Annotated in this window: 115 protein-coding genes, 1 pseudogene and 1 riboswitch (2 of these 117 running past the window's edge); of the genes and pseudogenes, 63 read left to right on the forward strand and 53 right to left on the reverse strand. The window is 64.3% G+C overall.

The window, feature by feature from the left end; all coding sequences use genetic code 11:
• The 3 genes from ABID58_RS15415 to ABID58_RS15425 form a co-directional block, all read right to left on the reverse strand.
• Positions 1-138: the 5' end (the start) of a hypothetical protein gene (locus tag ABID58_RS15415; protein ID WP_354033396.1), read on the reverse strand. Its footprint begins 237 nt before the window's first position; only the first 138 of its 375 coding nucleotides appear in the window; its start codon is at positions 136-138; its stop codon lies off the left edge, out of view.
• Positions 139-336: 198 nt separating this feature from the next.
• The gene (locus tag ABID58_RS15420; protein WP_354033256.1) at positions 337-504 is read right to left on the reverse strand and encodes a hypothetical protein; all 168 of its coding nucleotides are present in this window, start codon (positions 502-504) and stop codon (positions 337-339) included.
• 14 nt (positions 505-518) lie between these two features.
• Positions 519-755, reverse strand: a complete 237-nt coding sequence (locus tag ABID58_RS15425; protein WP_354033257.1) for a hypothetical protein — start codon at positions 753-755, stop codon at positions 519-521.
• A 243-nt stretch (positions 756-998) separates the two neighbouring features.
• On the opposite strand from ABID58_RS15425, the gene recA reads away from it, so the two are divergent.
• The 3 genes from recA (at position 999) to ABID58_RS15440 (ending at position 4,212) form a co-directional block, all read left to right on the forward strand.
• On the forward strand, positions 999-2,087 hold the full coding sequence (recA, locus tag ABID58_RS15430; RefSeq protein ID WP_026233157.1) for a recombinase RecA: 1,089 nt from the start codon (positions 999-1,001) through the stop codon (positions 2,085-2,087).
• A gap of 146 nt (positions 2,088-2,233) precedes the next feature.
• Entirely contained in the window at positions 2,234-2,374 is a 141-nt protein-coding gene (locus ABID58_RS15435) for a hypothetical protein (RefSeq protein ID WP_354033258.1), read from the forward strand.
• Between the two features lie 209 nt (positions 2,375-2,583).
• Positions 2,584-4,212, forward strand: coding sequence for an IS1182 family transposase (locus ABID58_RS15440; RefSeq protein WP_354033386.1), 1,629 nt, complete (start codon positions 2,584-2,586; stop codon positions 4,210-4,212).
• Positions 4,213-4,272: 60 nt separating this feature from the next.
• Here ABID58_RS15440 and gcvP read toward each other — a convergent pair whose 3' ends face one another.
• The 3 genes from gcvP to gcvT all read right to left on the reverse strand — a co-directional run bounded on the left by gcvP (position 4,273) and on the right by gcvT (position 8,847).
• The gene (gene gcvP, locus ABID58_RS15445) at positions 4,273-7,152 is read right to left on the reverse strand and encodes an aminomethyl-transferring glycine dehydrogenase (protein WP_354033387.1); all 2,880 of its coding nucleotides are present in this window, start codon (positions 7,150-7,152) and stop codon (positions 4,273-4,275) included.
• Between the two features lie 164 nt (positions 7,153-7,316).
• The gene (gcvH, locus tag ABID58_RS15450; RefSeq protein WP_354033259.1) at positions 7,317-7,685 is read right to left on the reverse strand and encodes a glycine cleavage system protein GcvH; all 369 of its coding nucleotides are present in this window, start codon (positions 7,683-7,685) and stop codon (positions 7,317-7,319) included.
• Positions 7,686-7,698: 13 nt separating this feature from the next.
• Positions 7,699-8,847 (reverse strand): glycine cleavage system aminomethyltransferase GcvT, encoded by a 1,149-nt coding sequence (gene gcvT / locus ABID58_RS15455; protein ID WP_354033260.1) that lies wholly within the window; start codon positions 8,845-8,847, stop codon positions 7,699-7,701.
• A 146-nt stretch (positions 8,848-8,993) separates the two neighbouring features.
• A riboswitch (glycine riboswitch) is annotated at positions 8,994-9,084 on the reverse strand.
• A 244-nt stretch (positions 9,085-9,328) separates the two neighbouring features.
• Between gcvT and alaS the strand changes: the two genes are divergently transcribed.
• Positions 9,329-12,010 carry an alanine--tRNA ligase gene (gene alaS, locus ABID58_RS15460; protein ID WP_354033261.1) on the forward strand — a complete coding sequence of 894 codons (2,682 nt, stop codon included), beginning with the start codon at positions 9,329-9,331 and terminating at the stop codon, positions 12,008-12,010.
• Positions 12,011-12,044: 34 nt separating this feature from the next.
• Here alaS and ABID58_RS15465 read toward each other — a convergent pair whose 3' ends face one another.
• Both ABID58_RS15465 and ABID58_RS15470 read right to left on the reverse strand, forming a co-directional pair.
• Positions 12,045-12,545, reverse strand: coding sequence for a DUF3455 domain-containing protein (locus ABID58_RS15465; RefSeq protein WP_148751446.1), 501 nt, complete (start codon positions 12,543-12,545; stop codon positions 12,045-12,047).
• A 156-nt stretch (positions 12,546-12,701) separates the two neighbouring features.
• Positions 12,702-13,916 carry an NADP-dependent isocitrate dehydrogenase gene (locus ABID58_RS15470; protein WP_148751447.1) on the reverse strand — a complete coding sequence of 405 codons (1,215 nt, stop codon included), beginning with the start codon at positions 13,914-13,916 and terminating at the stop codon, positions 12,702-12,704.
• A gap of 342 nt (positions 13,917-14,258) precedes the next feature.
• Between ABID58_RS15470 and ABID58_RS15475 the strand changes: the two genes are divergently transcribed.
• The 3 genes from ABID58_RS15475 (at position 14,259) to ABID58_RS15485 (ending at position 16,522) form a co-directional block, all read left to right on the forward strand.
• Positions 14,259-15,467: a TrmJ/YjtD family RNA methyltransferase gene (locus ABID58_RS15475; RefSeq protein ID WP_148751448.1), complete on the forward strand. Its 1,209-nt coding sequence runs from the start codon at positions 14,259-14,261 to the stop codon at positions 15,465-15,467.
• A 455-nt stretch (positions 15,468-15,922) separates the two neighbouring features.
• The gene (locus ABID58_RS15480; RefSeq protein ID WP_246229882.1) at positions 15,923-16,231 is read left to right on the forward strand and encodes a 1-deoxy-D-xylulose-5-phosphate synthase; all 309 of its coding nucleotides are present in this window, start codon (positions 15,923-15,925) and stop codon (positions 16,229-16,231) included.
• Positions 16,232-16,522, forward strand: coding sequence for a DUF7684 family protein (locus ABID58_RS15485; protein ID WP_148751450.1), 291 nt, complete (start codon positions 16,232-16,234; stop codon positions 16,520-16,522).
• Between the two features lie 105 nt (positions 16,523-16,627).
• On the opposite strand, the gene ABID58_RS15490 is transcribed toward ABID58_RS15485, so the two are convergent.
• Positions 16,628-17,290 carry a TetR/AcrR family transcriptional regulator gene (locus tag ABID58_RS15490; protein ID WP_354033262.1) on the reverse strand — a complete coding sequence of 221 codons (663 nt, stop codon included), beginning with the start codon at positions 17,288-17,290 and terminating at the stop codon, positions 16,628-16,630.
• A gap of 246 nt (positions 17,291-17,536) precedes the next feature.
• On the opposite strand from ABID58_RS15490, the gene ABID58_RS15495 reads away from it, so the two are divergent.
• From ABID58_RS15495 to ABID58_RS15505, 3 genes are read left to right on the forward strand one after another with little or no spacing between them, the layout of a single operon-like run.
• A complete protein-coding gene (locus ABID58_RS15495) occupies positions 17,537-18,079 on the forward strand; it encodes an OsmC family protein (RefSeq protein WP_148751452.1) in 543 nt (180 codons plus the stop codon).
• Between the two features lie 36 nt (positions 18,080-18,115).
• Positions 18,116-19,249 carry an acyl-CoA dehydrogenase family protein gene (locus tag ABID58_RS15500; protein WP_187434863.1) on the forward strand — a complete coding sequence of 378 codons (1,134 nt, stop codon included), beginning with the start codon at positions 18,116-18,118 and terminating at the stop codon, positions 19,247-19,249.
• A 50-nt stretch (positions 19,250-19,299) separates the two neighbouring features.
• Positions 19,300-20,178, forward strand: a complete 879-nt coding sequence (locus ABID58_RS15505; protein WP_148751454.1) for a sulfurtransferase — start codon at positions 19,300-19,302, stop codon at positions 20,176-20,178.
• A 270-nt stretch (positions 20,179-20,448) separates the two neighbouring features.
• Here ABID58_RS15505 and ABID58_RS15510 read toward each other — a convergent pair whose 3' ends face one another.
• Positions 20,449-22,383 (reverse strand): sigma 54-interacting transcriptional regulator, encoded by a 1,935-nt coding sequence (locus ABID58_RS15510; protein WP_354033263.1) that lies wholly within the window; start codon positions 22,381-22,383, stop codon positions 20,449-20,451.
• A gap of 159 nt (positions 22,384-22,542) precedes the next feature.
• Between ABID58_RS15510 and ABID58_RS15515 the strand changes: the two genes are divergently transcribed.
• The 4 genes from ABID58_RS15515 to cynS all read left to right on the forward strand — a co-directional run bounded on the left by ABID58_RS15515 (position 22,543) and on the right by cynS (position 26,332).
• Positions 22,543-23,925, forward strand: a complete 1,383-nt coding sequence (locus ABID58_RS15515) for a CmpA/NrtA family ABC transporter substrate-binding protein (protein WP_354033264.1) — start codon at positions 22,543-22,545, stop codon at positions 23,923-23,925.
• 142 nt (positions 23,926-24,067) lie between these two features.
• Complete coding sequence (ntrB, locus tag ABID58_RS15520; RefSeq protein WP_148751457.1) at positions 24,068-24,910, forward strand: nitrate ABC transporter permease; 843 nt, start codon at positions 24,068-24,070, stop codon at positions 24,908-24,910.
• Between the two features lie 4 nt (positions 24,911-24,914).
• On the forward strand, positions 24,915-25,835 hold the full coding sequence (locus tag ABID58_RS15525) for an ABC transporter ATP-binding protein (protein WP_354033265.1): 921 nt from the start codon (positions 24,915-24,917) through the stop codon (positions 25,833-25,835).
• A 14-nt stretch (positions 25,836-25,849) separates the two neighbouring features.
• Entirely contained in the window at positions 25,850-26,332 is a 483-nt protein-coding gene (gene cynS, locus ABID58_RS15530) for a cyanase (protein WP_148751459.1), read from the forward strand.
• Between the two features lie 66 nt (positions 26,333-26,398).
• Here the strand turns inward: cynS and purB are convergent, their stop codons facing one another.
• Both purB and ABID58_RS15540 read right to left on the reverse strand, forming a co-directional pair.
• Complete coding sequence (purB, locus tag ABID58_RS15535; protein ID WP_502916410.1) at positions 26,399-27,850, reverse strand: adenylosuccinate lyase; 1,452 nt, start codon at positions 27,848-27,850, stop codon at positions 26,399-26,401.
• Between the two features lie 85 nt (positions 27,851-27,935).
• The gene (locus ABID58_RS15540) at positions 27,936-28,259 is read right to left on the reverse strand and encodes a DUF1476 domain-containing protein (protein WP_354033266.1); all 324 of its coding nucleotides are present in this window, start codon (positions 28,257-28,259) and stop codon (positions 27,936-27,938) included.
• 320 nt (positions 28,260-28,579) lie between these two features.
• On the opposite strand from ABID58_RS15540, the gene purC reads away from it, so the two are divergent.
• Together purC and purS are read left to right on the forward strand one after the other, a co-directional pair.
• Positions 28,580-29,347, forward strand: coding sequence for a phosphoribosylaminoimidazolesuccinocarboxamide synthase (purC, locus tag ABID58_RS15545; RefSeq protein WP_172782948.1), 768 nt, complete (start codon positions 28,580-28,582; stop codon positions 29,345-29,347).
• A gap of 13 nt (positions 29,348-29,360) precedes the next feature.
• Complete coding sequence (gene purS, locus ABID58_RS15550) at positions 29,361-29,600, forward strand: phosphoribosylformylglycinamidine synthase subunit PurS (RefSeq protein ID WP_148773046.1); 240 nt, start codon at positions 29,361-29,363, stop codon at positions 29,598-29,600.
• Positions 29,601-29,614: 14 nt separating this feature from the next.
• Here the strand turns inward: purS and corA are convergent, their stop codons facing one another.
• Positions 29,615-30,631 (reverse strand): magnesium/cobalt transporter CorA, encoded by a 1,017-nt coding sequence (gene corA, locus ABID58_RS15555; protein WP_148751462.1) that lies wholly within the window; start codon positions 30,629-30,631, stop codon positions 29,615-29,617.
• Between the two features lie 167 nt (positions 30,632-30,798).
• On the opposite strand from corA, the gene purQ reads away from it, so the two are divergent.
• Both purQ and ABID58_RS15565 read left to right on the forward strand, forming a co-directional pair.
• Positions 30,799-31,500, forward strand: coding sequence for a phosphoribosylformylglycinamidine synthase subunit PurQ (gene purQ, locus ABID58_RS15560; protein ID WP_354033267.1), 702 nt, complete (start codon positions 30,799-30,801; stop codon positions 31,498-31,500).
• Positions 31,497-32,471: a tripartite tricarboxylate transporter substrate binding protein BugD gene (locus ABID58_RS15565; RefSeq protein ID WP_148751464.1), complete on the forward strand. Its 975-nt coding sequence runs from the start codon at positions 31,497-31,499 to the stop codon at positions 32,469-32,471. Before purQ ends, ABID58_RS15565 begins: the two co-directional genes overlap by 4 nt.
• A gap of 42 nt (positions 32,472-32,513) precedes the next feature.
• Here ABID58_RS15565 and ABID58_RS15570 read toward each other — a convergent pair whose 3' ends face one another.
• Entirely contained in the window at positions 32,514-32,993 is a 480-nt protein-coding gene (locus ABID58_RS15570) for a PaaI family thioesterase (RefSeq protein WP_354033268.1), read from the reverse strand.
• A gap of 184 nt (positions 32,994-33,177) precedes the next feature.
• On the opposite strand from ABID58_RS15570, the gene purL reads away from it, so the two are divergent.
• Positions 33,178-35,388 carry a phosphoribosylformylglycinamidine synthase subunit PurL gene (purL, locus tag ABID58_RS15575; RefSeq protein ID WP_354033269.1) on the forward strand — a complete coding sequence of 737 codons (2,211 nt, stop codon included), beginning with the start codon at positions 33,178-33,180 and terminating at the stop codon, positions 35,386-35,388.
• 16 nt (positions 35,389-35,404) lie between these two features.
• Here purL and ABID58_RS15580 read toward each other — a convergent pair whose 3' ends face one another.
• Positions 35,405-36,595 carry an acyltransferase family protein gene (locus ABID58_RS15580; protein ID WP_354033270.1) on the reverse strand — a complete coding sequence of 397 codons (1,191 nt, stop codon included), beginning with the start codon at positions 36,593-36,595 and terminating at the stop codon, positions 35,405-35,407.
• 184 nt (positions 36,596-36,779) lie between these two features.
• On the opposite strand from ABID58_RS15580, the gene ABID58_RS15585 reads away from it, so the two are divergent.
• Positions 36,780-36,953: a DUF1328 domain-containing protein gene (locus tag ABID58_RS15585; protein ID WP_027548646.1), complete on the forward strand. Its 174-nt coding sequence runs from the start codon at positions 36,780-36,782 to the stop codon at positions 36,951-36,953.
• A gap of 127 nt (positions 36,954-37,080) precedes the next feature.
• Here ABID58_RS15585 and ABID58_RS15590 read toward each other — a convergent pair whose 3' ends face one another.
• On the reverse strand, positions 37,081-37,440 hold the full coding sequence (locus ABID58_RS15590; RefSeq protein ID WP_148751468.1) for a DUF427 domain-containing protein: 360 nt from the start codon (positions 37,438-37,440) through the stop codon (positions 37,081-37,083).
• A gap of 210 nt (positions 37,441-37,650) precedes the next feature.
• Between ABID58_RS15590 and ABID58_RS15595 the strand changes: the two genes are divergently transcribed.
• Positions 37,651-37,887 carry a BolA/IbaG family iron-sulfur metabolism protein gene (locus ABID58_RS15595; protein ID WP_148751469.1) on the forward strand — a complete coding sequence of 79 codons (237 nt, stop codon included), beginning with the start codon at positions 37,651-37,653 and terminating at the stop codon, positions 37,885-37,887.
• Between the two features lie 39 nt (positions 37,888-37,926).
• Positions 37,927-39,120: a low temperature requirement protein A gene (locus ABID58_RS15600; RefSeq protein ID WP_354033389.1), complete on the forward strand. Its 1,194-nt coding sequence runs from the start codon at positions 37,927-37,929 to the stop codon at positions 39,118-39,120.
• A 28-nt stretch (positions 39,121-39,148) separates the two neighbouring features.
• On the opposite strand, the gene egtD is transcribed toward ABID58_RS15600, so the two are convergent.
• The gene (gene egtD, locus ABID58_RS15605; protein WP_354033271.1) at positions 39,149-40,120 is read right to left on the reverse strand and encodes an L-histidine N(alpha)-methyltransferase; all 972 of its coding nucleotides are present in this window, start codon (positions 40,118-40,120) and stop codon (positions 39,149-39,151) included.
• Positions 40,121-40,180: 60 nt separating this feature from the next.
• The gene (gene egtB / locus ABID58_RS15610; protein ID WP_354033272.1) at positions 40,181-41,479 is read right to left on the reverse strand and encodes an ergothioneine biosynthesis protein EgtB; all 1,299 of its coding nucleotides are present in this window, start codon (positions 41,477-41,479) and stop codon (positions 40,181-40,183) included.
• A gap of 239 nt (positions 41,480-41,718) precedes the next feature.
• On the opposite strand from egtB, the gene grxD reads away from it, so the two are divergent.
• From grxD to ABID58_RS15630, 4 genes are read left to right on the forward strand one after another with little or no spacing between them, the layout of a single operon-like run.
• Positions 41,719-42,045 carry a Grx4 family monothiol glutaredoxin gene (gene grxD, locus ABID58_RS15615; protein WP_148751473.1) on the forward strand — a complete coding sequence of 109 codons (327 nt, stop codon included), beginning with the start codon at positions 41,719-41,721 and terminating at the stop codon, positions 42,043-42,045.
• Positions 42,046-42,048: 3 nt separating this feature from the next.
• A complete protein-coding gene (locus ABID58_RS15620) occupies positions 42,049-42,600 on the forward strand; it encodes an O-acetyl-ADP-ribose deacetylase (protein WP_354033273.1) in 552 nt (183 codons plus the stop codon).
• A 46-nt stretch (positions 42,601-42,646) separates the two neighbouring features.
• Positions 42,647-43,933: a serine hydrolase domain-containing protein gene (locus ABID58_RS15625; protein WP_187434866.1), complete on the forward strand. Its 1,287-nt coding sequence runs from the start codon at positions 42,647-42,649 to the stop codon at positions 43,931-43,933.
• A gap of 1 nt (position 43,934) precedes the next feature.
• Positions 43,935-45,197 carry a serine hydrolase domain-containing protein gene (locus tag ABID58_RS15630; protein ID WP_354033274.1) on the forward strand — a complete coding sequence of 421 codons (1,263 nt, stop codon included), beginning with the start codon at positions 43,935-43,937 and terminating at the stop codon, positions 45,195-45,197.
• A gap of 4 nt (positions 45,198-45,201) precedes the next feature.
• On the opposite strand, the gene ABID58_RS15635 is transcribed toward ABID58_RS15630, so the two are convergent.
• The 7 genes and pseudogenes from ABID58_RS15635 to murI form a co-directional block, all read right to left on the reverse strand.
• On the reverse strand, positions 45,202-46,269 hold the full coding sequence (locus ABID58_RS15635) for a threonine aldolase family protein (protein ID WP_354033390.1): 1,068 nt from the start codon (positions 46,267-46,269) through the stop codon (positions 45,202-45,204).
• A gap of 33 nt (positions 46,270-46,302) precedes the next feature.
• Positions 46,303-46,518: a hypothetical protein gene (locus ABID58_RS15640; RefSeq protein ID WP_148751476.1), complete on the reverse strand. Its 216-nt coding sequence runs from the start codon at positions 46,516-46,518 to the stop codon at positions 46,303-46,305.
• Positions 46,519-46,587: 69 nt separating this feature from the next.
• A complete protein-coding gene (rpsD, locus tag ABID58_RS15645) occupies positions 46,588-47,205 on the reverse strand; it encodes a 30S ribosomal protein S4 (RefSeq protein WP_148751477.1) in 618 nt (205 codons plus the stop codon).
• 198 nt (positions 47,206-47,403) lie between these two features.
• Entirely contained in the window at positions 47,404-48,171 is a 768-nt protein-coding gene (locus ABID58_RS15650; protein WP_354033275.1) for an acyltransferase, read from the reverse strand.
• 117 nt (positions 48,172-48,288) lie between these two features.
• Positions 48,289-48,363: pseudogene (locus tag ABID58_RS15655) on the reverse strand (cupin domain-containing protein); the annotation flags it as partial.
• Positions 48,364-48,422: 59 nt separating this feature from the next.
• On the reverse strand, positions 48,423-49,196 hold the full coding sequence (locus ABID58_RS15660) for an HpcH/HpaI aldolase family protein (protein ID WP_354033276.1): 774 nt from the start codon (positions 49,194-49,196) through the stop codon (positions 48,423-48,425).
• 59 nt (positions 49,197-49,255) lie between these two features.
• Positions 49,256-50,053, reverse strand: a complete 798-nt coding sequence (gene murI / locus ABID58_RS15665; RefSeq protein ID WP_354033277.1) for a glutamate racemase — start codon at positions 50,051-50,053, stop codon at positions 49,256-49,258.
• Between the two features lie 171 nt (positions 50,054-50,224).
• Here murI and ABID58_RS15670 point away from each other — a divergent pair, with 171 nt between their 5' ends.
• Positions 50,225-50,776 carry a cytochrome b gene (locus tag ABID58_RS15670; protein ID WP_354033278.1) on the forward strand — a complete coding sequence of 184 codons (552 nt, stop codon included), beginning with the start codon at positions 50,225-50,227 and terminating at the stop codon, positions 50,774-50,776.
• A 168-nt stretch (positions 50,777-50,944) separates the two neighbouring features.
• Complete coding sequence (locus ABID58_RS15675) at positions 50,945-51,586, forward strand: glutathione S-transferase family protein (protein ID WP_354033279.1); 642 nt, start codon at positions 50,945-50,947, stop codon at positions 51,584-51,586.
• Positions 51,587-51,593: 7 nt separating this feature from the next.
• On the opposite strand, the gene ABID58_RS15680 is transcribed toward ABID58_RS15675, so the two are convergent.
• Both ABID58_RS15680 and ABID58_RS15685 read right to left on the reverse strand, forming a co-directional pair.
• Entirely contained in the window at positions 51,594-52,400 is an 807-nt protein-coding gene (locus ABID58_RS15680; RefSeq protein WP_187434868.1) for a Crp/Fnr family transcriptional regulator, read from the reverse strand.
• Positions 52,401-52,670: 270 nt separating this feature from the next.
• Positions 52,671-53,765, reverse strand: coding sequence for a SecDF P1 head subdomain-containing protein (locus ABID58_RS15685; protein ID WP_354033280.1), 1,095 nt, complete (start codon positions 53,763-53,765; stop codon positions 52,671-52,673).
• Between the two features lie 247 nt (positions 53,766-54,012).
• Here ABID58_RS15685 and ABID58_RS15690 point away from each other — a divergent pair, with 247 nt between their 5' ends.
• Positions 54,013-55,920, forward strand: coding sequence for an acyl-CoA synthetase (locus tag ABID58_RS15690; protein WP_354033281.1), 1,908 nt, complete (start codon positions 54,013-54,015; stop codon positions 55,918-55,920).
• Positions 55,921-55,974: 54 nt separating this feature from the next.
• Here ABID58_RS15690 and ABID58_RS15695 read toward each other — a convergent pair whose 3' ends face one another.
• Positions 55,975-57,318, reverse strand: coding sequence for an ABC transporter substrate-binding protein (locus tag ABID58_RS15695; RefSeq protein WP_354033282.1), 1,344 nt, complete (start codon positions 57,316-57,318; stop codon positions 55,975-55,977).
• 228 nt (positions 57,319-57,546) lie between these two features.
• Between ABID58_RS15695 and ABID58_RS15700 the strand changes: the two genes are divergently transcribed.
• Positions 57,547-59,400 (forward strand): ATP-binding protein, encoded by a 1,854-nt coding sequence (locus ABID58_RS15700; protein ID WP_502916412.1) that lies wholly within the window; start codon positions 57,547-57,549, stop codon positions 59,398-59,400.
• Positions 59,401-59,550: 150 nt separating this feature from the next.
• A complete protein-coding gene (locus ABID58_RS15705; RefSeq protein WP_354033284.1) occupies positions 59,551-60,876 on the forward strand; it encodes an LVIVD repeat-containing protein in 1,326 nt (441 codons plus the stop codon).
• A 51-nt stretch (positions 60,877-60,927) separates the two neighbouring features.
• Here ABID58_RS15705 and ABID58_RS15710 read toward each other — a convergent pair whose 3' ends face one another.
• Positions 60,928-62,100, reverse strand: a complete 1,173-nt coding sequence (locus ABID58_RS15710; protein WP_354033285.1) for a M20 aminoacylase family protein — start codon at positions 62,098-62,100, stop codon at positions 60,928-60,930.
• A 610-nt stretch (positions 62,101-62,710) separates the two neighbouring features.
• Here ABID58_RS15710 and ABID58_RS15715 point away from each other — a divergent pair.
• A complete protein-coding gene (locus ABID58_RS15715) occupies positions 62,711-63,298 on the forward strand; it encodes a TetR/AcrR family transcriptional regulator (RefSeq protein ID WP_354033286.1) in 588 nt (195 codons plus the stop codon).
• Between the two features lie 11 nt (positions 63,299-63,309).
• On the opposite strand, the gene ABID58_RS15720 is transcribed toward ABID58_RS15715, so the two are convergent.
• The 3 genes from ABID58_RS15720 to ABID58_RS15730 all read right to left on the reverse strand — a co-directional run bounded on the left by ABID58_RS15720 (position 63,310) and on the right by ABID58_RS15730 (position 65,744).
• Complete coding sequence (locus ABID58_RS15720; RefSeq protein WP_148751490.1) at positions 63,310-63,618, reverse strand: hypothetical protein; 309 nt, start codon at positions 63,616-63,618, stop codon at positions 63,310-63,312.
• 100 nt (positions 63,619-63,718) lie between these two features.
• Entirely contained in the window at positions 63,719-64,369 is a 651-nt protein-coding gene (locus ABID58_RS15725) for a response regulator (protein ID WP_148751491.1), read from the reverse strand.
• 7 nt (positions 64,370-64,376) lie between these two features.
• The gene (locus ABID58_RS15730) at positions 64,377-65,744 is read right to left on the reverse strand and encodes a sensor histidine kinase (protein ID WP_354033287.1); all 1,368 of its coding nucleotides are present in this window, start codon (positions 65,742-65,744) and stop codon (positions 64,377-64,379) included.
• Between the two features lie 213 nt (positions 65,745-65,957).
• Here ABID58_RS15730 and ABID58_RS15735 point away from each other — a divergent pair, with 213 nt between their 5' ends.
• The 5 genes from ABID58_RS15735 to ABID58_RS15755 all read left to right on the forward strand — a co-directional run bounded on the left by ABID58_RS15735 (position 65,958) and on the right by ABID58_RS15755 (position 70,293).
• Positions 65,958-66,728 carry a MotA/TolQ/ExbB proton channel family protein gene (locus ABID58_RS15735; RefSeq protein ID WP_148751493.1) on the forward strand — a complete coding sequence of 257 codons (771 nt, stop codon included), beginning with the start codon at positions 65,958-65,960 and terminating at the stop codon, positions 66,726-66,728.
• Positions 66,725-67,396, forward strand: coding sequence for a DUF2135 domain-containing protein (locus ABID58_RS15740; RefSeq protein WP_027534510.1), 672 nt, complete (start codon positions 66,725-66,727; stop codon positions 67,394-67,396). Before ABID58_RS15735 ends, ABID58_RS15740 begins: the two co-directional genes overlap by 4 nt.
• Positions 67,389-67,994 carry a hypothetical protein gene (locus ABID58_RS15745; protein WP_148751494.1) on the forward strand — a complete coding sequence of 202 codons (606 nt, stop codon included), beginning with the start codon at positions 67,389-67,391 and terminating at the stop codon, positions 67,992-67,994. The genes ABID58_RS15740 and ABID58_RS15745 overlap by 8 nt, the downstream gene beginning before the upstream one ends.
• Positions 67,995-68,106: 112 nt before the next feature.
• A complete protein-coding gene (locus ABID58_RS15750) occupies positions 68,107-68,847 on the forward strand; it encodes a metallophosphoesterase family protein (RefSeq protein WP_354033288.1) in 741 nt (246 codons plus the stop codon).
• Positions 68,848-68,853: 6 nt separating this feature from the next.
• Positions 68,854-70,293 carry a serine/threonine protein kinase gene (locus tag ABID58_RS15755; protein ID WP_354033289.1) on the forward strand — a complete coding sequence of 480 codons (1,440 nt, stop codon included), beginning with the start codon at positions 68,854-68,856 and terminating at the stop codon, positions 70,291-70,293.
• A 5-nt stretch (positions 70,294-70,298) separates the two neighbouring features.
• Here ABID58_RS15755 and ABID58_RS15760 read toward each other — a convergent pair whose 3' ends face one another.
• The 4 genes from ABID58_RS15760 to rpe all read right to left on the reverse strand — a co-directional run bounded on the left by ABID58_RS15760 (position 70,299) and on the right by rpe (position 71,690).
• Positions 70,299-70,490, reverse strand: a complete 192-nt coding sequence (locus ABID58_RS15760; protein WP_354033290.1) for a hypothetical protein — start codon at positions 70,488-70,490, stop codon at positions 70,299-70,301.
• Positions 70,491-70,512: 22 nt separating this feature from the next.
• Positions 70,513-70,692: a hypothetical protein gene (locus tag ABID58_RS15765; protein WP_354033291.1), complete on the reverse strand. Its 180-nt coding sequence runs from the start codon at positions 70,690-70,692 to the stop codon at positions 70,513-70,515.
• Positions 70,693-70,696: 4 nt separating this feature from the next.
• Complete coding sequence (locus ABID58_RS15770; protein WP_187434870.1) at positions 70,697-70,837, reverse strand: hypothetical protein; 141 nt, start codon at positions 70,835-70,837, stop codon at positions 70,697-70,699.
• 151 nt (positions 70,838-70,988) lie between these two features.
• On the reverse strand, positions 70,989-71,690 hold the full coding sequence (rpe, locus tag ABID58_RS15775; RefSeq protein ID WP_148751499.1) for a ribulose-phosphate 3-epimerase: 702 nt from the start codon (positions 71,688-71,690) through the stop codon (positions 70,989-70,991).
• Positions 71,691-71,942: 252 nt separating this feature from the next.
• On the opposite strand from rpe, the gene ABID58_RS15780 reads away from it, so the two are divergent.
• On the forward strand, positions 71,943-72,764 hold the full coding sequence (locus tag ABID58_RS15780; protein ID WP_354033292.1) for an EF-hand domain-containing protein: 822 nt from the start codon (positions 71,943-71,945) through the stop codon (positions 72,762-72,764).
• A gap of 15 nt (positions 72,765-72,779) precedes the next feature.
• On the opposite strand, the gene ABID58_RS15785 is transcribed toward ABID58_RS15780, so the two are convergent.
• On the reverse strand, positions 72,780-73,775 hold the full coding sequence (locus ABID58_RS15785; protein WP_148751501.1) for a P1 family peptidase: 996 nt from the start codon (positions 73,773-73,775) through the stop codon (positions 72,780-72,782).
• Positions 73,776-73,827: 52 nt separating this feature from the next.
• Positions 73,828-76,635 carry a PAS domain S-box protein gene (locus ABID58_RS15790; RefSeq protein WP_354033293.1) on the reverse strand — a complete coding sequence of 936 codons (2,808 nt, stop codon included), beginning with the start codon at positions 76,633-76,635 and terminating at the stop codon, positions 73,828-73,830.
• Between the two features lie 278 nt (positions 76,636-76,913).
• Between ABID58_RS15790 and ABID58_RS15795 the strand changes: the two genes are divergently transcribed.
• Positions 76,914-77,300: a response regulator gene (locus ABID58_RS15795; protein WP_148751503.1), complete on the forward strand. Its 387-nt coding sequence runs from the start codon at positions 76,914-76,916 to the stop codon at positions 77,298-77,300.
• Between the two features lie 74 nt (positions 77,301-77,374).
• Here the strand turns inward: ABID58_RS15795 and ABID58_RS15800 are convergent, their stop codons facing one another.
• From ABID58_RS15800 to ABID58_RS15825, 6 genes are all read right to left on the reverse strand, one after another.
• Complete coding sequence (locus ABID58_RS15800; protein WP_354033294.1) at positions 77,375-78,493, reverse strand: branched-chain amino acid ABC transporter substrate-binding protein; 1,119 nt, start codon at positions 78,491-78,493, stop codon at positions 77,375-77,377.
• Positions 78,494-78,641: 148 nt separating this feature from the next.
• A complete protein-coding gene (locus tag ABID58_RS15805) occupies positions 78,642-79,385 on the reverse strand; it encodes an ABC transporter ATP-binding protein (protein WP_354033295.1) in 744 nt (247 codons plus the stop codon).
• Positions 79,382-80,215, reverse strand: a complete 834-nt coding sequence (locus ABID58_RS15810) for an ABC transporter ATP-binding protein (RefSeq protein ID WP_148751506.1) — start codon at positions 80,213-80,215, stop codon at positions 79,382-79,384. The genes ABID58_RS15805 and ABID58_RS15810 overlap by 4 nt, the downstream gene beginning before the upstream one ends.
• The gene (livM, locus tag ABID58_RS15815) at positions 80,212-81,537 is read right to left on the reverse strand and encodes a high-affinity branched-chain amino acid ABC transporter permease LivM (protein ID WP_354033296.1); all 1,326 of its coding nucleotides are present in this window, start codon (positions 81,535-81,537) and stop codon (positions 80,212-80,214) included. Before livM ends, ABID58_RS15810 begins: the two co-directional genes overlap by 4 nt.
• Positions 81,538-81,550: 13 nt before the next feature.
• The gene (locus ABID58_RS15820) at positions 81,551-82,468 is read right to left on the reverse strand and encodes an ABC transporter permease subunit (RefSeq protein WP_354033297.1); all 918 of its coding nucleotides are present in this window, start codon (positions 82,466-82,468) and stop codon (positions 81,551-81,553) included.
• 255 nt (positions 82,469-82,723) lie between these two features.
• A complete protein-coding gene (locus ABID58_RS15825; RefSeq protein WP_354033298.1) occupies positions 82,724-82,933 on the reverse strand; it encodes a hypothetical protein in 210 nt (69 codons plus the stop codon).
• A 223-nt stretch (positions 82,934-83,156) separates the two neighbouring features.
• On the opposite strand from ABID58_RS15825, the gene ABID58_RS15830 reads away from it, so the two are divergent.
• Complete coding sequence (locus tag ABID58_RS15830) at positions 83,157-83,687, forward strand: hypothetical protein (RefSeq protein ID WP_354033299.1); 531 nt, start codon at positions 83,157-83,159, stop codon at positions 83,685-83,687.
• Here the strand turns inward: ABID58_RS15830 and ABID58_RS15835 are convergent.
• The 3 genes from ABID58_RS15835 to ABID58_RS15845 all read right to left on the reverse strand — a co-directional run bounded on the left by ABID58_RS15835 (position 83,649) and on the right by ABID58_RS15845 (position 86,322).
• Complete coding sequence (locus ABID58_RS15835; RefSeq protein ID WP_148751510.1) at positions 83,649-84,041, reverse strand: carboxymuconolactone decarboxylase family protein; 393 nt, start codon at positions 84,039-84,041, stop codon at positions 83,649-83,651. The two genes, ABID58_RS15830 and ABID58_RS15835, sit on opposite strands and share 39 nt — an antisense overlap.
• Before the next feature lie 106 nt (positions 84,042-84,147).
• Positions 84,148-84,930 carry a 3-oxoadipate enol-lactonase gene (gene pcaD, locus ABID58_RS15840; protein ID WP_354033300.1) on the reverse strand — a complete coding sequence of 261 codons (783 nt, stop codon included), beginning with the start codon at positions 84,928-84,930 and terminating at the stop codon, positions 84,148-84,150.
• Between the two features lie 36 nt (positions 84,931-84,966).
• Complete coding sequence (locus tag ABID58_RS15845; RefSeq protein ID WP_354033301.1) at positions 84,967-86,322, reverse strand: 3-carboxy-cis,cis-muconate cycloisomerase; 1,356 nt, start codon at positions 86,320-86,322, stop codon at positions 84,967-84,969.
• 171 nt (positions 86,323-86,493) lie between these two features.
• On the opposite strand from ABID58_RS15845, the gene ABID58_RS15850 reads away from it, so the two are divergent.
• From ABID58_RS15850 to ABID58_RS15890, 9 genes are all read left to right on the forward strand, one after another.
• A complete protein-coding gene (locus ABID58_RS15850; protein ID WP_354033302.1) occupies positions 86,494-86,940 on the forward strand; it encodes an SRPBCC family protein in 447 nt (148 codons plus the stop codon).
• 139 nt (positions 86,941-87,079) lie between these two features.
• The gene (locus tag ABID58_RS15855) at positions 87,080-87,565 is read left to right on the forward strand and encodes a (2Fe-2S)-binding protein (RefSeq protein WP_354033303.1); all 486 of its coding nucleotides are present in this window, start codon (positions 87,080-87,082) and stop codon (positions 87,563-87,565) included.
• A 30-nt stretch (positions 87,566-87,595) separates the two neighbouring features.
• Complete coding sequence (locus ABID58_RS15860) at positions 87,596-88,402, forward strand: FAD binding domain-containing protein (RefSeq protein ID WP_354033304.1); 807 nt, start codon at positions 87,596-87,598, stop codon at positions 88,400-88,402.
• A gap of 63 nt (positions 88,403-88,465) precedes the next feature.
• Positions 88,466-89,371, forward strand: a complete 906-nt coding sequence (locus ABID58_RS15865; RefSeq protein WP_354033305.1) for an AAA family ATPase — start codon at positions 88,466-88,468, stop codon at positions 89,369-89,371.
• A gap of 124 nt (positions 89,372-89,495) precedes the next feature.
• Positions 89,496-90,698 carry a vWA domain-containing protein gene (locus ABID58_RS15870; protein WP_354033306.1) on the forward strand — a complete coding sequence of 401 codons (1,203 nt, stop codon included), beginning with the start codon at positions 89,496-89,498 and terminating at the stop codon, positions 90,696-90,698.
• A 10-nt stretch (positions 90,699-90,708) separates the two neighbouring features.
• On the forward strand, positions 90,709-91,032 hold the full coding sequence (locus tag ABID58_RS15875) for an XdhC family protein (RefSeq protein ID WP_008137521.1): 324 nt from the start codon (positions 90,709-90,711) through the stop codon (positions 91,030-91,032).
• Between the two features lie 2 nt (positions 91,033-91,034).
• Positions 91,035-91,736, forward strand: coding sequence for an XdhC family protein (locus tag ABID58_RS15880; RefSeq protein WP_354033307.1), 702 nt, complete (start codon positions 91,035-91,037; stop codon positions 91,734-91,736).
• Positions 91,733-93,337 (forward strand): NTP transferase domain-containing protein, encoded by a 1,605-nt coding sequence (locus tag ABID58_RS15885; RefSeq protein WP_354033308.1) that lies wholly within the window; start codon positions 91,733-91,735, stop codon positions 93,335-93,337. The genes ABID58_RS15880 and ABID58_RS15885 overlap by 4 nt, the downstream gene beginning before the upstream one ends.
• A gap of 199 nt (positions 93,338-93,536) precedes the next feature.
• Positions 93,537-93,926, forward strand: a complete 390-nt coding sequence (locus tag ABID58_RS15890) for a DUF4189 domain-containing protein (protein WP_354033309.1) — start codon at positions 93,537-93,539, stop codon at positions 93,924-93,926.
• A gap of 27 nt (positions 93,927-93,953) precedes the next feature.
• Here the strand turns inward: ABID58_RS15890 and ABID58_RS15895 are convergent, their stop codons facing one another.
• Positions 93,954-95,801 carry a CYTH and CHAD domain-containing protein gene (locus tag ABID58_RS15895; protein ID WP_354033310.1) on the reverse strand — a complete coding sequence of 616 codons (1,848 nt, stop codon included), beginning with the start codon at positions 95,799-95,801 and terminating at the stop codon, positions 93,954-93,956.
• Between the two features lie 201 nt (positions 95,802-96,002).
• Here ABID58_RS15895 and ABID58_RS15900 point away from each other — a divergent pair, with 201 nt between their 5' ends.
• On the forward strand, positions 96,003-96,413 hold the full coding sequence (locus ABID58_RS15900) for a DUF2000 family protein (protein ID WP_187434873.1): 411 nt from the start codon (positions 96,003-96,005) through the stop codon (positions 96,411-96,413).
• A gap of 60 nt (positions 96,414-96,473) precedes the next feature.
• Here ABID58_RS15900 and ABID58_RS15905 read toward each other — a convergent pair whose 3' ends face one another.
• The 3 genes from ABID58_RS15905 to ABID58_RS15915 are packed head-to-tail and all read right to left on the reverse strand — an operon-like array spanning position 96,474 to position 97,744.
• Positions 96,474-96,887, reverse strand: coding sequence for a GFA family protein (locus ABID58_RS15905; protein WP_354033311.1), 414 nt, complete (start codon positions 96,885-96,887; stop codon positions 96,474-96,476).
• A 24-nt stretch (positions 96,888-96,911) separates the two neighbouring features.
• On the reverse strand, positions 96,912-97,412 hold the full coding sequence (locus tag ABID58_RS15910) for an SRPBCC family protein (RefSeq protein ID WP_502916411.1): 501 nt from the start codon (positions 97,410-97,412) through the stop codon (positions 96,912-96,914).
• Entirely contained in the window at positions 97,409-97,744 is a 336-nt protein-coding gene (locus tag ABID58_RS15915) for an ArsR/SmtB family transcription factor (protein ID WP_148751523.1), read from the reverse strand. The genes ABID58_RS15910 and ABID58_RS15915 overlap by 4 nt, the downstream gene beginning before the upstream one ends.
• A gap of 106 nt (positions 97,745-97,850) precedes the next feature.
• On the opposite strand from ABID58_RS15915, the gene ABID58_RS15920 reads away from it, so the two are divergent.
• From ABID58_RS15920 to ABID58_RS15965, 10 genes are all read left to right on the forward strand, one after another.
• Positions 97,851-98,519, forward strand: a complete 669-nt coding sequence (locus tag ABID58_RS15920) for a TetR/AcrR family transcriptional regulator (RefSeq protein WP_148751524.1) — start codon at positions 97,851-97,853, stop codon at positions 98,517-98,519.
• Positions 98,516-99,304 (forward strand): HlyD family secretion protein, encoded by a 789-nt coding sequence (locus tag ABID58_RS15925; protein WP_148751525.1) that lies wholly within the window; start codon positions 98,516-98,518, stop codon positions 99,302-99,304. Before ABID58_RS15920 ends, ABID58_RS15925 begins: the two co-directional genes overlap by 4 nt.
• Positions 99,301-100,233 carry an ABC transporter ATP-binding protein gene (locus ABID58_RS15930; RefSeq protein WP_354033312.1) on the forward strand — a complete coding sequence of 311 codons (933 nt, stop codon included), beginning with the start codon at positions 99,301-99,303 and terminating at the stop codon, positions 100,231-100,233. Before ABID58_RS15925 ends, ABID58_RS15930 begins: the two co-directional genes overlap by 4 nt.
• Complete coding sequence (locus ABID58_RS15935) at positions 100,230-101,393, forward strand: ABC transporter permease (protein ID WP_354033313.1); 1,164 nt, start codon at positions 100,230-100,232, stop codon at positions 101,391-101,393. The genes ABID58_RS15930 and ABID58_RS15935 overlap by 4 nt, the downstream gene beginning before the upstream one ends.
• A gap of 30 nt (positions 101,394-101,423) precedes the next feature.
• Positions 101,424-102,731: an adenylate/guanylate cyclase domain-containing protein gene (locus ABID58_RS15940; RefSeq protein ID WP_354033314.1), complete on the forward strand. Its 1,308-nt coding sequence runs from the start codon at positions 101,424-101,426 to the stop codon at positions 102,729-102,731.
• 116 nt (positions 102,732-102,847) lie between these two features.
• Entirely contained in the window at positions 102,848-103,048 is a 201-nt protein-coding gene (locus ABID58_RS15945) for a hypothetical protein (protein WP_148751529.1), read from the forward strand.
• A gap of 130 nt (positions 103,049-103,178) precedes the next feature.
• Entirely contained in the window at positions 103,179-103,910 is a 732-nt protein-coding gene (locus tag ABID58_RS15950) for a GntR family transcriptional regulator (RefSeq protein WP_354033315.1), read from the forward strand.
• 47 nt (positions 103,911-103,957) lie between these two features.
• A complete protein-coding gene (locus ABID58_RS15955; RefSeq protein ID WP_354033316.1) occupies positions 103,958-105,202 on the forward strand; it encodes an MFS transporter in 1,245 nt (414 codons plus the stop codon).
• A gap of 21 nt (positions 105,203-105,223) precedes the next feature.
• Complete coding sequence (locus tag ABID58_RS15960) at positions 105,224-106,117, forward strand: amidohydrolase family protein (protein ID WP_354033317.1); 894 nt, start codon at positions 105,224-105,226, stop codon at positions 106,115-106,117.
• A 120-nt stretch (positions 106,118-106,237) separates the two neighbouring features.
• A complete protein-coding gene (locus ABID58_RS15965) occupies positions 106,238-107,152 on the forward strand; it encodes a PhzF family phenazine biosynthesis protein (protein WP_354033318.1) in 915 nt (304 codons plus the stop codon).
• 148 nt (positions 107,153-107,300) lie between these two features.
• Here ABID58_RS15965 and ABID58_RS15970 read toward each other — a convergent pair whose 3' ends face one another.
• Both ABID58_RS15970 and ABID58_RS15975 read right to left on the reverse strand, forming a co-directional pair.
• Positions 107,301-107,762 carry a DUF488 domain-containing protein gene (locus tag ABID58_RS15970; RefSeq protein WP_354033319.1) on the reverse strand — a complete coding sequence of 154 codons (462 nt, stop codon included), beginning with the start codon at positions 107,760-107,762 and terminating at the stop codon, positions 107,301-107,303.
• A 9-nt stretch (positions 107,763-107,771) separates the two neighbouring features.
• On the reverse strand, positions 107,772-108,608 hold the full coding sequence (locus ABID58_RS15975) for a DUF72 domain-containing protein (RefSeq protein WP_148751535.1): 837 nt from the start codon (positions 108,606-108,608) through the stop codon (positions 107,772-107,774).
• Positions 108,609-108,713: 105 nt separating this feature from the next.
• Between ABID58_RS15975 and ABID58_RS15980 the strand changes: the two genes are divergently transcribed.
• The 3 genes from ABID58_RS15980 to ABID58_RS15990 all read left to right on the forward strand — a co-directional run.
• Positions 108,714-109,094, forward strand: a complete 381-nt coding sequence (locus ABID58_RS15980; protein WP_354033320.1) for a hypothetical protein — start codon at positions 108,714-108,716, stop codon at positions 109,092-109,094.
• 154 nt (positions 109,095-109,248) lie between these two features.
• Positions 109,249-109,455 (forward strand): hypothetical protein, encoded by a 207-nt coding sequence (locus ABID58_RS15985; RefSeq protein WP_354033321.1) that lies wholly within the window; start codon positions 109,249-109,251, stop codon positions 109,453-109,455.
• A gap of 240 nt (positions 109,456-109,695) precedes the next feature.
• Positions 109,696-110,239, forward strand: partial view of a glycosyltransferase gene (locus ABID58_RS15990; protein ID WP_354033322.1) — the start only. Its footprint extends 584 nt past the window's final position; 544 of the gene's 1,128 nt are visible here — the first part of the coding sequence; its start codon is at positions 109,696-109,698; the stop codon falls past the right edge of the window.

The raw sequence follows: 110,239 nt of genomic DNA on the forward strand, positions 1-110,239 counted from the left end.
TTGCGGAATGATGACGGCGCGTGCGGCTCCGGAAAAATAAAACGCCGCCCGCTTAAATGAGACGCAGGCGGCGGCTTTCCAGCCCCGGGAGGGGAAATGTAAAATCCCGATACCGGTGTGTCTGTCGTGCCGTGCCAAGGTTCATCGTGGTTCATCGTGCCCGGACGGAACGCCCGCAGAGCCGGCGGCCGCGCGCGCCACCTCCGCCGCATCCCATGCCCCTGTCGTGAATGAGGCGGCCCTATTGCATCAGCACGTAAACGCAACCGATTGCCACAATGGCTAACCACACCAACGAAGCGCTGAAAATTAGGATTTCCCGGTTCATCGCCAGCGCTAGTGTTTGATAGGGGAGACAGTCTCAATCTTGAGGCCGTCCGCATCTCGAACAGTCACCATCCGGCCTGTTTTCAACGCAGTGACCTTCGCGACGCGCAAAACTTCGGCCTCATCATCCAAATCCGGAACCACAATCGATGGGCAGCCTTTGGCGGGTTCGCTCATTGCCACTGCCTGCCTCAGTTGTCTTGCTGCACATCTGTTTTGGGAATCTGTAGAGCGGGTGAGGTCAGCCACGCATTCATGTGCGAAGCCGTCTCGGCTTGGCGGGCCCTGCGCAAGAACAGTTCGCGAGCGGTGCTGCCTGGAGCCTCTTTTTCGGCCGCCTGTTTGAACCGTCTGGCTTCTTCTGCCAATCGTTCTTCAAAGGACGTCGTGTGCTTGATCCGCCTACGCTGCATGGCGCGGTCCTCCATTTTCCGGCCCCACGAATCTAAAATCGGCCATAGAGCTCCGTCTGTTCGGTGTCCGACAAAAGCCAAATCAAGCCACTGTGATTTTCAAGCTAGGCCACTGGGGATGGAAACAGGCCAGTACCAAATTCCGCAAAAGAACATATTGCGAACCTAGAACAAATGGGGTACATTACTTTTATCGACGACCCGCCGCGCCAATCGTTTGTCCCGCACCCGAATCCTCGCCATAAGGAGCACGACCCGATGTCCACCACTGCCCTGCGTATCGTCGAAGGATCCTCCATGGACAAGAGTAAAGCTCTCGCTGCCGCGCTCTCCCAGATCGAGCGCCAGTTCGGCAAGGGCTCGGTGATGAAGCTCGGCAAGAACGACCGCTCGATGGATGTCGAGGCGGTGTCCTCCGGCTCCCTCGGGCTCGACATTGCGCTCGGGATCGGCGGCCTGCCCAAGGGGCGCGTCGTCGAGATTTACGGGCCGGAATCCTCGGGCAAGACCACGCTGGCGCTGCACACGGTGGCGGAAGGGCAGAAGAAGGGCGGTATTTGCGCCTTCATCGACGCCGAGCACGCGCTCGACCCGGTCTATGCGCGCAAGCTGGGCGTCAATATCGACGAACTTCTGATCTCCCAGCCGGACACTGGCGAGCAGGCGCTGGAAATCTGCGACACGCTGGTGCGCTCGGGCGCGGTGGACGTGCTGGTGATCGATTCGGTTGCGGCGCTGGTGCCGAAGGCCGAGCTCGAGGGCGAGATGGGCGATGCGCTGCCGGGACTTCAGGCGCGGTTGATGAGCCAGGCGCTGCGCAAGCTCACGGCCTCGATCAACAAGTCCAACACCATGGTGATCTTCATCAACCAGATCCGTATGAAAATCGGTGTGATGTACGGCTCGCCGGAAACCACCACCGGGGGCAACGCGCTGAAATTCTACGCCTCTGTCCGCCTGGACATTCGCCGCATCGGTGCGATCAAGGAGCGCGACGAAGTGGTCGGCAACACCACCCGCGTCAAGGTGGTGAAGAACAAGCTGGCGCCGCCGTTCAAGCAGGTCGAATTCGACATCATGTACGGCGAAGGCGTCTCCAAGATGGGCGAGATCCTCGATCTCGGCGTCAAGGCCGGCATCGTCGAAAAGTCCGGCGCCTGGTTCTCCTATGACAGCCAGCGCCTCGGCCAGGGCCGCGAGAACTCGAAAGCGTTCCTGAAGGCCAACCCCGACATCACCGCCAAGATCGAGACCTCGATCCGCCAGAACTCCGGCCTGATCGCCGAGCAGATTCTGGCCGGCAGCCCCGAGCGCGACGCCGACGGCGAAGAGCCCGCGGACGAGTAAGCTTACCGCGAAGAACTTTTCGCGAGGAGCGGGCGCTGAGGACGTTGAGTTGCCGACGTCATCAGTGCCCGTTTCTTTTTGCGTTTCGTTGATCAGGTGGTGTGATGAGGCGTGTGATTTTGACGGGTTCATCCGGGAGCGATCTCATGCGCTCGGGCCTCGCCGAGGCCGTCATTCCGTTCATGTTCCGTCTTGTTGATGGGCCTTTGCCTCTCGACGAACTCGCAGTCTATGTCGCCGCCCGTTCGGAGACAGCAAAGCCGGGCAGTGGGGCGGCACTGAATTGACCAACGAGCGGCTCTGGCGATGGGACCGCGAAAGCCGATCGTTGGTCGCGCCGTAGAGGCGCATTCGGGAACGCGGTGCCGTAGGGTGGGCAAAGGCGCGCAAGCGCCGTGCCCACCATATTTCAACGCACACAAAGGTGGTGGGCACGCTTCCGAGACTGGGCAAGAATTGTTCTCGCCCGAATCGGGATCGATGTACGATTCTATTCATGACGAATCGCACTTATAAGACTGGTCCGCGGCGGGAGCAGTTGAGCCTTCTGCCGCCTCGCGTCGAGGATTATGTTGCGCAAGACAACCCGGTCCGGGCGATCGAGGCCTATGTCTGTGCGCTCGATCTTGAGAAGCTCGGGTTCCGGCATGCCGGTGGTGGCACCGGGGCGGGACAGCCAAGTTACCATCCGGCGGACCTGTTGAAGGCCTATCTTTACGGTTATCTCAACCGGGTCCGCTCCTCGCGTCGCCTCGAGCAGGAGGCGCAACGCAATCTGGAACTGATGTGGCTGCTCAAGGGACTGACGCCCGGCTACCGGACCATCGCCAACTTCCGCCGGGATAATTGGTCGGCGCTCAAGGCGACGAACCGGGAATTTGTGCTCTTGCTGCGCGAACTTGAGCTTCTGGGCGGCAAGCTTGTGGCGATCGACGGCGCCTTCTTCCATGGCGATGCGAGCAAGGCGAGCATCAAGACGAAGAAGCGGCTGGCGGAGCAGCTTGCTTGTATCGATCGCGACATCGAGGAATATGGCAAAGCGCTGGCGTCGAACGACGCCAGCGAAGAAGCGCATTCGTCAGGTGACGGAGATGGCGGGAGCGCGAATGGGAATGGCGGCAGGGTTGCGGACAAGCTGGCGGCGTTGATGGCGCGCCGGGCGAAAGCCCAGGCCGATCTTGATCGTCTGGAGGACGGCGGCGAGACCCAGTTGTCGACCACCGATGCGGACGCCCGGCTTTTGTCGAAAAGAGGCCATGTCCTCGCAGGCTACAACGTCCAGATTGCGGTCGATGACAAGCACAAGCTCATCGTTGCGAGCGAGGTCGTCAACGACGGCAACGATACGGGCCAGCTTTACGAGGTGGCCAAAGCGGCAAAAGAGGCATTGGGAGCCGAGACGCTGCAGGCGATTGCCGACACCGGCTATTACAATGGCACGACCCTGAAAGAATGCGAGGAAGGCGGCATTGTTGCCTATGTCCCGCCGCCCAAGCGAACAGGGGGTTTGGAGGAACAAGGCCGCTTCACGCATGAAGCGTTCAGCTATGACGCCGAAGCCGACGCTTATCGCTGTCCCGCGGGCGCGCTGTTGAGACCGATGAATGGCGTCAAAATCAGCCCGGCCGGTCGGCAAGACGTCCGCTATGTCAGCCTGAAATCTGTCTGCAAGGCTTGTCACTTGCGCGAGCAATGCCTTGGTCAAAAGTCGGACAAGCGCACCATCTATCGCTGGCAGCACGAAGAGGTGATTGATCGTCACAGGGAGCGGATGAAAGAGGCGAGCGAGTTGATGCGCCAGCGCTCCTGCTTGGTCGAGCATCCCTTCGGCACGCTCAAATGCCGCGCCGGCTATCGCCACTTCCTAGTCCGCGGCTTTGCCAAGGTTCGCGGCGAATGGAGTCTGATGGCGCTCTGCTACAATCTCGCCCGTGTGCTGAACATCCTCGGCTTTGACGGCTTTGTCGCGTTTTTTGCCAACCGGGTGGCCAGGAGCGCAATTTTGCGCGTCCTGTGCGCCGTCGTGCCCGCCATAGGCCCTGCCATCGTCTCTATCAGAGGCCTCTCAGCCAAATTAGGCCAAAAACCAGCGATCATCCGCTTCCGCTTCAGCATCGCAGCGTAACCGCGAGATTCTTGCCCAGTCTCTTCCGCTTTGCCCACCCTACGAAACCTCCGTCGAGCCTTACTCCGCGGCTTCCGCGTAATCGCTCACCGGCGGGCAGGAGCACACCAGATTGCGGTCGCCATAGACGTTGTCGACGCGTCCCACCGGGCTCCAGTACTTGTCGGTGCGCGAGGAGCCCGCGGGGAAGCAGCCCTCGGCGCGGGTGTAGGCGCGCTTCCAGTCGTCATCGGCGATGTCGTGCACGGTGTGCGGGGCATGGCGCAACGGCGAGGCCTCGATCTTGAAGCGGCCGGCCTCGACTTCGGCGATTTCCTTGCGGATCGCGATCATGGCATCGCAAAAGCGATCGAGCTCCGCCTTGGATTCCGACTCGGTCGGCTCGATCATCAGCGTACCCGGGACTGGAAAGCTCATGGTGGGCGCATGGAAGCCGTAGTCGATCAGGCGCTTTGCGATGTCATCGACGGTGACGCCGGACGTCGTCTTCAGCGGACGGGGATCGACGATGCACTCATGGGCGACGCGGCCCTTCTCGTTCTTGTAGAGCACCGGGAAATGCGCATCGAGGCGTGCTGCGATGTAATTGGCATTGAGGATCGCGATCTCGGTCGCGCGCTTCAATCCTTCACCGCCCATCATCAGGATGTAGATGTAGGAGATGGTGAGGATCGACGCCGAGCCGAACGGCGCGGCCGAGACCGGGCCGACCGGAGCATCCGCGCTCGTCGCGGGATGGCGATTTTCAGGATGACTTGGCAGGAACGGCGCGAGATGCGCCTTGACGCCGATCGGGCCCATGCCCGGGCCGCCGCCGCCATGCGGGATGCAGAAGGTCTTGTGCAGATTGAGATGGCTGACATCGGCGCCGTAATCGCCGGGCCTGCTAAGGCCGACCTGCGCGTTGAGGTTGGCGCCGTCGAGATAGACCTGGCCGCCATGGCCATGCACGATGTCGCAGATCTCGCGAATGTGCTGCTCGAACACGCCATGCGTCGAGGGATAGGTGATCATGACCGCGGCAAGGTCGTTCGAATGTTTCTCCGCCTTGGCGCGGAGATCATTGACGTCGACGTCGCCGTTAGCCTCGCAGGCCACCACCACCACGTCCATGCCGACCATCGCGGCCGAGGCCGGGTTGGTGCCGTGGGCGGAGGAGGGGATCAGGCAGATCTTGCGATGCGCCTCGCCGCGAGCGGCGTGATAGCCGCGGATCGCGAGCAGGCCGGCATATTCGCCCTGCGCGCCCGAGTTCGGCTGCAGCGATATCGCGTCATAGCCGGTGATGTCGCACAGCCACTTTTCCAGCCGCGCGAACAGCGCGTGATAGCCCTTGGCCTGCTCGCGCGGGGCGAACGGGTGCAAGGAGGCGAATTCCGGCCAGGTCAGCGGCATCATCTCGGTGGTCGCATTCAGCTTCATGGTGCAGGATCCGAGCGGAATCATCGCGCGGTCGAGCGCGAGGTCGCGATCGCTGAGCTTGCGCATGTAGCGCAGCATCTCGGTCTCCGAGCGATGCGCATGGAACACGGGATGGGTGAGGAAGGCGGTGTTGCGCTTCAGCGCCTCCGGCAGCGCCTCGCGCGTGGTCGCGTCGATCTCGGCGTAGGACAGCTGGCCGCCGAACGCGCGCCAGACCGCTTCGACGGTGGCGGGCGTGGTGGTCTCGTCGAGTGCGATGCGGAGCGCGCTTTCACCGACGCCGAGATTGATCTTCTCCGCGGTCGCGCGCGCGATGACCTCGGCGCGCTTGGCGCCGGCATCGACGCTGAGCGTGTCGAAGAAGGCTTCGCTGGTCAGAGCAAAGCCGAGCTTGCGCAAGCCGGTGGCGAGCACGGCGGCACGGCGATGCACATTGCGCGCGATCTGCGCGAGGCCCTCGGGGCCGTGATAGACCGCATACATCGCGGCGATCACGGCGAGCAGCACCTGCGCGGTGCAGATGTTGGAGGTCGCCTTCTCGCGGCGGATGTGCTGCTCGCGGGTCTGCAGCGCAAGACGATAGGCAGGCATCCCGCGCGAGTCGACGGAGAGGCCGACGATGCGGCCGGGCAGCGAGCGCTTCAGCGCATCGCGCACCGCCATATAGGCCGCGTGCGGGCCACCATAGCCCATCGGCACGCCAAAGCGCTGCGCCGAGCCGATCGCGATGTCGGCCCCTAACTCGCCGGGCGAGGCAAGCAGCGTCAGCGCCAGCAGATCGGCGGCAACGATTGCGAGCGCGCCCTTGGCCTTCAGCGCCGCGATCGCGGGCCGGAGGTCGCGCACCGCGCCGGACGATCCCGGATATTGCAGCAGCGCACCGAGCACGTCACACTTCGCGAGATCGGTGAGGGGATCGCCGACCACCAGCGACCAGCCGAGCGGCTCGGCGCGGGTGCGCATCACCGCGAGTGTCTGCGGATGCACATCCTTGTCGACGAAGAAGGCTTTCGCCTCGACCCGCGAATGCCGTTCCGCAAGCGCCATGGCTTCGGCCGCGGCGGTCGCCTCGTCGAGCAGCGAGGCGTTGGCGACGTCGAGCCCGGTGAGGTCGCAGATCATGGTCTGGAAGTTGAACAGCGCCTCCAGCCGGCCCTGGCTGATCTCGGGCTGGTAGGGCGTGTACGCCGTGTACCAGGCGGGATTTTCGAGGATGTTGCGCTGGATCACCGCAGGCAAAATCGTGCCGGAATAGCCTTGGCCGATCAGCGAGGTGAAGACCTGGTTCTGACGCGCGAGCTCGGCCATGTGCGCGATCGCCTCGGTCTCGCTCAAAGGCTTGCCGAGATCGAGCGGGGCGGCCTGCCGGATCGAGGCCGGCAGCGTCTCCGCCATCAGTGCGTCGACGCTCTTTGCGCTGACGGTCTCGAGCATTGCGCTGACATCGCGCGCCGACGGGCCGATGTGGCGGCGAACGAAACTGGCGGTGTCGCCATTGGATTTGCGGTGCGCGGTCATCATGGGTCCTCGCTTTAGATTATCTGTCGTCGGCGTCATGCCCCGCGAAGGCGGGGCATCCAGTACACGCAGGCGTCACGGCTTGAGCAGAGGAGCCGCGGCGTACTGGATCGTCCGCCTCCGCGGACGATGACACCGAATATGAGGTCAAAGTTCTCGTCATCTCACGCCGTATGTGCCTTGTAGGCGGCTTCATCCATGAGGCCGCCGAGCTCGCTCTTGTCGGCAATCTTGATCTTGAAGAACCAGGCTTTGCCTTGCGCATCCGAATTGACCAGCGCCGGCTCGCTCGCGAGATCGGGGTTGGTCTCCAGCACCTCGCCGGTCACAGGCGCGTAGACGTCGGAGGCGGCCTTCACCGATTCCACGACGGCTGCGGCTTCGGCCTTCTTGAGGACGCGGCCGAGCTTGGGCAGCTCGACGAACACGACGTCGCCGAGCTGCGACTGCGCGTAATCGGTGATGCCGACAGTGGCGACATCGCCCTCGATCGCGAGCCATTCGTGGTCGGTGGTGTACAGTGTCGTAGTCATTTTCTTAAAGTCCTCAGCGTTTGTAGGTGTTTTTCACGAAGGGCATGGCGGCGACGGTGAGCGGCAGACTTTGCGCGCGCACCTCGGCAAAGAGTTTTGTGCCGAGCGCGCTCAGGCTTGTGGGCACATAGCCCATCGCGACTGGCGCATTCAGGCTCGGGCCGAAACCGCCCGAGGTGACCTTTCCGATCGGCTCGCCGCCAGCGCTATCGGCAAACAGCAGCGCGCCTTCGCGCACCGGCGCGCGGCCCTCAGTGCGCAGGCCGACGCGGCGGCGGGATGCGCCGTGATCGAAATGAGCGAGGATCTTTTCGGCTCCGGGAAAACCGCCGGCGCGGGCGCCGCCGCTGCGGCGGCTTTTCTGCACCGACCATTCCAGCGCGGCCTCGACCGGCGTGGTCGCAGTGTCGATGTCGTGGCCGTAGAGGCAGAGGCCGGCTTCCAGCCGCAGGCTGTCGCGGGCCCCTAAGCCGATCGGCATCACGTCAGGATTTTCCAGCAGCGTCCTGGCCAGGCGCTCGGCATCCGCAGCGGGCACCGAAATTTCAAAACCGTCCTCGCCGGTGTAGCCGGAACGCGAGACAAAGCAGGCAAGCCCGGCGACCTGATGCGGGCCGGCGTCCATGAACTTCATGGCGGGCGCCTCTGCACACAATTTCGCCAGTGCAGCCTCGGCCTTCGGGCCCTGTAAGGCGATCAGCGCGCGATCGGCGAGCGAATCGATGACGCAGGCGTCGGAGAGATTGGCGCGCAGGTGCGCCTCGTCCTCGGCCTTGCAGGCGGCGTTGACGACCAGGAACAAATGATCGTCGAAATTGGCGACCATCAGGTCATCGAGAATGCCGCCATCCGCATTGGTGAACTGGGCGTAGCGCTGCCGCCCCTGTGCAACCGCGACGATATCCTGCGGCACCAGCCGCTCCAGCGCGCGGGCGGCGTCCTCGACCTTGCCCGACTTCGGCCGGAGCGCGATCTGGCCCATATGGGAGACGTCGAACAGGCCGGCCTGGTTGCGGGTCTGGAGGTGCTCTTTCAGGACGCCCGCGGGGTACTGCACGGGCATGTCATAGCCCGCGAACGGCACCATCTTGCCGCCGAGCGACACATGGAGGTCGTAGAGGGGGGTACGTCTCAGGGAGTCTCGGTCGTCGCGCACTGACATCACAGGGGCCCTCGGCGGTTCCCCGGGGACGATTCCCCTGAGGACACCAATCGAAGCCCCATCTGTCGCTGTGCCTGAGAGTATTATCCCGTCGGCGGACGCAGTCCGGGCCTTAAGCCCGTCGGCGCCTCTTTCCAGATGTCGTCAAAGCCACGCGGTCCTTTTGCCTGAGAGTTTCCGGGGCGGTTGCTCCTTCGGCGCCGGCTACCCAAAGCCGGTCTCTCCCGACGTGGCCGTACGATACAGATGGGTACAGACCACAGCCCGGCCAAGCCTGTCAACGCGCCCTTTGCGGCTTTCCAACGGGATTGCAACGGGATCGCAACGGGATTGCGCGACTGCGGCAACCCTCTGATCTCTCTGCACAGTTTCTGGACAGCGAAGCTGGCCTTGTCTAAAAGCGCTTTGGCCCGCAGATATCAGCCGAATCCCAGGTTTGGACGGCAAGGAAGCGGGTCCAAGCACACCCGATTGGATGAACATGAGCGGCGTCAACGAGATCAGGTCGACCTTTCTGAACTTCTTTGCCGAGAACGGCCACGAGATCGTGTCGTCCTCGCCATTGGTGCCGCGCAACGACCCGACGTTGATGTTCACCAATGCCGGCATGGTGCAGTTCAAGAACGTTTTTACAGGTGTCGAGAAGCGGCCGTATCAGCGCGCCACCACTTCGCAGAAATGCGTGCGCGCCGGCGGCAAGCACAACGACCTCGACAATGTCGGCTACACCGCGCGCCATCTCACCTTCTTCGAGATGCTCGGCAACTTCTCGTTCGGCGACTACTTCAAGGAGCGCGCGATCGAGCTGGCCTGGAAGCTCATCACGAAGGAGTTTGGGCTGAACAAGGACAAGCTGCTCGTCACCGTCTACCACACCGACGACGAGGCGCACGGGCTCTGGAAGAAGATCGCCGGCTTCTCCGACGACCGTATCATCCGCATCCCGACCTCGGACAATTTCTGGGCAATGGGCGACACCGGCCCGTGCGGCCCGTGCTCGGAGATCTTCATCGATCGCGGCGACCACATCTGGGGCGGCCCTCCGGGCTCTCCGGAGGAGGACGGCGATCGCTTCCTCGAATTCTGGAATCTCGTCTTCATGGAATACGAGCAGGTGACGAAGGAGGAGCGCGTGGATCTGCCGCGTCCCTCGATCGACACCGGCATGGGCCTGGAGCGCATGGCCAGCATCATGCAGGGCGTCGACAGCGTGTTCGAGACCGACCTGTTCCGTCACCTGATCGATGCGACGTCGTCCGCGCTGGGCCACGGGCCGAACGAGCAGACGGTGGCCTCGTTCCGCGTCATCGCCGACCATCTGCGCTCGTCCGCCTTCCTCGTCGCGGATGGCGTGCTGCCCTCCAACGAGGGCCGCGGCTATGTGCTGCGCCGGATCATGCGCCGGGCGATGCGCCATGCGCAGCTTTTGGGCGCGAAAGAGCCGCTGATGCATCGCCTGGTCTGGGCGCTGGTTCGCGAGATGGGCCAGGCCTATCCCGACCTGATGCGCGCGGAGAATCTGATCGAGGAAACGCTGCGGCTGGAAGAGACCCGCTTCCGCAAGACGCTGGTGCGCGGCCTCGCCATCCTCGACGAGAAGAGCGCGTCCTTGAAGCAGGGCGACATGTTCGACGGCGACGTCGCCTTCACGCTGTACGACACCTACGGCTTCCCGCTGGACCTGACGCAGGACGCGCTGAAGTCGCGCGGCATCGGCGTCGACCAGTCCGCCTTCACCGACGCGATGGAGCGCCAGAAGGCCAAGGCGCGCGAGTCCTGGAAGGGGTCCGGCGAGGCGGCTTCCGAAGCGATCTGGTTCCCGCTGCGCGAAAAACTCGGGGCCACCGAATTTCTGGGCTACGAGACCGAGAGCGCCGAAGGCGTGGTGTCCGCGCTGGTGAAGGACGGCCGAGAGGTCGCGAGCCTCAAGGCCGGCGACACCGGCGCGCTGCTGCTCAACCAGACGCCGTTCTATGCGGAGTCCGGCGGCCAGGTCGGCGACACCGGCGTGCTGACCGGCGAGGGCGGCATCAAGTTCCGCGTCACCGACACGCAGAAGAAGCTCGGCGATTTCTTCGTTCACGTCGGCATCTTGGAGAGCGGCGAGCTGAAGGTCGGCACTGCGCTGCAGCTCGAGGTCGATCACGGCCGTCGCTCGTCGATCCGCGCGCATCACTCGGCGACGCATCTCATTCACGAGGCGCTGCGCCAGGTGCTCGGTGATCACATCGCCCAGCGCGGCTCGATGGTCGCGCCGGATCGTTTGCGTTTCGACTTCGTGCATCCGAAGCCGATCACGCCGGAGGAACTCGCCCGCGTCGAGGACATCGCCAACGACGTGGTGCTGGAGAACGACGAGGTCACCACCCGCGTCATGGGCGTCGATGAAGCGCGCGAGGCCGGGGCGCGCGCGCTGTTCGGCGAGAAATATGGCGACGAGGTTCGCGTCGTCTCGATGGGCCGGACCGCGCGCGAGCGCGGCACCAATGCGCTCGGCTGGTCGGTCGAACTCTGCGGCGGCACGCATGTGCGGCGCACCGGCGATATCGGACTGATCACGCTGACCGGCGAGAGCGCGGTGGCCTCGGGCGTGCGCCGCATCGAGGCTTTAACCGGCAACTACGCGCGAAAACACGCCAACGAGACCATGGCGCTGGCGAAGGCTGCGGCCAACGAGCTGCGCACCTCGATCGACGACGTCCCGGCGCGGATCACCGCGCTGATGGAGGAGCGCAAGAAGCTCGAGCGCGAGCTCTCCGACGCCCGCAAGAAGCTTGCGATGGGCGGCGGCGCCTCCGCCGGCGGCAATGGCGCAGCCAGCGGCGTGCGCGAGGTCGGCAACGTCAAGCTGATGGCGCGAGCGGTCGAGGGCATCGAGATGAAGGATCTCAAGAGCCTTGCGGACGACGGCAAGAAGCAGATCGGCTCCGGCGTGGTCGCCATCGTCGGCGTCACCGAGGACGGCAAGGCGGGCGTCGTGGTCGGTGTCACCGCCGACCTGACCGCGCGCTTCAACGCCGTGAACCTGGTGCGCGTTGCATCCGAGGCGCTGGGCGGCAAGGGCGGCGGCGGCCGGCCCGACATGGCGCAGGCCGGCGGCCCCGACGGGGCCAATGCGGCCGCGGCGTTGTCGGCGATCGAAAAAGCGATGGCGGACGCTTAAGATGGCGGGCGCGTAAAGCGCCGCGCCTCGCTCCTCAGCCCTTCTTCAGGAAGACGTACTCGGCCGAATAGGGCGCGCTCCTGAACTCGCCGGCCTTGTCGCATGCGCCGTCGAGCTTGCCGCCGTGGGTGTTGATGCGCTGGACCGTGGTGACCGGCGTCAGCACGCCGCTGCCGCGGCGGGCGGTGACGTCCAGCTTCAGCCAGGGGATATCGGCAGCCGTGGCACCCGGCGCATTGCCGGTGGCCTTGCCTCCGACGGCGCTGCTGTCGGCAAGCTCCCAGTTCGGGCCGGCATAGTGACGGCCGATGGTCTTGCCGTCGGCGAAGAGCGTCGCGATCGGCTCGCGGAAAGCCCAAGCGAGCTTGCCGTCGGTGCCGGCCTTGCACTCATAGACCTGCGCGCCCTCGGCATGGACGCTGAGCACGACGCTCTCGCCGGGCGCGGCGATGGCGTCGGGGAGGGCATCGGCGGCGAACGCGGACGCGCTGGTCAGCGCGAGGATCGCAAGCACAACGCTCTTGAGTGTCGGCATGATGTTTCCGCAGGCAAAAGTCTCGTCATTGCGAGGAGCCCTTGCGACGAAATTGCGAAGCAATTTTGCGCTGGTGCGACGAAGCAATCCAGTCTGCCTCCATGGAAGGATTCTGGATTGCTTCGCTGCGCTCGCAATGACGGTGTGGTTGGCAGCTTACGCCGCCAGCGCCTTCCCGAGGTTCTCCGCGACCTTGTCGAGGAAGCCGGTGGTCGAGAGCCAGCGCTGGTCGGCACCGACCAGGAGCGCGAGGTCCTTGGTCATGTAGCCTTCCTCGACGGTGTCGACGCAGACCTTCTCCAAGGTGTTCGCGAACTTGGCGAGCTCGGCATTGTTGTCGAGCTTGGCGCGGTGCGACAGGCCGCGGGTCCAGGCGAAGATCGACGCGATCGAGTTGGTCGAGGTCTCCTTGCCCTTCTGGTGCTCGCGGTAGTGGCGGGTCACCGTGCCGTGGGCGGCTTCGGCTTCGACCGTCTTGCCATCGGGGGTGAGCAGCACCGAGGTCATCAGGCCGAGCGAGCCGTAGCCCTGCGCGACCGTGTCGGACTGCACGTCGCCGTCGTAGTTCTTGCAGGCCCAGACATAGCCGCCTGACCATTTCAGCGCCGAGGCGACCATGTCGTCGATCAGGCGGTGCTCGTAGGTCAGGCCCTTGGCCTCGAATTCCTTTTTGAACTCGCGGTCGTAGATGTCCTGGAAGATGTCCTTGAAGCGGCCGTCATAGACCTTGAGAATCGTGTTCTTGGTCGAGAGGTAGACCGGGTAGTTGCGCAGCAGGCCGTAGTTCAGCGAGGCGCGGGCGAAGTCGATGATGGAATCGTCGAGATTGTACATCTCCATGGCGACGCCGGCGCCGGGCGCCTTGAACACCTCCTTCTCGATCACGGTGCCGTCCTCGCCGACGAACTTCATCGACAGGGTGCCCTTGCCCGGGAACTTGATGTCGGTGGCGCGGTACTGGTCGCCATAGGCGTGGCGGCCGATGATGATCGGCTTGGTCCAGCCGGGAACCAGGCGCGGCACGTTCTTGCAGATGATCGGCTCGCGGAAGATCACGCCGCCGAGGATGTTGCGGATGGTGCCGTTCGGCGACTTCCACATCTGCTTGAGGTTGAACTCCTTCACCCGGGCCTCGTCCGGGGTGATGGTGGCGCACTTGACGCCGACGCCGACCTTCTTGATCGCCTCGGCAGCGTCGATGGTCACCTGATCGTTGGTGTGGTCGCGGTATTCCATGCCCAGGTCGAAATACTGCAGCTCGACATCCAGGAACGGGGTGATCAGCTTGTCCTTGATGTACTGCCAGATGATCCGGGTCATCTCGTCGCCATCGAGCTCGACGACGGGATTGGATACCTTGATTTTTGCCATGATCGGGGAAGCCCTCTTGGGAACGGCGCCGCTGGCGCCGACGTGAATATCCGCCGCCTCTTAGCACCGGACCGCGGCGGGCGAAAGCCAAGTGATTATGCAGTTTTAGCTCATCCAGTTTCCACGGATGGGGGGCGAGCCGCCCGCCGCCGGCCGCGGGCGAGCTGAAGTTTCGGGCGAGATTCAAAAGTCGAATCCAACCCGTTATTTCCCCTTGAGAATTCTGTCAGGACAGGCAAACGACAGGCGGACGAGGCCGTGCCGGTCGGCGGCCGGCCTTGAATCTATTCCTGAAGAACGTCTCTCCAAGGCCTTGGAGAGACAATGTGAAAGCGAAACGAGATGTCGGGCACTGACAAGACCAAGGCGGGCCTCGCCCTCGACGGTCCCATCGTGATCCTGGTCGAGCCGCAGCTTGGCGAAAACATCGGCATGGCCGCGCGCGCCATGGGCAATTTCGCGCTGAGCGCTTTACGTATCGTCAACCCCCGCGACGGCTGGCCCAACATCGCGGCCCAGCGGGCCGCCGCCGGCGCCGACTACATTCTGGAAAAGGTCGAATTGTTCGAGACCGTCGGCGAGGCCGTCGCCGATCTCGACCTGCTGTTCGCCACGAGCGCGCGTCCCCATGACCAGGCCAAGCCGGTGGTGGGGCCGGAAGCCGCAGCTAGCGAGATCTCGGGGCACGTCGCCACCGGGGGCAAGGCCGGCATCCTGTTCGGCCGGGAGCGCTGGGGCCTGACCAACGAGGAGGTCGGGCTCGCCAACCGCATCATCACCTTCCCGGTCAATCCGGGCTTCGCCTCGCTCAACCTCGCCCAGGCCGTGCTGCTGGTCGGCTACGAATGGTTCAAGCGGGCGACATCCGGCGAGCTGCCGCACGCCATGCCGGAGCGCTCCGAGCGCGCCTCGCAGCACCAGATGCAGGCCTTCTTCGACAACCTCATCCGCGAGCTCGACCGGGTCGAGTTTTTGCGACCCGCCGAGAAGCGCGACACCATGCTGGTCAATTTGCGCAACATCTTCACCCGCATGGAGCCGACCAAGCAGGACATGCACACCCTCCATGGGGTGGTGATGGCGATCGCCGAAGGTCGCAAGGGTCCAGCCAAGGGCGGCGTGCTCGACGGCGAGCAGGCCACGCGCCTGCGCGCGCTGCTGGCCGAGCACGGGCAAGGCGGCGGCGTTCCCGACAGCGGCTCGACGGTGCGCGGCCTCGCGCGCCTGCTCCGCCGCAACCCGACCGATGCCGAGCGCCTGCTCTGGCAGGCCCTGACCCGCGATCGCCGCTTCGCCGGAGGGTTCAAGCGCCAGACCCCGGTCGGCCGCCACATCCCGGACTTCGTCTCGTTCCCGCACCGGATCGCGATCGAGCTGGTCAACCCGGGCGAAGGCGAGACCATCGCGGCGGATCGCGCCTCGCGGCGGGCGTGGCTGGAGGCGCGCGATTATCGCGTGCTGGAGATCCGGGCCGCTGATGTGGAGCGGGATCTCGAGGCGGAGCTGGTGCGGCTCGAGAGCATGATCGCTGAAGGATCGAGCGCCTCGTAGGTGGTAGCCTAGGCTTTGTCCGCTCTACCCCCCTCGGGAGGCAGGGCTATCGCATATGAAGAAAAACGTGGCTGGAAACTCGCCTGCGGCCATCCTTCGAGACGCCCGCCTGCGGCGGGCCCTCAGGATGAGGTCGCGTTTTGCGGCGCGATATCTGACCCTCATGGTGAGGAGCCCGCCAAAGCGGGCGTCTCGAACCATGCAGGCCGAGCTCGTGCGGCAGCCTCCCGCTGTCATATGCGATAGCTTTGCCTCGGAAGGGGAGAGGGACGACTTGCATTGCAGGGCCTGCGAGAGATCAACAACTGACATGAATGCGGTTACGGTTGCTTAACTGACAAAGCTCTTCGAGTTGTATTCGCGCTCGACAATTATTATTGATTGTCCGTTGGGCAGCTGATTTGTCTCTCGTATGCCTCCGCACGCTAGGTCCAAGGATGCCGAAAACACGCATCATGTACATCGAGGATAAATCTAGTTCGCTGAATGGACTGGCACGGATCGGCCGCGTCACATTCTCGAAGACGGGCAAGTCTATCAGCTATGGAGGACGCACTTTCCAAAGCCTGAAAGGTAGCGGCTTCAAGGCAAACTACTTTGACGTTGAAACCGGAGAGAGGTTTTGGATTTCAGGTCCGCGAAAAGACGGCAAGGATCGCCTCGATCCTGAAAGCTCCGCGCCAATCGAAATCGACCCCGACGTTGCCGAAGAATACTGGCGCCAAATCAGGGGAGAGCGATTTCACCACGCCGCCGAGAATTAGATGAGCTATGCGTCAAGGGTCATTCTCCAACTGCCAATATCGAACGAAGACCTATTGGATGCCTTCGTCGAGCAGTGCCTTTGCGACAACGTCGCTCTTATCGCAGTCGCTGGAGAAGGCGCGGCGCGGATAGAGAACATCATCGATGAACTCGTGGTAGGCGACGGGTCGGATGACACGCGCTTTGTTACGACCACCTCTCACGCGAATGAGACGGTGGAAGAGGTTTTGGAGTTCGCCGGTTGCTGGCCTGACGAGCGAAACCAGCCCGTTCAAATAGTAAGTTTATAGCCTTGTAGGGTGGGCAAAGCGAAGCGTGCCCACCAATCCTCGACCGATCAACCGAGGCAGAAATGGTGGGCACGGCGCTTTGCGCCTTTGCCCACCCTACGAAGATCACACCGCCTCTAACTGATCCGCCGCGCGCTTCTTCTTCGGTTTCGACTGGCCGAGCAGGGGGCCGGCAGTCAGCGCTGCCGTGTCGGCGACGCCGGAATCGCGCGAGATCATCGCTGCGACAATGGCGCCATCGATCAAGAGCCCGAGCTGATGCGCCAGCACGGTTGGCTCGCTCGAGCCGAGCTCGCCGGCGAGCTTCTCGATATGGCCGAGCACGATCTTCTTGTGCTTCATCGCGATGTTGCGGAATTGCTTGGCGTCCTTGTCGTGCTCGCCGACGGCGTTGATGAAGGGGCAGCCGTAGAAGCGCTCTTCCGCGAACCAGCTCTTCAGCGCCGGGAAGATGCGCGTCAGTTTCGCCCGCGCGTCGCCGCCGCCTTCTTCCATGGCGCCGATGAACCATTCGCGCCACTGCTTGCCTTCGCTCTCCAGCACCGCGTTGACGAGATTGGTTTTCGAGCCGAACAGCTTGTAGAGCGTGGTCTTCGCCGTGCCGGCTTCCTCGATGATCGCATCGATGCCGGTGGCGTTGATTCCGTTCTTGCAGAACAGATGCGTCGCGGCGCTGAGCAGCCGCCCGCGCGCTGATTCGTCTTCGCCCGCGCCGGCGTGAGGCGAGGTCTTCTTCGAGGACGTCTTGTTGAGTAAGGACTTGGCCATGAGTCCAAACTTACCTGCAGCGACGCCGCGTCAGCAAGGCGCATCTGTTCCGCGCTGAAAAGATTCGCACGGGAAAGCTCATCTGCATCGCCTTTAAGCAAAGGGCGGCTGATCAATCCACGGGCAGCGTCGGCTAAGCGGCTCCAATGCTTCGCGTTTCGGTTTGGCCCAGCTGTGGCACGCTCCGTGCAAGGAAACAGACCGTTCGGTATCCTGCCGATTTCCACTTCTGCCAGGGAGAAGATGATGACTGCCGTCGTTCAGAAGACAGTGCTGACGGGGTGCCTCGCGCCCATCGACAAGAATGGCCTCGAGCAATTGATTGCGAGCGGCAAGGCCAATCCAAAGGTCGTCAAGACCTTGAAGTGCAAGACGGTCGCGGAAGGAAAATTCCGCCACGCCAACTATATCCGCAATCTGCCGCCCTATATCGTCGACGAGCCGCCGGGCCTTTTGGGTGACGACACCGCGCCCAATCCGTCGGAAGCCTCGCTCGCCGCGCTCGGCTCCTGCCTCGCTGTCGGCCTGCACGCCAATGCCGTGCATCGTGGCTGGATCGTCAACAAGCTCGAGCTCGAGCTCGAGGGCGACCTCAATATCACCGCAGTGTGGGGCACCGGCGATGTCTCCGACAAGCCAGTCGGCTTCACTGATGTCCGCGTCAAGGTCGACATGGAGTGCGAGGGCATCGCGCAGGAGGAGATCAACGCCCTGGTGGCCCATGTGAAGCAATGGTCCCCGGTCGCCAACACCTTCACCCGCCCGGTCAATCTCGAGGTCGGTCTTTAGCTGACGGCAACAGGACATCAGGTGCGGGAGACGATCATGGGTTCACTGGCACTATCGCGGGTCGAAGCTTCAGATCAGCCCGCACCGTCCATTGCGGGAGAGGTGGCGCGGATTGCGCGGGAGCAGCTCGCCCCGCTCGCCATGGGTATCGACGACGGTTCGGTCTATCCGGCCGACGTGATGCGCAAATTCGGCGAGGTCGGCGCGTGGGGCAGTCACATGCCCCCCGAGGGACCTGCGGACTTGCGCTGCGCGATCCAGGCGATGGCGGCGATCGGCGAGGTCTGCGGTGCCACGGCGTTCATGGCCTGGTGCCAGAACACGCTGGTCTGGTACGCCGGCAACTCGACCAATCTGAAGCTGGCAAAACGTTTTGGCGACGGCTTCTCCACCGGCCGCGTGCTCGGCGGCACCGGACTGTCCAATCCGATGAAGAGCTTTTTCGGCATCGAGAGATTGAAGCTGAAAGGGCGCAAGGTCGATGGCGGCTATATCGTGCGCGGCGCGCTGCCTTGGGTCTCCAATCTCGGCCCCGATCATTATTTCGGGACCATCTTCGAGCGCGAGGGCGAGCCGGGCATCGCAAGTGGCGAGCCGGGCCAGGTGATGTTTTTGGCGGACTGCTCCGATCCTGCGATCACGCTGACGCCGTGCAAGCCGTTTCTCGCGATGGACGGCACCGGCACCTATGGCGTGCAGTTCCGCGACGTCTTCGTGCCGGACGAGCTGATCCTCGCCGATCCCGCCGCGCCTTTCGTGAAGAAGATCCGCGCCGGCTTCATTTTGCTCCAGGCCGGCATGGCGCTCGGCCTCATCAGGGACTGCATCAAGATCATGGACGAGGTCGGTGGCCCGCTCGGCCACATCAACCGCTATCTGCCGCAACAGCCGGTGCAGTTCGGCGAGCTCGCCGCCGAGCTCGAGGCGGAGACCATGGCGCTGGCGCGCGATCCCTACAACGAGGAGGAGACCTACTGGCGCAAGGTGATCGCGCTGCGCTTGCGCGCGGGCGACGCCAGTGTCGCGGCTGCGCATGCCGCGATGCTGCATTGTGGCGCGCGCGGCTACCTCAAGAGCCACCGCGCGCAGCGGCGCCTGCGCGAGGCCTATTTCGTCGCGATCGTCACGCCTGCCACCAAGCAGCTGCGCAAGATGCTCGCCGATTCCTGAGTCTCACGAGTCCACCCCCACGTCCACTGAACCTCAACGGAGAGGCTACCATGACTGACGTTCTGATGAGTGCCGTCGAACTTGCCGATCTCTTGAAGCTAGAGCCGTGTGTCATCGTCGACACGCGCAATCCCGACGCCTATGCCGCCGGGCATCTTCCCAACGCCGTCAATGTACATGAGATCTTCACGTTTCTTGCGACCTCGACCCCTGAAGGCATGGCCGAGCTGAAGACGAAATTCGCCGACGCCTTCGGAGCTGCCGGTTTGTCCGGCAAAGAGACGGCGGTCATCTACGAGCAGTCGATGAACTCCGGCTTCGGCCAGTCCTGTCGCGGCTATTATCTTCTCACCATGCTCGGCTATCCCAAGGTGAAGGTGCTGCATGGCGGCTTCGACGCGTGGTCGGCCGCGGGCTTCCCAGTGACGAAGGATGTGCCGACGCCGGCGAAAGCCTCGTTCTCGATCGTACCGGAAGCCGGCGAGATCCTGATCGACGCGAAGACCATGCTTGGCGCCGTCGGGAAGCCCGGCATCGCCATCCTGGACGTGCGTGACGTCGACGAGTGGATCGGCGACAGCTCCTCGCCCTACGGCAAGGATTTCTGCCCGCGCAAGGGCCGCATTCCCGGCGCTGTCTGGCTGGAATGGTACCGCATGATGAAGCCGACCGCCGAGGGACCGCGCTTCAAGTCCAAGGACGAGATTCTGGCGGAATGCGCCACCGTCGGCATCGCGCAGACGACGCCGGTCTATCTCTATTGCTTCAAGGGCGCCCGCGCCTCGAACACGTTCCTGGCGCTCAAGAACGCCGGCGTGAAGGACGTACGGATGTATTTCGGCTCCTGGAACGAATGGTCGCGCGATCCGTCGCTGCCGATCGAGCAGGGCCTGCCGATTGCAGCGGAGGTCACGACCAAGGCGGCGTGAGCGTGTGCCTGCTGCGCGCTCGGTCCCCTTCTCCCCTTGTGTGAGAAGGTGGCGCGGAGCGCCGGATGAGGGGTCTCTTTCCGCGATTCCGATTGGCGTCGGACTCGCGGAGACAGACCCCTCACCCAAGTGAGCCTGGGTCTGCCAGCGTCGCTGCCCTCTCCCACAAGGGGCGAGGGCGCATCAACGTGCATCTCCACACTCAGTACCGTTTCTCCCATAAGGAGAGGTGAACCTCGACGCATCGTCCGGCTCCAGTCTCACCATTCTCTAGCCGTTCAAGCCCGCACGCGGACGAGGCGCAATTCCCAGCGCCTTGATCCGCGAGGCCAGCGTGGTCGGCTTGAGGTCGAGCAGCTCGGCCGCGCCGCCGAAGCCGAAGACTTTTCCGGCGCAGGCTTCGAGCGCGGCGAGGATATTGGTGCGCTCGTGGTCGCGCATCTCCGAGGAGGTCATGACCGCCGGCCGGGCATCGGTCTTCTGGCGCGCCGCACCGGGCGTGGGCGGTGCGCCGGAAGGATCGGGCAGGTCGATGCGCAGGCGTCCGTTCTGCGACAGGATCGCGGCGCGCTCGATCACGTTCTGCAATTCGCGGACGTTGCCGGGCCAGTCGTAGCGGGTCAGGCGCCTTGCATCGCCCTCCGACAAGCGCAAATTGGATTTCAGCGCCTTGCTCTCGCGCGTCAGGAAGTGCTGGGCGAGCAGGGGAATGTCCTCGCGCCGCTCGCGCAGCGGCACGGTCTCGATCGGGAATACGTTGAGGCGGAAATAGAGGTCCTCGCGGAAACGGCCGCGTTGCACCTCCTGCTTCAAGTCACGATTGGTCGCGGCGATCACGCGGACGTCGACCGCGCGCGTGCGTTCCTGGCCGACGCGCTCGAAATTGCCTTCCTGCAACACCCGCAGCAGCTTGCCTTGCAATTCGAGCGGGATCTCGCCGACCTCGTCGAGAAACAGCGTACCGCCATCGGCAAGCTCGAAGCGGCCGATGCGGTCGCGGGTTGCGCCGGTGAAGGCACCGCGGACGTGGCCGAAAAACTCGCTCTCGAACAATTCGCGCGGGATCGCGGCGCAGTTGACGCGGATCAGCGGCCGGTCGCTGCGGGTGGAATCCTCATGGATGGCGCGCGCGATCAGCTCCTTGCCGGTGCCGGATTCGCCGGTGATCATCACGGCAGCCGTGGTCGGCGCCACCAGCTTGACCTGGCGCAGCGTCTGCTGGACCACCTCGCTTCGACCGATGATGCCGCGGGGATTGGTCTCGATGCGGATTTCTTCCTGGAGATAGGCATTTTCCAGCTCGAGCCGCTCGCGCAGGCGATCGACCTCGGTGAGCGCGGCGTGCAGCTTCTCGTCGGCTTCGCGCCGCTGGCTGACGTCGCGAAATACCACGACAGCGCCGACCACCACGCCGCGGTCCCGGATCGGGGTCGAGGTGTATTCGACCCAGGCCGGCGAGCCGTCCTTGCGCCAGAACACCTCGCCGTCCACCTGGTGCACGGCGCCATCGCGGAACGCCGCGTAGATCGGGCAGTCATGGTTGTGATAGTGCCGGCCATCGTGGTGGGTATGGTGCACGATCGGGTGGATCTCCTTGCCGACCAGCTCGTCGGCGGTCCAGCCCAGCATCCGCTCGGCCGCCGGGTTGACGAAGGTGGTCTTGCCTTCGGCATTCACGCCATAGATGCCTTCGCCGGCGGCGCGCAGGATCAGCTGGTTCTCGCGCTCGATGTCCTGGAAGACGCGCTCGACCCGCTGCCAGCTCGCAATGCCGCTGCGCATGTGGTCTTCGGCGGCGGCGTCCACGTTGCGCCGCCGGCGCGCTTCGAGATCGTTGAGGGTGAACAGCAGCAGGATACGGTCATCATGGCTGACGAGGCAGCCGGAATATTCCAGCCGGAGCTCCTGACCGGTGGCGTGACGCGGGGTCAGTGCGGTGGTCCAGTACGCGCCCTTGTGCAGCACCGCCTGGGTGAACACGGTAAGCGCCGGAAGCTGGCCCGCATGTAGCGTGCTGGCCCGGGTTTGCCGCAGCAGAGCGCGGTCGTAGCCGAGCAGGGCGCAGGCGGCCGGATTGGCATCGATGATCTGGTCGCCATAGGGATCGACCAGCAGCGTTGCCTCGACGGACGATTCGAAGGCTGCGGCACGCAGATCGAGGTTTTGGGCCGCTTCGTCGCGGCCATGCGCTGGCGTCGTTGCCATTACGAAATCTCGTTATTTGATTACGAGTTTTCGTATATCACGAGTTTTCGTAGCGACCAACCGCGAGCGAAATCCCTGTGTCATCAAGGCGGTGGCCCGAACGATAGCGGTGGCACGCGCCTTGCGTAATTGATCCTGCAATGACGCGCAGGAGGTCCGATGTCCACTTTCGACAATCCGTTTGATCCCGATCGCAACCTCCGGGCCGGCTGTGCCTGTGGCCAGCACGGTTCGGCCGCCGAGCATGATCAGGCCTCGCTGGCGCTGCGCTGCGAGCCGACGGAGAGCGAGGAGAGACGTTACGAAGGCGTCGTCGCCTCCGCCGTGATGCGCGCGATGTTTCCGCAGGATGTGGCGCGGCGCGCCTTCCTGAAATCGGTCGGGGCCTCGACCGCACTTGCCGCGTTGTCGCAATTCTTCCCGCTGAAGACGGCGACCGAGGTCTTTGCGCAGGCCGGCACGCCCGAGAAGAAGGACCTCAAGGTCGGCTTCATCCCGATCACCTGTGCTACGCCGATCATCATGGCTGCTCCCCTTGGCTTCTATACCAAGCACGGCCTCAACGTCGATGTGGTCAAGACCGCCGGCTGGGCGGTGATCCGCGACAAGACCATCAACAAGGAATACGACGCCGCCCACATGCTGGCGCCGATGCCGCTCGCGATCTCGCTGGGCTTGGGTGCCAACGCCATTCCCTTCGCCGTCCCCGCGATCGAGAACATCAACGGGCAGGGCATCGTGCTGGCGACCAAGCACAAGGACAAGCGCGACCCGAAGGACTGGAAGGGCATGAAGTTCGCCATCCCCTTCGACTACTCCATGCACAATTACCTGCTGCGCTATTATCTCGCCGAGCATGGGCTCGACCCCGATACCGACGTGCAGCTGCGCTCGGTGCCGCCGCCGGAGATGGTCGCGAATTTGCGTGCCGACAATATCGACGGCTTCCTTGCGCCCGACAACGTCTGCCAACGCGCGATCTATGACGGCGTCGGCTTCATGCACCTGTTGTCGAAGGAGATATGGGACGGCCATCCCTGCTGCAGCTTCGCCGCCAGCCGCGAGTTCATCACGACGGCGCCGAACAGCTTTGCCGCGCTGACCCGCGCCATCGTCGATGCCACCGCCTACGCGTCGAAGGCGGAGAACCGCAAGCAGATCGCCGAAGCCATCGCGCCCGCCAACTACATCAACGCGCCGGTCACGGTGCTGGAGCAGGTCCTGACCGGCACCTATGCCGACGGCCTCGGTGGCGTGAAGACCGATGCCAAGCGCGTCGATTTCGATCCGTTCCCCTGGCAGTCATTTGCGGTGTGGATGCTGACGCAGATGAAGCGCTGGGGTCAGATCAAGGGCGATGTCGACTACAAGGCGGTCGCCGAGCAGGTGTATCTGGCCACCGACACCAAGAAGCTGATGACCGAGATGGGCCTCACGCCGCCCGCCGGCAGCTACAAATCGTTCGCGGTGATGGGCAAGACGTTCGATCCGGCCAAGCCGGAGGATTATGTCGCTAGCTTCAAGATCAGGAAGGCGTCGTGAGGGGCGTCGCTCTCGTGTCCCGGACGCGATGCAGCACACAGTGGTGCATCGCTGAGCCGGGACCCAGTGAAGCCGCATGGGTCTCGGTTCTGCGGCGCGTCACTTCGCGCCGCACCGCGCCCGGGGCACGGCGGAGTGCGAGATGACCACATCCTCCCTTCGCCTGCGCGCCGGCGTTGTCTCGATCGTGCTGCTCGCTGCGTTCCTCGGCATCTGGCATCTCGCCACGCGCTCGACCGGCACCACCGCAGCGATGAGCCCGGAATACGCCAAGCTGATGGGCCTGACCGCGACGCAGGGCAAATCCGCGATGCCCGGTCCAGTCGACGTTGGCGCCCAGCTCTGGGAGCATCTGAAGCGGCCGTTCTACGACAACGGGCCGAACGACAAGGGGCTCGGTATCCAGCTCGGCTATTCGATCGCGCGCGTCGGCACCGGCTATCTCCTGGCCGTGCTCGTCGCCATTCCGCTCGGCTTCCTCATCGGCATGTCGCCGCTGCTCAGCAAGGCGCTCGATCCCTTCATCCAGGTGTTGAAGCCGATCTCGCCGCTGGCCTGGATGCCGCTCGCGCTCTACACCATCAAGGATTCCTCGATCTCCGCGATCTTCGTGATCTTCATCTGCTCGATCTGGCCGATGCTGCTCAACACCGTGTTCGGCGTTGCGGGCGTGCGCAAGGAGTGGATCAACGTCGCGCGCACGTTGGAAGTCGGCACCTTCAGGCGCGCCTTCACCGTGATCCTGCCGGCGGCGGCACCGACGATCCTGACCGGCATGCGGATCTCGATCGGCATCGCCTGGCTCGTGATCGTCGCCGCCGAAATGCTCGTCGGCGGCACCGGCATCGGCTACTTCGTCTGGAACGAGTGGAACAACCTCTCGATCACCAACGTCATCATCGCGATCCTGCTGATCGGGATCATCGGCATGCTGCTCGACCAGATCCTCGCGCGCTTCACGCGCATGGTCACGTTTCCGGAGTAGGGCCGTGACCGACAAGTTCATCTCCATCGAAGGCATCGCCAAGCGCTATCCGGCCGCGGGTGGGGCTACGACCACCGTGTTCGAAAACCTCTGGCTGTCGATGCCGCGCGGCGAGTTCGCTTGCGTGATCGGCCATTCCGGCTGCGGCAAGACCACAGTACTCAACGTCCTCGCCGGCCTCGATGCGCCGAGCGAAGGCGCCGTCATCGTCGACGGCCAGGCGATTTCGGGCACCAGCCTCGACCGCGCCGTGATCTTCCAGAGCCATGCGCTACTGCCCTGGCGCACCGTGCTCGGCAACGTCGCCTATGCCGTGAGCTCGAAATGGCGGCGCTGGGATCGCGCTAGGGTCAAGGCGCATGCGCAGACCTTCATCGATCTGGTCGGCCTGACCGGCTCCGAGCACAAGCGTCCTTCGGAGCTATCAGGCGGCATGAAGCAGCGCGTCGGCATCGCGCGTGCGCTGTCGATCACGCCGAAGATGATGCTGATGGACGAGCCGTTCTCGGCGCTCGACGCGCTGACGCGCGGAACGCTCCAGGACGAGGTGCGGCGGATTTGCCTGGAGACCGGGCAGACCGCGTTCATGATCACCCATGACGTCGACGAGGCGATCTATCTCGCCGACAAGATCTTCCTGATGACCAACGGTCCGGGCGCGGTGCTGGCGGAAGTGGTCGAAAACCCCTTGCCGAAGGATCGCGGCCGCACCGACCTCCACCGCCATCCGCTCTACTATGCGCTGCGCAACCACATCATCGACTTCCTGGTGACGCGCAGCAGGACCTTTACGACCGAGAAGCCCGATCACGATCCGCGCAACGTGCCGGTGGTGCAGATCGGCAAGCCCGGACTGACGATCGCGGCGAGCGATGAGCAACAACAGACACGGACCCCCGGGACCAGTCCCGGATTAACCGCCTAAAAAGGAGACCTGACATGAAACGCGAAGACCTCACCGAAAAGCTGCTCGACATCAAGCGCGAGAAGGGCTGGAGCTGGAAATACATCTGCGAGAAGATCGGCGGCTATTCCGAGGTGCTGATAACAGGCGCGATCCTCGGCCAGATGAAATTGACAAAGCCGCAAGCTGCGAACGCCGCTGAACTGTTCGGCCTGTCGAAGTCCGAGACCACCATGCTCAACGAGACGCCTATGCGCGGCATGCCGATGCCGCCGACCGATCCCTTGATCTATCGTTTCTACGAACTGGTCATGGTGAACGGGCCGGCGTGGAAGGCGCTGATCGAGGAGGAGTACGGCGACGGCATCATGTCGGCAATCGACTTCGACATGGTGATGGAGCGCCTGCCGAACCCGAAGGGCGACCGCGTCAAGATCACGATGTCGGGCAAGTTCCTGCCGTACAAATACTACGGCGCCAGCGGCAATGTGCCGGAATATGGCTTCAAGGAGGAATAGAGGGCGAATGGCGAATTGCGAGTAGCGAATGGAATCTTCCACTCGCTATTCGCCACTCACCATTCGCTACAAGATCGCGCCCGGCGTGTACTTGGCCGCTTCAGGCTTTGCCTTCGCCAGCGCATCAACCTGCTCGGCGAAGTAGTCGACCTGGGCGCCGGCATCGCCGGAATTGGCGCGGCCGTGATCGAGCACGCGCTGCAGCTCGGCTTCGCTCAAGCCGAGGCGCTGATCGGCGGCAAGGCGCTGCAGCAGGTCGTTCTGCACGATCGTGCCGGTGCGCAGGTCGCGGATGGCGGCGACCGCGTGCTCCTTGATCGCCTCGTGTGCGCCTTCGCGGCCGGCCCCCTTCTTCACCGCTTCCATCATGACCGTGGTGGTCAGCAGGAAGGGCAGGTAGCGGTTGAGCTCGGTCGCGACGACGGCGTCGAACACTTCCATCTGGTCGAGCACGGAGAGCAGGGTCTCGAGCAGGCCGTCCATGGCGAGGAAGGCGTCGGGAAGCATCACGCGGCGGACGACCGAGCAGGAGACGTCGCCCTCGTTCCATTGATCGCCGGCGAGGCCGGCGGCCATGGCGAGATAGCCCTTCAGCACGACATGCAGGCCGTTGATGCGCTCGCAGGAGCGGCTGTTCATCTTGTGCGGCATCGCGGACGAGCCGACCTGGCCTTTGGCAAAACCTTCGCTGGCGAGCTCATGGCCCGCCATGAGGCGAATGGTCTTGGCGAAATTGCCGGGACCGCTGGCGAGCTCGACGAGCACGCTGACCGCGCGAAAGTCGAGGCTGCGCGGATAAACCTGGCCGACCGCATCAAAGCTCCTGGGCAGGCCGAGGTGCTTGAGGATTTGCTGCTCGAGCGCGCGGGCCTTGCCGGCATCGCCGTTGAATAGCGTGATCTGGTCGAGCCGGGTGCCGACCGCGCCCTTCAGGCCGCGCGCGGGATAGGTGTCGAGCACGTTGACCAGGCTCTGATGCCCAATCAGCATCTCCTCGCCGAACATCGCGATGCGCTTGCCGAGCGTCGTGACCTGCGCGGCCACGTTGTGCGTGCGCGCCGTGAACGGCATGTCGCGCAATTGCTTGGCATGCCCGGCAAAGCGAATGAGCGCGGCGATGCTCTTGGTCTCGATGAGCTGCAGCCCGCGGTAGACCTGCAACTGTTCCACGTTCTCGGTGAGGTCGCGGCTGGTCATGCCCTTGTGCAGGTGCTCATGACCGGCCAGTTCGCAGAACTCCTCGATCCGCGCCTTCACGTCGTGGCGGGTGATGCGCTCGCGCCGCATGATAGAGGCCAGGTCGACCTGGTCCTTGACGCGCTCGTAAGCCTCGATCACGCCATCGGGCACGGGAATGCCGAGATCGCGCTGGCCTTTCAGCACGGCGATCCAGTAGTCGCGTTCGAGGCGAACCTTGCCTTCGCCGCTCCAGATGGCGCGCATCGTGGGCGAGGCATAGCGTTGGGCGAGGACGTTGGAGATGTGATCTTGGGCGTGATCCTGGGACATGCCGCTCATTTGGCATTGCCCGGGGCTCGCCGCAAGCTGTTATGGAGCGAGCGGCGAACGGGGCTTACCTCGCCATTCGCCGCTCCCAGCGGGCCTATCTTCCAGCCTTCACCTCGGCGGCCGCGACCGCAATCAGCTCACTCATCTTGGCGCGAATCGCCTGCTCGGTGACGGCGACGTTCCCGGCGGCGAAATCGGCCATGACCTTGCGCAGGACGTCGCCGTCGCCGGCCTCCTCGAAATCGGCCGCGACCACCTCCTTGGCATAGGCGGTAGCGGCTTCGCCTGATATTCCGAGCTTTTCGGCCGCCCACAGCCCCAGCAGCCGGTTACGGCGGGCTTCCGCCCTGAATTTCTGCTCCTCGTCGAGGGCAAACTTCTTCTCAAAGCCTTCCTCGCGCTTGTTGAATTCGCTCATGCGTCTTCCAATTCCTTAAGCTCGCCGGACGAGGCGCCCTCGTTGCGAGGGGCCCTGCGCATGCCTACATAGGGGGCAGGAATCGGTGAAACAACGAGCCGTAAAGCCGCAGGCAAGGTGGTATAAGTCAGCGTCGGACGGGCCGGATCGATTGTGCTGGGACAGCCAATCGGATAGGTTGCCTAAAGGCTTGGTTCCCGTTCTGTTTCCAAGGATTCGGATGGGGTTCCAGGCCGTTCACGGCAGCTCCGCTGTGGGTCGTAACCTGGTAACCGGAGCACACCAAACACATGGATTTCAACAAAACACGGTACATCCCAATGAGCCGTCGGCGTCGCATTTATGAAGGCAAGGCAAAGGTTCTCTATGAAGGTCCGGAGCCTGGTACCCTGATCCAGCACTTCAAGGATGACGCCACCGCGTTCAATGCGAAGAAGCATCAGGTGATCGAGGGCAAGGGTGTCCTCAACAACCGGATCTCGGAGTACCTGTTTCAGCACCTCAACGACATCGGGGTGCCGACCCACTTCATCCGTCGGCTCAACATGCGCGAGCAGTTGATTCGCGAGGTCGAGATCGTGCCGCTCGAGGTGGTGGTGCGGAACGTTGCCGCCGGCTCGCTGTCGCAGCGCCTCGGCATCGAGGAGGGCACCCAGCTGCCCCGTTCGATCATCGAATTCTATTACAAGAACGACCAGCTCAACGACCCCATGGTGTCGGAAGAGCACATCACTGCCTTCGGCTGGGCCACGCCGCAGGAGATCGACGACATCATGGCGCTCGCCATCCGCGTCAACGACTTCCTCACCGGCCTCTTCCTCGGCATCGGCATCCGCCTCGTCGACTTCAAGATGGAATGCGGCCGGTTGTTCGAGAACGAGATGATGCGCATCATCGTCGCCGACGAGATCTCGCCGGATAGCTGCCGTCTGTGGGACATCAAGTCGAACGAGAAGCTCGACAAGGATCGTTTCCGCAGGGATCTCGGCGGCCTGCTCGAGGCCTATACCGAGGTCGCCAAGCGCCTCGGCATCCTCATGGAGAACGAGCGTCCGCAGGGCACCGGTCCGGTGCTGGTGAAGAGCTGAAGAGGGTTTTGACGTGAAGGCACGTGTTACCGTTACCCTGAAGACCGGCATCCTCGATCCGCAGGGCAAGGCCATCGAAGGCGCGCTGAAGTCGCTCGGCGTCGACGGCGTCGCCAGCGTCCGGCAGGGCAAGGTGTTCGACATCGAGCTCGCCGGCGCCGACAAGGCCAAGGCGGAAGCCGCGCTGAAGGACGCTGCCGACAAGCTGCTCGCCAACACCGTGATCGAGAACTACCGGGTCGAGATCGTGTAACTCGTGCGGGCGCGTCACAGCCATCCGACGCGGCGGAAGCGCCAGTACAATCCGAGGCAGGCGAGCGCCATCAATCCCAACACGATGAAGTAGCCGTATTCCAGCTGTAGCTCCGGGATGTACTTGAAGTTCATCCCATAGATGCCGGCGACTGCGGTCGGGACGGCCAGGATCGCAAGCCAGGAGGCGAGCTTCTTCGACACCGCCGTCTCCTGCGCCTGGCCGACCAGCAGGCTCGCCTCAAAAGCGAAGGCCAGCACCTCGCGCATGGAATCGATGCGCTCCTGGATGTTGCGGACGTGGTCGGTGACGTCGCGGAACAGGGTCTGCATCGCCGGGCGCACCATCGACAGCTCGTCATGCTCCAGCCGGCGGCAGACTTCGACCAGGGGCCCGACGGCATTGCGCAGCCGCAACAGGTCGCGGCGCAGCATGTACAGCCGTTCGATCTGCGCCTTGGTGATCGCGTTCGAGAGCACGTAGTCCTCGATCTCCTCGACCTCCTCGTGAATGCTCTCGAGCACAGGGGAGTAGTTGTCGACGATGAAATCGAGGATCGCATAGAGGATATAGTCCTCGCCTCGCGCCAGCGCCCGCGGACAGCTCTCGCAGCGTTCGCGCACCGCCGTGTAGGAGGTCGAGGCGCCGTGACGGACCGTCACGAGATAACCGTCGCCGATGAAGATGTGGGTCTCGCCGAAGGCGATCCGGCCCTCGATCAATTGCGCCGTGCGCGCGACGATGAACAGGGCCTCGCCATATTGCTCGATCTTGGGCCGCTGATGGGCGTTGTTGGCGTCCTCGATGGCGAGCTCGTGCAGGTCGAATTGCTTCTGCACCGCGCCGAGCAGCGCCATGTCGGGCTCGTGCAGCCCGATCCAGACCACATGGCCGGGCTTGGCCCGCCAGCTCGACGCCTCGCTGATGGCGATGTTGGCGACGCGCCGGCCATCGACATAGGCGCCGGCGGCGACGACGCCCTCTGCGGAGACCGGTTCGGACTCGGATGTGGGCAGTGACGGGACATTCATGGCTTCAATCCCGGGCAAAATACTTGGGCAGACGCGCCGTGGTCATGGCCTGTGCACAAGGCCGTCCGGCGAGGCTAGCACTGGTAAAATCCCCGTCAAATGGCTATGTCTCTTCACGATTTGGCCCGCGGGCCAACCCGATTCCCACCCTCGTTGGAACCTGAATCATGAAAGCCGCCATCCTCGTCTTTCCCGGAATCAACCGCGAGCGCGACATGGCGCGCGCGCTGAGGCTGATCTCGGGCCACGAGCCTGCGATGGTGTGGCACGCCGAGACGTCGCTGCCTGATGGCACCGATCTCGTGGTGGTTCCCGGCGGCTTCTCCTACGGCGATTATCTGCGCTGTGGTGCGATTGCGGCACGGGCGCCGGTGATGGATGCGGTGCGCGACTATGCGGCCAAGGGCGGGCTCGTGCTCGGCGTCTGCAACGGTTTCCAGATCCTCTGCGAATCCGGCCTGCTGCCGGGCGTGCTGATGCGCAATGCTCGGCTGAAATTCATCTGCAAGGACGTGCATCTGCGCGTCGAGCGCTCTGATACGCCGTTCACCCGCGGCTACAATGCCGGCCAGGTGATCCGCGTGCCGGTCGCGCACGGCGAGGGCAATTACGAGGCGGACGAAGAAACCGTCAAGCGCATCGAGGGCGAGGGGCGGGTGCTCTATCGCTACTGCTCGGCCGACGGTGCGGTCGACGAGAACCACAACATCAACGGCGCGGCGCATTCCATCGCCGGCCTCGTCAACGACAAGGGCAACGTGCTCGGCATGATGCCGCACCCGGAAAACCACGTCGAAGACATCATGGGCTGCACCGATGGCCGCGGCCTGTTCGCAGGTCTCACCGCGCATCTGGAAAAGGCCGCGTGATTTCCTTCGTGGTGAAGCGTGCACTCGCCGCGTTCGCGGTGCTCTTGTTCGCGACGGCTGCGTTCGCGCAGGATTTTCCAAAACATCCGATCACCATGATCGTGCCGTTCGCGGCCGGCGGCACCTCGGACGTGATCGCGCGCACGGTGGCCGAACAGATGGGCGTGGCGCTCGGCCAGTCCATCGTGATCGAGAACGTTGCGGGGGCCGGCGGCTCGACCGCGCTGGCACGCGCTTCGCGTGCCGAGCCTGATGGTTACACCATCGCGATCGGCAATGCCGGCACCAATGCCGCGACCTACACGATCTATCCCAAGCTGCCGTTCACGCCGGAGTCTTTTGCGCCGATCGGCATGGTGGCCAAGACCTTCGGCATCATCGCGCTACGCAAGGATTTTCCGGCGAAAGATCTGAAGGAGTTCATCGCCTACGCCAAGGCCAACCCGGGCAAGATCAATCTCGGCCATGCCGGCGTCGGCTCGTCGAACTACCTCATCTGCAAGAGTTTCGTGACGGCCGCCGGGATCGACGCGACGCTGGTCGGCTATCGCGGCGCGTCGCCCGCGCTGACCGATGCGATCGGCAGCCAGATCGACGGCGTCTGTGACGCAGCGGCCTCGGTCTCGCAGTCGATCAACGAAAAGCTGGTGAAAGGGCTCGTGGTCGGCTCGACGGTACGGCTCGCGACGCTGCCCGATCTGCCGACATCAGCCGAAGCCGGCCTGCCCGAATTCGAGGCGCAGGGCTGGAACGGCCTGTTCGCGCCCAAGGGCACGCCGCCGACCATCATCGCCAGGCTGAACGCGGCTGCGCGCGCGGCCGTGGAAACCGACGCGGTGAAGAAGCGTTTTGCCGAGCTGTCGACCGTCGCGCCCGATCCCGACGAGCACACGCCCGAGGTGCTGCAAAAGCTCGTGACGCGCGACGTGGAGAAATACCGGAAGATGCTGGCCGACGAGGGCAAGCAGTAGAGGTTCGCGCTAGCTAGCGGTGCGAAAATGAAAAGTGCGGCGCTATGCGCTTGCCTGCAGTGCCGGCTTCCGCTTCACGCGTTTGATCGTGCCGGAGAACGTGAACAGCGGCCGGTCGGCTGAGCTCAGCTTGCCGCGCAGGAAGATCAGGGAGCCGCCGGCCCGGGACACTTCGCCTGTGCATTCGACCAGCTCGCCCTCGCGCGCCGCGTCGAGGAAATCGCAGGCGAAATTGGTGGTCACGGCCGGGCCATTCAGCTCGTGGGTGGCGATTGCGAACAGGCAATAGTCCGCGAAGGCCATGAAGCAGCCGCCGTGGACATTTCCGGAGCCGTTGAGGTGCTTTTTCTCGACCCGGAAGGCGCAGCGAATGCTGCCGTCGTCCTCGATCTTGTGCCAGAACGGGCCGATATGGCTCTCAAAACTATCGCGAATCCAGGTCCGCCACCCACTGAACTCGCCCTCGGTGGCGACGTGCAGATCGGGACGGCGGGTAGAGGGGACTTTGGTCAATTCGTGCAAGGAAATGGGCCTTCAATTGCGGGTCTTTAGCCCTTAAATCCGATCCGTCAGCGCCTTGCAATTCCCGTTCCCGCCGACCCTCCTTGCAAAACGTGGGACAGCGGGAAAATGCGTCATAAAGGGCTTTTCGTGAGGCCCCGATGTTCCTAAGAACGGCCAAACGCCCGCCGAAAGCCCAAAATCCATGAAGAACGAACCCAAGATCACCCCCGAACTGGTTGCCGCCCACGGGCTCAAGCCCGACGAGTATGAGCGCATCCTGAAGCTGATCGGGCGGGAGCCGACCTTCACCGAGCTCGGCATTTTCTCGGCAATGTGGAACGAGCACTGCTCGTACAAATCCTCGCGCATCCATCTGAAGGGCCTGCCGACCAAGGCGCCCTGGGTGATCCAGGGGCCCGGCGAGAACGCCGGCGTGATCGACATCGGCGATGGCCAGGCCGTGGTCTTCAAGATGGAGAGCCACAACCACCCGAGCTACATCGAGCCCTATCAAGGCGCGACCACCGGCGTCGGCGGCATTTTGCGCGACGTCTTCACCATGGGCGCGCGCCCGATCGCCTGCCTCAACGCGCTAAGCTTCGGCGCGCCCGAGCACGCCAAGACCCGGCATCTCGTGTCCGGCGTCGTTGCCGGTGTCGGCGGCTACGGCAATTCCTTCGGCGTGCCGACGGTCGGCGGCCAGGTGCGCTTCCACACCCGCTATGATGGCAACATCCTCGTCAACGCGATGGCGGTCGGTCTCGCCGATGCCGACAAGATCTTCTATGCGGCCGCCTCCGGCGTGAACATGCCGATCGTGTATCTCGGCTCCAAAACGGGCCGCGACGGCATCCACGGCGCCTCGATGGCGTCGGCCGAGTTCGACGACAAGTCCGAGGAGAAGCGCCCGACCGTGCAGGTCGGCGATCCCTTCGCCGAGAAACTTCTGCTCGAGGCCTGCCTCGAGATCATGGAGAAGGGCTGCGTCATCGCGATCCAGGACATGGGCGCGGCGGGCCTGACCTGCTCGGCGGTCGAGATGGGCGCCAAGGGCGACCTCGGCGTCGACCTCGATCTCGATGCGGTGCCGACCCGGGAGACCGGCATGAGCGCCTACGAGATGATGCTCTCGGAAAGCCAGGAGCGCATGCTCATGGTGCTCAAGCCCGAGAAGGAACAGGAAGCCGAGGCGATCTTCAGGAAATGGGGCCTCGACTTTGCCGTCGTCGGCTACACCACGCCGAGCAAGCGCTTCGTGGTCAAGCATGGCGGCGACGTCATGGCCGATCTGCCGATCAAGGAGCTCGGCGACGAGGCGCCGCTCTACGACCGTCCGCATGTTGCCTCCACCGCGCTGCCGATCGTGCATGCCCGCGAAGTGCCGGCGCCGATGGCGCTCGGTGCGGCGCTGGAGAAGCTGATCGGCACGCCCGACATGTGCAGCAAGCGCTGGGTCTGGGAGCAGTACGACCACGTCATCCTCGGTAACACCATGCAGCGCCCCGGCGGCGACGCCGCGGTCGTGCGCGTGCAGGACGGGCCGAAGGGCCTGGCGCTTACCGTCGACGTCACGCCGCGCTATTGCGAAGCCGATCCTTACCAGGGCGGCATGCAGGCGGTGGCGGAGGCCTGGCGCAACATCACGGCCGTCGGCGGCAAGCCGCTCGCGATCACCGACAATCTCAATTTCGGCAATCCCGAGCGCCCTGAGATCATGGGCCAGCTCGTCGGTTGCCTGAAGGGCATCTCGGAAGCCTGCCGCACGCTCGACTTCCCGGTCGTCTCCGGCAACGTCTCGCTCTACAACGAGACCAACGGCCGCGCGATCCTGCCGACGCCCTCGATCGGCGGCGTCGGCCTGCTCGACGATTTCACCAAGTCTTCGTCGCTCGCCTTCAAGGCGGAGGGCGAGGCGATCCTCCTGATCGGCGACACCCATGGCTGGCTCGGCCAGTCCGTTTATCTGCGCGACATCTGCGGTCGCGAGGAGGGCGCGCCGCCGCCGGTCGACCTTGCTGCCGAGAAGCGCAACGGCGACTGCGTGCGCGGCATGATTCATGCGGGCACTGCAACCGCCGTGCACGATCTTTCCGACGGTGGCCTGCTGATCGCGCTCGCCGAAATGGCGATGGCGGGTGGCATCGGCGCGAAGCTGCTGGCAGCACCGGTGGCGCTCGTGCCGCAGGCCTACTGGTTCGGCGAGGACCAGGCGCGCTATCTCGTCACCGTGCCGGAAACCGAAGCCGGCCGCGTACTCGCCAAGATGCGCGGCTGTGAGGTGCCCTGCGTGCGGATCGGCACCACAGGTGGCGATGCGATAGCGATCGCGGGCGAGGCGCCGGTTGCGATCGACACGCTGCGGACGTCGCACGAGCGCTGGTTGCCGGATTATATGGCCGGGAAGGCGGCGTAAGCCGCCCTCCCCAAACTCACAGCACCTTCGTTGCCCCGGGGATTTGGCGCAAGGCGCGCGTCAGCGCCCAACTGAACGCGACCGTCAGCACGAATCCCATCGTCGCCTTGACGATCGCTGGCAGGTCATAGTCGAACAGCCAGTATTGCAGCCAAAGCGCGATCGGGTAGTGCACCAAAAATATGCCAAAGGCGTCCGCCTGCATCGGATCGAGTAGTCTGGCCGAACCCGATTGTTTGAACCTCTGGAAGAAGGCCAGGATGAGAAACATGATGGCCACGCTGAAGACAGCGAAGCAGATAGCATAGAGCCCCTCATACCAGTTCGGCAGCGGTGACGGATTTCCCAGTATTTCGCGCTTGATGAAGATCAGTACCCAGAGCAGGCAATACGGAACGATCGCCAAGACCATCCAGTCCCAACTGACCTTCGCCATCCGGCCGTCAGCCGCGAGCAGTCCGCGGTCCATATTCGCGACGCCGATGCCGGCACCGAAAAAGAAGTAGCTCGCATAGAGCATCACGCGCCCGTGCTGCACCGAGAAGGGCCCGAACTCGAACCAGCTGCTTGGCCCAAAATACATCAGCCCGGGAACATAGAACGCTGCGGTGACGGCAAGCATGACCGCGAAGAACACCGCCGGCCGGCGGCGGCCGTGCAGCGACAGGCGATTGATCGGATCGAGCAGGTTGGGTGACAGTCGATGCAGGATGCAGGCAACCACGTCGAAGGCGAACAGGACCCAGAGGAACCAGATCGGCCCGCTCGGCCACGGGCCCTTCGTGACCATATTCCACCAGTACTCCGAGAAGCCGATCTCGGGATTGTGCCGGAGCGAGATCGCGTAGTAGGCGAGCGGAATGATCGTGAATGCGCAAATCACGAACGGCAGCCCAAGCCGCAGCAGGCGATCTGCCAAATAGCTCGGCGCCCCCTTGCGGGCGATGCCTGACCACGCAAACAAGCCCGACAGAAAAAAGAACATCGCCATGAAGAAGCTATCGGTAGCGAGCACGATCATGTCGAAGCCGAAGAAGGACTTCGGGTCGGTATGACCGAAATAGGTATAGGGGATGACAGCGTGATGCAGCAGCACCACCAGCGTCAGGAAGGTGCGGGCGCGGTCGAGCGACAGATTGCGCGTCTTGCTTTTTGGCGCAGCATGCGCTTCGGCGCCAATCGTCGCTGACTGTGAGATCGTGCTCATGGTTGCCCCGGTTGTGCCTCTGTCCCTACACGACTCTGCCGCCGGGAACCCGATTCAGCAAGGGCAGTTTGTGCCGCGACGACCTTCCGTCGTGCGTCTAGGAACCAGCTCCGCGCAACGCGGTTAGCGTTTCCGAAACCGGCGAAGGCCGCCGATTGCAGTGGCCACTGTCGCGGAGCTGGCGATGACGATCTTGAAATGGGCGCTGATCTTCCTGCTGATCTCGATCGTGGCAGGTGTGCTCGGCTTCACCGGCATCTCGGCCGCCTCCGCCGACATCGCCCGCTTCCTGTTCTATGTCTTCGTCGTGATCTTCCTGGTGCTGCTGATACTCGGGCTCACGATCTTCAGGGCGTAGCGGCGCTGCTCCCACACGCCCAGTCGTCGTGCCCGGGCTTGTCCCGGGCATCCACGTCTTCGTTCTGACTGCCAAGAACCTGGATGGCCGGGACAAGCCCGGCCATGACGACGGCACAGAACGTGGACTACCCCACTTCCTCGATCTTCACCTTGTCCGGATAGAAGGCGAGATGGCCAGTGATCTCGGTCATCGCGGGGAAGGGCGTCTCATAGGTCCAGATGGCGTTGTCGAGCGTCTTGCCGTCGGCCTTGATGCTGTAATAGCTGGCGTCCCCCTTGTAGGGGCAGTGGGTGGTGCGCTCGGTGCGCTCCAGCAGCGCCATGTTGGCATCCTCGCGCGGCACATATTGCACCGCCGGATATTTGGCCTCTTTCAGCGTCAGCGCCTTGGCGCTCTCGGCAATCACGACATCACCCGCCGTGACGCGGACGCGCCGGGGGTTTTGGGTGATGGTGATGGGGTGGTCGGGGCCTGGAAGCTTCATGATTTCACGCCTTTTCGATCAATCTGCCACGCGCGGCACTTTGTCGTGCCTTTATCCTGATAGGATCAGGGATATAGTGCCTGAAGGCGTGACGTAGAAGGCCGTTCACGCTAAGTTTGGCCCTGCCGGCAAGTTTGGCTTTGCAGGGCCGGACCCCGGCAAGGCGATTCGACGCCGAGGCTGTAAGCCGACACAAGGAGCAAGACCCGAATGCCCATGGACGCCCACGATATCGAGGCGATGATCAAGGCCGCAATCCCCGATGCCGAGGTGACCATCCGTGACCTCGCCGGCGATGGCGACCATTATGCCGCGACCGTGATCTCGGAATCCTTCCGCGGCAAATCCCGCGTCCAGCAGCACCAGATCGTCTATCGGTCCCTGCAGGGTCAGATGGGCGGCGTGCTGCATGCGCTGGCGCTGCAAACCGGCGTACCAAGTACTTGAATAATTTGGACCTGACCTGATCGCGCGACGGGGACGATGATGGCCGCCGACAACCCGCGCGGCGCGATGTTTCGCGTGGTCGTGCCGAACCAGCCGAGCCGCGTCACCAATGCCGAGCTGTTCTTCGACCTCGTCTTCGTCTTCGCCGTCACCCAGATCTCGCACACGCTGCTGCACCACTTCACGCCGCTCGGGGCGGTCGAGGTCACGCTGCTGTTCCTGGCGGTGTGGTGGGTGTGGGTCTACACCGCCTGGGTCACCAACTGGCTCAACCCCGAGCTGACGCCGGTCCGCATCCTGATCTTTCTGATGATGCTGGGCGGCCTCGTGCTGTCGACGACCATCCCGGGCGCGTTCGAGGGGCGCGGGCTGTGGTTTGCGCTCGCCTATGCGGTCATGCAGGTTGGACGCACTGCCTTCTGGCTGTTTGCGACCCCGCGCCATCGCACCGCGGTGCGGCACAATGCGATCCGCATCCTGGTCTGGCTCTCCTGCTCCGCGGTGTTCTGGATCCTCGGCGGTCTGGCCCATGGCGAGGAGAGGTTGTGGTTCTGGATCGTGGCGCTGACGATCGAATACGTCTCGCCCGCGGTGCGCTTCTGGGTGCCGAAGCTGGGCTTCTCGTCGGTCGAGGCCTGGGCGGTCGAGGGCAACCACATGGCCGAGCGCTGCGCCGGCTTCATCATTATCGCCCTCGGTGAAGCCGTCGTCGTCAACGGCGCGACCTTTGCCGAGCTGGACTGGACCGCAGACAACATCCTGGCCTTCCTCTCGTGCCTGGTCGGCAGCATCGCGATGTGGTGGGTGTATTTCCACAAGGGCGCCGAGGCCGGCTCCGAGCGGATCTCGAAGAGCGCCGAATCCGGCCGGCTGGCGCGGCTCGCCTATACCTATCTGCACATGCCGATCGTCGCCGGCATCATCCTGACCGCGGTTTCGGACGAGCTGGTGCTGAAGCACCCGACCGGACATTCCGACGTCCGCACCATCGTGAGCACGATCGGTGGTCCCTTGGTGTTTCTGGTCGGCACCATCCTGTTCAAGCACACGATCCGCGGCTTTCTCCAGCTCTCGCACGGCATCGGCATCATCCTGCTGATGGCGCTGTGGTGGTTCGCCGCCGATCTCTCGCCCTTATGGCTGTCGGTTGCGACCAGCGCGATCATGATCGTCGTCGCGGTGTGGGAGTCGGTGTCGCTGGGATCGAAGCCGGAGGAGGCCGAGGAGCATTGAGCGCCGGCCGCCGGTAGCTCCGGAACGTTTAATCCGCCGCCTCCAGCGCGTGCACCGAGAACATCTTCGCGGCATCCGTCCAGCTCTCGCGCACCCGCCAGCCGGCGCTCTGCGCCAGCGCGGCAAAACGCTCGAGGCTGTATTTGTAGCTGTTCTCGGTGTGAATGCTCTCGCCGGCCTTGAACGAGAAGCTGGTCCCGAGCAGGCGCACCGTCTGGCTCTTCCGGCTGATCAGGTGCATCTCGATGCGATGCCGCTCGTGATTGTAGATCGCGCCATGGCTGAAGGCGGAGAGGTCGAAATTGCCACCGAGCTCGCGGTTGATCCGCACCAGCACATTGAGGTTGAAACGCGCGGTGACGCCGGCCGCGTCGTTATAGGCGGCGTGGAGCACGCGCTCCTCTTTCTCCAGGTCGGCGCCGATGATCATCTGCGCGCCCTTCCCCAGGATCTGACGGGCACTCTTCAGGAAGGCCTGCCCCTCATGCGGTTCGAAATTGCCGATGGTCGAGCCGGGGAAGAAGCCGACCTTGGGCATGGACGCGACCGCCTTGGGCAGCTCGAACGGCGTGGTGAAGTCGGCGGCCACCGGATAGATGCTGAGCGAGGGGAAATCCCGCTTCAGCCCGTTGGCCTGTGCCTTCAGGAAATCGCCGGAGATATCGACGGGCACATAGGCCGCGAACCTGCAATGGTTGAGCAGCAGGCGGACTTTCGTGGTCGCGCCTGCTCCGAACTCGACCAGCGCGGCATGTTCGGGAATGATCTTAGCGATCTCGCTGCCGCGCTCCTTCAGGATCGCAAGCTCGGTGCGCGTCGGATAATATTCCGGCAGGCGCGTGATCGCCTCGAACAGCTCCGATCCGGTCGCGTCATAAAAATATTTCGGCGACAGTTTTTTCGGCTGCTGCGAGAGGTCCCCGATGGCCTCGCGGGCGAAGGCAGTCGTCTGCTCGTCGGGGAGATGGGCTTCGGCCAAAGCGCTGGCATGCACATTCATGATACTCTCCTGAACGCGCTGTCCGGCGCGCATTTGTCGTCGGATGAGACTTCAAAGACTTCAGACGTAATCGGCGAGCCGCAACCCCGTGAACTGCCAGCGGTGGTGCGGATAGAAGAAGTTGCGGTATGTGACACGGCTGTGACCGTCCGGCGTCGCGAGCGAGGAGCCGCGCAGCACCAGCTGGTTGACCATGAACTTGCCGTTGTACTCGCCGAGTGCGCCCTCAATGGCGCGGTAGCCGGGGTAGGGTGAATACGAAGAACGCGTCCACTGCCAGACGATGCCGAAGGCGTCGTTGAGCTGGCCGGCGCGCGCGGCAACCTCCCACTCCATCTCGGTCGGCAGGTGTTTTCCGGCCCAGCGCGCAAACGCATCGGCCTCGTAATAGCTGATGTGGCAGACCGGCGCGTCGGGATCGACCGGCGTGACGCCGGCGAGCGTCATCAGCTGCCATGCGCCGTCGACCTCGCGCCAATGGCCCGGAGCCTGCCAGTCTTCCTTGCTTGCCGCGGCGAAGCCGTCCATCAGCCACAGCGTTGCGGTCCGGTAGCCGCCGTCGCGCATGAAGGCGAGCCATTCGCCATTGGTGACGAGATTGCGGGCGATCTTGACCGGGCCGACGAGAGCGCGGTGCGCCGGCTTCTCGTTATCGAAATGGAAGCTGTCCTCGACATGGCCGACGGTGTGGATGCCTTCGTTGAGCGTCAGCCAATGGTCGCCGGTGCGCGTCGCGGCTGGAAAGCGCCAGTCCTTGTCATAGGACGGATAGACCGGATTCTGCGCGAAGGCGTGCAGGATGTCGGTGAACATCAATTCCTGATGCTGCTGCTCGTGGTTCAGCCCGACCTCGACCAGTGGCGCCAGAGCGCGGAGTTCGTCTTCGCCAGCTTCGCGGAAGAATTTGACGACCGCCGCATCGACATAACGGCGATAGGCGCCGACCTCGTCGGCACTGGGACGGGTGATGTCGCCGCGATGATTGCGGGCGTGACGGGGACCGGCGCTGACATAATAGGAATTGAACAGGAAGGCGAAGTCGGGGTGGAAGGGACGGTAGCCGGCGGCATGCTCGCCGAGCAAGAACTGCTCCCAGAACCAGGTGGTATGCGCCCGGTGCCATTTGATGGGGCTCGCGTCCGCCATGGACTGGATCTGCTGGTCCTCGGGCGAGAGCGGCGCGGCTCGGCGCTCCGTCTCGTTGCGGACGGCAAGAAACGCGGTCTCCAGCCCCTGCGCGAGGCCGTCCGGGGCGGCCGACCGTGACGAAAGCGGTGAGGTGGCCGTGGCGGAGGCTTGTTTCGTCACGTTTTTCTCCAGACAGGACAAGAGAACGTTGTTGGCGGGACCCGGTTCCAAAACCGAGGTTCGTCCTAGATAGGGGCTCTGTTACGGTATGAAAGTCCTCCCCGCTGATGATATTCGTGCCGTCATGCAATGGGGCCGGGGCCGTCAGGCCCGGCCCCGGGGGGCCGTTCGCCGCCATTTTACTTTGGATGCACAACGGTTTGGGCTACATATATAGCCAGGTATCGGGTTAGATCGGCTGAGCCGGCCCGGATTGATAGGTGAGGGCTCTGCCCCAGAAGGACACGGATATGAGCATCGCGGAATTCATCGACAACGAAGTGAAGTCGAACGACGTGGTTCTGTTCATGAAGGGTACGCCGCAATTTCCGCAGTGCGGTTTCTCCGGCCAGGTCGTCCAGATCCTCGACCATATCGGCGTCGGCTATAAGGGCCTCAACGTCCTCGAATCGGCCGAACTGCGCAACGGCATCAAGGACTACTCGAACTGGCCGACGATCCCGCAGCTCTACGTGAAGGGCGAGTTCGTCGGCGGTTGCGACATCGTCCGCGAGATGTTCCAGGCCGGCGAATTGCAGCAGCTCTTGTCCGAGAAGGGCGTTGCGGTCGCGGCCTGATCCGTGACGGTGCTGACGCGCCGGATCGGCGCCGTCCAGCTCGACATCATCGTGGCTGACATCACGACTCTCGGCGTTGACGCCATCGTCAACGCCGCCAACACGTCGCTCCTTGGCGGGGGCGGCGTGGACGGCGCGATCCATCGGGCGGCCGGACCCGAGCTCGTCGCCGAATGCCGCACGCTCCATGGCTGCAACACCGGCGATGCCAGGATCACCAAGGGATATCGGCTCAAGGCCGCGCATGTGATCCACACCGTCGGACCGGTCTGGACCGGCGGCACAAGCGGCGAGGACGATCTGCTCGCCTCCTGCTATCGCCGCGCGATGGAGCTGTGCGGAAAGCACAAGCTGACCTCGGTGGCGTTCCCCGCGATTTCGACCGGCATTTATCGTTTTCCAGCTGACCGGGCGGCCGAGATCGCTGTCCGCACGATTGTCGAAATGCTGCCCGGCGCGCCATCCGTTGGTCGGGTCGTGTTCTGCTGCTTCTCCGAGCCAAGCGCCAAACTCCATGCCGAGGCGCTCGCGCGACACGGCAGCCCTTGTGCCTGATGACGCCGTCAGTACACTCCGCCCGGCCATGTTCCGGGGAGGGGATATGATTTTACGTTTTGGGCTACGCGCGTTCGTTTGCGGCGCGCTCGTCTCGTTTGGCACGATGTCGCTCGCGCGCGCGGAGGGCACTTACGAGATTCCAGCCGGCGCGCATTTCAATCAGGACAAGCTCGCCAAGGTCACCGAGTTCTTCAAGAACGAGGTCGCGACCGGCAAGATTGCGGGTGCAACCGTGCTGATCAAGCAGCACGGCAAGCCGGTCTACCACGAAGCCTTCGGCGTGCAGGACGTGGTCAGCAAGGCGCCGATCACCGACAAGACGATCTTCCGACTGTTCTCGATGAGCAAGGCCATCACCGCGGTTGCCGCGATGAAAATGCTCGAGGACGGCAAGATCAAGCTCGACGATCCGGTCTCGAAATACATCCCGTCCTTCGCGAATGTGAAGGTCGGCGTCGAGAAGAAGGCCGAGGACGGCACCAAGTCGCTCGAGCTGGTGCCGCCGAACCGGCCGATGACGGTGAAGGATCTGATGACGCACACCTCAGGCGTCACCTACGGCTTTTATGGCGACAGCCTGGTCCGCAAGGCCTATCGAGACGCCAATATCTATGCCGGCGATTTCGACCTCGCTGAGTTCGCCGAGCGCATCGCAAAGCTGCCGCTGCATAACCAGCCGGGCGCGCTCTGGCAATACGGCCATTCCACCGACATTCTTGCGCGCGTGATGGAAGTCGCGGCGGGCAAGCCGCTGCTCGATATCGAGCGGGAGACGCTGCTCGGTCCGCTCGGCATGGTCGACACCGGCTTCCTCGTCACGGACCCCGAGAAGCAGAAGCTGCTGGCGCAGCCGGTGCTGAATGACAGCGATTTCCGGGTCGGCCGGATCAACGATCCGACGGTCGTCAAGAAGATCCAGTTCGCCAGCGGCGGCATGGTGACGACCATGGCGGACTATGAGCGCTTTGCGCAGATGCTGCTCAACGGCGGCAGCCTCGACGGCAAGACCATCCTCAAGCCCGAGACGTTCAAGCAGATGGTGAGCGATCAGGTCGGCCCGAATTCCGGCGTCGGTCGTGACTATTTCTACTTTCCCGGCGACGGTTTCGGCTTCGGACTCGGTCTTGCCGTCCGCACCGATCCCGGCAACGCAAAACCGCCGCCGCCCGGCGATCTCGGAGAATTGAAGTGGGACGGCGCCTCCGGTTGCTATTTCGTGATCGACCCCAAGCAGGACATGTTCTTTGTGCTGCTGGAACAGACCCCGACCGAGCGCCAGCGCATCCAACGGACATTGAAGCAACTCGTCTATGAATCCATGGAGAACTGACATGCACGGGCGCCGCGGGCTGATGGCGGCGCTCGTCGTTTTATTCGGCCTTGTCAGTGCGCAAGCGGGCTCCGAAGGCCGCGCGCACAAGCTCACGCCCGAGGGCCTCTCAAAAGTCTCTGACTACATCAGGAACGAGATCGCGACCGGCAAGTTTCCGGGCGCGATCCTGCTGCTCCAGCAGCACGGCAAGCCGGTCTATTACGAGAATTTCGGCGTCCGCGACGTCGCAACCGAGATCTCGATGAGCGCGGACACGATCTTCCGGCTCTATTCGATGTCGAAGCCGATCACCTCTGTCCTTGCGATGATGCTGGTCGAGGAGGGCAGGCTCGCGATCAACGATCCCGTCTCGAAATACATTCCGGCCTTTGCCGGCATGAAGGTCGGCGTCGAGAAGAAGGCCGAGGACGACAAGATCTCGCTGGAGCTGGAGCCGCTCAATCGTCCGGTGACGATCGAGGATTTGATGCGCCACACCGCCGGGATTCCATACGGCTATTATGGCGGGGGCCTGGTGAACAAGCTGTATGCCGATGCCGGTCTGTTCGCCAACAAGGATTCGACCAATGCCGAACTCGTCGCGAAGATCACCACACTGCCGCTCGCCGAACAGCCCGGCACGATCTGGGATTACGGCCACTCCACCGACGTGCTCGGCCGCATCATCGAGGTGATATCCAGGAAATCGCTGTTTCAGTTCGCGAGGGAACGGCTGCTTGATCCACTCGGAATGAAGGACACCGCGTTCTATGTTGCTGATCCCGCCAAGTGGCCGCGCATCGCCGAGCCGATGCCGGAGGATCGCGCGATCAGTCCGATGACGCAGGTCCGAGATATCAGGAAACCACTGAAATGGGAATCGGGCGGCGGCGGCCTCGTCGGCACCGTCGGCGACTATGCGCGCTTCTCGCAGATGCTGCTCAATGGCGGCAGCTATGAAGGCCGGCGCTATCTCAAGCCTGATACCATCGCCTTGATGGCGTCGGATCACGTCGGTCCCGAAACCCGCGTCGAACGCGACAGGAACTATTACCCGGGGGAGAGCTCCGGCTATGGTCTCGGCGTCGCCGTGCGCACCTCGGTGCCGCCGGGCACCGCGTGGCCGCTCGGCGAATATCGCTGGGATGGCGTCGGCGGCACCTTCTTCTTCATCGATCCCGAAGACGACCTGTTCGGGATTTTCATGGTGCAGACCCCGTCGCAGCGCGGCCGGATTCAGCTCGCGCTGAAGACGCTGATCTATCAGGCGATGGGGCGGTAGATTTTTACGCCTCGCGCACGATCTCTCTGACGTATCCGATCGTTTCCTCGATCTGGCTCGCATCGACGTCGAGATGGGTGCAGGCGCGGATGCGGCCGTCCATCATCGCGAGCGTCACGCCGCGCTGGCGCAGTGCGGCGAGCATCTTGTCGCCGGGCACGCCGGCGCCATCGGGCTTGAAGAACACGAGATTGGTTTCTGGCTCCTGAACCTCGACGCCCGATATCTGCGACAGGCCGCGGGCCAGAGCTCGTGCATTGGCGTGATCGTCGGCGAGGCGCTCGACGTGATGGTCGAGTGCGTAGATGCAGGCCGCAGCGCAGACGCCGGCCTGCCGCATCGAGCCGCCGAGGCGCTGCTTCCACTGCCACACCGCGTCGATGAAGGCGCGGGAGCCAGCGAGCACGCCACCGATCGGCGCGCCCAGGCCCTTGGAGAAATCGATCCAGGCCGAATCCCAACCCGCGGTCATGTCACGCGGCGAGATACCGCTCGCCACTGTCGCGTTGAGCAGGCGCGCACCGTCCATGTGGGTGACGAGGCCGTGTTGCCTGGCGATCGCGACGATCTCGTCGAGCGCGGCCTTCTTCCAGATCGTGCCGCCACCGATATTGGCGGTCTGCTCGACGCTGACGACCGTCTGGGTTGGCTGGTAGCGCGTGCGCGGATGCAGGGCCTTGCGGAACGTCTCCGGCGTGAACTGGCCGTCGGCGCCCTTGAGCTGCGTCACCTGGAAGCCGCCGATCGCGGCATGCGCGCCGCCTTCGCGGGCGATGATATGCGCGGTCTCGTGCGCGAGGATCTCGTCGCCGGGACGGCAATGCACCAGCGTGGCGGTGACGTTGCACATCGTGCCCGAGGGCATGTAGACGGCCGCCTCCTTGCCCATCAGCTCTGCCACGCGCTCGCACAGGGCATTCACGGTCGGGTCGTCGCCGACCTGCTCGTCGCCGACTTCCGCCCGCGCCATCGCCTCGCGCATCGCAGATGTCGGCCTGGTCTGCGTGTCCGAGAGCAGATTGATGCGCACCGGCGGCGCCTTGGGATCGATGGGGGGAGGGGTGTAGAGCATAGCGAGTCTCATTCTCTAATCGAACAACGATAGTCAGCCATGACCGCGCTGGGCAACGCGTTGCCGCGCGGTGGCGAGGATGTCGTCTGGAGTTTCTGAAGTGAAGTTGTTGCAGTTGGGCTGTGCGAACAGCTTTTGATATCGGCGGACCTGCTCGTCACGTGACAACGTGGCCCATACCTCGCGCTCCGCTTCGGTCGGAATTGCCGACGGTCCAATGTTGGCGAGTTGGTCAGTGATCTGAGACATTCAGATTGCCCATACCACAACAAAAAGGCCCCGGAAACCGGGGCCTTTGAGCGATGAATTGTTGGTCTATCAGCGCGAATAGAATTCGACGACCAGATGGGGCTCCATCTGCACCGGGAACGGCACGTCGGAAAGATGGGGGATGCGCACGTACTTTGCGGTCATCTTGCCGTGGTCGACTTCGAGATAGTCGGGGGTGTCGCGCTCAGGGAGCTGGCTCGCTTCGAGAACGTGGGCGAGCTGCTTGGAGGCTTCCTTGACCTCGATCACGTCGCCGACCTTGACCTGGTAGCTCGAGATGTTGACCTTGCGGCCGTTCACTCTGATGTGGCCGTGGTTGATGAACTGGCGCGCGGCGAAGATCGTCGAGACGAACTTGGCGCGGTAGACCACCGCGTCGAGACGACGCTCGAGCAGGCCGATCAGGTTCTCACCGGTGTCGCCCTTGAGGCGGCTCGCCTCGACATAGACGCCGTGGAACTGACGCTCGCTGATGTTGGCGTAGTAGCCCTTCAGCTTCTGCTTGGCGCGCAGCTGCACGCCGAAATCGGAGAGCTTGCCCTTGCGGCGCTGGCCGTGCTGGCCAGGGCCGTATTCCCTGCGGTTGACGGGGCTCTTTGGGCGGCCCCAGATGTTCTGGCCCATACGGCGATCGAGTTTGTACTTCGCCTCACTGCGCTTAGTCATCGCGTCCTCTTCAGGTACTTGGTTTGAGGAAACGCGCCCTCCTGGTTGACGGGCTAGCCCGGCACTGACAGGTCCGATCCCCAAAGCTTAAGGGAGAGGACCACGGGTCGCGAAACGCTTCGCGGGCCGAAATCGGCCCGCGAGCAGGGGGCTTTTAGGAGAGTTTGGGCCGCTTTGTCAATGCGAATGGCCCTGGAATCAGGTCCCGACAGCCCGGATTGGTTTGGAGCCAGCCGCCCGCAATTCGGCAGCGATTTCATTGTTCAGCACCTGTTCCAGCAGAGTCAGGACCCGGGCAATCGGGGCGGCGTCGGTGACCCGGTGATCCCAGCGGATCACGACATGGATGGTCTGGTCGGGCTCGACCAGGCCATAGCTGACGATGAACGGGCCGGGCGTCACAGGATGGAGCTCGCCGCCGCCATAGGCGGCTACCGAGCTCACCGCGAAACTGCCGAACCAATTGCCTCGCTGCCGGCCGAAATTTAAGCCCACCGCCCAGGACAGCCGCCGCAGCGGCAGCGGCAGGCGGGTCGCCCGCATGATCTTGCGGAACATCGGGACGTCGTCGATCGGCGCGGTCTTGGCGCGCCGGATCTCGGCGTCGACCGCGGCCAGTGCCATGGTCTCCGGGGCCGCGATCCGCTGCGGCATCACGCATTCCTCGCCGTTCTCGACCCGGGCGACGGCCACCAGCGCCACGCTCTTCGGCAGCTCGTAGAGCGATGGCCAGGGCCATTTGGCATAGACGGTGCGCAGCACCGGCTCGTCCTTGGCGACCAGGGCGAAGGCCTTGACGAACATCGCGGCCCAGCCGACCGGCGCCACCGCGCTTGCGCGGGCCTCCAGCAGGGGTCGAATATTGAGCGAGCGGGACAATGAGACGAACGGCACGCCCATCGAGGCGCGCATGAGGTCGATAATCAGGCGGCGCGGCAGCGAAATGTTCTTGGGTTGACCGCGCATCGTTCTCCGGTTCCCGCGGACTGACAGGGGATTGACTTGGGGGCGGCGAGGGGGGCGCCCGTTCGCCGCTTGCTCTAGCACGAACCAACCCGCTTTGGGCAGATCGGTTCGGCCCGATCAAGGCGCTGGCGAGGCCAGCGGCCTGGTCTTGTCGACGACGTAAACTCCAAGCACTTTCAATGATTTGCTGCCTTTGGCTGGGGTGTCATACACACGACACCTGGCCATCGATAGCGCGACCTTCGGCCTGTTCAGCGCTTGATCCCGTCGAACGCCGCCATGATGCCACGCTGGAACAGCGACCAGTCGAAGCCGAGCGCGATCGCGCGGTAGCCGCGGTCGACCAGGGCGTTGGCCTGGTCTGCGGTGCGCGCCACGCCGCCGATTGGCACGCCGCTTCTGAGGATGCCGGCTTCCGCGCGGGCGACCAGCTCGAGCAGCTCGGGATCGTCCATCTGTCCGCGCTTGTTGATGGAGGTCGCGAGGTCGCCGGGGCCGATGACGGCGACGTCGATGCCCGGCGTCGCCATGATCTCGTCGATGCGGTTGACGGCGTCGACATGCTCGATGGTGATCATGCAGAGCATTTCGTCGTCGGCTGACGCCATGTAGTCCGGCATCGTCTGGCCCCAGCGGAACGGCGCGTGGAACGGACCCCAGAGCCGGTCGCCGCGCGGCGGGTAGCGCACGCTGCGCACCGCCTTCTCCGCCTCGCTGCGGTTCGTGATCATCGGGAAATTGATGCCGAAGGCGCCGATGTCCATCGGCGCTTTCGCAAGCCACGGCTCGTTCGCCGCGATCCGCACCAGCGGCGTGCACGGCGTGCCCGTCGTCGCGGCAATCATCGCATGCGCTTCGGTCAATCCAATCGGGCCGTGCTCGAGATCGACGATGATCCAGTCGAGCGAGCGCGCCATGATCTGCACCGTCTGCACGCTCGGGATCGTTGCGATCGCGCCGAAGGCGGGGCGGCCTTCGCTCCACAATTGGCGGAGGCGATTGAGCGGCGTGGCGGGGACCGGCATGTGATGACCTTGCGCGATGACAACGGCGAAGCCTAGCAGCGCGCCGTGTCCGCGAAAAGTCAGACCAGAGCGCGGCCGCCGAAGAATGGCGTCAGGGTCGCCCCGAGCCCATGGGCGCGGTTCGACGTAAAGATCATCGCGGCGCCGGATTGCACGATGTCCCCACCTTGCGGGCCGAGCAGATCCGAAACGCGGCGGGCGATGGCAGGTGCAGGATCGATCCATTCGACCGGCCAGGGCGCCAGCCGCTCCAGCCGGTGGAGCAGCAGCGGATAATGCGTGCAGGCGAGGACAATTGTGTCGGTGCGTGCACCCGCGTCTGCCGCGTCGCCGACGAAGCAGGGGGTGAGCTCGGCGAGGATATCGCCGTCGCTGATCGCCTGCCCCCTGAGCTCGCGCTCGGCAAGCGAGGCCAACTCGGGCGAGCCGACCAGCGTCACCTCGCAGCCTAGCGCGAAATCGCGGATCAGCGCCTTGGTGTATTCGCGCTTCACGGTGCCCTTGGTGCCGAGCACCGAGACGCGGCGGGTCTTCGACCGGGCGCAGGCCGGCTTGATCGCCGGCACCGTGCCGACGAACGGTACGGAATAAGCGGCCCGCAGATGCGATAGGACCAGGGTGGAGGCGGTGTTGCAGGCGATGACGACGAGGTCAGGATCATGGGTGCCGATCAGCTCCCCCATCAGCGGCACCACGCGGGCGATGATCTCGTCCTCGCTGTGATGGCCATAGGGGAAGAAGGCGTCGTCGGCGACATAGACGTAATGTGCCTCGGGGCGCGCGGCCACGACCTCGCGCAGCACGGTGAGGCCGCCAAGGCCGGAATCGAATACCAGGATCGTCGGAGAATTGGTCACGTCACCACCCTAGCCCGTCATGGTTACCATTGGGTTTTTTGGGCGCTTTTGCGGCGGGGGGCGGCCGGCGCCCGGTTTGGAACGATTCAATTTCACCTTTGCCGCACGTTCCCGCTATTTGCAGCAGTGCTGCGCTGCGGTTGGGACATCCGCAAATTTTCGGGAATCGACATGATCAGAAACACGAGGACCGGCTGGGGGAGCGTTGCCCGGTGGTTTCACTGGGGCTTGGCGCTGGCGATCCTCGGCATGATCGGCTTCGGCTGGTGGATGAACCACATTCCGGCGCGCGCCGATAAGCTCTTCTATCGCTCGATCCATGCCGACATCGGCTATGTGATCCTGCTGCTCACGGTGCTGCGGATCGTCTGGCGCGCCCTCAACCCGACGCCGGCGCTGCCGGCCGAGACCTGGCGCTGGCAGAAGATCGCGGCCCGTGTCAGCCATGGCGCACTCTATCTCGTCGTCATCCTGGTCGCGATGCTGGGCTGGGCACACTCGGGCGCGCGCACGCCCAATTATTCGGACTTCTTCGGCCTGTTCAACGTGCCGCAATTCACCTCTCCGGACAAAGCGGCGGCGGGCGCCTATGAGGACCGCCACATCTTTTTTGCCTATGTGTTGCTGGCCCTGATCGCGATCCACGTGATCGCAGCCCTCTGGCACCACTTCGTCCGCCGCGACCGCGTCGTGGCGCGCATGGTGACCGACGAGGCGGGGTAGGGGACGGTCTCTCCATATCGTCATTGCGAGCGCAGCGAAGCAATCCAGAATCTTTTCCGCGGTGGCAGTCTGGATTGCTTCGCTGCGCTCGCAATGACGGAGTATGATGCAACGTCACGACAAACAGTTGCGGCGCAATCGCCGGAGTCATCTGCACAGGAAATGCCCATGCTCACCGTTCACCATCTCGGCAAATCGCAGTCCGAACGCATCGTCTGGCTCTGCGAGGAGCTCGAGATCTCCTATGAGCTGAAGCGCTATGCGCGCGATTCCGTCACCATGCTGGCGCCGCCCGACTACAAGGCGCTGCATCCGATCGGGGCGGCGCCCGTCATCGTCGACGGTGATCTCGTGCTCGCCGAATCCGGCGCCATCGTCGACTACATCATGGTCAAATACGGCAAGGGCCGCCTCGTGCTTGGCCCGGACACGCCCGACTTCGCGCAATTCCTGTACTGGTTTCACTTCGCCAATGGCACGCTGCAAGCCGGCATGGGCCGCCTGATGCTGCTGAACCGGCTCAAGCTCGCAGAGGACAATCCGATGCTGGTCGCGACCAAGGCGCGGGTCGATCGCGCATTCGACCTGGTCGATACGCGCGTGTGCGATGCGGAATATCTGGCGGGCAGCAGCTTCACCACGGCCGACATCATGATGGGTTTCTCGCTCACCACGATGCGCTATTTCCAGCCCTACGATCTCGCGCGCTGCCCGAACCTGGTCAAATATCTCGGCCGCATCGGCGCGCGTCCGGTGTACCGGCGCGCGATGGAGAAGGGCGATCCCGGCATGGCGCTGCTGCTGAGCTGAGCGGTGATCAGGCGATCCTGTTCGTGGTCGCCGCCTGTGCTGCGGCCAGCTGCTTCTGCAGGCGATCGATGTTTTGCAGCAGACGCTGGCTGGTCAGCACCAGGAAGTAGTAGCCGAATTGCGGATCCTGAAAGTAGATCTCGAGCAGGCGGTCATAGGTGATCGTCAGCACCTGGCCGTCTTCGGTGCATTCGATCGTTCCGGTGCGCCGGTTGTCCGGCGTGAGGAAGCCGAGCTCACCCATCAGCGCGCCGGGCCCGATCTCGACGTTGATCTCCTTGACCAGGAACTTGCCGGTGACCGTGAGGAGCATCTCCTTGGCCGGATCGCCCAGCTTGAAGAGCGTGTCGCCGTGGCGATATTTGCGCTCGGTCATGAACGGCTTGAGCCACTCGATCGACATGTCGCCTTCGGCCGCATGGCGCGCCTTCTTGACCAGCTTGAGCATCTGCCGCAGGCGCAAGGCGTTGATCGGAAGCAGCAGCAGATACAGCAGGAACGTCGAGACATTGGCCGAGAGCGCGCCGAAGATGGCGAAGAAGGCGCAGCCGACCATGTTGGCGACGCGGAGCGGCACCATCGTCCGCATCAGCAGGGTGGCGACGAAGAAGCCGGCGCCGACTGCGGCGAACATGTTGGCCAGCGTGATGTTGTGGACGAAGATCTCGAGCAGCCGGTTGAAGATTGCGTCGTAGGTGACGTTGTTGGGATCGAGGCCCATCTGGACCAGGATCTTCGCGATCCTCAGATTGTCCGTGGCCGCGTCGAGAATGCGGTCGAGGATCGAGGAAATGTCTGCACTGCCGGACGGCATGGTACTATCCCTGCGTAAGGCTTTCTGTCCTGCTTGGTATTCGTATAGCCGAAATCGAATGACGACGGATTGAATGAAGCCTTCGGCCGTCATGCTGCAAGAGGCAAATTTTAGCCTGAACGGGCATTTCGGCAATTGCCCGTTGGTTGCGCGTATGACCTCGGTGCGGCCTGTGATTCGGGGCCACCGGGGCGCGGGCTTGGGGTGTCGTGAACGGACTTTGGACGGACTTGGGCGCCCTGGCGGCGGGGGCGCGGGGCTATCTCCGCCTCAGGGCTTGGCGGTCGGCTGGATGACCTGCTGCTCGACGAGCGTGAGGTGCCCGGGCAGCGCGCCGGCGCGGAGCAGCATGGCGACGCTGTTGGCCTCCTCGAGGGTGAAATTACCGGAGATCTGGACCGAGCCGCCGGTGATGGGCTCGCGGATCACGGGGGCGGAGATCACCTTGTCGTCGAGCACGATGGCGAAGGATCTGCCGACGTCCTCTTCCGTTACGTGGGCGAGGCGCCGCGTGCCGCGTCCGTTGAAGCGGAACGAGGCGACCGGGTCCTTGGTGCCGGCTGCAAAGCCGGGCGCCGCATAGTTGATGTCCTCGCCGTCGAGCACACTGTCCTTGGCGACCAGATAGGGCTGCTTGTCCTTGAAGCCGAGCAGGACTTCCGAGCCTTCGGGCGGCGTGCCGGATTGCGCCTGCTCCGGTGACATCGAGGCATCGATCAGGCGGAAGCTGACCTTGACCTTCCGGGCGAAGATCGCGGTGACGTGCTCGGGTTCGGTCACGCCAGGCAGAAAGATGCGGATGCGGTCGGCCCCGTCAGGGGCGACACTGGCAAGCTTGACGCCGGAATCCTTGAGGCGCTGCTCGATCATGGCGATGGACTCTTCGACGAGTTCATTCAGCCGTGCAACGGATACGGCATCGGTCGGCGCGAGCCTGACCGCTCCGTTGCCGCCATCGGTCACGGCGAGCGCATGCGAGGGCAGTCCGTCCGCGGCTGCGGCGAGCTTGCGCGCGAGCTGATCGCGGCCTTTGGCGTCCGCGATCTTGACGTCGACGCCGCCGTCGCGGATCGCAAGATTGGAGAAGGCGATATGGCCGTCGTGCAGGTTCTTGTAGACGTCGTCGCGCAGATCCGTGACGACGCTCTCGCGCAGGGCGAAGCTGTCCACCCTGTAGATGATGCGCGACCCGCCCTGCTTTTCCATCTTGTCGCCGACGAAGGCCACGATCCTGGCGCGCATCTTGTCGAACTGGTCATCGGCGAGCGCGGCGCGAGGCAGGGCGATCGCCGCTGCGATGATCGCCGACGTCATGGCGAGTGCGACGATCGGCCGTGCGGCGCGGCCCCGCGGTGGCGTGGTCATGATCACCTCAAGTCTTGCGGCAGGACGCTGGCAGGCGAATCCGACCCATGTTCTTGGTCCCCGGATCGGGCACGGAGGTTCAAACGCCGCGCACCCCAGTGCTACGGCCGTAGCCGTTAGGTCATGGACGAACGCCAAATCATCCATCATTCTGTCTGCGCTCGGCCGGCCAATCGGTCGAGGCCTTGCCAAACCAAATGTCAAAAGACAGGGGCGAGGACATGCATCTGAGGGAGGACGGAATTCCATGGCGGGCATCCACGCGCTCGATCGGCTCATCGGCAACGACTATCCGGAGCTTTTGACGGACGAGGAGGTCCGGGCCTTCGAGCAGGTCCCTTACGTGGACCGTGTCGCGGCCGAGAGCACCTATGATGCGATCAAGCTCGGGGCTGCGCGCAACCCCGACGGGGCGGCGATCCAGTTTCTGCAAAATGCCGATCCGGCCGATACGCCGCTCGTGGTCACCTTCCGCGATTTCATCGCGCGCGCGACGCAAGCCGCCAACATGTTTCACGCGCTCGGCGCGGAAAAGGGCGACGTCATCAGTTTCATGTTGCCGCTGCTGCCCGATGCCTTCGTGACGCTGTTCGGTGCGGAGGCTGCCGGCATCGCCAATCCCGTCAACCCGCTGCTCGAGCCGCACCAGATCGCGGAGATTCTGGAAGCGGCCAACACGAAAATCCTGGTGGCACTCGGGCCGATGCCGGGCACCGACATCTGGCAGAAGGTCGAGCAGATCCGCCCGCAGCTCAAGCACCTCAAGGCGATCGTGCAGGTGGCCGGCGGCGGCGATCCCACCAACGGAATTTTTGCGTTCAACGACCTGATCAAGCAGCAGCCGTCCGACCGGCTTGTCAGCGGGCGCAAGATCGCGGGCCGCGACATCGCGGCGTATTTCCACACCGGCGGCACCACCGGCACACCGAAGCTGGTGCGGCACACCCATGCCAATCAGGTCTATCAAGCCTGGGCGCTCAATCTGCTGCTGAAGCCGAAGCCGGGCTCCAACCTTCTGTTCGGCATGCCGCTGTTCCATGTCGGCGGATCGTTGACGCAAGTCTTGTTGACGCTGTCGAGCGGCGGCTCGCTGGTCGTGCTGTCGCCGAGCGGCTGGCGCAATCCGAACGCGGTGAAGAACATCTGGGGCCTGGTTGAGCGCTTCAAGCCGGAAGCGCTGTCGAGCGTGCCGACGGTGCTCGCCGCTACGCTCGCGGTGCCGCCCGGCAATGCCGACATCTCCAGCCTGAAATATGCAGCCGGCGGCGGCTCGGCGATCCCGGTTGCCGTCGGCTCGGCGATCCAGGAAAAGCTCAAGCTGCCGGTGGTCGAGGTCTACGGCATGACCGAGACCTCGAGCGTGCATACGCTCGCCTATCCGTCACGGCCGATCCGGCTCGGCTCGGTCGGCCTGCCCATGCCTTATTCGCGGGTGCGCATCGTGCAGCTCGACGCCGATGGCCGCCTGATCCGCGACTGCAAGCCGGACGAGATCGGCGTCGTCATCATGGCCGGGCCCGGCGTGTTCGGCGGCTATCTCAACGACGCCCACAACAAGGGCGCCTTTGTCGATGAGGTCTGGGTCAATTCCGGCGATCTCGGCCGGCTCGATGCCGATGGCTATCTCTGGATCACCGGCCGCGCCAAGGACCTCGTGATCCGCGGCGGTCACAACATCGATCCGGCGCCGATCGAGGAGATCATGTTCCGCCATCCCGCGGTCGGCTTCGCCGCGGTGGTCGGCCAACCCGACGCATATGCCGGCGAGCTGCCTGTGGGCTATGTGCAGTTGAAGCCCGGCGCGTCCGTCGAGCCCGGCGAGCTCGAGTCGTGGGTGCGCGAGCGCACGCCGGAGCGCGCCGCCGTTCCGGTGCAGGTCATCCCGATCGACCCGATGCCGGTGACCGGCGTCGGCAAGGTGTTCAAGCCGCAACTGCGCTGGGATGCGGCGCAGCGCGTGTTCACCAAGGTGCTGGCGCCGCTGATCGCGCGCGGCATCGACTGCAAGGTGAAGGTCGGCGCCCATGGCAGCCACGGCTCGATCGCAACCGTCACGCTTGCGGGGCTTCCGGCGGACCAGCGCGAAGTCGTTGCCGGCGAGGTGCACACGCTGCTTGCACCGTTCGTGATGCGGCACGAGGTGGTGTTCGGCTAAGTGCGGCCGTGCATGGCACGGCCCCAACACTTCCGATTGGACAATGCCTCGCCACTAGCCGCGGATCGCCGCGTTGGCCCTTTCGGCCGCGCCCGTCATCGCATCCTTCGCCGGTTTTGCCCCGTTGACCACTTCATTCACGCCGATCATGAAGGCGTCCAGGATCGGTCGCGATTGCGCATGGAAAAGGATCGCCTTGGCACGGTCGACATCGGCATTCTGCAGATTGGTCAACGCCGCCTCGGCGGCTTGCGAGCCGAACGCCTTCTTGAAGCCCTCGCTCGACCAGGCCGACACGCGCGTCGTCGCCAGTCCCGCTGCAGCAGTCCGCAGCGAGGTCGCCTTGCTCGTCGCCCAGAGCAGGAACAGGAAAGCCGCGCGCTTGTTTCGGGATTTGGAATTGATGCACGCCTGCCAGTGCGACATGAAGGGAACGGGTTCGCGACCGGCGAGATGCGGAAAGCTTGCAAAGCCGGCCTGCTTAGCGACACGGCTTTTCGCAGGATTGGAGATGTCGGTCGCAAAGTTGCTGCTGTCGATGGCCATGGCCGTCCGTCCCTGGAGGAAGTCATCCAGCACGTTGTACCACTCATAGCTGCCAACGCCGGCAGGCCCGGCCTGACTGAGCAGCTGACCGTACATCTCGACGGCCGCGATCGCCTCCGGGCTCGCGAAGGCGACCCTGTTGTGCTCGACCATGGCCCCACCGTAGGAGAACACGAAGCCCATGGCCGGCGGGGAGGAATTGCCGCCGGCCTGGGCCCGCATGGCGATCCCCGAGATCCCGTTGGCCTTGACCGTCTTGGCGGTGGCAAGCAGCTCTTCGAAAGTCTGGGGAACAGGCAGATCCTTCGCTGCCATCGCATCTCGGTTGATGAACAGGGTCATCGCCTCTGAGGTAATCGGAACGGCGTACCGTTCGCCGTCCGACCACAGCGGGAAGGCTCGGGCCGTCTTGAGCAGGTCGCTCTCGTCGTACCAGGCGGGATCGGTCAGCGACTTCTGGGAATAATAGCCGTTCAGCGGCTCCAGCCATCCATTCGAGATGCCCTGGCCATAGGTCGTGAACATGAAGACGTCAGGCGTGCTGCTGCCGCGGGCGAGCCTGATCGGCAGCGCGCCGAGATACGTGGTTTCCAGTTGGAAATCGATGGTGACATTGATGCCGGTGAGTATGGTGAACTCCGGCAACAGCGGCGTGATCGCATTCGACCACGGATGGATCGCGCCCGAAAGCGCGACCGTCTGTCCCGCAAATTGCTTCCAGTCGATCGCGGCGCCGGCATCGGCCGGGGGGGCATCCTCCGCCAGGCCCCGCCCTGGCAACAGCCCGACTGCCGGTAAGACGGCTCCCGCCGCGCCCAATCCCTTGACGAAGCTCCGACGGCTGGTTGGCACCCCACCGCTCCCTGAGTTTCCGGCTGGCACCATGTTGGCGCTCCTAATTGCGGGCAGTCAATTACAACAAGGGAGACGTCACCCGTGACATTGTGCTCCGCCAACTGGCGGATTTCGGCGCCAGTGGAGCATGCGTCGCGAATGGCTGGTTCCCCTCACCTGCGCGGACCGCCCATGCTATCGTTCCAGCAACGTTCCGGTCCGACGCGCGTCGAAGATCCACGGCCAATGTCAGTCCTTGCTCCGGGCTATTATCTGCGGTGGTTTGCTCGTCCGCTGATCCTTGCGGTCGCAGTGCTTTTGACCCTGTTTGTCGCGACCGGCTTCCTTGGCCTGCAATATTGGCAGGAGCGGCAAGCAGCTCATCACTTCACCGAGCATAGCCGCCAGGTACTCGAAACGCTCGATCGGCTGCGGGCGATCGTCGCGGAGCTCGAGACCGAAAGGCGCGGGTATCTCATGACCCTCGACCCCGCCTATCTCAAGGCCTACGGCGTCTCTGACGAAAGTGTACGACGGGAAGCTCAGGCGCTGCAGACGCTGGTCGCGGACGATCCGTTGCAGGGCCTTCGGGCCGGACATCTGGCACTGACAGTTGCAGCCACGCTGCGCGAGATCGACGAGCTGCTGAAGACGGCCGGCACGTCCGGGCAGGCCGCGTTGGCAATGATCCGCAGCATGGACGAGATCCGCTCGCAAATCGACCAGATGGTGGATCACGAGCGCTTTCGGCTCGCCAACCGGGAGGCGCGTGCCGAAGCATTCGAGCGACGCTGGACCTGGCTGATCGCCGGCGCCGTTGTCCTCGTCGTCGCGCTGGCCGGAGCGGCGCTGGCGCTCGCGCGGCTCGAAGCGAAGCGGCGGAGAAAGGCGACCGAGGAGAACATCCAGCTCCAGAGTGATCTTGCAGCACGAGATATCAAGATCAGGCGCCTGTTCGATGCCAACATCATCGGCATCATCATCTGGGAAGTCCAGGGGCGCATTCTCGAGGCGAATGATGCGTTCCTGCGCATCGTGGGATACGACCGGGAGGATCTCGCCTCAGGACGCTTGCATCGGACCGATCTCACACCGCCGGAATGGCGCGACCGCGACTTGCAGACCGTGGCGGAATTGAAGCGGGTCGGGACGGCCCACCCATTCGAGAAGGAGTATGTGCGGAAGGACGGAAGCCGTGTGCCGGTGCTGATCGGCGGGACCATGTTTGGAGAAGGTACGGATAATGGCGTCGGTTTTGTCCTCGATCTGACGGCTCTCAAGCGGGCTGAAGCCGAAGGCCGCGAACACGAGCGGCGCTACCGTGAAGCCTTGATGGAGCTCGCGCACGCCAATCGCGTCACTACGATGGGGCAACTCACCGCTTCGATCGCCCATGAAGTCAACCAGCCGATCGCCGCGATCGTGGCGAACGCCGAGGCCGGGTTGAACTGGTTGGAGGCTCAACCGCCAAATACGGAGCGCGTGCGACAGACGCTCGACTGGATCACCGATGACGGCATGCGAGCCGGCGACATCATCGGTCGGATCCGGGCGCTCATCAGGAATGCTCCCCCGCAAAAGGAGAATCTGGAGATCAACCAGGCGGTGCTTGAGGTCATCGCGCTGACACGCAGCGAAGCGTTCAAGAACGGCGTCTCGGTGCGAACGCAATTTGACGAGGGCTTGCCACCCATTCAGGCAGATCGGGTTCAACTTCAGCAAGTGGTGCTCAACCTGATCGTCAACGCGATCGAGGCGATGGCCGCGGTCGGCGAGGGAGGACGCGAGTTGCTGATCAGCACCGGCAGAGATGGATCGGACGGCGTGCACGTCACCTTGCGGGATTCCGGTCCGGGGCTGGATCCGCAGAACATGGAGCGCCTGTTCGACGCCTTCTACACCACCAAGCCCACAGGTATGGGGATGGGCCTGGCCATCTGCCGCTCGATCATCGAGGCGCATGGCGGGCGGATGTGGGCCGGCCCAAACGAGCCTCGGGGCGCCGTCTTCCAGTTCACCCTGCCTCTCGCGTCAGACCAGACTGCATCTCGCGCGATGAGCGCGGGTGAGCCGATGGGCCTACGCTCGGTGGTCCGATGATGGGCTCCGCGGAGCGCGTGTTCAAGAAGGTGCACACGCTGCTCGCGCCGTTAGTGATGCGGCACGAGGTCGTGCAGGCGTAGGAGCGCGCAAGGCTTGCATGCCTCGCCACGAGCGCGCATCATCCCAAAAAGACACTGGGGGAAACCGATGCGCCAAGTCTCTCGCCGCCGCCACCTTCAACAATTGTCGGGCGTGTTCGGAGCCGCTGCGCTCTCCGGGTGGTCGAGCCAGGCGCGGGCTGCAGAGCCGGATATTCCCCCTGAAGGCATCGGTAAGGGCATCCAGCACATCTCCTACAGCGACATCGGCGGACGGCCCGACAGCGTCCAGGTGATGTTAAACCGGCAGCACATCTATGTCGGGCACATGTTCAGCGACGGCGTGACGATTTTGGACGCCTCCGATCCGCGTGCGCTGAAGCCGGTCAATTTCTTAACGGCGGGACAATACACCCGCACCCACCATCTCCAGGTGGCCGAAGACATGCTGCTGCTTGCAAACGGCGCCAATATCGTCGCGATGCAGTCCTACGACAATATGCGCGGCTATTTCGAGAACACGCTGGTCGACAGCATCACCAAGGCGAAGAAATTCCGCTCGGGCCTCTCCATTCACGACATCTCCAAACCCGGCAAGATGCGCGAGATCGCATTCCTCGAAATACCCGGCTTTGGCATCAACCGTCTCTGGTGGCCGGGCGGCCGCTATGCCTATGTGTCGGCGCATTTCGATGGATACACCGACCACATCCTCTGCGTGGTCGACCTCAAGACCATCACCAAGCCGGGGATCGTCGCAAAATGGTGGCTGCCGGGCATGAACCGCGCGGCCGGCGAGCCGGCGACGCCGAAGGGCAAGCGCTTCGCGCTCCATCACATGATCACGGCGGGTGATCGCGGCTATGCCGCCTGGCGCGATGGTGGCTTCACCATCCACGACATCAGCGATCCCACAAATCCAAAACTGCTGTCCCACATCAACTGGTCGCCGCCCTTTGCCGGCGGCACGCACACGCCGCTGCCGCTGCCGAAGCGTCAGCTTGCGATCGTCGCGGATGAAGCGAACGCGGATCAATGCGCCAAGGGCCTGTTCCATACATTCGTGCTCGACGTCCGCGCGCCGGAAAACCCGGTGCCGATCGCAACCCTGCCGACGCCGCGCGACCGCGATTTCTGCACGAACGGTACCTTCGGCCCGCATAATCTGCACGAGAACCGTCCGGGCTCATTCCAGAGCGAGGAGACGATTTTCGCGACCTATAACAATGCCGGCGTGAGAGTGTTCGATGTCAGGGATGCCTTTGCGCCGAAGGAGATCGCGTACTGGGTGCCGCCGACGCCGAACAAGCTCGTCGACCCTCGCCCGAACGTCGCGCTCGCGGCGAAGACCTGTGACGCCTATGTCCGGCCCGACGGCATGATGTTCGTCAGCGACTGGAACGCCGGCATGCACGTGCTGCAATATCAGGGGTGAGAAGCCGCGTAGGTGGGTTACGCCTTCGGCTAACTAACCCACCGTACGATTTCAGCCCACCGGCATCGTCGTTTCGATCAGGCGGACCCAGAACGATGCACCGTGGCCGAGGATGTTGTCGTTGAAGACGTAGGCCGGGTGGTGGCACGCGGGGCTGTCACCCATGCCGACCAGCACCATTGCGCCGGGCCGCTCTTCGAGCATGAACGAGAAATCCTCCGCGCCCATCATCGGAATGATTTTGTCGTTGACGCGGTCGGCACCGACGATGTCGCGGGCGACGTCGGCGGCGACACCGGCTTCGCGCGCATGATTGAAGGTCACCGGATACATCCGCGTATATTTCGTTTCCGCCGAGCCGCCATAGGCGCGGGCGACGCTTTCGGCGACTTCGCCGATCCGGCGCTCGACGAGATCACGTACGTCGGGATCGAGCGTGCGCACGGTGCCGCTGAGCTCGGCGGTCTCGGGGATGATGTTGAAGGCGGTGCCGGCGTGGAATTGCGTGACCGAGATCACCGCCGATTTCAGCGGATCGACGTTGCGCGCGACGATCGATTGCAGCGCGTTGACGATCTGCGAGCCGATCAGGACGCTGTCGATCGCCTGGTGCGGGGTGGCGCCGGCATGGCCGCCCTTGCCGTGCACGGTGATGCGGATGTTGTCGGAAGAGGCGAGCAGCGGACCGGGCGTGGTCGCGAAATGCCCCTCGGCGAGGCCCGGCATGTTGTGCATGCCGTAGACCTGGTCGATGTTCCAGCGCGTCATCAGCCCGTCCTCGACCATGGCCTTGCCGCCGCCGCCACCTTCCTCGGCGGGCTGGAAGATCACGACCGCCGTGCCGTCGAAATTGCGCGTCTCGGCGAGGTACTTTGCGGCGCCCAGCAGCATCGCGGTGTGGCCGTCATGGCCGCAGGCGTGCATCTTGCCCGGGATCTTCGAGGCGTAGGGCACATCGGCGGTTTCCACGATCGGCAGCGCGTCCATGTCGGCGCGCAGGCCGATAGCCTTCCCGGAGCCGGACTTGCGGCCGCGGATCACGCCGACCACGCCGGTGCGGCCGATCCCCGTGACCACCTCGTCGCAGCCGAACTCGCGAAGCTTGTCGGCGACGATGCCGGCGGTGCGGTGGACTTCGTAGAGCAGCTCCGGATTCTCGTGGAAATCATGGCGCCAGGCGGCCATTTCGTCGGAGAGGGCGGCGATGCGGTTGACGATGGGCATGGGGAGGATCCGTTTCTTCTTCGTAGGGCGGGTGAGCGCAGGGTAACCCGCCGGGGAGGTGGGCGGCGACTCTAGGGGGTGGCGCCGGTCAAAATGCTTTTTACGCCGTGATTTGGCAGAGGGGGAGGGCCAAACAAACGGTACGGCAAGGTGGCGGGGGATGATGGATGTTTTCAGCCTCCGACGCGGCCGGCGGCCCGGGCCGGGTCGGCTGGCAGGGCGACCCGCAAATATTAACTGTCAATCACGGATCATTGACTGACAGATATTGAAATCTGTCAGAGAGAGATGTATATCCGTTCTCGGACGCTCCGATTGGGCGTCTGGCGGCATCCCGGAAGCCCAGAGTCCCAACAAATGAGGATCGAGGGTCGAAATTGAATAATGGGGATCGCCAATGATTGGAGACTTGCGACAATGACGACCGAAATCATCAATCTCACCGGGACGATTGGGCATTGGCTCAATTTACTGGTAGCGCGCCAGATCGCGGCGCAGGCTGCAAAACTGCCTCATTAAAGCGAGAGCTTTCCGAACCGACCGGTGTGGGCGCTTCGGTAAGCATCCATCGCCGGGTAACTGGACCCTGAACGGGGCATATGGTGCTGGCATGAACGAAGCCGTTATCTTGACGCCGGAGCGAATCCTCGAAGTCACCGAGGACGTCTTGCGGCGCTACGGACTTGCCAAGGCCACAGTGGTCGACGTTGCCCGTGCGCTCGATGTGAGCCACGGCAGCGTCTATCGCCATTTCCCGAGCAAGGCCTCGCTGCGTGAGGCCGTAGCCAAGCGCTGGCTCGACCGTATTGACGCGCCGCTCCTGGCTATCGCCGAGGAGCAGGGCCCTGCGCCGGCGCGGCTCGACCGCTGGCTTCGCACGCTGTTCGCGGCCAAGCGTTCACGCGTGCTCGAGGACCCCGAGATGTTCGAGACCTATCTGACGCTGGCCCGCGAGGCCTGCGCGGCGGTCAAGTGTCACAAGGACACCATGATCGACCAGATCGCAGCGATCCTGTCCGATGGCGTGAAGCAGGGCGTGTTCGAAGTGACCGACGTCAAGACCACCGCACGTGCCCTGTTCGATGCGACCTGCCGCTTCCACCATCCGGCCCATGCCGACGAATGGAAGGATGCCGAGTTGCCCGCGCGCGTGGATGCGACGCTCGCCCTGTTGCTGCGCGGGCTGAAGGCGGCCTAGAAGCGCTCCTCCTAGCTTACCCTCTTGGCTTGAAGCGCTCCGCCGTTGCGGGGCGCGGACGAGGATGTGGCGTGCCTTCGCGGGTGGAATGTGCCGTCGGACGACGGGACGACCGGCGGGCTCTCCGGATATGCACTGACCGCGATTTCGACGACGTCCTTCGACTGCTTTCGGAGGCGGTAGAATGTCAGCTCCTGATCGAGCATAGGACAGCGGAACTGGACAACAGCCGTGTCCGGCAAGCGGCAAAGCTGGTCGATCAGCTCGCCTACGGTGATGACGGTGGGATGGTCGACTGCCTTGTGATGAGCTTTACTCATGGCGTGTTACTCCTCCGCTCCGCTACTAACCGGGGTTGGATGGCCTGCGTTCCATTGCGTTCAGCAGATTGAAGGACCCGGAAATCCGGCAGTCCCGCTGCTAGATCTTCGTCAGCCCGCAAGCTGCCGCCAGCCGGACGAGCTGCGCATCCGTGCGTGTGCCGGTCTTGGTCTTGATCAAGTAGTGATAATTCTGGACCGTCTTGACGCTGAGATTGAGATGCGTCGCGATCTCTTCGGTGGTGGCGCCGCCGGCGAACTGGCGCAAAATCTCGATCTCGCGCTCGCCCAGCTGATCCAGCGCTGAGCCTGTCGACAGGCTGTCCTCGGCCAGGACATGCGCGATGTCGTCGCTCATGGCCCGCTCGCCGCGGGCGACGCTGCGGATGGCGTTGACGACGGCGGAGGGGGCGCTGCTCTTGGTGACGAAGCCGGAAGCGCCGGCACTGAACGCGGCTTTCACCAGCACGGCCTCGTTGTGCATGGTGAAGACGAGGATCCGCGCCCGCGGATTGCGCGCGCGGATGTTGCGGATCGCCTCGAGGCCGCTGGCACCGGGCATCGAGATGTCCATCACGACGACGTCGGGATCATGCGTCTTGAAGGCGCCATAGGCATCCGCGGCGTTGTCGGCCTCCGCCACGACGTGGAGATCGCCCTGGCTCTCCAGCACGCGCCGATAGCCTTGGCGGACGATCGGATGGTCGTCGACAAGCAGCACCGAAATGCCTGTTGCTGCGACCTCGCTCATGGCCGCCTCATGCTGCGAGCGGGATCGTTGCGGCGACACTGAGGCCGCGGCTCGCAGGCAGGATCGACAATGATCCGCCGGCGGCTGCGACACGCTCGCGGATTCCGGTGAGGCCGAAGCCCGCCGAGCGCGCCACGCGTGCCGCATCGCCGCCGCCGTCGTCCTCGACGCGGATCAGAAGCGCATCGTCCTCGCCTGGGCACCGCTCGACGTGCAACGAGATCTCGCGGGCCGCACCGTGGCGCAGCGCGTTGGTCAGGCATTCCTGGGCGACGCGATAGGCGGTCGTGGCAGCCGGACCGCTGATGTCGGTGAGGTCGCCCTTGAGGTCGAGCTGGATCGTCGGCTGCGTCGCGCTCTGCGAGCGCCAGCTGTCGACGAGGTTGACGAGGCTCGCTTCCAGCCCGAGCTCCTCGGGCAGGGGATTGCGCAGGCGCTTCAGCGCATCACGCAGCGAGGCCATCAAATGGTGAGTGGCCTGCGAGATCATGTGCGCATCCTGCGCGATGCCATGATCCCCGTCTTTCGTACTCGCCGTCTCGACCGTGTTGGCGAAAGCCAGGATCGCGGAGAGATTTTGTCCGAACTCGTCGTGCAGCTCGCGGGCGAGCGCGCGACGTTCGTCGTCGCGGATCTCGATCAGGCGCCGCGTCAGCGCCGCGCGTTGCTCGACGGATTCTTCCAGCCGGCTGCCGAGTTTCTCGACGGCGCCGCCGATCATCCCAAGCTCCATGGAGCGGAAGCGCGGCAGCTTGGTGCGGTACTGGCCGCGCGCCATGCGTTGCAGGGCCGTCACGATGGCGCGCGCCGGTGCTAGCGTGTGCGCGATCGCAAGCGAAGCGAGCAGCGCGATCGCCGCCGCCATTAGCAGCGCGACGTCGATCACGTTGAGGATGTACTCCCAGGCGAGCGAGATTGCGGCCGCTTCATCCGGCGTCGCGACGACCGTTCCGGCGGCCGCGGCACGCGGGCTGACGGGCCGCACCGCCTCGGCGTGGCTGCCGAGGAAGGTCGGCACGATCGACGCGAACCAGCGCGGCGGCGCCCTGCCGATCCCTTGGCTCTGGCCGCAGAGCGGCTTTTCAAATGCGGTCGCCGGCTGGAACTCGACGCAGACGCCGGGCGAGATCAGCTTCATCGTCTCCAGCGTCCGCCACTCCGGAACCGGCACGAGATGCTCGCGCATTCTGCTGCTGCGCAGCAAGAGCTCATGCCAGTACAGTGCCTGAAGCGCCTGCGCGACCCGCTGCGCGGAGGCCGCAGTCGCCCGGTCGATGCTGCGATAGGCATCGAACGTGGCCCATATGGTCGCGGCGTCCAGGCAGAGCGCAACGATGAGGAGCAGGCGGGCGACAAGCTGAAGCACGAGGCGCATGCGATCACCCCAAAGTTTGGTAAGCTCAGCCTAACAACGTCGCCGCGCCTTGCCAATTGCAGGGTTTGGGCCGGAGCGCGGCTCGGGCAAATTTCCCAAGCCGGATTGGGCATGGGTCTTTGGACCTGGTGCGGCGGCTTTGATCTAATCGGCAAGGATTCTTTACAAGCCAATCGTCGCAGGCCAATCCCTGCAGGTCAGGAGCAGTGCAGCATGAGTTCGATGACGATTGGACCGATCGCGAACACCGCGACTGACCCATCCGAGCGCAGCGCGCTGCTGTTCTGGATGATCTTCACAGGGCTGTCGATCTTTGCCGTCGTGCTGCTGTGGCGGTTCGGCCTGATCCATCTGATGCTGACCTCGGACCGGACCTACATTTCGAGCGTGATCGCGGTGCTCTATATCCTGACCTGCGGTCATTGCTTCCTGCGCACACGGGCAATTGCCCGTGAGGGGGCGGCGGCACGGCGCTGCCGCGCGGTGTTGGCGGCGCCAGATGGCAGCAAGGTGCTCGATGCGAGCGCGTCTGCGCTGCCGCGCGGGCTGGTGCGGGATCACATCGAGAGCCTCGTGACCAAGGCCGCCGCGCAGGACTACCGCCCGGTCGACCAGACGCTGCTGTTGCGGACGCTTGCCGACCGCCTGCGCGGCTCCAACGGGTTCGGTGCCTTCGTCTCCGATACGCTGATGAAGCTCGGCCTGCTCGGCACCATCATCGGCTTCATCATCATGCTGGCGCCGATTGCCGGACTGGATGCCGCGGACAAGGTCGCGATGCGCTCCTCGATGGGGCTGATGAGCGACGGCATGGCGGTTGCGATGTACACGACTCTCGCCGGCCTCGTCGGCTCGATCCTGGTCCGCATCCAGTACTACATGCTCGATTCCGCGACCCAGCGGGTGTTCTCGGATGCCGTGGTGCTGACGGAGACCTATGTGACGCCTGTCCTGGAGCGCAAAGGCGCTGGAACGCCGTCATGATGGATGATTTCGGCCTCTATCCGCGCGAGGAGCCGTTCGATCCGCTGGGCGTGATGCTGTTCAAGGCGCTCCAGGTGGTCGCCTTCCTGTTCTTCCTCGCGCTGCTCGCGGTCTCGCCCGATGCCAAGGAGGGCAAGATCGACTCCAAGGCCGAGTTCATGATCACGCTGGACTGGCCGGACAATCACCCTGACGATCTCGACCTGTTCGTGCAGGACCCCGCCGGCAACATCGCCTGGTATCGCCACCGCGAGGCCGGCTTCCTCACGCTCGATCGCGACGATCGCGGCGGGGCCAACGACTTCATCATGGTCAACGGCAAGAAGATCGCCTCGCCCATCCGCGAGGAGATCGTGACGGTGCGCGGCATCGTCGCCGGCGAATACACCGTCAACGTCTCGCATTTCGTCGCCACGACCGGCGAGCCTGTTACGGCCAATGTGAAGGTGCAGAAGCTCAATCCGACCGCGCAGGTGGTCTTCGACAACAAGTTCACGCTCGACCACACCGGTGACGAGAAGACCGCGGTGCGGTTCCGGCTCGATGCCGAAGGCAAGGTGGTCAATGTGGACCAGCGGCCGAAATCGCTGCTGGAAACCTTCCGCAGCACCTGGCGCAACGGCGCTGACGTCGACCCCAAGACCGGTGTGAGGATACGCCGTGATTAATTTGCCGACGGTCATTCTCACGCTGTCGGTCGCCTATGCCGTGATCGGCGCGTTGTTGCTGGTCGTGCTGGTCTATGCGCGGCTGCACTGGTCGCTGAAGGCGGTCGCGGTGGTCGTGACCAGCGCCTTCTATGTCGTCAGCTTCTCGGAAATGCGCGGGCTGCTCGGCTGGGCCAGCACGGACAGGCTGCCCACCGCGTTCAAGCTGCTCAAGGCGCGGATCGTCGAGCCGCATTCGCTGGAGGGCGATCCCGGCTCGATCTATCTGTGGGTCGAGGAGCTCGACGAGGATCACCGTCCGAGCGGCATTCCGCGCGCCTTCCGTGTCCCCTACAACGACACTCTGGCCGACAAGACCCATGCAGCCGAGAACGAGATCGCTGCGGGCCACCCGCAAGGCGGGCGCGCGGCCGATTTTGGCGGCGGCGAGGGCAGCCTGATCGACATGGTCCGGGAATATGTGACGCCCAAAGCTATTCTCGAGACCAGCGGCGGCGATTCCTCCACCGGCGAGTTCAGTGCCCCGCCGGCCGGCGCGCAAGGAGCGGTGTTCACGCCGCTGCCGCCACCCCGGATGCCGCCCAAGGACGAGCAATAGCCTCTTCACCATTGCGCAGCGCGGCACTGGTAAACCGCCCGGCGCTGGCGCATCTTGTTGACCTCCCTCAAATCGGCTTTATCGGCCTCAAGAATTTGAGGGTGGAGGGTGCGTGCTTCTCGCTGTCTTCTCGGATATCCACGGCAACCGGCAGGCGTTCGAGGCGTGCCTGAAGGTGGCCCGCGCGAAGGGCGCAGAGCGGTTTGTCATGCTCGGCGATTTCGTCGGCTATGGTGCCGATCCGGAATGGGTCGTGGATACCGCGATGGAGCTGGTCGCCCAGGGCGCCGTCGCCGTTCGCGGCAATCACGACCAGGCCGTGAACTCCTCGTCCGAGACCATGAACAATGAGGCGCAGATCGCGATCGAATGGACGCGCGGGCGGCTCGACATCGCGCAGCGCCGGTTTCTTGCCGAGCTGCCGATGCTCGTCGAGGACGGCGACCGTCTGTTCGTGCACTCGGAAGCCTCTCATCCCCAGCGCTGGCACTACATTCGCTCGACGGCGGACGCTGCCAAGAGCCTGATATCGACCCCCGCCCACGTGACTTTCTGCGGCCACATTCACCGTCCCGCGCTCTATTCGATGTCGGTGACGGCGAAGATGACGGGCCTAGTGCCCAAGACCGATGTTTCCATGCCGCTCCTGCGCGGGCGGCAATGGCTCGCCGTGCTTGGTGCGGTCGGTCAGCCGCGCGACGGTGATCCATCGGCGGCGTTCGTGCTGTTCGATACGGTCTCATGCCAGATCACGTATTGCCGCGCCCCCTACGACGTGGCGAGCGCGGCGAACCGGATCCGCGAGAACGGCCTGCCGCACTGGCTCGCAGACCGGCTATCGGAAGGGCGCTAAAGGCCGATGCCGAAACCCATGGTCAAACCCGGCGCCGTGATCGACGGCTACACGATTGGCGAATGCGTTCATGCCGGCGGTATGGCGACGCTCTGGACCGTCACCCATGCCGGCATTGACGCCCGGCTGCTGATGAAGATCCCGAGGGCGTCCGAGGGCGAGGACCCGGCGGCGATCGTCTCCTTCGAGATGGAGATGATGATCCTGCCCCGGCTGACAGGGCCGCATGTGCCGCACTGCTACGGCACCGGCGATTTCGCGCATCAGGCCTACGCCGTGATCGAGCGAATTTCGGGGACAACGCTCTACAAGCGGTTGCCCGACCTGCCGCTGCCTTACGACGAAGTTCGGCTGCTCGTCGCCAAGATCGCGACCGCGCTCGCTGATTTGCACCGGCAGAACGTGATCCATCACGACATCAAGCCGAGCAGCATCATGTTCCGCGATAATGGTGAGGCCGTGCTGATCGACTTTGGCCTGTCGCATCATAATCATCTGCCCGATCTGATGCAGGCGGAGTTCCGCCTGCCTTACGGCACCGCGCCCTATATGGCGCCGGAACGGCTGTTGGGGGTGCGCGACGATCCCCGCAGCGATCTGTTTTCGCTCGGCGTGCTGCTCTATTTCTTCACCACCGGCGAACGTCCATTCGGCGAGGGTGAGACGTTGCGCGCGATGCGGCGCCGGCTGTGGCGCGATCCTTATCCGCCGCGTGCGCTACGCAGCGACTATCCGCCCTGGCTCCAGGAGGTGGTGCTGCGGTGTCTCGAGATCGAGCCGGACTGGCGCTATCCGACAGCGGCCCAGCTCGCCTTCGATCTGACCCATCCGGACCAGGTCAAGCTCACCGCGCGCGCGGAGCGGATGAAGCGCGACCCCCTCAGTGTCGCCTGGCGGCGCCGTTTCAATCCCGACGTCAAGCCGTCGGGTGCGAGATCGGATCTTGCGACGCAAATTGCGATGAGCCCGATCGTTACGGTCGCGCTCGACACGGCGGAGGGTGCGCCGGAATTGAACGAGTCGCTGCGGGTCACCACGGAGCGCATCCTGGCGACGCTGCCGTCAGCCCGGCTCGCCTGTGTCAATGTGTTGAAGCTCAATCGCATTGCCGTCGACAAGACGCTGGACGAACAGGGCTCCAACAAGCACATCGACCGCCTCGTCGCGCTCCGGCACTGGGCGACACCCTTGAAGCTGGACGAGAGCCGGCTGTCGGTTCATGTGCTGGAGGCCGTCGATCCCGCGGCTGCATTGCTGGAGTTCGCCGAGGTCAACCAGGTCGACCATGTCATCATCGGCGCGCGACAGGGCTCGTTTCGGCGCACGTTGCTCGGCAGCGTCTCGGCCAAGGTGGCTGCGGAGGCCAGCTGCACCGTCACCGTGGTGCGGCCGCCCCGGATGGCTGCGGATGCGGGCGAAGGCGATGCGGGCGAGGCGGCGGGTTAAATGGATCAGGCCGCGTGGGCGGCTTGGCCCGAGCGCTTGCGGCGGATCCGCCAGGTGAAGTGCGGGCCAACCTCGCCGTGATCCGCGCTGCCGCCGAAGTATTGAATGATCTCGCGGCAGGGTTCGCAGGTGAAGAGGTCACGCGACGCCGACGCTTTGGTCATTTCCTTCAGGCAGTTCGGGCAGTGCGGTTTCATCAGACTGGTCCAGGAGAAGATTTCAATGCCGGCACGGTGACCGGAACGGGTGGTCCAGGTCCGCCGTCTCGGCGCGGGGATCGTCGACCATCTTGCCCTCGGTGCGTTCAAGCCGGCCGAAGAAATAATCGAGATTTGGATGCGGACGGCGCGGGATGCGGCACCTGCGTTTCGGCTGACGCTTGACGAGGGCGATCTGCATGGCATCAGGCCCGATAGCCGTTGCGGCCGATGATGCGGGTCGAACGCGCCGGGGCCCTTACCGGTCCGGCCGACGGGCCGAAAACAACGAACGCGCAAAAACCAATCCACAACGCCACGCCAGTCCAAACCAGGGTCGTCGTCATGATGTGCTCCTGTCCAATCAGGCAGGAATCACTAGCGGTGATTTGCGCGAATCAGGGAAGCCCGGAGGAGTACGGGTCGTGGTTGCAATTTTAGGCATTGCGCGTCGCAACACCCGCAAGGACCGCAGGTTTGCGGGCGCGTAGCGGTGCTTCAGATCGCTTCGCCGCGGGCCCCGAGCGCCGCGTTGCGGATCGCTGCGATGTTGGTCTTGTAGGCGTCCTGCGTGCCGCCTTTGAACACGGAGGTGCCGGCGACGAAGGCATTGGCGCCGGCGGCTGCGAGCGCGCCGGCGTTGTCGGGGCCGACGCCGCCGTCGACTTCGATGTCGATCGGCCGGCCGGCCATCATCGCGCGGATGTCGCTGATCTTGCCGATCGCCGAATGGATGAAGGCCTGGCCGCCGAAGCCCGGATTGACCGACATCACCAGCACGAGGTCGACCAGGTCGAGCACATATTCGAGCACGCTGATCGGCGTGCCAGGATTGAGCGAGACGCCGGCCTTCTTGCCGAGCGCGCGGATCGCTTGGAGCGAGCGGTGCAAGTGCGGGCCCGCCTCGGCATGCACGGTGATGTGGTCGCAGCCGGCCTTGGCAAAGGCCTCGAGATAGGGATCACAGGGCGAGATCATCAGATGCGCGTCGAACACCTTCTTGGTGTGCGGGCGCATCGCCTTGATGACGTCGGGGCCGTAGGAGATGTTGGGCACGAAGTGCCCGTCCATCACGTCGAGATGGATCCAGTCGGCGCCTGCGGCGTCGACCGCGCGAACCTCCTCGCCGAGCTTCGAGAAATCCGAGGCCAGGATCGAGGGCGCGATTGCCAGGGGGCGGCGGGCGAAGGCTTGGGTCATGGCGCGGTTTCCCGTGGCGGCCGAGGGGCGAATGGCCTCGCCTAACATGGGCCCCTCGGCGCGGCAATGCAGGGGGATGCGCTGCCTGTGGGCGGGAAAATTCTGCCCTCGGCGGCATGAATTGCCGATGTTCCCCGATCCCGGAGAGTGCGGCGGATACGGATTTCATTGAGCTTTTCGCGCTGGCACGACGCTTGCTGACTGACGGCCAGAACATTGGCCGCGGCATGCCGCATCGGTTGGAGTTGTGCAATGTTGTTTGCGCTTGGCGCCGTCACGAGTGCGCTCGATGCCATTCAATCGCTGACGAGCTCGAAATCCTCGTCGTCGACCCAGAAGACCGGATCGTCGCGAGCTGCGACCGATCCATTCGCAATCGACACCAGCAGCAACAGCACGAGCAGTGGCGCGACGTCATCGGTCAATTCCGGCAATTGCGCGCAGATCTCGCCGGAGACGATGAGCGCGCTGATTGCCGCGCAAAGCCAGTCGTCGGACGGCACGAGCAGCTCGACCGGCTCCACATCGGCGAGGTCGACGTCCTCGACATCGACGAGCCGGGATGATGCGTTGAAGGATCTGTTCTCGCAGCTCGACGCCAATGGCGACGGCCAGATCAGCAAGTCCGAATTCGAGAACGCGCTGGGCGCCGGCGGCACCAACCTGGCACAGGCCGACGACGTGTTCTCCAAGCTCGATGGCAATTCCGACGGCAGCGTCAGCCTCGACGAGATGTCGAAGGCGCTGAAGGGCAGCGGACATCATGGCGGCCACCACCATGCGCAGGCCGCGAGCGGCTCGGGCGATGCGTCCGGCAGCGACAGCGATTCCTCGTCGTCATCGTCGAGCGGCGGGTCGACCTCGACCACGTCGACCGGCGCCGACGGCTCGACCACCACCACCGTCACCTATGCCGATGGCTTCAAGATGACGACGACGGTGCCGGGCGCCTCCAGCTCTTCAAGCGCGTCGGGGGGCGGCAATTCGCCCTATGACTGGTTCGGCCAGATGATGCAGCGCCAGGCGCAGACCGCAGCGGGATCCGCGGCTTCATCGATGTCGATGAGCGTGTAAGCGCGCTCTGAAGCCCTAGCCAAACCGATCCTTCCACGCCGGCTGCGCGCCGGGGAACGGCAGCGCGGTCGCGCTGTAGACGCCGCGGGCGATCGCGCGCGCAACCACGTTGGCTGCGACCATGCCGAGCTCGGTGAGGCCTGCGACCGGATCGATCGGCTTCGCACAGGTCGCGGCGGCAAACAGCACGTCACCATCCGTCGGGGCATGCACTGGATAGATCGCGCGCGCAAAGCCGGTATGCGCGATCATCGCCAGCCGCTTGGCCTGCGGCTTGGTCAGCGCTGCTTCGGTGACGACGATGCCGATCGTCGTGTTCTCGCGCTCGGTTGCGGCGGGGCCGCCCTTGATGCGCATCTTGAGCATGTCGTCGGTAAATTTGTCAGGCAGCCCGCGGCCGCCGAACTCGCCGTCGACCTCGAACGGCGCCGCCCAGAACCACGGTCCGTCGCCGACGGTGGCGCTGCCGACCGCATTGACGGCGATGAGCGCCGCGACCATCACGCCATTGCTGGTGACGGCGGAGGCCGAGCCGAGCCCGCCCTTGAATGTCGCGGTGGTGGCACCAAAGCCGGCGCCGACGCTGCCGAGCGCAAAATCCATCCCGGCGGCAACTGCTGCGGCATAGCCGAGATCGCGATAGGGCGCGAAGCGGCCCCACGCCTTATCGCCGCCGTTGAGCAGATCGAACAGGATCGCGCCCGGCACGATCGGGATCAGCGCCTCGCGCACGCGGAAGCCGCGGCCCTGCTCGGCAAGCCAGGCCTGGATGCCGCCGCCGGCCTCGATCCCGAAGGCGGAACCGCCGGACAGTGCGATCGCGTCAACGCGTTCGACCGTGCCGGCAGGATCGAGCAACGCGGCCTCGCGTGTCCCGGGTCCGCCGCCACGGATGTCGATCGCTGCCACCGCCGGCTGGTCGAACACGATCGCCGTCGCGCCTGAAGCGAGTCTTGCATCATGGGCGTGGCCGACGCGGACGCCGGCGATATCGGTGAGGAGGTTTTTCAAGGATGGCACTCCGCTGCGTCGCCTTCAGCGATAGCGCAGGCGAGCGGCCCGCTCAACTCGCCAGCGCCGTCCTGAGCATCTTGGCAAGCTCCGATTTGCGGTAGGGCTTTGCCAGCAGCAGCACGCCGGAATCGAGCCGGCCGTGATGGACGATGGCGTTTTCCGTATAGCCTGAGGTGAACAGCGTCTTCAGGTCGGGGCGCCGCCGCGCCGCCTCGTCGGCGAGCTGGCGGCCATTCATGTTGCCCGGCATGATGATGTCGGTGAAGAGCAGGTCGACGTCCTTGTCGGCATCGATGATGGCGAGGGCTTCGGCGGCGTTCGCCGCTTCGAGCGCGGTATAGCCGAGGCTCTTGACCTGGGTCATGACATACTGCCGCACCAGCGCGTCGTCCTCGACGACGAGGATTCTCTCGTTGCCGCCGGTGATGGGCACGTTCTGGAGCGACTCGTACTCGGTCTCCTGCACGCCGGTGGAACGCGGCAGGTAGATCTTCACGCTCGTGCCGTGGCCTTCCTCGCTGTAGATCTTAATGTGGCCGCCGGATTGCTTGACGAAGCCGAACACCATGCTCAGGCCGAGGCCGGTGCCCTTGCCGACTTCCTTGGTGGTGAAGAAGGGGTCGAACACCCGCTCGATCAGGTCCGCCGGTATGCCCGAGCCGGTGTCGCTCACCGCGATCATCACGTAATTGCCGGCGACGACGTCGGGGTTCATGCTGGCATAGCCGTCGTCGAGGAAGATGTTGCGGGTCTCCAGCACCAGCGTGCCGCCGTCGGGCATCGCATCGCGCGCGTTCAGCGCCAGATTGAGGATCGCGGTGGAGAGCTGGCCCGGATCGACCAGAGCGGGCCAGGCATCCTCGGTGAGCTGCGGCAGGATGGTGATCTGCTCGCCGAGTGTCGGGTGCAGCAGCTTGGCGGCCTCGAGCGTCAGCGCGTTGACGTCGATCTCGCGCGGCTGAAGCGGCTGCTTGCGGGCGAAGGCGAGCAGATGCTTGGTCAGTTGCGCGCCGCGCTCGGCGGCATCGTCGATCAGCTTGGTGATGGCGGCGAGCTCGGGTCGATCGGCCACCGCGTCCGCCAGGATACCGATCGTGCCGGTGATGACAGTGAGCACGTTGTTGAAATCGTGGGCGACGCCGCCGGTCAGCTGGCCGATCGAATCCATCTTCTGCACTTGCCGGAACTGGGCTTCCGCAGCCTGCTTCTCGGTCAGGTCGCGACCGATGAAGAAATGGCGCTTCACAGGCTCCGACCAGGTTCCCATCCAGTTCAGTGAGACCTCGTGACCGTCATAGTGGTAGTAGCGCGCCTCGAAGCTGCGCTTGGTCTGGCCGCGGCGCGCCGCGCGCATCTCGGCCCGCGTCTTCTCGAGGTCGTCGGGATGGATGAAGTCGGTCGCGCTATGCCCGATCATGTCCTCCGGGCTCAAGCCGAGAATGTCCTTCACGCTCGGGCTGACCTGGATGAAATTGCCAAAACCGTCGGTGACAAGGATCAGGTCGCGCGAGGTTTCGAAGATGCGCTCACGCTCCTCGATCTCGCGCCGCAGCTTCTCGCGCGATTGCTTTTCCTCGGTGATGTCATGGGCAATCTTGGATGCACCGATGATTTGCCCGCTGTCCGATCGCAGCGGCGAGACATTCAGGACGACGTGAAGTAGACGGCCGTCCTTGCGGAGGCGGACCGTCTCGTGCTGGGCGATCGACTCGTTGCTGCTGATGCGGTTGAGAATTCCCCTGGCTTCGGCCCTGCGGTCCTCGGGCACCATGAGGTCGATCGACTGGCCGACGGCCTCGGCGGCAGAATAGCCGAACAGGTGCTCGGCAGCCTTGTTCCAACCGGTGATGATGCCGTCGAGCGACTCGGTGATGATCGCATCGTTGGAGGACTCGACGACGGCGCCATACAGCGCGAGGCGTTTGCCGTAGAAGTCGCGATCCGACGCCGACTGTTCGCGCAACCGGCCGACGAGGCCCACCGTGTGGGCCTGAAGGCGGACATTCTCGATCAGTAGCACCGCGAGCACAAAGATTGCGGCGAAGAGCCCGTAGAGGCGGCCGGCGTAGAAGCCGAGATCGTAGCGGGCGCTGTTGAATATCCCCGATAGGGCAATATCAAATAGCCAGGCGCACATCACCGCCATGAGCCAGACGTCGATCACCGCATGCGGCCGCTTGAACCACAGACCGATCAGGGCAGCAAAGCTCAAAGACCACACGAACGAGATCACGCCTACCTGCACGGTCGTGAAGCCGCCGCCTGCCTTCAACAGCGGCGGAAGCAGACCGTGCCCGGCGGTCACGATCCAGGTGAGGGCCGCCACTGCTGCGCCGACACCGAGCAAGCTGCCGATGATCGCGTTTCGCGTCGAACCGGAGATTTCGACTCCGCCGTTCACCCCCTTGCACCAGACATAAGCCAGCACGAACCCTGGAAAGCCGCCGTGCCAGATCATGTAGAGCCAGGCGGTTGTCTGCGGCCCGGCGCCAAACAGCCCATTCGGAGCGAAAAGGCCGGGAAAGCTGAGCGCGTGGACCAGGGCGGCTGTTGCTGTGAACAGATAGCCGCTTGAAAGCCACAACAGTGCGCGGGTCCGCAACACCGCAAATTGCGAGAACAACAGCACTGCAGTGATGATGTCGCAGACAGCGAGAGCGGATTGATAGCTCCCGATGAAGGCCGGCACCTGTATCAGCGGCGTACCCGCGAATGGGACGGCCAGCGCGAACAGGATCGCGGAGATGCCGACGATCGCCAATGCTGCAGTACGATCGCTCTGCGTGGCCGGCAAGGTCGAAAGGAATGTGCTTCGGTCGTTCTTTGCGTGCACGTTGACCTCTCGCTGGGTCGGCATGGTAGTCCGCATGACTTCGTTGGCCGGCTGCCTTGGTCTTCTGTCTTGGTTCTTCTGTCTTGATTCTTCTGTCTTGGCCCCCATGGTAGCCCGCTCAGGGCACGTGTCCCGACGGAACCCGCCCGCGACTCAACCGAAGGTTACAGCTTACTTAACTTGAACAGAGAATCGGAATAGGGAATCGGTAAGGTTGGCTTTACTCGATCGACCCATACTGCCTTGGCGCACGTTGCCGTTGAATTGAACCAATTCATGGTACGAATCCGGGAGTTGTTCCCATGCCCTGTGTCCTTGTTGTCGACGACCAGAAGGACGTCCGCGCCATGGTCTCGATCGTGCTTCGGGTCAATCGTTATGACGTTGTTGAAGCGGAGAGCGGCGCGGGCGGCCTGAAGGCCTTCGACGAGAACGTTTTCGACGCAGCGATTGTCGACATTTTCCTGACCGATACCAGTGGTATCGAGGTCATGGCCGCTATTCGCGAGCGGGTTCCCGGATTTCCGATCGTGGCGGTATCAGGCATGACGGCGCTGGACTTCATCGGCGAGGCGCCCGGCCTTGACGGCGTGGTCTGCCTGCAAAAGCCGTTTCGGCCGAACGACCTGCTGCAAGCGCTCCGGAAGGCGCAAGGAGATGCGGGCGGCGAATTGTCCGCAGCCGTCTGACCGGACTTCAAAAGAAAACGCCCCGGCGAACCGGGGCGTTGACGTCGTCTGGCTATAAGGTCAGGTGTCCTGTATCAGGTGCCATTGCCCTTGATCTGGGAGTAGCCGCCCTTCGCGTCCCACTTGTAGACAACGTAGTCGAGCTGCTTGATGTCGCCCTTGGCGTCATACTCGATCGGGCCGATCACGGTGTCCCACTTGCCGGCCTTCATCGCTTCCATGACCTTCTTGGCGTCGGTGGTGCCGGCCTTCTTGGCCGCCTGCGACCAGACCTGCATCGCCGCGTAGGTGTAGAGCGTGTAGCCTTCGGGATCGATGTTCTTGGCCTTGAAGGCGTCGACGATCTTCTTTGCGGTCGGCTTGTCGCGCGGATCGGGACCGAAGGTGAACAGCGTGCCTTCGCCGGCAGGGCCGGTGATGGAGGCGTATTCCTTGTCGGCAAGCGCGTCGCCGGCCATCAGGATCGTCTTGAGGCCCTGGTCACGCATCTGACGCAGGATCAAGCCGCTTTCCTGGTGGTAGCCACCGACATAAACGAGATCGATGTTGTCGCGCTTCAGGCGCGAGACGATCGCGTTGAAGTCCTTGTCACCCTTGTTGTAGGACTCGTACATCTTCTCGGTGACGCCGGCCTTGTTGAGCGCCTTCTTGGTCTCGTCCGCAAGACCCTTGCCGTAGGTGGTCTTGTCGTTGAGGATCGCGATGTTCTTGCCCTTGAAGTTCTTGGCGATGTACTGCGCCGCGATCAGGCCCTGCTGATCGTCACGGCCGCAGACGCGCGCCACGTTCCAGAGCTTGCGCTCGGTGAAGAGCGGGTTGGTCGAGGCCGGCGTGATCTCAAGCACGTTGCCGTCGGCATAGGCTTCGGAGGCGGGGATCGACGACGACGAGCAGTAATGCCCGGTGACGAACGGAATCTTGGCGCCGGCGATCTTTTCCGCGATCGAGCGCGCCTGCTTGGGATCGCAGGCATCGTCCTCGACGTTGAGCGCGAGCTTCTTGCCGTTGACGCCGCCGGCGGCGTTGATATCAGCCACGGCCATCTCGGCGCCGTTCTTCATCTGGCGGCCGAATGCGGACTCCGTGCCTGTCATCGGGCCTGCGACTGCGATGGTGACATCCTGCGCGAATGCCGCGCTCGACAGCGCGATCGAAGCGCCGAATGCCAGACCGATGAGCTTCAGTGATTTCATGAGATACCTCGTGGGTGATCGTCTGTGGAAGTTGCCGGGTTGGCCCGGTTCAAACCGGCGCCATTCTTGAATGAATCCCGGGAGAAGTCACCGGCAAAATACGGGCACTGCGGCAAAATTCGCAACATTCGACCGCACTCCGGCCCAATCAGCCGTGCCGGCCGCCTTCCAGATAGGCGGCGCGAATCTCGGGGCGCTGCAGCAACTCGGCGCCGGTTCCGGCAAGCGTGATCAGGCCATTGACCATGACGTAGCCGCGATGGGCAAGCTTGAGTGCATGGTTGGCGTTCTGCTCGACGATCAGGACGGTCAGGCCGTCCTGCCGGTTCAGGGTCCGGATCGCGTCAAAAATCTGCCGGGCGATCAGCGGTGCAAGCCCGAGCGAGGGTTCGTCGAGCAGGAGCAGGCGCGGACGGCTCATCAGGGCGCGCCCGATCGCCAGCATCTGCTGCTCGCCGCCGGACAGCGTGCCGCCGCGCTGGACGTAGCGCTCCTTCAGCCGCGGAAACAGCGTGAACACCCGCTCCAGCGTCGCCTCGCGCTCCGCATCGGTGCATTCGGTGGCGTCCGCGCCCATCTGGAGGTTTTCCGCCACGCTCATGCGCGGAAAGATGCGGCGGCCTTCCGGCGACTGCGCGATGCGCAGATGCGCGATCTCGTGGGTGGCGACGTCGGTGATGTCGCGGCCTTCGTACAGGATCTGGCCGGCGCGGGCGCGCGGCTTGCCGAAGATCGTCATCATCAGTGTCGATTTGCCGGCGCCGTTGGCGCCGATCAGCGCCACGATCTCGCCTGCATCGATCTGGACGTCGACGCCCTTCAGGGCCTCGATCTTACCGTAGGCGGCGTGCAAGCCGCGGATCGCGAGCAGGGGAGTGGGGGCGGACGTCACGACCCGCTCTCCATCACGGCTACAGCCTCTTCCTCGTCGGTGCCGAGATAGGCGGCGATCACCTTGGGATCGTCCCGGACCTCTCGCGGCGTGCCCTGAGCGATCTTCACGCCATGGTCCATCACCACGATGTGGTCGGAGATCTCCATGACCACAGACATGTCGTGCTCGATCAGGAGGATCGAGGTGCCGAGCTCGTTGCGGATCGACAGCAAGAGCTCGCTGAGCGCGGCGCTCTCGCGCGCATTGAGGCCCGCGGCCGGCTCGTCCAGGCAGAGGAGCGCAGGCTCGGTGCACATCGCGCGCGCGATTTCGAGCCGGCGCTGGTCGCCATAAGCGAGGTTGCCGGCGGCGTCATCGGCGCGGTCGAACAGTTTGATCCGCTTGAGCCAGTCGGTGGCGAGCGCGATCGCCCGCTTCTCGGCGGCGCGATAGGTGGGGACGCCGATCAGGCCGAGCAACGTAAAGCCGGAGGCGAGCATCAAGGCATTGTGCTGCGCCACCATCAGGTTCTCGAGCGCCGTCATGCCGGGAAACAGCCGGATGTTCTGGAAGGTGCGGGCGACCTTCGCCTGCTTGGCGATGCGGAAATCGTTGAGCCGTTCCAGCGCGATTTGCCGGCCGTCGTCATGGGTGAGGCGAATGGCGCCGTCGCTCGGCTTGTAGAAACCGGTGATGCAGTTGAAGACGGTGGTCTTGCCGGCGCCGTTCGGCCCGATCAACGCGGTGATCTTTTTCCGTTCGGCTTCGAACGACAGCTCCTGCACCGCGACGATGCCGCCGAAACGCATGGTGAGCCGGTCGACGCTGAGAATTGGCTCGCCGCTCATCCGTGCCCTTCCTTGACGAGGTCGGAGGAGATGACTTGCGCCTTGGTGAGGTACACGGTCGGCGCGCGATGGCCGATGATGCCGCGCGGCCGCCAGATCATGATCAGCACCATCGCCATGCCGAACACCAGCATGCGGTAGTTCTCGAGGCTGCGGAACAGCTCGAAGCCGCCGATCATTGTGAGCGCCGCGAGCGCGACGCCGAGCTGCGAGCCCATGCCACCGAGCACGACGATGGCGAGCACCAGTGCCGATTCCTGGAAGGTGAAGGATTCCGGGCTGATGAAGCCCTGGCGGGTCGCGAAGAACGCGCCGGCAAAGCCGCCGAACATGGCGCCGGTCGCGAACGCCGTGAGCTTGGTGGTCGTGGTGTTGATGCCGAGCGCGCGGCAGGCGACCTCGTCCTCGCGCAGCGCCTCCCAGGCGCGGCCGATCGGCAGGCGGCGCAGCCGGATCGTGACCCAATTGGTCAGCAGCGCCAGCGCCAGGATCAAATAGAACAGGAAGACGATGCGATGGGTCGGCGAGTATTCGATGCCGAGTTTGGCAGCCAGCCCGCCGTCGGTGTTGTCGAGTGGGATACCGAAGAAGGAGGGGCGGGGAATGCCGGAGACGCCGTTCGGACCACCGGTCAGATCCTGCCAGTTGATGATGACGAGACGGATGATCTCGCCGAAGGCGAGCGTCACGATCGCAAGATAGTCGCCGCGCAGGCGCAGCACGGGAAAGCCGAGCAGCACGCCCCAGAACGCGGCAAAGATGCCGGCGAGCGGCAGGCAGATCCAGAACGACCAGCCGAAACTGGTGGCGAGCAGCCCGTAGGAATAGGCGCCGACCGCGTAAAAGGCGACGTAGCCGAGATCGAGCAGGCCCGCGAGCCCGACCACGACGTTGAGGCCCCAGCCCAGCATCACATAGGTGAGCACGAGGATCGCGAGGTCGAGAATGTAGCGCTGGTTGTAGAAGATCACCGGCACCAGCAGCGTGAAGATCAGCAGTGCCGGCGCAAGGTAGCGGCCAATGAACGACATCCCGCTCTGCACGCTAGGTGGCACCAGCTTCTCGGCGCCGGTCGGGCCGATCCATTGCCTGAGCAGCTCGATCACGATCGAGCCGCCGAACACCGCACCGACGAGCGCGGCGACGTCGCCGAAGCGCGCCCAATAGGTGAGCTGGCCGTCGGAGCCCGCTTCGGTACGGATGCCGACCATCAGCGAGAACAGCACCAGCGCGATCAGCGCGTTGATGAAGGCGGTCTTCAGAAGGAAGGGGATGCCGGCGGTGCGACTTGCTTTGGTGGTCTCGTGCGGGGTGGCTGTCACGCGGGGCGGTCCGTCAGACTTTTTCGACTTCGGGACGGCCAAGCAGGCCGGTCGGCATGAAAATCAGCACGACGATCAGGATCGAGAACGCGGCGACGTCCTTGTACTCAACCGAGAAATAGGCCGACCAGAACGTCTCGATCAGGCCGATCGCGAGTCCGCCGAGCATGGCGCCGGGCAGCGAGCCGATGCCGCCGAGCACGGCGGCGGTGAAGGCCTTGATGCCGGCGACGAAGCCCATGAAGAAATCGACCAGGCCATAATAGAGCAGGTACATCAGGCCGGCGACCGCGGCGAGCGCAGCGCCGATCACGAAGGTCATGGAGATGGTGCGGTCGACGTCGACGCCGAGCAGCGCAGCCATGGTCTGGTCCTGCTCGCAGGCGCGCATGTCGCGCCCGAGCCGTGTGCGCGAGACCAGCCAGGTGAAGATTCCAAGCAGCGCGATGGTGGTGATGACCACCATGATCTGGATGTTGGAGAGCTGGATCACGAAGCCGTCGGCGCTCTCATGCAGCGTGTAGCCGCCGGTGATGAAGGGCGGGATCGGCTTGACGCGCGCGCCCTGCGCTATCTGCGAGTAGTTGGTCAGCACGAAGGACATGCCGATCGCCGACAGCATCGGCGCGAGGCGGAAGGAATGGCGCAGCGGCCGGTAGGCGATGCGCTCGATGGTCCAGCCATAGAGTGCCGTGATCGCCATCGAGACCAGCAGCACGACCAGCAGGATCACCGGGATCGCGGTCAGGCCGAGCGAGATCAGGATCAGGAAGGTGATTAGCGCAATGAAGCCGCCGATCATGAAGATGTCGCCATGGGCGAAATTGATCATGCCGACGATGCCGTAGACCATCGTGTAGCCGATCGCGATCAGGCCGTAGATGGAGCCGAGCACGAGGCCGTTGATGAGCTGCTGGGCGAAATAATCCATAGGCTGCCGTTACCCAAACCTGACGCGACTCAAAGGGAGGTCTTCGAGAGAGTGCTTAAGTTTCTTCTCGGGCCCCGGCAGCCCTTGAGCGTTCTTCCCGTTTTGTAACAGCAGGGAACTGGTGGCTGCAACTGGCCATTGCCTCGGCATAAAGGCTTGTACAGAGATCATTTTGGCTACGGCTGTTATATCCCGGTTCCCCGCACTGCGAGGAACCAGGTTCCGCGCGGCAACTAAATCGGCTGCCGCTTGTTGTCACGCACTGACGTTCAACAAGGGAGTTTCCCCCCAATGACGAAGCAGCAGAACCAGAATCCGGGCCAGCAGAACCAGAGTCCCGGCCAGCAGCGCCCAAGCCAGCAACCAGGGCAGCAGCAAGGCGGTGGGCAGAAACCCGGACAGCAGCAGCAGAACGACCCGATGCGCCAGGGCGACAAGCCCGGCCACCAGCAGGGTGGCCAGCACGGTCAGGACAGTTAGGGAGCCGAGAGCCAAGGCTAACGAAGCGAACAAGGCTAATGAAGTGAAGCGGGCCCCGCCGAAAGGCGGGGCCTTCTTTGAATGAACTGGCCAGCCGGGCGATTAAGGTAAACAAAGGGTTTAAATTGCCGCCACAGTCCGATGCGAGTTAGCTCCCCCGGCAAAGCCTTCCGTCCGAAGGCGCGGTGCAGGCGAAGCGGGAAGCGGCATGTTCAGGAATTGGCGGATCGGCTCGGTCAACGGCGCGCTGCTGGCGGCTTATTTCATTCCGGCCTGGACGATGGTCGCCTTCAACATCGTGGTGGCGCCGGTGCACGGCCTCTACGAGCGGCCGAGCGTTGCCGTGGCGCTGTTCCTCAGCGACCAGCTTCAGATGTCCGGCCTGAGCACGGTGCGCGCCGCCTGGCTGCTGGCGCTCGGGCGCCTGACCGTGGTGGCGTTCCTCGCGATCTATCTTGCGCTGCTCGCCATTCCGCGCACCCGCAAGAGCGGAGCCAGCGACGAGGCGCTTGGCATTGCGCTAGCCATCGGCAGCCTGATCTCGTTTGTGAGCATGGTGATGGCCTCGAAGGTCGGCGAGATGGCCGCGCTTCGGCTGCACGCCACCGAGCTTCTTCTGCTGCTCGGTGCGGCGGTCGTGCTGGTGATCGAGCGGCCGGCTGCTGCGCCGAAGACCGTCGACGTCGCGGACACCGCGCCGCTAGGTATCGAGCAGGCCGAGCTCCTGCACAATCGCTGAGGCTTCCTTGACGGCGTGGTTCGCCGCCGGAACGCCGCAATAGATCGCCTGCTGCAGCAAAATTTCCTTGATGTCGTCGGGGGTGAAGCCGCCCTCGGCGAGCGCCGCGCGCACGTGCAGGCGGAATTCGTCCCATTGCCCAAGCGCGACCATGGTGCCGATCACCAGAACCCGCCGCGTGCGCTCGTCGAAATGCGGCCGCGTCCAGATCTCGCCCCAGGCGTAGCGGGTGATCATGTCCTGGAAGTCGGTATTGAAGGCGTTGCGGTTGGCGATCGACTTGTCGACCCAGGCATTGCCCAGCACTTTTCGGCGCACGTTCATGCCGGCATCGCGGCGCTTCTGATCGTCCATGTTGTTTCCTCCTTCGTCATTGCGAGCGTAGCGAAGCAATCCAGTCTGCCGCTGCGGAGGGATTTCTGGATTGCTTCGCTGCGCTCGCAATGACGGCGTTGTGAGATCAGCGTTGCGTCAAGAAGCCCACGACCGCGTCGGTGAACGCGTGCGGCTGCTCGACATTGGAAATGTGAGCGGCATCGATGATGGTCATGCTGGCGCCGGGAATGTTCGAGCGGATCAGCTCGCCCGCAGAAATCGGGGTTGCCTGATCGTGGCGGCCGGCGATCACCAGCGTCGGGTTCTTGATGGCAGGCAGCAGCGCGCGCTGGTCGAGGGTCGACAGCGCCTCGCAGCAGGCGAGATAGCCCTCGACCGGCGTCGCGAGCAGCATCGCCTTCATCCTGGCGGCGATGTCAGGTTCGCGCTCGCGGAAATCCTGGGTGAGCCAGCCGGCGATCACGGCGTCGGCGACCGCGGCGATGCCGCCCTTCTTCACGGCGTCGATACGCTCCAGCCATTTGGTCGGCTCGGCGTAATAGCAGGAGGTATTGGCGAGGATGAGCTTGCCGAAGCGCTCCGGCGCGTTGGCGCCCAGCCATTGCCCGACCATTCCGCCCATCGACAGGCCGCACCAATGCACCTTTTCGATGTTGAGATCGTCGAGGATCGCAAGCACGTCGCGGCCGAAACGTTCCATCGAATAGGGAGCGGGCGGCACCTTGGACTTGCCGTGGCCGCGGCGGTCGTAGCGGATGACGCGGAACACCTGGGTCAGCGCCTTCATCTGCGGCTCCCACATCTGCACCGTACAGCCGAGCGAGTTGGAGAGCATCAAGGTCGGCCCGCCGTCGCGGCCCTCGACGGAGACGTTGATGAGGCAACCGTCGGCATCGATCATGGGCATGCGGCGTCTCCGTTTTTATTTCCGCTCAGGGCTGCTCTATTCGCGGTCGAGGCTGTCGAGCAGCCGGTCGATCAAGGCCTGCGACATCCCTTGATAGGCCATCGGCTCAAACAATGCCGTTATTTTCTCGGGCGTCAGATGCGCAGCGACCTGCGAATCGGCGGCGAGAATTTCGCGCAGATGTTTCTTCTCGGCAACCGCGCGCTTGCTCGCGGCCTCGATCAGATGATGCGCGTCGCTCTTGCCGATCTTGTCGGCGAGCGCAAAGGTGACGGCTTCCGCCATGATCAGCCCGTGCGTCGCGTCGAGATTGCTGCGCATGCGCGCGGCATCGACATCCAGCCCCTCGGCGATGTCAACGATGGCCGCAAGCGCGCCCGAGGTGACTAGCATCAATTGCGGCAGCGTCGGCCATTCCGCATGCCAGGGCCCGGCGCTGCGCTCGTGGTCCTGCACCTGGGCTGCAAAGATCGTCGCGGCGAGCTGCGGGGCCATGGTCGCGCAGCCGAGCGCGCTTGCGGCTGCGACCGGGTTGCGCTTGTGCGGCATGGTCGAGGACCCGCCGCGGCCCTCGCCGGCGGGCTCGAACGCTTCGCCGACGTCGGTCTGCATCATCAGCGAGACGTCGCGCGCGATCTTGCCGCAGCTTCCGGCGAGAATCGCGAAGCTTGAAGCGGCCTCCGCGATGCGGTCGCGGTGGGTGTGCCAGGGCGCTTCCGGCAGCGGCAGGTTCAGCTCCTGCGCCAGCCGTTCGGCCACCGCGAGCCCGTTGTCGCCGAGGGCTGCGAGCGTGCCGGCGGCGCCGCCGAATTGCAGCGCAAGGCCTTCGCGGCGGAGCCGCCGCAGCCGGCAGCGGGCGCGGGCGAGGCTCGATGCATATTCGGCGGCCTTCAGCCCGAACGGCATCGGCAGCGCGTGCTGAAGCCAGGTCCGTGCCACCATCGCGGTGTTGCGATGGGCGCGGGCAAGTGCCGCAAAGCCCTTGATGGCACGGCTGAGGTCGGCGTCCAGCGCATCGATTGCAGCGCGCAAGCCGAGCATGGTCGCGGTGTCGATGACGTCCTGGCTGGTCGCACCCCAATGCACGTAGCGCGCAGCCTCACTGTCGGCCTTGCCGACATTGGCGGTCAGCGCCTTGACCAGGGGGATCGCGAAATTGCCCGACCGGGTCGCGGCCTCGGCCAGCGCGGCCATGTCGAAGCGGTCGGCCTTGCAGGCGGCTTCGATCGGGCCCACTGCGGATGAGGGAATCACGCCCGCGGCGGCCTCGGCCCGGGCCAGAGCTGCCTCGAAATCGAGCATATTCTGCAGCGTGGACCGGTCGTCGCAGACGGCGCGCATGGCTGCGCTCGACAGCATCGGCGCAAGCAGGGGGGAGAGGGCTGTGCTCATGTTGCGCCGGACCTAATCACCATGTTTCGGCTCTGCCAATCCCCGACTGACCGCACAAGGCATTTTGCAGGTGCGAATATATGCATTGCACGTGACCGGGGGCTGCCCTTTCCTTTGCGGCCCCCGTGCGTTACTTGAGCATTATTGTTCTGTGATCCCGGGAGGCGCCCCATGGCCATGACGATGAACGGCGAAGTCCAGCTTGCGGCGTCGCGCGAGGCCGTGTGGGAGAAGCTCAACGACCCCGCGGTGCTCAAGGCCTGCATCCCCGGCTGCGAGGAGCTGGAGAAGACCGAGGACGGCGGCTTTCGCGCAACGGCGAAGATGAAGGTCGGCCCGGTCTCGGCGCGCTTCAAGGGCAAGGTGACGCTGAGCGATCTCGACCCACCGAATGGCTACAAGATATCAGGCGAAGGTGAGGGCGGGGTCGCCGGCTTCGCCAAGGGCGGCGCAGTGGTCAAGCTCGCGGAGAAGGACGGCGGCACGCTGTTGTCCTACGAGGTCGAGGCGCAGATCGGCGGCAAGTTGGCGCAGCTCGGGCAGCGCCTGATCAACGGCGCTGCCAAGAAGCTGGCCGACGAGTTTTTCGCGAATTTCGCCAAGGCGGTACAGGGCTGAACGTCCTCGCTTTCGTCATGGCGCCTTGCGCCCGGGGCAATGTTGCCCCCGGCCATAATGGCCCATATGATGGGCTGGAATAATTATAAAAAAGAACCGCTTCGACGGGACCCGTCGGGGCGCTGATTAGAGAGTGCTTATGGCAAAAATCTCCCTCCTCGTGAATGGCAATCCTGTTACCGGCAATGTCGACCCGCGAACGCTTCTGGTGCAGTTCCTGCGCGAGAATCTGCGGCTGACGGGCACCCATGTCGGCTGCGACACCTCGCAGTGCGGCGCCTGCGTGGTGCATCTCGACGGCAAGGCCGTGAAGTCCTGCACCACGCTCGCCGTGATGGCTGATGGCCACGAGGTCAAGACCATCGAGGGATTGGCGGCCGATGGCGCGCCGCTGCATCCGATGCAGGAAGCCTTCCGCGAGCACCATGGCCTGCAGTGCGGCTTCTGCACACCCGGCATGATCATGACCGCGATCGACATCGTGCACCGCAAGGGCCACGAGCTCGACGACCACACCATCCGCGAAGAGCTGGAAGGCAATCTTTGCCGCTGCACCGGCTACCAGAACATCGTCGCCTCGATCGCCGCCGGCGCGAAGGCGATGGCGAAATCCGATCTCGCGTAACCGCGCGCCCTCCGCGATCAGGACACCCTCATGTACGAATTTAAATACCATCGTCCCGGGACCGTGCGGCAAGCCGCCAACCTCCTGGTGAAGAACGAAGACGCCAAGGTGATCGCCGGCGGTCACACGCTGATTCCGGTCATGAAGCAGCGGCTCGCAAGTCCCCCGCATCTGGTCGACCTCTCCCACATCGAGGGGCTGAACTCGATCGAGATGAAAGGCCGTTCGCTGGTGATCGGCGCCACCGCCAGGCACGCCGAGGTTGCGACCTCCGCCATCGTCGGCGAGGCGATCCCGGCACTGGCCGATCTCGCCGGCGGAATCGGCGATCCCGCCGTGCGCCACAAGGGCACGATCGGCGGCTCGCTCGCCAACAACGATCCGACCGCGGATTATCCGGCCGCCGTGCTCGCGCTTGGCGCCACCATCGTCACCAACAAGCGCCGCCTCAAGGCGGAAGAGTTTTTCCAGGGCCTGTTCACGACGGCGTTGGAAGCCGACGAGATCATCACCAAGGTGATGTTCCCGCTGCCGAAGAAGGCCGCCTATATCAAGTTCCGCAACCAGGCCTCGCGCTATGCGCTGGTCGGCGTGTTCGTGGCACGGCGGCCCTCGGACGTGCGAGTCGCCGTGACCGGTGCAGGCTCGGACGGCGTATTCCGTGTCGAGGCCTACGAGGAAGCGCTGAAGAAGCGGTTCTCGTCGAAGGTGCTGGATGGCATCGAGGTGCCGGCGGAAGGGCTGAACAGCGACATCCACGGCAGCGCCGAATACCGCGCCCATCTCATCGGCGTGCTGACGCGGCGCGCCCTCGACGCCGCCAACGCCAAGGAATGAGTGGGCCTCACGATGTGGCCCAATACTTGCCCCTTGTAAGGGCGTAGCGAGACTGGCTCTTTCATGACTTCAGCGACCTTGCCGGCATCGGTCGATGCGATGCTCGAACTTTTGACCTCGCGCGGCTATCTCGCCGAGCGGTCGCTGGCGACGGTGACGTATCTCTCGCTGCGCATGGGGCGGCCGCTGTTTCTCGAAGGCGAGGCCGGCGTCGGCAAGACCGAGATCGCAAAGGTGCTGTCGACGGCGCTGGGGCGGAAGCTGATTCGCCTGCAGTGCTACGAAGGCCTCGACGTCTCCTCCGCGGTCTATGAGTGGAACAGCGCCGCGCAGATGATCGCGATCCGGATGGCGGAAGCCGCCGGCGATACCGATCGCGAGCAGCTCTCGAGCGACATTTTTGCTGACCGCTACATGATCAAGCGGCCGCTGCTGCAGGCGCTGGAGCCCGACGTTGCCGGTGCGCCGGTGCTGCTGATCGACGAACTCGACCGCGCGGACGAGGCGTTCGAAGCCTATCTCCTGGAAATCCTCAGCGACTTCCAGGTCACGATCCCCGAATTCGGCACCGTCAAGGCGCCGCATCCGCCGATCGTCATCATCACCTCCAACCGCACCCGCGAGATTCACGACGCGCTGAAGCGGCGCTGTCTTTATCACTGGGTCGATTATCCCGCCGCCGATCGCGAGCTCGCGATCGTCAAGTCGCGCGTGCCGGGCATCTCGGCAAAGCTGTCGCAGCAGGTCGTGCGCTTCGTGCAGGCGCTGCGCAACCAGGACTTCTACAAGTCGCCTGGTGTCGCCGAGACCATCGACTGGGCCACCGCTCTGTCCGAGCTCGACGCCCGCTCGCTGACCCCGCAAGTGGTCGGTGACACGCTGGGCGCGCTGCTCAAATACCAGGACGACATCACGCGGATGCAGGGCGACGCCCTGCAGAAGGTGCTGAAGGAAGCGACGAGCGATTAGCCCGTCATTCCGGGGCGCGCGTAGCGCGAACCCGGGATCCATGGTGCAGCGGTGACGGCGGATGAATGGATTCCGGGTTCGATGCTGCGCATCGCCCCGGAATGACTGGAAGATTGATACGACCATGGCCATCAACCACCTCGCGCCTGAGCAGACCGAGCAGTTCGCCGACAATATCGTCGGCTTTGCGCGTGCGCTGCGGGCGACCGGCATGCCGGTTGGTCCAGGCGCGGTGATCGATGCCATGAACGCGCTGCAGGTGATCGATATCGGCAGCCGCGCCGACGTCTTCACCACGCTGGAGGCGATCTTCGTCATGCGCCACGAGCATGCGCTGATCTTCAAGCAGGCCTTCAACCTGTTCTTCCGCGCCTCCGAAGAATGGAAGCACTTGCTGGATTCGGTGCCGCTGCCCGATGGCGCCAAGAAAAAACCGCCGGCCGCCTCGCGCCGCGTCCAGGAGGCGATGTCGCAGCCGCGGATGACGGAGACGCCGCAGCACCAGGAGCAGGATCTGCGCCTGTCGGTCTCCGACAAGGAGATCCTTCAGAAGAAGGATTTTGCGCAGATGAGCGCAGCCGAGATCGCCGAGGCGCTCCGTGCCGTCGACATGATGCGGCTGCCGCAGGCAGAGCTGTTGACGCGCCGGCACCAGCCCGATCCGCGTGGCCTGCGGCTCGACATGCGCCGCACGCTGCGCGCGTCGTTGCGTACCGGCGGCGATATCATCGACATCCACCGCCTCGGGCGGATCGAGAAGCCGGCCCCGATCGTGGCGCTGCTCGATATCTCGGGATCGATGAGCGAGTATACCCGCCTGTTCCTGCATTTCCTGCATGCCGTCGGCGACGCGCGCAAGCGCGTCTCGGTGTTCCTGTTCGGGACGCGGCTCACAAATGTGACGCGCGCGTTGCGCCAGCGCGATCCCGACGAGGCGCTGGCAAGCTGCTCGGCGGCAGTCGAGGACTGGGCCGGCGGCACCCGGATTGCGACCTCGCTGCACAACTTCAACAAATTGTGGGCGCGGCGGGTCCTGAGCCAGGGCGCCATCGTGCTGCTGATTTCGGACGGGCTGGAGCGGGAGGCCGATTCCAAGCTGGCGTTCGAGATGGACCGGCTGCACCGGTCCTGCCGGCGGCTGATCTGGCTGAACCCGCTGCTGCGGTTCGGCGGCTTCGAAGCCAAGGCCCAGGGCATCAAAATGATGCTCCCGCACGTTGACGAATTTCGCCCCGTGCATAATTTGAGCTCTATCCAGGAGCTGATCACCACGCTGTCCCGGCCGCTGCCGCCGCATCACCGCAGCCTGATCCGCCCCGCAGCCTGAGAGGCAAGCCATGCTCGATCGCGACGAGGATATTCTGAAGGCGGCGGAGGACTGGCAGAAGGCCGGCCGTGGCGTCGCGCTGGCAACCGTAGTCGAGACCTGGGGCTCGGCCCCGCGCCCGGCGGGCTCGAGCCTCGTCATCAACGACCAGGGTACGTTTCTCGGCTCGGTCTCCGGCGGCTGCGTCGAGGGCGCCGTGGTCACCGAGGCCATGGACGTGATCGAGAGCGGCAAGCCCAAGATGCTCGAGTTCGGCGTCGCCGACGAGACCGCCTGGAATGTCGGTCTGTCCTGCGGCGGCACCATCCGCGTCTTCGTCGAGAAGGTCGGCTAGCCGTGAAGCTCGCAATCCTGCACGAACTCAATGCCGAGCGCGCCGCGCGCCGGCCGGTGGTTTTGGTGACCGACACCGAAAGCGGCGAGCAGCGCCTGGTGAAGGCTGCGGATTTCGCCAAGGATCCGCTGCGCGCCGAGCTGGACAAGCAGCTTCGCATGGGCAAGAGCGCCAATGTCGAGGCCGGCGGCAAGAAGCTGTTTTTCAACGTCTACGCGCCGACCGCAAAGCTCGTCATCGTCGGCGCGGTCCATATAAGCCAGGCGCTGGCGCCACTGGCGCGCTCGCTCGGCTACGATGTCACCGTGGTCGATCCGCGCACCGCCTTTGCGAGCCCCGAGCGCTTTCCCGATATTCCCCTGGTCGCGGAGTGGCCGGATACGGCGCTGCCGCCGCTCAACGTCGATGCCTACACCGCCTTCGTCGCGGTGACGCACGATCCGAAGATCGACGACCCAGCACTGCTGCACGCGTTCGAGCGCAACTGCTTCTATATCGGCGCGCTCGGCTCGCGGAAGACGCACGCCAAGCGCGGCGACCGGCTGCGGGCGCAGGGCGCCAGGGACACCGACATCGCGCGCATCCACGCGCCCATTGGGCTTGCGATCGGCGCGGTCTCGCCGTCCGAGATCGCGGTGTCGATCATGGCCGAGATCACCGCGGTGCTCCGGCTGCCGCCAAAAGAAAAAGAAGAAGCGGCATGAAGTTCGGTCCGGCGAGCCCCAGGGAAGCGATCGGCGGGGTGACCGTTCACACCCTGCGCCAGGGTCCGCTGGTGCTGAAGAAGGGCACGACGATCGGGCCCGCCGAGGTTGAGGCGCTGACGCGCGCCGGCATCAAGGACGTCGTGGTGGTCCGGATGGAGGAGGGCGACGTCACCGAGGACGTCGCGGCCGCCAGCATTGCGCTCGCGATCGGCGGCGAGGGCATTCATGTCGAGCGCGCCTTCACCGGCCGCGCCAATTTGTTCGCCGCGCGCCCGGGTCTGCTGGTGATCGACCGCGCCGCAGTCGACCGCATCAACAATATCGACGAGGCCATCACCTTCGCCACGCTCGCTGCCTACAAGCCGGTGGTCGAAGGCGAGATGGTCGGCACCGTCAAGATCATCCCGTTCGGCGTTGAAGGAGACTTGCGCGATGCCGCGGTGAAGGCCGCCGGCAAGGACGTGCTGAAAATCGCGCCCTACGTCATCAAGCGCGTCGGCGTGGTCTCGACTCTGCTGCCGGGCTTGTCCTCCAAAGTGGTCGACAAGACGCTGCGCGTCACCGCCGAGCGCCTCGCGCCGGCCGGCGCCGGCATCATCGCCGAGCGTCGCGTGCAGCATGACGAGCGCGCGCTGTCGGCGGCAATCAAGGAATTGCTCGCCCTCGGCGCCGAGCTCGTGATCGTGTTCGGCGCGTCGGCGATCGCCGACCGCCGCGACGTGATCCCGGCCGCGGTCACCGAGATCGGCGGCGAGATCGAGCATTTCGGCATGCCGGTCGATCCCGGCAATCTGCTTCTGATCGCGCACGCCGGCAGCGTGCCGGTGCTGGGAGCGCCGGGCTGCGCACGTTCGCCGGTCGAGAACGGTTTTGACTGGGTGCTGATGCGACTGCTCGCCGGCATCAAGGTGACGCGCTCCGAGCTGATGGGCATGGGCGTCGGCGGCCTCCTGATGGAGATCGTGACTCGGCCGCAGCCGCGCGCCAAGCCGGAGATCGAGGGCAACAGCCGGGTCGCCGCCATCATGCTCGCCGCCGGGCGCTCGACCCGCATGGGCGGGCCGAACAAGCTGCTGGCCGAGCTCGACGGCAAGAAGCTGGTGCGGATCGCAACCGAGCAGGCGCTGGCCTCGAGAGCATCCGAGGTGATCGTCGTCACCGGCCATCAGACCGAGCTGGTCGAGCAGGCGCTCGAGGGCCTGAAGGTGCGTTTCGCCAGGAATCCGGATTTCGCCGGTGGCATTGCGAGCTCGGTCAAGGCCGGTATCGCGGCCGTGTCTGACGCGAGCGACGGCGCCGTGGTCTGCCTCGGCGACATGCCACTGATCGACGCCGGCCTGATCGACCGTCTCATCGACGGCTTTGCGCCGGACCGCGGCAATCTCATCGTCGTGCCCGTCAGCGACGGCCGCCGCGGCAATCCCGTGCTGTGGTCGCGCCGCTTCTTTGGGGAGCTGATGACGCTCGACGGCGACGTCGGCGCGCGGCATTTGATTGCCAAGCACTCCGAAGCAGTGACCGAGGTGCCCGTCGACGGCGAGGGCGCCTTCCTCGACATCGACACGCCGCAGGCGCTGGAGGCAGCAAGACGGGGATGACGGTGCAGTAGGGTGGGCAAAGGCGCGCCGCGCCGTGCCCACCATCCCTCCGCGCTGAGCCGTTGAATTGGTGGGCACACTACGCTTTGCCCACCCTACGGCACCTCGCAATCGTCCCGTTTCGACCACTCGTTCACCATATGGAAACGGTCCGCCGCTTAGAGTCCTCCGCACCTGCCTTGGGGGGAGGGGCTTTTCCATGGTTTCGAACGTCGTCGCGCGCCGCTGCGCGATGTTTTTCTTTGCGCTGTCGGTTTGTGTCGCCGGTGCCCGTCATATCACCGAAGCCCATGCCGCCGGCGCGTTTGCCGTCGGCAAGTGCGGCGCCTTTGGCCAGGCCTATGATTATGGTGTCGAGCACGAGGCGCGTGCCGCGGCACAAAAGCAGTGCAAGGGCGACTGCACGACGGTGACGATGAAGCGCGCCTGTGCGGCGATGTCGGTCGACATGGCCAATCCCTGCGGCGCCTATGGCTACGCCGTGAAGCCGAAGATCTCAGCCACGCTCAATGCCGCCACGCGCGAATGCTACAAATATGGCGGCAAGGAATGCGTGATCCGCGCCTGGGCCTGCGACGCCAAGGGTTGAGCACGGGCCAAGCGCAGCCATCAAGGGCTAGCGCAGCCATCCCGCGTTGGCTTGCACCAGTTTTGCCGGTTGCTCCTGCGCATCCACCGACCATGGCACCTTGGCCCCCGTGAATTCCGACCAGGCCTTGAGCAGGCGCGCTTCGATGCCGACCATGGCATGGGCCTGCCAGCCGGCGATCGCCGCCGCCGCCATGCCGATGCCGGTCGAGCCCGCGTCGACATCCGCAAGCAGCGATGTCGTCGTCGCCATGTCGTTGTAGACCCCGAGCTCCTGTTGGAGGTCGGCGAGCCTGCGCGCGAAGCGCCGCGCGGATTTGCGTTGCCCGCAGAGCGGGAGCAGGAAGTCGGCGATGTAGCGTAACTTCTTCGCGGCGAGACGGACCCGGTGCCGTTCCTCCATCGGCAGCGACTTGAAGCGACGGCCGCGCTTCAGCACCTTCGCATGCTGTGCCGACAGGATGTTTCGTGCAAAATTGATCGCCGGCTCCGCCAGTTGCGCCAGACCTTCGGGAGCAACCTCGATGCGCCAGCCACGTGCTTCGATCCAGGCGCCGAGCCTAATGACGAAATACTGACATCGCCGGTCGGCGAGGGCGAGGCGGGCCTTGTCGTAGCAGGCCGCGCGACGCTCGTCGGCGAACTCACCCAGCATGTCGAAGCCGGCGACCGACGGACAGCCATCCGCGACGGTCCGCAACGTGTCCTGCCGAAACACGTCCCAATCGCGTGCGCCGGAGAGACTCCCCGCAAGCCACTTCGCCTCGGCGCGCGGCAGGTCGAGCTTGTTCAACGACACCACCGAGCGCATCAGGTCGAGCGCCGATCGCAGGCGCCGTAGCGCGACGCGAAGCTGATGCATTCCCTCGGGATCGCGCCCGTCCTCGGCGGCGGGCAACGACTGCAGCAGATGCAAAAGACAGGAGCGCAGAATCTCGGAAAATGCCTCATCGAGCGATGTCGATGGATCGAGACGAAGCTTTGGCGGCTTCGGTGCCCGCGGCGGTGTATCGGCCGCGAGGTCAAAGCCCCGCGCCGATTTGGTCCGGATCGAAGGTTTCACCGAACCATGCTCGGCGAGCCGCAGCGCCAACTCCCAGATGGCGGACGGACTACCGCTCTTGAGCTCCAGCTCGATCTCGCTCACCGGCAGCGAACGATCGCCCGAGGTCAGATAGCCCTGATCGAAGGCGACCTCGATGGTGCCGGACGGCAAGTCGACGAGGCGCTGATGCCGGTGAACGTCGCTGCTGAAGACGGCCTCGACCGGGTGACGTTCGAGATCGGCTCGCAGCTTGTCTGAAACCAGCGGCATGGCCAGCGCGATGTCCGGCGCCATCGACGGGACGGCTGCCTCCCACTCGCCACGGCGCAGCGGATCGTTGCCGAATTCGGCTTTCACCGTCTGCGTGAATCGCGCGCCGCTCTGGCGAACCCTGAAGCTGAACCCGTCGCGCCGGAGCGCGCGCTTGGGCGTGTCATAATACACGGCCTTGAGATGCTTGCGCGTCCCCTTGTTGCGCATATTCGTCGCGATGATCGGCGCATCGTTGAAACCCGCGAGGCGATCGGGAGCCACGATCAGCTTGAGTTCGATTTCGGTGGTGGGTGGCCCGGCGTCGCGGGAAGGCGGGGGTTCCGATGCAGGCGTCTTCGCTCGAGCTTCATCACCGGAGAGGCCAGCCAGCAAAGACTCGGTGTGCAAAGACTCGGTGTGCGAAGATGCGTTGTCAGGAAGCACGGAACCGGGCGCCTTACCAATGGCGGGAACAACGAAGCTGGATTTTTTCCCTTCCTCGGCGATCGGATGACCGCTGCCTTTCGCAAGCCGTTGTACTGGTTCGAGGGCTCGCTTGATTGCGCCAGTTTCGGACATGCACGCTTTATGACAGTTCGGTGACAGGGCGCCGACATATACCCGAGTTGACGCGCGGGGAGAAGCGCAGCCGGTCGCATCTCCATTGAAATTTCCGAGCTGTGATCGATGGGTCAATCCGGGTTACGTTCATGTCCGCCGCCGGGCGCACGAGGAATCTTCTTTTCTTTCCCGACGCTTGGTTGTGTGTTGGGAGAATTCATGCAGTTCGACACCAAGATTGCCGTTGTCATTCGCAACGACCTCCAGACCTGGCAGAAGCTCAATGTCGCATCGTTCCTGACGAGCGGCGTTGCGGCCGCCTTTCCGGAGTGCATCGGCGATGCCTATGAGGACGCCTCGGCGACGAAATATCTTGCGCTAATCGGCCAGCCGATCCTGATCTATGGTGCCGATGGTCCGGCGTTGTCGCGTGCACTCGATCGTGCACTCACGCGCAACGTCACGCCGGCGGTCTATACCGACGACATGTTCAAGACCGCGCATGATGCCGCCAATCGCGAGGCGGTGAAGGCGGTTGCGCGTGCCGATCTCAATCTCGTCGGCATCGCGATGCGCGCCGATCGCAAGGTGATCGACAAGATCGTCGATGGATTGAAGTTTCATAGTTGAGATAGAAGCTGCTGGCCGCAAACCTCTCCCGCAAGCAAGCGGGAGAGGGAGCGCACCATCTTAACCGGGGGGCATCGTCTCGAACTTCGTCAACCCCGCATCGAGATGATCCCAGGCATACGCGCGCGCAGCGTAAGTAACCGCTTGCGGCTGGTAGCGGGCGGGCTCGTCGAGGCTCGCGGCGCGGATCGTGAAAATGTCGGGCATCGCTGCGAAGGTCATGTAAACGGCCAGGCCGCATGTGGGGCAGAAGCCGCGCGTCTTCACATTGCCGCTGTCGCCGACCATGTCCCATCTCCTGGCCTCGCCTGTCACGGTGACACCGGCGCGCGCGAACGTGGCGTACGAGCCGTGGCCGCTGCCGCTTTCACGCTGGCAGTCCCGGCACTGGCAATGGTTCGCGAACAGGGGCTCGCCGGCGATCGAATAGCGGATCGCGCCGCAGGCGCAGCCGCCGGTATAGGGCTTGTCCATCGTGATCACTCCTCAGCTGTCCTGTTACTTGCCTTCGCCGCTGATCTCGTCGAGCTGCCGGACGACCTTCTTCCAGCCGCCGCTCATGACGGTGTAGGCATTCTCGTTCCTTGGCATCACGAAGCCCGAGTGAATCAGCTGGATTCGCGTGCCGGCTTCGACCGGGGTGAGGGACCATGTCACGACGGTGTCGAGCGGGGCGCCGTAGCCGGTATTGCGCTCATCGCCGCCCTTCCAGGCGTAGACGAGGCGTCTGTGAGCCACGACCTCCAGGACGCGGCAATGGATGACGCCGTCCCAATTGCCGCCCGGCGTGGTCTGGAACGTGAAGGCCTTGCCTTCGACGGCTTCAAAGCCGGTCGGCTTCATCAGCCAGCGCGCGATCAGTTGCGCACTGGTCAGCACCTTCCAGACCGTCTCCGGCGCATGAGGGAGTACCTCATCGATGACGATGTCCCGGATGTTTTCTTGGATGTTTTCTTGAATGTTTTCTTGGGTCTCGGCTTTCAGCTCGGCTGCACTCACGAGTCGATCTCCTTCAAGAGGTCACGCAGATTCTGGAAGCGCTCGCGCCAGAAGACGCCGTAATGATCCATCCAGGTCACCAGCGGCTCGAGGCCTTGCGGAGCGGCGCGGTAATAGACGTTGCGGCCCTCGGCGCGCTCGGCGACGAGGCCCGCCTGCTTCAACGATTTCAGGTGCTGCGAGATCGCGCCCTGCGTCACGCCGCTGCCGCGCGTCAGCTCGGCGACGCTGATCTCCTTGCTGTCGAACACGCGCTCGAACACCGCGCGGCGGGTCGGATCGGCGAGGGCACGCATCACGGCGGTGACAGGATTTGGGGCGGCTTCGATCATATCCATCAATTAGCAATTACTAATGCATTAGTCAATGCTAATTCGTTTTCCATCCCGGATCCAAAGCTCGATTGACTATGACTGACTAGTCAGTCATATATGGAGGATGACGAATAGGTCTACCAAAGCAGCAAGCCGCAAACCCGAAGCTGACGGGGAAGCCCCTCCGGCATCGAACCGCGCCACACGCGCGGCGGAGCGGCGCGCGGCCATCGTCGAGGCGGCGATGGAGGAGTTCATCGTACGCGGGTTTGCCGCGACGCGGCTCGACGATATTGCCAAGCGCGCAGGCGTCGCGAAGGGCACGATTTACCTGCACTTCAAAGACAAGGAATCGATGTTCGAGGAGCTCGTGCGCACCGTGATCGTGCCAGTGGTGGCGCGGCTCAACGCACTGCCGCCGCCGACGGGCTCGGTGCGCGATCTGATCGAAACCTTTGCCGGCAACTTCCTCAAAGAGGTGATCGGTACACGGCGCGGCGATCTCGTCCGCCTGATCGTGGCCGAAGGGCCGCGCTTCCCTGCGGTGGCCGACTTCTACTACCGCGAGGTCGTCTCGCGCGGGATGGCCGGCATGCGGGCGCTGATCGAGCTTGGCATTGCCCGCGGTGAGATCCGCGAAAGAGACCTCGCACACTATCCGCAGATCCTGGTCGCGCCGGCGATGATCGCAGTGATCTGGCAGAGCCTGTTTGCACGGCACGCGCCGCTCGATGCGCAGGACATGCTGCGCGTTCATCTCGATTTGATTTTTGGCGAACGGAGGACGACATGAGGTCGTCGCAAAGAATTTTCAGATTTGCATTGGTCGCCGCGCTCGCCATCGGGCTTGCCGGCTGCAACGAGAAACGCGACCCCGGCTTTCAGGGCTGGGTCGAGGCCGACATGATCTTCGTCAGCCCCGACGAAGCGGGGCGGGTGACGAAGCTCGACGTCCGCGAGGGCGACGCGGTGAAGGTCGGCGACGCCCTTTATGACGTCGACGACGATCTCCAGCTTGCCGATCTCAACCAGACCAAGGCGACGCTGGCCAATGCACAGCAGGTGTTTGATCGCGCGGATTCCCTGCGCAAGACCGGCTCCGGCACGCAAGCCGCGCTCGATTCCGCCGTCTCGGATCTGCGGGTCGCACAGGCGCGTGTGGTGACCTCGCAGACGCGGCTGGCGCGGCGCAAGGGCTTTGCCCCGGTCGCCGGCACCATCCAGCAGATCTACTTTCGCGAGGGGGAGATGGTGGCGGCGCAGCGGCCGGTGCTCTCGATCATGCCGCCCGGCAACATGAAGCTGCGCTTCTTCGTGCCGGAGGCGGAATTGCCGAAGCTGTCGATCGGCGACGAGGTGCGCGTCGCCTGCGACAATTGCGCCGCCGATCTCACCGCAAAGATCTATTTCATCGCGACCTCGGCCGAATACACCCCGCCGGTGATCTACAGCCTCGATGAGCGCAACAAGCTCGTCTATCTGATCCAGGCGCGGCCGTCGCGGCCGGATGCGTTGCGCGTCGGACAACCGATCAACGTCTATCTCAATCCCAAAACGCCGGTGGCGGAAAAGCGATGAACGCCAGCAACGACATCGCGATCGACGTCAAGGGCCTGACCAAATCGTTCGGCGGCCGCGAGGTCGTGCACGATCTGTCGATGCAGGTGAAGCGCGGCTCGATCTACGGCTTTCTCGGGCCGAACGGTTCGGGCAAGACCACGACCATCCGCATCCTCTGCGGCCTGCTCACGCCCGACAGCGGCGAGGGTACCTGTCTCGGCTACGACATCTTGCGCGACGCCGAAAAGATCAAGCGCCAGGTCGGCTACATGACCCAGCGCTTCAGCCTGTACCAGGACCTGTCCGTGCGCGAGAATCTCGAATTCGTCGCGCGGCTCTATGGCCTCGCCGACGCACGCGGTGCGGCACGTGACATGATCAAGCGGCTCGGGCTCTCGGGCCGGGAGGAGCAACTGGCCGGCGAGCTCTCCGGCGGCTGGAAGCAGCGGCTGGCGTTGGGCGCCTGCACGCTGCCCAGCCCAAAGCTGTTGCTGCTGGACGAGCCGACGGCCGGCGTCGATCCCAAGGCGCGGCGCGATTTCTGGAACGAGATCCACGCGCTCGCAGCCGATGGGCTCACCGTGCTGGTTTCGACCCATTACATGGACGAGGCCGAGCGCTGCCACGAGATCGCCTACATCGCCTACGGCCATTTGCTGACCCACGGCACGGTGGAGGAGGTGATCGCGGGATCTGCGCTGACGACCTACACCGTAACAGGCGAGGATTTGAACGGCCTCACGGCCGCGCTCACCGGCAAGCCCGGGGTAGACATGGTGGCACCGTTCGGCACGTCGCTGCATGTTTCGGGGCGCGACGTTGCCGCGCTCGAAGCCAGCATCGCGCCGTGGCGCGACAAGAGCGGTCTGCACTGGCACAAATCGGCGCCGTCACTGGAAGACGTGTTCATCGAGCTAATGGGCCGCTCCAAGGACAATTTCCAATGAGCACCATCGATCATCCGACCCCCGCGCACGAGATCCGCGAGCGCTTCGGCTTCTGGAAGCGCTCCTATGCGATGCTGGTCAAGGAGTTCATCCAGCTCAGGCGCGACCGCGTCTCGTTCGCGATGATCGTGATGCTGCCGGTGATGCAGCTTCTGCTGTTCGGCTATGCCATCAACACCACGCCGCACAATCTGCCGAGCGCGGTGCTGCTCCAGGAGGATTCCGATCTTGCGCGCTCGGTCCTGAAGGCGCTGGAGAATACCGCCTATTACCGCTTCATCTACGAGGTGCATGACGTCGACGAATTCGACAATCTCCTCAAGTCCGGCAAGGTGCTGTTCGGCGTGGAGATCCCGCGCGGTTTCGAGCGCGCGGTGCGGCGCGGCGACAAGCCGGCGCTGCTGGTTGCGGCCGATGCCACCGATCCGGTTGCGGCGAGCGCCGCACTCGGCTCGCTCGGCATGATCGTGCAGACCGCGCTGGCGCACGATCTCTATATCGGCAATCCCCCGGAAATGCCGTTCGAGATCCGCGCGCACGCCCGCTACAATCCGGCTGCGAACTCCAGCCTCAACATCGTGCCGGGCCTGGTCGGCACCATCCTCACCATGACCATGCTGATTTTCACCGCGCTCTCGGTGACGCGAGAGGTCGAGCGCGGCACCATGGAGAGCCTCTTGTCGATGCCGATCAAGCCGGTCGAGGTGATGTTCGGCAAGATCATCCCATACGTGCTGGTCGGTTTCGTCCAGGCCTTCCTGATCATCGGCATCGGCGTGTTCCTGTTCGGCGTGCCCGTGCTCGGCAATCTGTTCCTGCTGGCGCTGCTGTCGACGCTGTTCATCACCACCAATCTGTCGATCGGCTACACGATCTCGACGCTGGTGCAGAACCAGCTCCAGGCCATGCAGATGTCGATGATGTTCTTCCTGCCGAGCATCCTGCTGTCCGGCTTCATGTTCCCGTTCGCGGGCATGCCGAATTGGGCGCAATATGTCGGCGAATGCCTGCCGCTGACGCATTACTTGCGTATCGTTCGCGCCATCATGCTGAAGGGCGCGTCTATGCCAAATCTGCGCTTCGATGCGGCCGCGCTCGTCATCCTGATGCTGGTCGCCATGACTATCGCCGTGACGCGCTTCCGCCGCACGCTGGATTGAGGCAGACTGCCCCGGAATCGAGGGGGTAGAATGGTCAGCTTGGTCAGTGGGAAAGCCCGGCAGAAAGCCGTCTTGTCGGAGGCGTTCGAGCGCGAGCTGACGCGCGAGGTGCTGCGTACCGAGCTGGTGCGGGTGAAGGCGCTGATCGCCACCGGCTTGGTCATGATGGTCTTGCTCACGGCAACTTTCGTGATCGACCCTGCCATCGTGAACCGGATCTGGCGCGGGACGGAGGGCATATTCCGCGAATACGTCCTCCTGGTGGGCTTCCTGCTCTTCGAGGTCTGGGTCCACGGCCAGATCAGGCGAAACCTCAAGCTCGATCGCGACCTGCCGGTGATCAGGCGCTATATCGGTGCAACAATCGAAACGTCGCTGCCGACGCTCATTCTGATCCTCCAGATCCGCAGCATGGGTGCAAGCCAGGCACTCGGCTTCGTGTTGCCGTTGGCCTATTTCATCTTCGTCATTCTTTCGACGCTGCGGCTCGATTTCTGGCTGTCCACCTTCACGGGATTTGTCGCCGCAGCCGGGCTGCTGGCCGTCGCGCTGTATTACAATTCAGCCAGCGACGCCGGCGAACCGCTGATCTATTTCCACGCCGTGCGTAGCCTTGTCATCCTGGTCTGCGGCGTGCTGGCGGGCTCCGTCGGCGCACAGTTGCGGCGGCAGTTTGCCGCGAGCATCGCGGCGGCCACCGCGCGCGACCGGGTGACCAATCTGTTCGGCCAGCACGTCTCGCCGCAGGTGGTCGAGCGGCTGATGGCGGAAGGCACCAGCGCTGCGGGCGATCTTCGCCGTGTCGCCGTGATGTTCGTCGATTTCCGCGGCTTTACCGCCGGCGCGCAGTCGCGCACGCCGCAGGAGGTCGTCGACCGGCTCGACGGCGCTTTCGCGGTGCTGGTCGATGTTCTCGACCGCCACGGCGGCATCGTGAACAAGTTTCTCGGCGACGGCTTTCTCGCTCTGTTCGGCGCGCCGCTGGAGGCGTCCGATGCAGCGCATCGTGCGGTCGCCGCAGGCCGCGAGATGCTGACCGCGATGGACCACATCAATGCGCAGACGAGCTGGCTGCTGCGTATCGGCATCGGCATCCATTTCGGCGAGGTCGTCGCCGGCAATATCGGCTCGCCCCGGCGCAAGGAATACACTGTGATCGGCGACACCGTAAACTTCGCCTCGCGCCTGGAGGCGCTCAACAAGGAGTTCGGCTCGCAGCTCCTAATCTCCGCGTCCGTGCGCGAGGCGCTGGGCGACGACGGCGAGGATGCGGTCGCGCTCGGCGAGGTCACGGTGCGCGGTTACGAGCAGCCGGTCGCGGTGTTTCAACTGGGATGAGGGACGCTGCTCGCGTTTCTTTGAACGCGCGGCTGAAATATTTCACGTGACATTCCGCTCTTGCACTCAGGACGTCGAAAACCTGTCGATGTCCGTTTGTCACGCGGAGGAAATCCATGACTCGACTGACCTTCGTCTCAGCCGCCCTGATCGCCGCTTCCGTCTATCAAACCCAGGCCGCAGCCGCCCGCGATGTCGCGCCCGTGCGGCGTGCGTCAACCCACGCAACGGCGGATTGCGTCAGGGCTCCCGCAGTGGGCGCCTATGCCACGGCGCCCTACAAGGAGCCGCCCTGCATGCCCAAGACCACGAACTGACGATCGACACAGGCGAGGCCGGGTTGGCGAAGTCCGCAACCCGGCCTCGCGCTCGTTCCGCGAGGACTCCGGCCTTGCGGTATCAAGGTAGCGCTTGACTCCCCTTTCATCTAGTCATCTATATGACTATATGAATTCAGTCCCGCGCGACGACCGCCTGCCACGCTACCAGCGCCTGCGCGACGACCTCGCGGCGCGGATCAACCGCAATGAATGGCGGCCGGGCGAGCCGATTCCGTCGGAGGCCGAGCTTGGCGCCCATTACGGCGTCGCCATCGGCACCGTGCGCAAGGCAATCGACCAGCTCGTCGGGGACGCCGTGCTGGAGCGGCAGCAGGGCCGCGGCACCTTCGTGCGCCGCGCGCGCTTCAACTCCTCGCTGTTCCGTTTCTTCCGCTTCCAGTCCGAAAGCGGCGAGCGGCGCGTGCCGAAGAGCCGCATCATCCGGCGCAAAAGCGTAGCGGCGACATCGGCCGTGGCATCGGCTTTGCGTATTCCGGTCGGCGAAGCCGTGATCAGTCTGTCGCGCCTGCGGCTGATCGACGACGTGCCGCTGCTTGCCGAAGAAATCTGGCTCCAGCAATCGCGTTTCGCAAAAATCCTCGAAATCGACACGGCCGAGTTCGGTGACTTGCTGTATCCGCTCTACGAGGAGCGTTGCGGCGAGGTCGTGGTCTCCGCCGAGGAAATCCTGACGGTCGAGGCCGCCAACGAGATGCAGGCGCGATTGTTGCGGCTCGAGGCCCACGCGCCGCTGATCGTGATCGAGCGCCTCGCGCTCGATCTGGAGCGGCGGCCGATCGAATGGCGCCGCTCGCGCGGGCCCGCGGATCGCTTCCGCTACCACGCCGAGATCCGGTGACAACGACTTTCAACGACACCAAGCAATAAACGATTACAGGGGAAACAATGTCAAACTGGTACAGCGAATGCTCGCCGCTCGAGAAGCGGACCTTTTGGGCAAGCTTTGGCGGCTGGGCGCTGGATGCGCTCGACGTCCAGATGTTCGGCCTTGCCATCCCCGCGCTGATCGCGGCCTTCGGCATCAGCAAGGCCGATGCCGGCCTGCTCGGCTCGGTCACGCTGTTCTTCGGCGCATTCGGCGGCTGGCTCGGTGGCGCGCTCGGCGATCGCTACGGCCGCGTCAAGGCGCTCCAGATCACGGTTCTGACCTTTGCGCTGGCGACGTTCGCCTGCGCGTTTGCGATGAGCTACACCCAGCTTCTGATCCTCAAGGCCGTCCAGGGCCTCGGCTTCGGCGCCGAATGGGCCGTCGGCGCGGTGTTGATGGCCGAAATCATTCGTCCCGAGCATCGTGGCAAGGCGCTCGGCTCGGTGCAGAGCGCCTGGGCGATCGGATGGGGCGCGGCGGTGCTGTTGTCGGCGCTGGTCTTCACCTACGCGCCGGCGGACATCGCCTGGCGCATCCTGTTTGCGATCGGTTTGTTGCCGGCGCTCCTCATCATCTTCATCCGCCGTGGGCTGAAGGAGCCGCCGCGCGCTGTTGCAAGGGACGCAGAAACACGGTTCCTCGCCACGCTCGCCGGCATCTTCCACCGCGACGTGCTGCGCTCGACCCTGGTCGGCGGCCTGTTCGGTATCGGCGCCCATGGTGGCTATGCCGCGCTGACGACGTTCCTGCCAACTTACCTGCGCGAGGTGCGCCACCTGTCGGTGCTCGGCTCCAGCTTCTATCTCGCCGTCATCATCGTCGCCTTCTTCTGCGGCTGCGTCGCCAGCGGGATCATCAGCGACCGGATCGGCCGCAGGGCCAATGTCGCGTTCTTTGCCAGCGCCTGCATCGCCACCGTGCTGGTCTACATCTTTGCGCCCCTGACCAATGGCGAGATGCTGGTGCTCGGCTTTCCGCTCGGCTTCTTCTCGGCCGGTATTCCCGCCAGCATGGCGGCGCTGTTCAGCGAGCTCTATCCGGCCGGCGTGCGCGGCACCGGCGTCGGCTTCTGCTACAATTTCGGCCGCGTCGTCTCCGCCGCGTTTCCTTTCCTGGTCGGCTTCCTCAGTGATCGCATCGGTCTCGGGCCCGCGATCGGCATCGACGCGGCGTTTGCCTATGCGTTGGTGCTGATCGCGGTGCTGCTCCTGCCCGAGACCCGCGGCAAGGTGTTCGAGCAAACCGCGCCGGCGCGCGTCTGACGGGAATGGGGAGGAGCGACCATGACATTGCCCCAACACGGCCTGACGCGCCGCCAGTTTGGTGCGGGCCTCGCATCGCTTGCCACCGCGGTCGCGACCACAGCAAGGAGTGAGGCGGCCTTGCCCGTTATCGACACCCACGCTCATGTGTTCCATCGCGAGCTCAAGCTCGCGCCGGGCCGGCGTTATGCGCCGGACTACGACGCGCCGCTGTCGCTTTATCTCGAGCAGCTCGACCATAACGGCATCACCAATGGCGTGCTGGTGCAGCCGAGCTTTCTCGGCACCGACAATTCCTATCTCGTCGACTGCCTGAAGCAGGCCAACGGCCGCCTGCGCGGCATTGCCGTCGTCGATCCCAAGGTCTCTGCAGACGAGCTGAGCGAGCTCGATCGCGCCGGCATCGTCGGCATTCGCCTCAATCTCGTCGGTCAGCCCTTGCCCGATCTCGCCGCGGGTGAATGGAAGGGATTGCTGGCGAAGGTGAAATCGATGGGCTGGCAGGTCGAGATCCAGCGCAATGCCTCCGATCTCGCCGTGCTCACGCCGCAGTTGCTCGATCGCGGCGTCACCGTCGTGCTCGATCACTACGCGCTGCCTGATCCAAAACTCGGCGTCACCGATCCCGGCTTTCAATCCGTGCTGAAGTTAGGGGCGACGAAGAACATCTGGGTCAAGATCTCAGCGCCGTATCGCAACGGTGCTGCGGGCGACAGTTTTGCGAAGGAGGCCTATCCGCTGCTGCGCAGTGCCTACGGCCTCGATCGCCTGCTGTGGGGCAGCGACTGGCCGCACACGCAGTTCGAGGCGACGCAGAGCTACGCGAAAAACCGGCAATTCCTCGACACGCTGATTGTCGACAGGAGCGAGCGCGCGCAAGTTCTGGCATCACCGCGACCTCTCTTTCGCTTCTGATCTCTCATCGGCGATTGCTCCGATTGCACCGAATTTTGGGGCATGACGGGCGATGTTGAGGGCTTGTAGAGTGTTGCGCGAGGCGGCCGGAGGCGGCCGCCATTTGCGTGAGGATTTTGCATGCAGCGCCGCTACATCACCGTCGACGTGTTCACCGACCGCGCCTTCGGCGGCAACCAGCTTGCCGTGGTGCTCGACGCCGCTGGGCTTTCCACGCAGCAGATGCAAGCGATCGCGACCGAGTTCAACTATTCCGAGACGACCTTCGTGCTGCCGCCGCGCGACAAGGCCAACGACGCCGAGGTGCGCATCTTCACGCCGGTAAGGGAGATGCCGTTCGCCGGCCATCCGAATGTCGGCACCTCCTTCGTGCTGGCGAGCCTCGCGAAAGATCCGAAGCCGCGATTGCTGTTCGAGGAGATAGCCGGGTTGGTCCCGGTTGATATCGTGCGGGAGCAAGGAAGGGTGGTCAGCACCGAGCTCACCGCGCCGCAGCCGCTGTCGCGACTGGCGGAGGTTTCCGCCGCCGACGTTGCAGCCTGCATCTCCTTGACTGCCGATGACATCAGGACCGATCACCATGCGCCGCAAGTCGTCGGCGTCGGAACGCCGTTCCTGGTGGCGGAGCTGCATTCGCGCGATGCGCTCAAGCGAGGGAGGCCCGACGCGGCCGCGTTCGGCAGGGTCTTGCCGCGCGACGAGGCCCGCTCGGTGTGGTTCTACACGCGCGACGTGCCCGCGACGGAGGCGCCGTGCGAGCGCCAGGCGCGCATGTTCATGCGCGGCGCCAGCGGTCTCACCGAGGATCCCGCCACCGGCAGTGCGACGGTCGCGGCCGCCGCCCTGTTCGCCGATCTCGATTCCACGCGCGACGGTGAATTGAAGCTCACGGTCGGCCAGGGCTTTGACATGGGCCGGCCCAGCATCCTCCAAACGCGCGTGCGCAAGCAGGACGGCAAGATCGTCTCCGCCCATGTCGGCGGCAGCTGCGTGCAGATGATGGAGGGGACGTTCAAGCTGGCGGGGGAGGGGTAAGTCGTCATTCCGGGGCGCGCGCGAGCTGTCTCCGCTCGTCATTCCGGGGCGCGACGAAGTCGTGAGCCCGGAATCCATTCATCCACCAACTCTGAGGCTCGATGGATTCCGGGCTCGTGCTGCGCACGCCCCGGAATGACGAGAGTAGCTACACCTGCCGCCCCGCCAGATTCTTCACCGCCACCCCATCGCGCTCCTCGATGATCTCCGCGATCATCTGGCGGTGGCAGTGGGTGTGGTCGCGCTCGTAGCAGAGCAGGCAGACGGGACCGGCCTTCTTCACCAGCGCCGAGAGCTCGTCCATCGCTTCTCTCGCCTCAGGCTCCTTCAAGTGCTGTGAGTAGATCTTCTCCAGCGCAACGTATTGCCCGCTGCGGGCGGCGAGGCGGCCTTCCCTGGGTGTGCCCAGCGCTGCAAGGTGGACATAGGCGATGCCGCGTTCGTCCAAGCCTGCGGCAAGCTGCTTCTTGGAAAAGCCCGGCCGCCGCGACGATGTTACCGCGCGCACGTCGACCACAAGCTTGACGCCGGCCTGCTCAAGCTCATCGAGCACGGCCTTGGGCGGCGTCTGCTCATAGCCAATGGTGAAGAGCTTCTTCGCTCTGGCCATGAATGATCCTCAGCTCACCCGCGCGATCAGCTCCATGGCGCCGTGCGGCGCGCGCACCTTGCCCTCGTGAATGACATAGGCGAACACGTCGCGCGGCTCCTTGTTCGGCTTCGCCTTGTCGACCTTCGGCAAATCGTCGGGTTCACCTCCCGCGGCCCAGGCCTGAAAGCGCTCGGCCCAGGCATCGAGTTGCTTCGGCGGATAACAGGTCTTGATCTCGTCATTGCCCTTCTGCAACCGGGCATAGACGAAATCGCCGGCGACGTCGGCGATGGCAGGATATTTGCCGTGCTCGGCGAACACCACGGGCGTCCCGAATTCGCGGATCAGCGCGATGAAATCAGGCGTGCAGAAACTGTCGTGGCGCACCTCCACCACGTGGCGCAGCGCGCGGCCCTCGAGCTTGCGCGGCAACAGCTCCAGAAACTTGCCGAAATCGGCGCCGTCGAATTTCTTGGTCGGCGCGAACTGCCACAGCACGGGCCCGAGATGGTCGCCGAGCTCCAGCACGCCGGAATCATAGAACCGCTTGACGGAATCGCCGGCCTCGGCGAGCACGCGGCGGTTGGTGGCAAAGCGGGGCCCCTTCACCGAGAACACAAAACCATCCGGCACGTCGGCTGCCCATTTGCGAAAGCTCTCCGGCTTCTGCGAGCCGTAATAGGTGCCGTTGATCTCGATCGAGGTCAGCTTCGAGGCCGCATAGGATAGCTCCTTCGCCTGCGTCAGCTTCTCCGGATAGAACACGCCGCGCCAGGGCTCGAAGGTCCAGCCGCCGATGCCGATGAAGATGTTGCCGGATTTTTTGGTCGCGGTTTTTGCTTTGGCCACGGAGGGATCTCGCATCGACGGGGAGGGGAGGTCTGCATCCTAGTCAAACCAGAAGTGATTGGCCAGTTGTCGTGTCCCGTCTAAGCTCGCGAAGAAATCTGCGCAAAAAGGAGAAACAAGATGCGGACGCTGATGCTGGGAGCGGCACTCGTCATGATGACATCTGCTGCCATGACATCTGCGGCTTTGGCTGACGATGACGATGCGAAGGGCGCGCAGAAGCTCGCTATGCAGGGCCGCGACGATTACTGGCATTGCCTGGCGCGGGAATATTCGCGCGACAGCAATCAGGGACTGTCGGAACAGGATTTCGGCCGGTCGGTTGCGGGAGCCTGTCCGTCGGAGCGGCAATATTACCGGGTGGCGCTGCTCGACTATCTCACCTCCCAATATCCGAACATCGAATCCGGCGCCCATCTCGCGACCGCGAACAGAGCGGTGGAGGCGGCGCAAAAGGACATCGTGACCGCCTTCGTCAAGCACCGGCCGCCGCAGAAATGAGGGGGTGGCGAATGGCGAATGGCGAGTAGGGACGAAAGACGGGCCTGCCCTATTCGCTACTCGCCATTCACCATTCGCTCCCTTCGCCAAGCCCTTCCGGCCGCGTGTTCATCCGTGGTATGACTGGCTGCATCTGGAACGGGGACGGGCTGGCATGTCGTCTGAGTCGGTAGGTGGCATCTTTGGCGCGATCGTCGCGGCGGTCGTGCTTGCGGTCGCCGTCGTCTTCGGGCCGATCGGGCAGTACGGCAAGCCGCCGAAGCCGGCGAAGGTCGAGCCGGCCCCTTCCGCCATGGCGCCCGCAGCCCCTGCGGCGCCGGCGCCGCGGGGCCCCGTGATCCGGGAAGTCCCGAACCAGTAGCGGCCCGAAAAAGAGCGCTTCAGCCCCTTGCGAAGCGGCAGTGTCGTCCCCATTTAGTTCATAACGGCAACGTTGAGTGACATTCTCCGTTGCTGGGACGACCTTGGAATAGCTTGGGCTCGCGCCGGATGTACGCGCGGTCCGCCGTTCCGGGGTCGTTGGCATTTTAGGGCCCCTTTGGGCCGTTCCCCCAGACCCCCGGCTTGGCATCACACGACGCGGCGGTTATACGCTGCCGTCATGAACGAAGCGATCAGACCGGGCGTCGACAGCCAGGCTCAAGAGGGGCCCGAACTGTCGGTCATCGTCCCGACCTTCAACGAGCGCGATAACGTCACGGTGCTGTACCGGCGGCTGGAGGCGACGCTCGTCAACGTCGCCTGGGAGGTCGTGTTCGTCGACGACAATTCGCCCGACGGCACCTCGGATGTGGTGCGGGCGCTGGCGCTGCAGGACAGCCGCGTGCGCTGCATCCGCCGTATCGGCCGCCGCGGCCTGTCGGGCGCCTGCATCGAGGGCATCCTGGCCTCCAGCGCGCCTTACGCCGCCGTGATCGACGCCGACCTCCAGCACGACGAGACGCAGCTGCCGAAGATGCTGTTGCTGCTTGCAAGCGATCAGGCCGACCTCGTCGTCGGCAGCCGCTACATCGAGGGCTACAAGAGCGAAGGTTTCAACAAGCAGCGCGCCGGCGCCAGTGCGCTGGCGACCGAGGTCGCGAGGAAGATGCTCCGGGTCGAGATCGCGGATCCCATGAGCGGCTTCTTCATGGTTCGCCGCGACC

This window comes from Bradyrhizobium sp. S3.2.6 (assembly GCF_040546885.1).
GTDB lineage: Bacteria > Pseudomonadota > Alphaproteobacteria > Rhizobiales > Xanthobacteraceae > Bradyrhizobium > Bradyrhizobium cytisi.

Excerpts from the sequence above, each read along its gene's own strand:
- cynS (WP_148751459.1), top strand. The coding sequence starts at position 25,850 with ATGAAACGCGAAGACCTCACCGAAAAGCTGCTCGACATCAAGCGCGAG.
- ABID58_RS15890 (WP_354033309.1), top strand. The coding sequence starts at position 93,537 with ATGGTTTCGAACGTCGTCGCGCGCCGCTGCGCGATGTTTTTCTTTGCG.
- ABID58_RS15500 (WP_187434863.1), top strand. The coding sequence starts at position 18,116 with ATGGGTTCACTGGCACTATCGCGGGTCGAAGCTTCAGATCAGCCCGCA.
- ABID58_RS15490 (WP_354033262.1), bottom strand. The coding sequence starts at position 17,290 with ATGGCCAAGTCCTTACTCAACAAGACGTCCTCGAAGAAGACCTCGCCT.
- ABID58_RS15440 (WP_354033386.1), top strand. The coding sequence starts at position 2,584 with ATGACGAATCGCACTTATAAGACTGGTCCGCGGCGGGAGCAGTTGAGC.
- recA (WP_026233157.1), top strand. The coding sequence starts at position 999 with ATGTCCACCACTGCCCTGCGTATCGTCGAAGGATCCTCCATGGACAAG.
- ABID58_RS15810 (WP_148751506.1), bottom strand. The coding sequence starts at position 80,215 with ATGAGCGGCGAGCCAATTCTCAGCGTCGACCGGCTCACCATGCGTTTC.
- ABID58_RS15945 (WP_148751529.1), top strand. The coding sequence starts at position 102,848 with ATGACTCGACTGACCTTCGTCTCAGCCGCCCTGATCGCCGCTTCCGTC.
- ABID58_RS15690 (WP_354033281.1), top strand. The coding sequence starts at position 54,013 with ATGGCGGGCATCCACGCGCTCGATCGGCTCATCGGCAACGACTATCCG.
- rpsD (WP_148751477.1), bottom strand. The coding sequence starts at position 47,205 with ATGACTAAGCGCAGTGAGGCGAAGTACAAACTCGATCGCCGTATGGGC.
- ABID58_RS15875 (WP_008137521.1), top strand. The coding sequence starts at position 90,709 with ATGCTCGATCGCGACGAGGATATTCTGAAGGCGGCGGAGGACTGGCAG.
- ABID58_RS15505 (WP_148751454.1), top strand. The coding sequence starts at position 19,300 with ATGACTGACGTTCTGATGAGTGCCGTCGAACTTGCCGATCTCTTGAAG.
- ntrB (WP_148751457.1), top strand. The coding sequence starts at position 24,068 with ATGACCACATCCTCCCTTCGCCTGCGCGCCGGCGTTGTCTCGATCGTG.
- ABID58_RS15885 (WP_354033308.1), top strand. The coding sequence starts at position 91,733 with ATGAAGTTCGGTCCGGCGAGCCCCAGGGAAGCGATCGGCGGGGTGACC.
- gcvT (WP_354033260.1), bottom strand. The coding sequence starts at position 8,847 with ATGTCAGTGCGCGACGACCGAGACTCCCTGAGACGTACCCCCCTCTAC.
- rpe (WP_148751499.1), bottom strand. The coding sequence starts at position 71,690 with ATGACCCAAGCCTTCGCCCGCCGCCCCCTGGCAATCGCGCCCTCGATC.
- ABID58_RS15660 (WP_354033276.1), bottom strand. The coding sequence starts at position 49,196 with ATGCCGGTCCCCGCCACGCCGCTCAATCGCCTCCGCCAATTGTGGAGC.
- ABID58_RS15915 (WP_148751523.1), bottom strand. The coding sequence starts at position 97,744 with ATGATCGAAGCCGCCCCAAATCCTGTCACCGCCGTGATGCGTGCCCTC.
- ABID58_RS15675 (WP_354033279.1), top strand. The coding sequence starts at position 50,945 with ATGCTCACCGTTCACCATCTCGGCAAATCGCAGTCCGAACGCATCGTC.
- ABID58_RS15540 (WP_354033266.1), bottom strand. The coding sequence starts at position 28,259 with ATGAGCGAATTCAACAAGCGCGAGGAAGGCTTTGAGAAGAAGTTTGCC.
- purC (WP_172782948.1), top strand. The coding sequence starts at position 28,580 with ATGAGCCGTCGGCGTCGCATTTATGAAGGCAAGGCAAAGGTTCTCTAT.
- grxD (WP_148751473.1), top strand. The coding sequence starts at position 41,719 with ATGAGCATCGCGGAATTCATCGACAACGAAGTGAAGTCGAACGACGTG.
- gcvH (WP_354033259.1), bottom strand. The coding sequence starts at position 7,685 with ATGACTACGACACTGTACACCACCGACCACGAATGGCTCGCGATCGAG.
- ABID58_RS15940 (WP_354033314.1), top strand. The coding sequence starts at position 101,424 with ATGGTCAGCTTGGTCAGTGGGAAAGCCCGGCAGAAAGCCGTCTTGTCG.
- ABID58_RS15485 (WP_148751450.1), top strand. The coding sequence starts at position 16,232 with ATGAGCTATGCGTCAAGGGTCATTCTCCAACTGCCAATATCGAACGAA.
- ABID58_RS15905 (WP_354033311.1), bottom strand. The coding sequence starts at position 96,887 with ATGGACAAGCCCTATACCGGCGGCTGCGCCTGCGGCGCGATCCGCTAT.
- ABID58_RS15935 (WP_354033313.1), top strand. The coding sequence starts at position 100,230 with ATGAGCACCATCGATCATCCGACCCCCGCGCACGAGATCCGCGAGCGC.
- ABID58_RS15860 (WP_354033304.1), top strand. The coding sequence starts at position 87,596 with ATGTACGAATTTAAATACCATCGTCCCGGGACCGTGCGGCAAGCCGCC.
- ABID58_RS15790 (WP_354033293.1), bottom strand. The coding sequence starts at position 76,635 with ATGCCGACCCAGCGAGAGGTCAACGTGCACGCAAAGAACGACCGAAGC.
- ABID58_RS15515 (WP_354033264.1), top strand. The coding sequence starts at position 22,543 with ATGTCCACTTTCGACAATCCGTTTGATCCCGATCGCAACCTCCGGGCC.
- ABID58_RS15970 (WP_354033319.1), bottom strand. The coding sequence starts at position 107,762 with ATGGCCAGAGCGAAGAAGCTCTTCACCATTGGCTATGAGCAGACGCCG.
- ABID58_RS15470 (WP_148751447.1), bottom strand. The coding sequence starts at position 13,916 with ATGGCAAAAATCAAGGTATCCAATCCCGTCGTCGAGCTCGATGGCGAC.
- purB (WP_502916410.1), bottom strand. The coding sequence starts at position 27,850 with ATGAGCGGCATGTCCCAGGATCACGCCCAAGATCACATCTCCAACGTC.
- pcaD (WP_354033300.1), bottom strand. The coding sequence starts at position 84,930 with ATGCCCATGATCGATGCCGACGGTTGCCTCATCAACGTCTCCGTCGAG.
- ABID58_RS15510 (WP_354033263.1), bottom strand. The coding sequence starts at position 22,383 with ATGGCAACGACGCCAGCGCATGGCCGCGACGAAGCGGCCCAAAACCTC.
- ABID58_RS15980 (WP_354033320.1), top strand. The coding sequence starts at position 108,714 with ATGCGGACGCTGATGCTGGGAGCGGCACTCGTCATGATGACATCTGCT.
- ABID58_RS15580 (WP_354033270.1), bottom strand. The coding sequence starts at position 36,595 with ATGAGCACGATCTCACAGTCAGCGACGATTGGCGCCGAAGCGCATGCT.
- corA (WP_148751462.1), bottom strand. The coding sequence starts at position 30,631 with ATGAATGTCCCGTCACTGCCCACATCCGAGTCCGAACCGGTCTCCGCA.
- ABID58_RS15685 (WP_354033280.1), bottom strand. The coding sequence starts at position 53,765 with ATGACCACGCCACCGCGGGGCCGCGCCGCACGGCCGATCGTCGCACTC.
- purL (WP_354033269.1), top strand. The coding sequence starts at position 33,178 with ATGAAGAACGAACCCAAGATCACCCCCGAACTGGTTGCCGCCCACGGG.
- ABID58_RS15770 (WP_187434870.1), bottom strand. The coding sequence starts at position 70,837 with ATGACGACGACCCTGGTTTGGACTGGCGTGGCGTTGTGGATTGGTTTT.
- ABID58_RS15855 (WP_354033303.1), top strand. The coding sequence starts at position 87,080 with ATGGCAAAAATCTCCCTCCTCGTGAATGGCAATCCTGTTACCGGCAAT.
- alaS (WP_354033261.1), top strand. The coding sequence starts at position 9,329 with ATGAGCGGCGTCAACGAGATCAGGTCGACCTTTCTGAACTTCTTTGCC.
- ABID58_RS15435 (WP_354033258.1), top strand. The coding sequence starts at position 2,234 with ATGCGCTCGGGCCTCGCCGAGGCCGTCATTCCGTTCATGTTCCGTCTT.
- ABID58_RS15765 (WP_354033291.1), bottom strand. The coding sequence starts at position 70,692 with ATGCAGATCGCCCTCGTCAAGCGTCAGCCGAAACGCAGGTGCCGCATC.
- ABID58_RS15640 (WP_148751476.1), bottom strand. The coding sequence starts at position 46,518 with ATGTCTCAGATCACTGACCAACTCGCCAACATTGGACCGTCGGCAATT.
- ABID58_RS15755 (WP_354033289.1), top strand. The coding sequence starts at position 68,854 with ATGCCGAAACCCATGGTCAAACCCGGCGCCGTGATCGACGGCTACACG.
- ABID58_RS15715 (WP_354033286.1), top strand. The coding sequence starts at position 62,711 with ATGAACGAAGCCGTTATCTTGACGCCGGAGCGAATCCTCGAAGTCACC.
- ABID58_RS15955 (WP_354033316.1), top strand. The coding sequence starts at position 103,958 with ATGTCAAACTGGTACAGCGAATGCTCGCCGCTCGAGAAGCGGACCTTT.
- ABID58_RS15985 (WP_354033321.1), top strand. The coding sequence starts at position 109,249 with ATGTCGTCTGAGTCGGTAGGTGGCATCTTTGGCGCGATCGTCGCGGCG.
- ABID58_RS15830 (WP_354033299.1), top strand. The coding sequence starts at position 83,157 with ATGTTCAGGAATTGGCGGATCGGCTCGGTCAACGGCGCGCTGCTGGCG.
- ABID58_RS15895 (WP_354033310.1), bottom strand. The coding sequence starts at position 95,801 with ATGTCCGAAACTGGCGCAATCAAGCGAGCCCTCGAACCAGTACAACGG.
- ABID58_RS15735 (WP_148751493.1), top strand. The coding sequence starts at position 65,958 with ATGAGTTCGATGACGATTGGACCGATCGCGAACACCGCGACTGACCCA.
- ABID58_RS15845 (WP_354033301.1), bottom strand. The coding sequence starts at position 86,322 with ATGAGCACAGCCCTCTCCCCCCTGCTTGCGCCGATGCTGTCGAGCGCA.
- purQ (WP_354033267.1), top strand. The coding sequence starts at position 30,799 with ATGAAAGCCGCCATCCTCGTCTTTCCCGGAATCAACCGCGAGCGCGAC.
- ABID58_RS15585 (WP_027548646.1), top strand. The coding sequence starts at position 36,780 with ATGACGATCTTGAAATGGGCGCTGATCTTCCTGCTGATCTCGATCGTG.
- ABID58_RS15965 (WP_354033318.1), top strand. The coding sequence starts at position 106,238 with ATGCAGCGCCGCTACATCACCGTCGACGTGTTCACCGACCGCGCCTTC.
- ABID58_RS15920 (WP_148751524.1), top strand. The coding sequence starts at position 97,851 with ATGACGAATAGGTCTACCAAAGCAGCAAGCCGCAAACCCGAAGCTGAC.
- ABID58_RS15650 (WP_354033275.1), bottom strand. The coding sequence starts at position 48,171 with ATGCGCGGTCAACCCAAGAACATTTCGCTGCCGCGCCGCCTGATTATC.
- ABID58_RS15700 (WP_502916412.1), top strand. The coding sequence starts at position 57,547 with ATGTCAGTCCTTGCTCCGGGCTATTATCTGCGGTGGTTTGCTCGTCCG.
- ABID58_RS15630 (WP_354033274.1), top strand. The coding sequence starts at position 43,935 with ATGCACGGGCGCCGCGGGCTGATGGCGGCGCTCGTCGTTTTATTCGGC.
- ABID58_RS15975 (WP_148751535.1), bottom strand. The coding sequence starts at position 108,608 with ATGCGAGATCCCTCCGTGGCCAAAGCAAAAACCGCGACCAAAAAATCC.
- ABID58_RS15425 (WP_354033257.1), bottom strand. The coding sequence starts at position 755 with ATGGAGGACCGCGCCATGCAGCGTAGGCGGATCAAGCACACGACGTCC.
- ABID58_RS15835 (WP_148751510.1), bottom strand. The coding sequence starts at position 84,041 with ATGGACGATCAGAAGCGCCGCGATGCCGGCATGAACGTGCGCCGAAAA.
- ABID58_RS15495 (WP_148751452.1), top strand. The coding sequence starts at position 17,537 with ATGACTGCCGTCGTTCAGAAGACAGTGCTGACGGGGTGCCTCGCGCCC.
- ABID58_RS15865 (WP_354033305.1), top strand. The coding sequence starts at position 88,466 with ATGACTTCAGCGACCTTGCCGGCATCGGTCGATGCGATGCTCGAACTT.
- ABID58_RS15720 (WP_148751490.1), bottom strand. The coding sequence starts at position 63,618 with ATGAGTAAAGCTCATCACAAGGCAGTCGACCATCCCACCGTCATCACC.
- ABID58_RS15480 (WP_246229882.1), top strand. The coding sequence starts at position 15,923 with ATGTACATCGAGGATAAATCTAGTTCGCTGAATGGACTGGCACGGATC.
- ABID58_RS15740 (WP_027534510.1), top strand. The coding sequence starts at position 66,725 with ATGATGGATGATTTCGGCCTCTATCCGCGCGAGGAGCCGTTCGATCCG.
- ABID58_RS15420 (WP_354033256.1), bottom strand. The coding sequence starts at position 504 with ATGAGCGAACCCGCCAAAGGCTGCCCATCGATTGTGGTTCCGGATTTG.
- ABID58_RS15475 (WP_148751448.1), top strand. The coding sequence starts at position 14,259 with ATGTCGGGCACTGACAAGACCAAGGCGGGCCTCGCCCTCGACGGTCCC.
- ABID58_RS15780 (WP_354033292.1), top strand. The coding sequence starts at position 71,943 with ATGTTGTTTGCGCTTGGCGCCGTCACGAGTGCGCTCGATGCCATTCAA.
- ABID58_RS15680 (WP_187434868.1), bottom strand. The coding sequence starts at position 52,400 with ATGCCGTCCGGCAGTGCAGACATTTCCTCGATCCTCGACCGCATTCTC.
- ABID58_RS15850 (WP_354033302.1), top strand. The coding sequence starts at position 86,494 with ATGGCCATGACGATGAACGGCGAAGTCCAGCTTGCGGCGTCGCGCGAG.
- ABID58_RS15590 (WP_148751468.1), bottom strand. The coding sequence starts at position 37,440 with ATGAAGCTTCCAGGCCCCGACCACCCCATCACCATCACCCAAAACCCC.
- ABID58_RS15925 (WP_148751525.1), top strand. The coding sequence starts at position 98,516 with ATGAGGTCGTCGCAAAGAATTTTCAGATTTGCATTGGTCGCCGCGCTC.
- ABID58_RS15635 (WP_354033390.1), bottom strand. The coding sequence starts at position 46,269 with ATGCTCTACACCCCTCCCCCCATCGATCCCAAGGCGCCGCCGGTGCGC.
- ABID58_RS15625 (WP_187434866.1), top strand. The coding sequence starts at position 42,647 with ATGATTTTACGTTTTGGGCTACGCGCGTTCGTTTGCGGCGCGCTCGTC.
- ABID58_RS15725 (WP_148751491.1), bottom strand. The coding sequence starts at position 64,369 with ATGAGCGAGGTCGCAGCAACAGGCATTTCGGTGCTGCTTGTCGACGAC.
- ABID58_RS15820 (WP_354033297.1), bottom strand. The coding sequence starts at position 82,468 with ATGGATTATTTCGCCCAGCAGCTCATCAACGGCCTCGTGCTCGGCTCC.
- ABID58_RS15730 (WP_354033287.1), bottom strand. The coding sequence starts at position 65,744 with ATGCGCCTCGTGCTTCAGCTTGTCGCCCGCCTGCTCCTCATCGTTGCG.
- egtD (WP_354033271.1), bottom strand. The coding sequence starts at position 40,120 with ATGAATGTGCATGCCAGCGCTTTGGCCGAAGCCCATCTCCCCGACGAG.
- ABID58_RS15795 (WP_148751503.1), top strand. The coding sequence starts at position 76,914 with ATGCCCTGTGTCCTTGTTGTCGACGACCAGAAGGACGTCCGCGCCATG.
- ABID58_RS15600 (WP_354033389.1), top strand. The coding sequence starts at position 37,927 with ATGGCCGCCGACAACCCGCGCGGCGCGATGTTTCGCGTGGTCGTGCCG.
- ABID58_RS15800 (WP_354033294.1), bottom strand. The coding sequence starts at position 78,493 with ATGAAATCACTGAAGCTCATCGGTCTGGCATTCGGCGCTTCGATCGCG.
- ABID58_RS15960 (WP_354033317.1), top strand. The coding sequence starts at position 105,224 with ATGACATTGCCCCAACACGGCCTGACGCGCCGCCAGTTTGGTGCGGGC.
- ABID58_RS15705 (WP_354033284.1), top strand. The coding sequence starts at position 59,551 with ATGCGCCAAGTCTCTCGCCGCCGCCACCTTCAACAATTGTCGGGCGTG.
- ABID58_RS15760 (WP_354033290.1), bottom strand. The coding sequence starts at position 70,490 with ATGAAACCGCACTGCCCGAACTGCCTGAAGGAAATGACCAAAGCGTCG.
- ABID58_RS15900 (WP_187434873.1), top strand. The coding sequence starts at position 96,003 with ATGCAGTTCGACACCAAGATTGCCGTTGTCATTCGCAACGACCTCCAG.
- ABID58_RS15930 (WP_354033312.1), top strand. The coding sequence starts at position 99,301 with ATGAACGCCAGCAACGACATCGCGATCGACGTCAAGGGCCTGACCAAA.
- ABID58_RS15595 (WP_148751469.1), top strand. The coding sequence starts at position 37,651 with ATGCCCATGGACGCCCACGATATCGAGGCGATGATCAAGGCCGCAATC.
- ABID58_RS15670 (WP_354033278.1), top strand. The coding sequence starts at position 50,225 with ATGATCAGAAACACGAGGACCGGCTGGGGGAGCGTTGCCCGGTGGTTT.
- ABID58_RS15870 (WP_354033306.1), top strand. The coding sequence starts at position 89,496 with ATGGCCATCAACCACCTCGCGCCTGAGCAGACCGAGCAGTTCGCCGAC.
- ABID58_RS15465 (WP_148751446.1), bottom strand. The coding sequence starts at position 12,545 with ATGCCGACACTCAAGAGCGTTGTGCTTGCGATCCTCGCGCTGACCAGC.
- ABID58_RS15710 (WP_354033285.1), bottom strand. The coding sequence starts at position 62,100 with ATGCCCATCGTCAACCGCATCGCCGCCCTCTCCGACGAAATGGCCGCC.
- ABID58_RS15950 (WP_354033315.1), top strand. The coding sequence starts at position 103,179 with ATGAATTCAGTCCCGCGCGACGACCGCCTGCCACGCTACCAGCGCCTG.
- gcvP (WP_354033387.1), bottom strand. The coding sequence starts at position 7,152 with ATGACCGCGCACCGCAAATCCAATGGCGACACCGCCAGTTTCGTTCGC.